Below are 111396 nucleotides of genomic sequence, written 5' to 3'. Positions count from 1 at the left end.
CTTCACCGAGAACGAACTCAGCGAGCGCCTGGGTGTGTCGCGCACGCCGGTGCGCCAGGCCCTGTTCCGCCTGCAGCAGGAAGGCTACGTCGAAGTGCTGTTCCGCAATGGCTGGCGTGTGCTGCCCTTCGACTTCGAGCAGTTCGAGCAGCTCTACGACCTGCGCATGGTGCTGGAGACCACGGCCGTGCAGCGCCTGTGCGCCGACGACGCCAGGATAGACCGCGAACTGCTCGCGCAGCTCGCGGCGATCTGGCTGGTGCCTGCCGCCGAGCGCAGCGCCGACATCCGCCAGGTGGCGCAGTGGGACGAAGACTTCCACTGCACCCTGGTGGCCGCCGCCGGCAATGCCGAGATGACCCGTGTGCACCGCGACGTGACCGAACGCATCCGCATCATCCGCCGGCTCGACTTCACCAAGCAGGCCCGCATCGACGCGACCTACGAGGAACACGCCAAGATCCTGCGCGCCATCCAGCGCAAGCGCAGCGACCCGGCCGTGATGCTGCTGCGCGCTCACATCCAGACCAGCCAGGCCGAGGTGCGCAAGATCACCCTGCACCAGGTGCACCTGGCGCGCCGCGCCGCCTGAGGGCTCAGGCGCCGATCGCAGCGCGGGTTACGCCATCGGCCGTATGGCGCGCGGTCGGCCGGGCTGACATCTCAGGACAGCACGGCCGGTTCGTCCGGCAATTCATTCGGGTGCCCGCCGCGGTAGGGGAAGTGTTTCTTCAAGGCCTGCGCCACCGCTGCAACGCCCAGCAGCGCGCCCGAGCGGTAATCGGCCTGCCCGAAGGCCGTATCCATCTGCCGGCAGATGGCGCTCCAGGTTTCCGTGCCCTCGTGCGCGTGGATGCCGCGGTCGGCAACGATCTCCACCGCGTGGTCCGCCAGCAGCACATAGATAAGCACGCCGTTGTTGTGCTGCGTGTCCCAGACCCGCAGCTCGGAAAACACGTCGATGGCGCGTTCGCGCGGGCTCGTGCCGCGCAGCAGGGCCCCGGGTTCCAGCGAGGCCTCCACCGCAAAGCGGATCTCGCCGCCGTGCCCGCTTTCCGCGACACGGATCGCCTCGGCAATGGCCGTCATCGTCGCGCGCGGGAAGGCGCGCCGCACGCTCCAGTCGGAAGTCAGCAGGTGTCGGGTCCAGCGTTGCAGGTTCATGCTTACCACCGCCCCGAGGAGCCGCCCCCGCCGAAACCGCCACCCCCGCCGCCCCTGAAACCACCGCCGCCGAAGCCGCCGCCAAAGCCACCCCCGCGATGACTGCCGCCGCCTATGCCGCCGCGCAGCAGGGAGCTCCCACCCAGCAGGGTGACGACGAAGCCGATCACGGCGCCGATCAGCGCAATGAAGATGACACCGGACAGGTACCAGACGATCAGCCCCAGGAGGCCCGCCGCCACGGCAGCACCCGGCAGGCGCCCCAGCATGGCGCGCAAGACCCCGCCTGCCACCACGGCGATCATCAGCAGCAGCGGGGCCATGCCGCCGAGATCGAAGGACGCATCGCCCGCGCGCCGGGCTGGCGCCGGCAGCGCTTCACCGTCCATCAGCTTGATCATCTGCGAGACGCTGGCGTCGATGCCGCCATAAAAGTCGCCCTGCTTGAAGCGGGGCACGATCACGTCGTTGATGATGCGATGGGTGATGGCGTCGCTCAGCACGCCTTCCAGGCCGTAACCCACCTCGATGCGCACGCTGCGGTCATTCTTGGCCACGAGCAGGAGCACCCCGTCGTCCACTGATCTGCGCCCGAGCTTCCACTGCTCGACGACGCGGATCGCGTAGGGCTCGATGGCCTCGGGCCGGGTGGTGGGCACGATCAGCACCGCCAGCTGGCTGCCCTTGCGCTCGTCGAAGGCCCGCAGCCGGCTCTCCAGGCCCGCCCGCTGCTCGGGCGTCAGGGTCGCGGTGAGGTCGGTCACCAGGGCCTGCAGCGGGGGAACGGGGACCAGCTCATCGGCCGCGTGCGCCATCCCCCAGGGGAAGGCCACGAGCCACAGCAGGGCGGCCAGCGTCCCGGCCCAGCGCCGCAGCGCTCGGATGCCTGGGGCGGCAGGGTTCAACGTGCGGCCTCGGGCTGCTTGGCCGGGCCACCAAAATCCACCTTCGGCGGGGTGGCCAGTTCTTTTTCATCAGCGACCGTGAAGCTGGGCTTGATCGAATAGCCGAAGACCATGGCCGTCAGATTGGTGGGGAAGCTGCGCACCGCCACGTTGTACTCCTGCACGGCCTTGATGTAGCGGTTGCGGGCCACCGTGATGCGGTTCTCGGTGCCCTCCAGCTGGGCGCGCAGCTCCTGGAAGCCCTGGTTGGCCTTGAGCTGCGGGTAGTTTTCGCTGACCACCAGCAGGCGGCTCAGCGCGCCGGAGAGTGAGTTCTGTGCGGCCTGGAACTTCTGGAAGGCCTCGGGGTTGTTGACCAGCTCCGGCGTGGCCTGGATGCTGGTGGCCCGGGCGCGGGCCTCCACGACCCGGGTCAGCGTTTCCTGCTCGAAGTTGGCCTCGCCCTTGACGGTGTTGACGATGTTGGGAATCAGGTCGGCCCGCCGCTGGTACTGGTTCAGCACCTCGGCCCAGCTGGCCTTGATCTGCTCGTCGGTAGTCTGGAAGGTGTTGTAGCCGCAGCCCGAGAGGCTGAACACGGCCAGGGTCAACAGCAAGACTTGCAATCTGCGCATTTCGTTTCTCCGGTGAATCCGGCAATGCTAGGACCTTGCCGGTGAGGTGTCCAGTTCCGTTTCACGCCTCGCCGGCGCCGGGTGCTAACGCACGATCGCCACGTAGGCGCGCAGCAGGAGCGAGCTTAGCTTCAGCGGCGCATTCTTCAGCCAGCCCGGCACCCAGGCCGGTGCGTTCATGGAAACGCGCGTGGCCCAGCGGATCACCGGGCGCAGCCAGCCGGGGGTGGGGATGACGCGTTGCGGGGCTTCATGGGGTTTCCGTCGGGTTCGATGCGCCGCCCAAGTTGGCGCGCTTGCGGTCCACATGGTAGACCGTCAGCACCTGGCTGGCCACCATGTCCAGCGCGGGCCGGGTGTTGCCCTGCTTGTCGGTCCAGACCTTGGGCGTCAGCGCGCCAGACAGGGCCAGTGTGTCACCCTCGTCCAGCGCCAGCAGGGCCGCGCAGGCCTCGGCAGCGAAGGTAATCACGTTGACGATCAGGCTCTCGCCTTCACCGGGCGTGGCCTTTACCTTGGCGAGCACGAACGATGTGTCGTTCTTGCCCTGGCGCTGTTCCGCCAGGCCCACCAGGGTGCCGGTTATGAGGCCTTCGATCATTGCTGTCCTAGGAGTTTTTGGGGGGGATTGTCACCGATGGGAGGTGGCCCGTCGTGACGGATCGCGGTCAGGAATCAGTCGCTCCTGCATGTTTCCCCCGCCTTGCTGACCCATCACATGTTCATCATAGGCCACAGCGCTATCATTGAATGGCCTGCAAAGGCGACCAAGTAAGACCATCCGTTGAGTAAAAGGTGAGTCGTGCCTATCTAGGCTGGCGCGCATCAGGGGATCACGATGAAGAAGATAGGCAAGGTTCCAGATCTCCGGGAGATCATTCCACCTCCAGAGGAGGTTATCCAAGCAGGTCTAGATGGGAACTTGGTCCTCTTTGTAGGTGCAGGAGTCTCGCGACTACTTGAACTGCCATCTTGGCAAGGCCTGGCGAAATGCGTGCTTGACGATCTAAGAAAAGAGTCCTTACTCAACTACTCGGAAATCGAGCAACTTCAATCCCTGGATCCGAAACGACAGCTTTCTATTGCAAAGCTAATTTCGGAGCAGAGTGAAATCCCTCTAGATATAGGCAAGCATCTATCTGGCAAGACGGAGGGTAACAGCATCTATAAAGCCATTAACGACATTGGCTGTTCGTGTGTAACCACGAACTACGACGAACTCCTGGCGCCTCGATATTTGAGAAAGTCGGACGGATCGGAAACGCCGGCCCCAACGAATCGGGTCGCAGAGCGCGATAAGTTCTATGCAAAGCTGTTAAATGAAGCTGGAACAGTTGTTCATCTCCATGGGTGCATTAGCAAGCCAGAGACGATGATAGTCACCACAAAAGAGTATCTTGAGCACTACGACCACGGAAATGTCCAAGAGTTCCTGGGCGAGATGTTCGAGAAAAAGACAGTGGTCTTCCTTGGCTACGGTCTAGAAGAGGCGGAAATTCTTGAGCACATTCTGCGCCGCGGTCGGAGCAAAGACACGAAGGACCGCCGACGTTTTTCCATTCAAGGGTTCTTTCGCAGTCAACAACCTCTATATGACAAGCTGCACAACTACTACGAAAGGTCCTTTGGTGTACACCTCCTTGGATTTATCCGAGATCACGAAGACTACTACGGTTTGGTATCCACCATTGAGTCGTGGGCTGCCCAGATTGAGATTCGTGAGCCACCATTAGTGGCTGATGTCGAGTTCATGGACGAGGTGCTGCGCCATGGATGAGCTTTCCGTCAAAGAGAAAGATCTTCTGGAGCGGATAAAGGCAAAACCGGAACTTAGAACTCTATTCTTCAGAAGAGTCAAAGGCCTCAAATGGTTTGATGAGCTGTATGACGCCGGGTACTTCGCGGCAGGCAACATTCCCGCTCCGGTTCCGGCCAAGGAGGAGGGTTACGTCAATATTCCCTACTGGGAGGCTGTGAACTATTTGGTCAGCACGGTTGCGGAAGTGACGGATCAGTCTGCGGCTGTATATGCACCACGTTTCTTGGCGATCATCGCTGATGCCACAGCATATGCAAAAGCGAATGGCTTTAGCAACTATCGTGTGTGGTGGAGCTTTGCTGAAGTGATTTCACAGATCCCAGTGGAGTTCGTAACACTAGAGCATCTCGAAGCGGTTAACTACTGGATGGAAGATAAGTATGACCGTGGTCTTGTTTCGGAAATTGTTGCTACGAAGTGGTTTCCTAAGCTTTTGGAGAATGCGGATAGCCACGCCCTAGAACTCGCCCAAAGGTTGCTGGACGTGCTGTTCGAGATCGATTACTCCATCGAAGAGGTGGCGGGAAGATCGAAGAAGAGGGCGCAGCTCAGATTCGACCATTACCGAGCTGAGAAGATCGCCAAGAAAATTTCTGATCTGGCTGGTCGTCGGCTTGGCGCGGTTGCTGTTCTAGCCTTTGAGCTAAAACTCACACGGTTGTTGCAGGAGTTAGGCAATGACACATGGTCCGCTGTCTGGCAGCCGGCCATCGAAGAGCACGAACAAAATGCTTACCGAGATCGCGCAGAGAATGTCCTTCTTGAGGCCTACAGAGACGCACTCTGCGGTTACATGGATGCCAATGCTGCAGAAGCATGCGACTACGCTCGATCTTTGCTTGAGAAACCGTATCAGACTCTCGTCAGAGTGGCCATTTACTGTATTGACAGGAACTACCGACAGTGTTTGTCCCTCGCTGGGGATCTGATTAACGGGGGGTTTCTACAGGCCAATTTCCGTCACGAAATTTGGCACTTTCTAAGTCGAAACTATGGGGAGTTTGACGCAGCACAGAAGCAGCGTGTGTTGACAGAAATTGCCAAGAAAGTCCGCCTAGATGACAACGGCGCAGTACTGGAGGTCGCCTCGGCCTATGAGAGGTCGACTTGGCTTGCTGCAATTAAGGATCTTGGAGCGGAGGAAGCCGCTCGGTACCAAGAGGCTGTCCGAGTTGCTGGTGTTGAGCCAGATCATCCTGACTTCTCTAGCTATTCGTCAGCAGGGCGGGTTGATCAGAAGTCGCCGTATTCCGCAGAGGAACTTGGTTCTCTTTCTCCGGATGAACTGGCGAAGACACTGCGTGAGTACCGTAGTGGAGGTGGATGGCAAGAGCCGGGGATTGAAGGACTGTCTAAAGCGGTGAAGCAGACGTTCAAGAGCGCACCCCTGAAATACTGTGATCAGCTGGACAGTTTCAAAGAACTCGATTTGGCATACGTATATTCCATCATCGAGGCATATCGTGAATTGTGGAGTGAGAAGGCCGGCTTGCCATGGGACGGGCTTTGGAAGAGCCTTTTAGAGTACATCGCGGCGATTTTGAAGCAGGATCTATTCTGGCAATCTGGAAACGCCGAAAGACGCAAGGAGTTTGTGGCCAATCGATACTGGGTTGTGGGTTCAATCGCACGTTTGCTCGAAGCAGGAGCGAAGTCGGATGATCACGCTTTTCCTGAGAAATATCACACCGATGTAGAAGCTCTGCTAAGACTCATTCTTGAAAGGGAGGAGGGGGAGATCATCGACGCTGATAGTGATGCAGTGTCTGTAGCCATCAACAGTCCACGTGGTCAAACAATCGAAGCGCTAATTAATTTGGCGCTTAGGGCTTGTCGTTTACAGGACCGGTTGAATACCCGTGATCACAGCGAAGCGTGGGAAAGATACCGTTGTTACTTTGATGCAGAGCTAGAGCGCTCGAAGAAAGGTGTCTACGAGTTTGCAGTTCTGGTCACGAACTACTTGCCCAACTTTCTGTACATGTCGAATGAGTGGGTTATTGGAAACTTGTCGCGAATCTTCGACCAAGCGGACTATATGAGATGGTCCTGCGCAATTCAGGGCTACTCTTATGTGAGTACGGTTTATCAGGAGATATACAGTTTTCTAAAAGTACACGGTGATATCTTGCGAGTTCTAGACGACAAGATCATCAAAGATCGAGTCGAGGAGAGGTTCTTACAGCACATCGTGGTTGCTTATGTAAATGATTATGAGTCTCTAGATGACGAGAATGGCCTCATGCGTGCTGTGTTGAATCGAGCAGTCTTCGATGAGTTGCAGCACCTGATCTGGTTTACTTGGACGCTTCGCAAAGAAGATGATGGAAAGACGAGGAAGAAAGTCTATGCACTCTGGCCACTAGTCCTTGGAAAGATGAATTTTTCGAGGAAAGAGGATCGAAAGTTGGCTTCCCACCTTTGTCACTGGGCGGGGTTCGTGGATCATCTCGATGAAGAGCGAAAGAAGCTGCTTGCTGCTATCGCGCCTTATGCTGGCGAAGCTCATAACTCATATGACTTGCTGGTGAACTTGGCACGAATCAGTGAAAGGCAGCCTTTTGAAGCAAACGAGATATGGCGAACGATGCTGCAAGGGGCGGCCGAGGACTACCCTGAGGAAGCTATAAAGAAACTACTCGTCAGCTTGGTGGAGCAAGGCCCTGTCGGTGTTAGGGAAGCGCGAGAGACTGTAAGCCTATATCTCCAGAAGGGGATGATCCGCCCATCTGAGTGGCTTACCGAGATTGTTGAGTCTTCAAAGATTCAATGAGATTCCGTGGCGTGTTGGCGCCATATCTAGGCATCATCGGCTGCCACTGCTCCCGTTCCTCGTTCCCGTAGAGCTCCGTACGCCGTCCGGCGCATTCCCGCTTCCCCCTCCCATTCCTGAAGTGCCTCCATCGCAGCGCCCGGAGCCGGCCAGCGTTCCACGCTCGACGTGCAAGCCAAGTCGGGCTGCCTCGCCCATCCGGCAGCGACGCAGCGCGTGCGGGCTGGCCTTAGCACTGCCGGCCCGGCGCCTCTCTCCCCACCGCCACCCCCCGCAGAAATTCCGCAAGCCCGCGGTTGGCTTCCAGCGTGGTGGCCAGTGTGCTGGCCAGCATGAGGTCGCGGGTCGCGCCCAGGGTGGTCTGCAGGCTGGTCGCCTGTTCGTACCAACGCTCCGTGCGCTGTCTGGGCAGCAGGGGGCGCAGGGACTCGATGGCATAACGTTGCCGTTTGGCGAGGATGCGCACGCGGTGCTGCTGCGTGGGGCTGGGCGCCTGCTTCAGCGCGCGCTTGAGCTGCCGGTGCAGATGCACCAGGCGTTGCCGGGCCCAGCGGGTCAGCGGCTCGGGGGGAGCGGCGTCTGCGCTGCCTGCGGGCGGCAGGGCCGACAGGCCTTCGATCCACTGTGTGGTGGCCAGCAGGCAGGCGCCGACGGCCGGGGCCTGGAGCGCGAAGCGCACCGCCTTGCGCGCCAGCGTGGTGGCCTGCAGCAGGGACGCCTCCAGCGCCTGCCATGCCTCGGCGCGCTGCGGGTCGCCGGCCGCGTAGGCGGCGGCCAGTGGCGGCAGCGTGTCGATGCGGGCAACGTCCAGATCCCGCAGTTCACCCAGAAAGGTCAGCAGGGTTTGCAGCGGCAGCCGGGACGGCGGCGGCGTTTCGGCGGGCAGGGCGGTGCGGAACAGCCGGCAAGCGCTGCGAAAACGCCGCCAGCCCACGCGCGCCTGGTGCACCACTTCCGCATCGTCCGAATGGCGCAGGGCCGACAGATTGGCCGTGAACTGGCTGAAGCTTTCGCGCAGCACCCGCTGGGCGGCCTGCGCCACCGACAGCTTGGCGCCCAGCGCGGGCGGCTGGGCGCGTTGCGGCATGTCGATGACACCCTGGGCCAGGGCGTAGCCGCGCTGGGCCTTGCTCTGGCTCGCCGGCAGCACGGCGATGTCGCGTGCGATGAGTTGCGCAAGGTCGAACAGGGCCTGGGGCGGGCCGGCCAGCAGTTCCAGCTCCAGCTCGCAGATGGGGCTGCGCTGATCGCCGGCCTCGATGTGGCCGATGTCCAGCGCCACCTCGACCACGCTGCCATTGCGCCGGCGCACGGTCCAGAGGGTGCGCTGGAAGGTGGTGACGAAGCAGGGCTCCAGCGCGCGGAAGATCGCGCCGTCCGGGTCGAGGCGGGACCAGGGGGTCTCTTTGAGGGCGCGGCGCTGCAGGGCGGCGCCGGGCACGGGCACTTCCCATTCGCCGCGCTGGCTCAGGGCCGAATCTTCCTGGCCGCCGGTCTTGAGCGTCTGCAGCCAGCGCGGCCGCTTCTCGCTGCCGACGCGGCGCAGGCGCAGCGCCACCCGTTGCTGGCGCAGGGCCTGCGCGGGCGTGTCGTAGTAGATGTTGTGCAGGCGCTGTGTGCTGGCCTGGCGCCGCGCCAGTAGCGGCAGGCGTGCCAGCCGCTGGGCCAGGGCGGCGGGGTCCGGGGCCGGCAGGGCCAGCTTGAGTTCGATTTCCCCGGCGGGGTGGGGGGTGTCGGGGCGTTTCATGGGCTCAGTTCCCCGCGGGTGGACCGGGTGTCATGCGCGGACCACAGCAGCGCTCAGTCCGCCGCCGCGATGGGCTTGAGCGGCGTGCCGAAGGTCTCGCGCAGGGGCTTGTGGCCCAGGGGCGGGAACTTGACCAGGGACTGGGGCACCTTGCGCTCCGGGATGTGGTCGAGCAGGTGGTGGATCAGCGTGAGCCGGCCGCGCCGCTGGTCGTTGAAGTCCACCAGCACCCAGGGCGTCTGCTTGCTGTGCGTGGCTTTGAGCATGGCGTCGCGCGCCTTGCCGTATTCGGCGTATTTGGTGCGAGCCTGCACGTCGATGGGGCTGAGTTTCCAGCGCTTGAGCGGGTCGGCCACGCGCTCGGCGAAACGCTCCTCCTGCTGCTCCTGGTCCACCGTGAGCCAGTACTTGAAGAGCAGGATGCCGTCGTCGACCAGCATGCGCTCGAACACGGGGGCCTGCTTCAGGAAGGCCTCGGTCTCGGCCTCGGTGCAGAAATTCATCACGCGCTCGACACCAGCGCGGTTGTACCAGCTGCGGTCAAACAGCACGATCTCGCCGGCCGCCGGCAGGTGCGGCACGTAACGCTGGAAATACCATTGCGTCTTCTCTCGCTCGCTCGGCTTGGACAGCGCCACCGTGTGGCACTGGCGCGGGCTCAGGGTGTCGGAGATTGCGGCAATCACGCCGCCCTTGCCGGCCGTGTCGCGGCCCTCGATCACCACGACCAGGCGCTTGCCGGTGTGCTGCAGCCAGCGGGCCACGTCGTTCAACTCCAGCTGCAGCGCCGCGAGCTGCTCGTAGTAGTCGTCCTTGCCGAGCTTGTCGGATTTGCCGTTCTTGCCGTTTTTCGACTTCTTCATGGTCGCATCGTAGCGGAGGCGCAGCGCCAACTCAATGGATGCCGGCCCTGGCCGCCCGGGGCCGCCGCGTACGCCGTCCGGCGTATTCCCGCTTCCGCCTCCCCTCCCTAAAGTGACTCCATCGCCGCCCCCTTGCCGTTTCCCCGGCCAGGCGCGGCGAGCGGGATCTTGTTCAACCACCTGGAGTCACCCACATGCAACGTCGATTTACCCTCAAGGCGCTGGCTGCTGCCACCGCTGTCTCTACCCTGGGCCTGGCCTCCATGGCCGCCCACGCTGCCGACACCATCAAGGTGGGCGTGCTGCACAGCCTGTCGGGCACCATGGCCATTTCCGAGACGGTTCTGAAAGACACCGTGCTCATGGCCATCGAAGAGATCAACGCCAAGGGCGGTGTGCTGGGCAAGAAGCTCGAACCCGTGGTGGTGGACCCGGCCTCCAACTGGCCGCTGTTCGCCGAGAAGACCAAACAGCTGCTGGGCCAGGACAAGGTCTCGGTGATCTTCGGCTGCTGGACCTCCGTCTCGCGCAAGTCGGTGCTGCCGGTCGTGGAAGAAATGAACGGCCTGCTGTTCTACCCCGTGCAGTACGAGGGTGAGGAGCTGTCCAAGAACGTGTTCTACACCGGTGCCGCGCCCAACCAGCAGGCCATCCCCGCCGTGGACTACCTGATGAGCAAGGACGGCGGCGGCGCCAAGCGCTGGGTGCTGCTGGGTACCGACTACGTCTACCCCCGCACCACCAACAAGATCCTGCGCGCCTACCTGAAAGCTAAGGGCGTGAAGGACAGCGACATCGACGAGAAGTACACCCCCTTCGGCCACAGCGATTACCAGACCATCGTGGCCGACATCAAGAAGTTCTCGGCCGGCGGCAAGACCGCGGTGGTGTCCACCATCAACGGCGACTCCAACGTGCCCTTCTACAAGGAACTGGGCAACGCCGGCCTGAAGGCCAAAGACGTGCCGGTCGTCGCCTTCTCCGTGGGTGAGGAAGAGCTGCGTGGTGTGGACACCAAGCCGCTGGTGGGCCACCTGGCTGCCTGGAACTACTTCATGTCCATCAAGAACAAGGACAACGACGCCTTCACCAAGAAGTGGGCCGCTTACGCCAAGGCCAAGAACATCGCCGGCCACAAGGACAAGCCGCTGACCAACGACCCGATGGAAGCCACCTACATCGGCATCTATATGTGGAAGCAGGCCGTCGAGAAGGCCAAGACCACCGATGTGGACGCCGTGATCAAGGCCATGGCCGGCCAGACCTTCAAGGCACCCTCGGGCATCGTGAGCAAGATGGACGAGAAGAACCACCACCTGCACAAGAGCGTGTTCATCGGCGAGATCAAGGCCGACGGCCAGTTCAACGTGGTGTGGAAGACCCCGGGCCCGGTCAAGGCCAAGCCCTGGTCTCCGTACATCGAAGGCAATGACAAGAAGAAGGACGAGCCCGAGAAAAAGTAAGCGCTTCGCCTGAAGGATGCCCGCTACGGCGGGCATCCCTTCCCGGAGACGGGATTTGCAGCGTGGGCGCGGCCCCCCGTGCCCACCCTACAGGTTCTTTCAATGTCCAGATATTTATTGCTGTCACTCGCCGCGCTGCTGTGCGCGGCCCCCGCCCAGGCCCTGACGCCCGCAGAGGCGCAGGCCATCGTCATCGGCGAGACCGATGGTCGTATCACGGCCCTGCAGCAGGCCGTGCTGAACCCCGACGAACGCAAGGCCGCGCTGCTGCAGGCCCTGGCCGATGACGCCGTCAAGGTGGCCGGCGGCAAGGTCTACATCGTGCGCGACGACAAGGCCACGGACCCGGCCACGGGCGAGGCTGTGGCCCTGCCTGACGACGCCGAAGACGTCATCAACAACAACCGCATGCGCGGCGAGATCGACACCGCGCTGGCGGTGCTCAAGCTGTTCAGCCCCGATGTCAAGCTGCGTGGGGACGCCGCCCGCGCCATGCTCAAGGAACCCGATGCCGGGCGCCTGCCGCTGCTGGACAAGGCCCTGGCCGGTGAGCAGGACGAAGGCGTGCGCGCGGTGCTGGCGCTGGCGCGCGCGGCCGTGCTGCTGGCCAGCGAGGACAAGTCGCAGCGCCTGAGCGCCGCCGGTGCGCTGGCGCAGAGCCGCACGCCCGACACCAAGCTGCTGCTCAACGAGCGGCTCTCGGTGGAGGCCGATGCCGAGGTCAAGGCGCAACTGCAGTCCGCCATCCGCCAGATCGACGACAGCCTGCGTTGGGGCGAACGCCTGGGCGCCATGTTCACGGGCTTGAGCCTGGGCAGCATCCTGCTGCTGGCCGCGCTGGGCCTGGCCATCACCTACGGGCTGATGGGCGTGATCAATATGGCGCACGGCGAGCTCATCATGATCGGCGCCTACGCCACCTGGGTCGTGCAGGGCGTGTTCCAGAAATACCTGCCGGGCGCCTTCGACTGGTACCTGGTGGCGGCGGTGCCGGTGGCCTTCGCGGTCTCGGCCGGTGTGGGCGCGGTGCTGGAGCGCAGCGTGATCCGTTTCCTCTACGGCCGTCCGCTGGAGACGCTCTTGGCCACCTGGGGCATCAGCCTGGTGCTGATGCAGGGGGTGCGTACGCTGTTCGGCGCGCAGAACGTGGCGGTGGAAAACCCGGCCTGGATGAGCGGGGGCTGGCAGCTGCTGTCCAACCTCACGCTGCCCTACAACCGCCTGGTCATCATCGCCTTTGCGCTGGCCGTGCTGGCCGGCATGGCCCTGCTGATCGGGCGCACGCGCCTGGGCCTGTTCGTGCGTGGCGTCACGCAGAACCGTCCCATTGCCTCCTGCATGGGTGTGAACACGGCGCGCATCGACACCTATGCCTTCTCCCTGGGCTCGGGCATCGCCGGCCTGGCCGGCTGTGCCCTGAGCCAGGTGGGCAATGTGGGGCCGGACCTGGGGCAGAACTACATCGTCGACTCCTTCATGGTCGTGGTGCTGGGCGGCGTAGGCCAGCTGGCCGGCACCGTGTACGCCGCGCTGGGCCTGGGCGTGCTCAACAAATTCCTCGAAGGCTGGACGGGTGCCGTGCTGGCCAAGATCACCGTGCTGGTGTTCATCATCATCTTCATCCAGAAACGTCCGCAGGGGATCTTCGCGATGAAAGGCCGGAGCGCGGAAGCCTGACCATGAGCCAAGTTCAACTCCCCGCCACCGCGCCCCTGCTCACCCGCAAGGGCTGGAGCGCCTTCCTGGTCGCGCTGCTGGCCGTCTGCGCGCTGGCGCCCGTGCTCAACCTGCTGGTGCCCGAGGGCAGCATGTTCCACCTGAGCGACTACGCCGTGGCCCTGCTGGGCCGCATCATGTGTTACGCCATCTGCGCGCTGGCCATGGACCTGATCTGGGGTTACACCGGCATCCTCTCGCTGGGCCACGGCCTGTTCTTCGCGCTGGGCGGTTACGTCATGGGCATGTACCTGATGCGCCAGATCGGCCGCGACGGCAACTACAAGAGTGATCTGCCCGACTTCATGGTCTTCCTGGACTGGAAGGATCTGCCCTGGCACTGGGCTCTGAGCGACAGCTTCATCGCCACCCTGTTGCTGGTCGTGCTGGTGCCCGGTGTGGTGGCCTTCGTGTTCGGCTACTTCGCCTTCCGCTCGCGCATCAAGGGTGTGTACTTCTCCATCATCACCCAGGCCATGACCTTCGCGGCCATGCTGCTCTTCTTCCGCAACGAGACGGGTTTTGGCGGCAACAACGGCTTCACCGACTTCAAGCGCATCCTGGGCCTGCCGATTGCCACGCACAACATGCGCATGGCCCTCTTCGTGCTGACGGGGCTCACGCTGCTGGCCTTCTTCCTGCTGGCGCGCTGGCTGGTGCGCGCCAAGTTCGGCCGGGTGCTGCAGGCCATCCGCGATGCCGAGAGCCGGGTGATGTTCTCGGGCTACAACCCGCTGGGCTACAAGCTCGCGATCTGGACGCTCTCGGCCGTGATGTGCGGCATCGCCGGCGCGCTCTACGTGCCGCAGGTGGGCATCATCAACCCGGGCGAGATGAGCCCGGCCAATTCCATCGAGATCGCCATCTGGGCGGCGGTGGGCGGGCGCGGCACGCTGGTGGGCCCCATCGTGGGCGCCTTCGTGGTCAGCGGCGCCAAGAGCTGGCTGACCGTGGCAGCTCCCGAGTTCTGGCTGTATTTCCTGGGCGGGCTCTTCATCGTGGTCACGCTCTTTTTGCCGAACGGCATCGTGGGCCTGGTGCAGAAACTCAGGGCCCTGAAAAAGGACAAGCCCGCCGTGGAGGAAACGACATGACGCCCGATCTGCTGGAACAGGGGGCGCAGCGTTATGCGGCCAGGATCGCGGCCCTGGACGCCGCCCGCCTGAACACCGCCGCCGGCGGCCAGACCGCGAGTTACGGCCGCGTCAAGGTGGCGGGCGAGGTGGACGTCACCCATGGCCGCATCCTCTACCTGGAGGATGTGAGCGTGAGCTTCGACGGCTTCAAGGCCATCAACAAGCTCAGCCTGGACATCGCGCCGGGCGAGCTGCGCTGCATCATCGGCCCCAATGGCGCGGGCAAGACCACGATGATGGACATCATCACCGGCAAGACCCGGCCCGACGAGGGCACGGTCTATTTCGGCTCCACCATCGACCTGCTGCGCCACAGCGAGGCCGAGATTGCCCAGCTGGGCATAGGCCGCAAGTTCCAGAAGCCCACGGTGTTCGAACAGCTCAGCGTGTTCGAGAACCTGGAACTCGCCCTGAAGACCGACAAGGGCGTCAAGTCCTCCATGTTCTTCCGCCTGGACTCGGCGCAGAGCGACCGCCTGGCCGAGGTGCTGCACACCATCCACCTGGCCGGCAGCGTGACCCGCCAGGCCGGTTTCCTGAGCCACGGCCAGAAACAGTGGCTGGAGATCGGCATGCTGCTGATGCAGGACCCCAAGCTCTTGCTGCTGGACGAGCCGGTGGCCGGCATGACGGACGAGGAAACCGCGCGGACGGCAGAACTGTTTTTGTCGCTCAAGGGCAAGCACTCCTTGATGGTGGTGGAGCACGACATGAGTTTCATCAAGGCGATCTCGGAGATCGTCACGGTGTTGTGTGATGGGTCTGTGTTGGCGCAGGGGACTTTGGAAGAAGTTCAGGCGGATGAGCGGGTGATTGAGGTTTATCTGGGGAGATGAGCTTGTTCACCTCTCTTCGCTTTTCTGGTGTCTTTGGCTCGGCTGCTTTGCCGGGTCTCGCCCCGGCGGGCGAGGTACTTTTCTTTGCTTCGCCAAAGCAAAGTACCCAAAAGAAAGGCGAGCCGGGTTCGTCGTCCCTCCGCTGCGCTGCGGGCACGCTGCGTTGCTCGGCCAGGGCGGGAAGTGCAGAAACTCGCCCTGCGGGCTCAGACATCTGCACTTCTTTTTCCGCCCTGGCCTGCGCTACTCGCCTCCTCTCACGGCAATGGGGGACCGGAGACCAGATACCAAGACAACAAGGACGCGCCATGGCGCGTCCTTGTGGGGTTCGGCTGTTGGGTTCCCGGCTGTTCGGACCCCCACGCCGTGTGGCAGGGCTGAGCAGCGCAGCAGCGGGCGGATCAGGGCGGGCGTTGTTTGAGCGCAGCGAGTTTAGCCCGACCCCGCCCGGTGCGAGCAGCGCAAGGTACCCCGCAGGGGCCCTGACTTCGGCTCGCCTTCTCTTTGCTTACATTCTCTTGGCGAAGCAAGAGAAAGTGAGTGCGCAGCCGGGCGCACATCCCGGCAATGCATCCAAGCCGTGGTGCAGCCAGAAAAAAGAAAGCTAGACATGCTGAATGTCAAAAACATCAACCAGTATTACGGCGGCTCCCACATCCTGCGCGACGTCAGCCTCCAGGCCGAATTGGGCAAGGTCACCGTGGTCCTCGGCCGCAACGGCGTGGGCAAGACCACGTTGCTCAAGTCCCTCATGGGCCTGGTTCCCATCAAGAGCGGCACCATCGAGTTCGAAGGCCGGGCCATCCAGAAGGACACGCCTTACCAGCGCGCCCGGGCCGGCATCGGCTTCGTGCCCCAGGGCCGCGAGATCTTTGCGCGCCTGACGGTGGAAGAGAACCTGCGCATGGGCCTGGCCAGCAAGCCGGGCGGCACGCCGATCCCCGCCGAGCTGTATGAGCTGTTCCCCGTGCTCAAGCAGATGCTGGGTCGCCGCGGCGGTGACCTGTCGGGCGGGCAGCAGCAGCAGCTGGCGATTGCGCGTGCGCTGGCGGCCGGCCCGAAGCTGCTGGTGCTGGACGAGCCCACCGAGGGCATCCAGCCCAGCATCATCAAGGACATCGGCCGCGTGATCCGCATGCTGGCCGACCGCGGCGACATGGCCATCCTGCTGGTGGAGCAGTACTACGACTTCGCGCAGGAGCTGGCCGACGAGTACGTGGTGATGGAGCGCGGCGCCGTGATCGCCGCCGGCCAGGGCAAGAGCATGGAAGCCGACGGCGTGCGCAAGCTGGTGGCGATCTGAGCGACCGCCGGCGTTTCAGCCGGCCGGTCCCCGGCCTTGCGGTCCCAGTTCATATGCCAGGGCTCGCACGAGTTCCTGCACAGGGATGGGTTTGCTGAAGACATGCCGTATGCCCTGCTGGTGCGCTTCATCGGCCTGGATGGCGTCGGGGAAGCCCGAGCACAGCATCACCGGCAGTCCCGGCTTGAAGTGGCGGGCCAGCAGGGCGAGCTGCAAGCCGTTCATGCCGGGCATGGTCTGGTCCGTGATCAGCAGGTCGATCTGGTCCGGGGCGGCCTCCAGTGCGGCCAGGGCTTCGGCCGGGTCCTTGAAGATGCGCGCGCGGTAGCCCCAGTCGACCAGCAGTTCGCCCAGGTAGCGGGCCACCGCTGCGTCGTCGTCCACCACCCAGACCCGCTGGCCGGTGCCGGCCGGCACCAGCGGCGGCTCCACGGGCGGGCTCAGCGAATCGGCTGAGGGCGTTGCGATGGGGAAGAGCAGGCGGAACAGGCTGCCGTTGCCGGGCGTGGACTCCACCACCACGTGCGCGTCCGAGCGGCGCAGGATGCCGTGCACCACGGACAGGCCCAGGCCGGTGCCCTTGCCCACGTCCTTGGTGGTGAAGAAGGGGTCGAACAGGCGGGGCAGGTGCTCAGGCGCGATGCCGCTGCCGCTGTCGCCGACATCGAGCGCCAGGTAGGGGCCGCTCAGGCGCTGCTGGCTGATGGCGCAGATCTGGCCGTCCATCTCGACCGGGTGCAGGCTGATGTCGATCACGCCGTGGTCGTCGATGGCGTCGCGCGCATTGATCAGCAGGTTCACCAGCACCTGGTTGAGTTCGCCCGGATCCATGCGGATGCTCTGCTGCGCGTCGATCCGCACGCGCAGTTCGATGCTGGCGGGGATGGAGGGCCGCAGCATGGCCACCACTTCCTCGATCACCGCCGCGGGCGAGATCACGCCGGTGCCGGTGCTGGGCTGGTTGCGGGTGAAGCTGAGCATCTTGGCGATCAGGTCGCGCGCCCGTTCGCTGGCCAGGATCACCTCGCGCAGGTAGCTGGCCAGCTTGCCCTGCTTGTCGGGCACGAAGCGGCTCAGCGCCAGGTTGGAATAGCCCAGGATGGCCGCCAGGATGTTGTTGAAGTCATGGGCCACGCCGCCGGTCAGCTGGCCCAGGGCCTGCACCTTCTGCGACTGCTGCAATTGCCGCTCCAGGTCCTGCTGGACCGCCTCCGACTGTTCGCGCTCCGAACGATCGCGCGTGAAGACGTAGTAGCAATTCGCCTGCGCGTCCCAGGTGGCGGAGATCTCGACGGCCAGGGGGTGTCCGTCCTTGTGCCGCAGTCGCGTCATGAACTGCGCCCGTCCGACCTGGCGGGTATGTGCCAGGCGCTGGCTTGCCAGCGCCGGGTCCTCGACGGCATCCATTTGCGGGATGCGCTTGCCGAGCAGTTCCTGGGCGGAATAGCCGGACATGCGCACGAAGGCGTCATTCACCTCCAGCAACCGGCCTTCGTCGTCGGCCACCCAGAAGCCGTCGATCGCCGTTTCCAGCACCCGGCGCTGTCGCTGCTCGGCGCGGCTCTGCCCGGTGATGTTTGCGGCGACCGAGACATAACCGATGATCTCGCCGCCTTCATTGCGCAAGGGTGTTGCCGTACGGTTGAGCACCACCTGGTTTCCATGCCCGTCGCTTGAGTGCACGAGACCGCGCCAGATCTGGCCCGTCTGCAGCGTCTGGCGCATGTCCTCGGCCTGCGCCGCATCGGGTGTGATGGGCGCGGCAAACAGCGAGAGCGGCTGTTCCGGCGGCAAGGCTCCGGTGAGCTCGATCGAGGCGCGGTTGCGCCAGCTGATGCGGCCGTTCAGGTCGGTCACGAGCACGGGGGAGGTGATGGACGCCAGCGCCAGCGACTGGGTGCGCAGGGTCTCGTTGGCCTGCTGCAGCGTGGCGGTCTGCTGCGCCAGTTCCTGGTAGGGGCGGCGCACGCTGACCACGAACATGGCGCGGTAGATCAGGCCGTAGCAGACAAACTTGTACAGATGGCCCAGCAGGTTGAGCGCATCGCTGACCACCTCGTAGTTCGCCAGGAAGAGCTCGCTCAGACCCGCGACCGCCGCTGCACCGAAGATCAGGGGCAGGAACTCGTCCTGCGAGCGGCGGGCCAGCCAGTAGTAGCGCCAGGCGGCCAGCGCCAGCAGGCCGGTGATCAGCCACTCCAGCCAGCGCTTGAGCGGCGTCAGCCCCGAGCCTTCGAGATAGGTGCGCGGCAGGTCCGCCTCGTGGAAGAGCACCACCCAGATGATCAGCAGGTTCAGCGCAGTGTAGGCGGCCAGTACGCCCAGGCGCAGGCGCTTCGTCGGAGCGGGCAGGCGCGGCAGCAGGCTGACCGCCAGCAGCGTCACGGCCACGATGAGGCGTGCGGCCAGCCAGAAGGCAATGCCTTTTTCAACCGAGGCGGGCGTGATCAGCTCCGGCATGCCCTTGTAGGACAGGGCATGGAAGAAATCGAGCCAGCCGGCGGCAAACAGCGCCACTGCGATGAACAGCAGCGAGGACGAGCGCTCCCGTGTGCGGGTGTGCCAGACCGTGGCAAACACCAGGAAGGCGGCGGCGATCGCTACGAATTCCAGCGCCGTGTGCAGGGGCAGGTAGTAGCGGTGCGGCAGCTGCACGGTGTGCAGCGGCAGCAGCATGGACACGGCGGCCAGCACCGTGCAGATGACCACCAGCAGCAGCTGTTGGTTCAGCAGCAGCGATTGGCGCGAGTCGGGCAGGGGCAGGGCGGGTTTCATGGTGTGCTGCGGCAGCATACCGTGCCCGCCTTTCAGTCCTCGAGTCCGAGCAGCTTCAGCAGCCGGGTCGTGTCGATGGGCTTGGCCAGGCAGACTTCCGCCCCGGCGGCCAGCAGTTCGGCCTCGTTCTCCGGGGTGAGGTAGCCGCTCATCGCGATCACACGCACATCAGAATGTCCGGGGATCTGCTTGATCTGCCGGCAGACCTCGGTACCGCGCAGGCCGGGCATCATCAGGTCCAGCAGCACCACATCGGGCTGGAAGACGTGCACCTTGCGGCCGGCCTCGAAGCCGTGCTCGGCAATCTCCACCTGCACCGGGTAGTCACCGCCTTCGAGCAATTCCTTGAGGAAACCCAGCACGGCACGGTCATCGTCGACGATCAGCACGCGCAGCGGCCCCTTGTTGCCCGCCGGGTTCCACAGTCTTGCAAAGCGCTCCACTTCCTCGCGGCGGAAGCGCCGGTGCCCGCCCGGCGTCACCTCGGCCTGCAGCAGGCCTTTTTGGGCCCAGCCGCGCACCGTGACGGGCGACACCATCATCCACTGGGCCACTTCGTTCGGTGCCAGGTAGGGCTTGTTCTTGAAATCGTCGTTCATGCAAGAGTTCGCTCAGGGTCTGGGGGCGATTGCGATTTGATCGATTCTATAGATGCGATCGGTATGGGGCGCCCTCAGGCGGCCATGGCGATGGCCGGCTGGTTCAGCCCCAGGCGGTTTTCGCGCCGCAGGGTCACCGCATCCTGCTGCGCCAGCGATTTCTCCCCGCGCACCAGCCGGAACAGCCGCATGGAGTCGCTGACGCCCTGGGCCTGTTGCTGCAGCGTTCGGGCGGCCACGGCCAGCTGCTCCACCAGCGCGGCGTTCTGCTGCGTGATCGTGTCCATCTGGACTACGGCGACGCTGATCTGCGCGATGCCGGACTTCTGTTCTTCCGAGGCCAGGCTGATCTGGTCCAGCGCCGTGCTGACCTTGGCCACCGCTTCGATGGCCTCCTGCACGCGGGCCATGGCCTCGCGCGTGCGTGTGCTGCCCTGGGCCACCCGGGTGCCGGATTCCTGGATCAGCTGGCGGATCTCCCGCGCCGCCGTGGTGGTGCGCTGGGCCAGCAGGCGCACTTCGCCGGCCACCACCGCAAAACCACGCCCGGCTTCGCCGGCGCGCGCGGCTTCCACCGCGGCGTTGAGCGCCAGCAGGTTGGTCTGGAAGGCCACGCCCTCGACCAGCTCGATGATGGCGCCGATGCGCTGCGAGGAGGCCGTGATCTCGGTCATGGTCTGGGCCACGGCGCGCACGGCTTCGTTGCTGCGCCCGGCGATCGAGGAGGTCTCGTGCGCCATCTGCGCGCCGTGGGCGGCCGAGTCGGCGCTCTGCTGCACGGTGCCGCTGATCTGCTCCATCGAGGCGGCGGTCTGCACCAGGCTGCTGGCCTGCGATTCGGTGCGTTCGGCCAGGTGCTGGTTGCCGGCGGCGATCTCCAGCGCCTCGTGGTTGAGACGGTCGATTTCGCTGCGCACGTCCTGCACCACGGTGCGCAGGTTGACCGACATCTGGCGCAGGGCCTGCTGCAGCTGACCCACCGGGCCCGTGGCGCCGGTACGCACCTCATGCGACAGATCGCCCGCTGCCAGGGTATTGGCTTCGTGCACCAGCGCGTGCAGGGGGGTGATGGTGAGCGCACGGCTCAGCCAGAAGCCGGTGGCAGCCACCAGCGCCGCGCCGCCCCAGACCAGCAGGGCCGGCAGGCCGGTGGCGGCCAGCCCCAGCACCGCGGCCCCTGCCAGCAGCTGGATGAGCAGCAATTGGCCTTCGGTGCCCGGGCGCAGCAGCCGCTGCAGCCGGCCCCAGGCGTTGCGACGCAGCAGCTGGCCGTGCCGCAGCACGTGCACCAGATGGTCGCGCTGCGCTTCCTCGCGCATCAGGGCATAGAGCTGTTCGGCCGCCTCCACATCGGCGCGTGCCGGATGGGAGCGCACCGAGAGGTAGCCGGTGATGAGGTCGCCATCGCGCATGGGGGTGGCATTGGCCTGCACCCAGTAGTGGTCGCCGTTCTTGCGCCGGTTCTTCACCAGGCCGGACCAGGGGCGGCCGGACTCGATGGTGCCCCACAGGTCGCGAAAAGCCTCCTGCGGCATGTCGGGGTGGCGCACGAGGTTGTGCGGCTGGCCCAGCAGCTCTTCGCGGCTGTAGCCGCTGATGTCGATGAAGGCCTGGTTGCAGTAGGTGATGCGCCCTTTCAGATCGGTGACGGACACCAGGGTCTGGTCGGGGGGGAAGGGGAACTCGCGTTGGGTGACCGGCAGGTTGATGCGCATGATGAGAGAGAACGATCCGTATCTGGTGAGGCCCCGCCGCGACGGCGTCGCATCCGTCGCGGCGGGAGCAGGGCGGTGTCAGTGATGTGACAGCAGCAGTGAGGGGGCGCCATGGCCCGCATCGCCCGTCTGGGCCAGGCGGAACACGCTGACGGCCTGCACCAGGTCTTGCGCCTGGCTGTTCAGGCTGGAGGCGGCCGCGGCCATCTCTTCCACCAGCGCGGCATTCTGCTGCGTGGCCTGGTCCATCTGCGTCACCGCCTCGCCGATCTGCGCCACACCCTGGCTCTGCTCGCTGCTGGCCGCGCTGATCTCGCCCATGATGTCGGTCACGCGGCGGATGCTGGCGACGACTTCATTCATGGTGCTGCCGGCCTGGTCCACCAGGGCTGTGCCCTGCCCCACGCGTTCCACGCTGTCGGTGATGAGGGTCTTGATCTCCTTGGCGGCTTCGGCCGAACGACCGGCCAGGTTGCGCACCTCGCTGGCCACCACGGCAAAGCCGCGGCCCTGCTCGCCGGCCCGGGCCGCTTCCACCGCGGCGTTCAGGGCCAGGATGTTGGTCTGGAAGGCGATGCCGTCGATCACGCTGATGATGTCGGCAATCTTCTTGCTCGAATCATTGATGCCCTTCATGGTGTCCACCACCTGGGCCACGACCTCGCCACCCTTGATGGCCACGGTGCTGGCGCTCTGGGCCAGCTGGTTGGCCTGGCGGGCGTTGTCGGCGTTCTGGCGCACGGTGGAGCCCAGTTCCTCCATCGAGGCGGCGGTCTCTTCCAGTGCGCTGGCCTGGCTCTCGGTGCGGGCCGACAGGTCGGTATTGCCCTGGGCGATTTCGCTGCTGGCGGTGGCCACGGATTCCGAGCCCCTGCGCACCTGGTCCACGATGCCGGAGATGTTGTCGCGCAGGGTCTTGATGCCATGCAGCAGGCTGCCATCGTCACCCTTCTTGAGGCGGATGTCCACGGTCATGTCGCCCTGCGCCATGCGGTGCGTGATGATGTTGGCGTAGCTGGGCTCTCCGCCCAGCTGGCGCAGGATGCCGCGCGTGATCAGCAGGCCGATGCCCAGCAGCACGGCCGCCAGCACCAGGGCACTGAGACCCAGGGTGATGCTGCGCTGGACGATGGCCGTTTCCACGGTGTCCACGTAGACGCCGGAGCCGACCACCCAGCCCCAGGGCGCAAAACCCTGGACGTAGGAGATCTTCTGCACCGGCTTGTCGCTGCCCGGCTTGGGCCACATATAGGGGACAAAACCGGCGCCGCTGGCTTTTACCGTCTTGACGAATTCGATGAACAGGTGTTTGCCGGTCGGGTCCTTGTTCTCGCTCAGGTCCTTGCCGTCGAGCTCGGCGCGGATCGGGTGCATCACCATCTTCGGATGCATGTCGTTGACCCAGAAATATTCCGCGCCGCTGTAGCGCAGGGCCTTGATGCTGGCCAGCGCCAGTTCCTTGGCGGCTTCTTCGCTCAGCTTGCCATCGCTGGCCTGCTTGTGGAAATGCACGATGAGTCCATGGGCGATTTCGACCGTGTTGCGCACGGCGTTCTGGCGCTCCTGCATCAGCATGGTCCGCTCGGAAACGATGAAGATGGCCACCAGGATGCCTATGCCTGCGATGGCGCTGGCTATCAGCAGGCCGAGGCGCCTGGCCATCGGAAGTGAATTGAGTTGGAACATGATGAGCAAAAGTACGTCAGTGTTGAGGGTCGGGTCACCCGTCGGAAAACCGGGGGCGTGGGTCGCCGGGCGGTTTTAGAAACTTTCCCAGTCGTCGGTGCCGGTTTTTGGCGTGGCCGGGGCAGGGCTTGCCTGGGCGGTCTGGGCCCTGGGGTGCAGGCGCTCCACGTTCTTTGCCCGGTTGGGGCTGCGGCGTTCGGTGCCGTCGTAGGGCTTGCTGTCGGAGCCGGGGGCGCGGGTGGCGGTCTGGCTCACGATGGGTACGAGCCGGGTGCTGCCGCTGCCACCACCGGCCAGCTTGAAGACGCTGACGGCCTGCACCAGGTCCTGCGCCTGGCCATTCAGGCTGGCGGCGGCCGCGGCCATCTCTTCCACCAGGGCAGCGTTCTGCTGCGTGGCCTGGTCCATCTGCACCACGGCCTCGCCGATCTGGGCCACGCCGGCGCTCTGCTCGGAGCTCGCGGCACTGATCTCGCCCATGATGTCCGTCACGCGCCGGATCGAGGTGACCACCTCGGTCATGGTGTTGCCGGCCTGGTCCACCAGCGCCGTGCCCTGTTCGACACGGGTCACGCTGTCGGTGATCAGCTGCTTGATCTCCTTGGCCGCTTCGGCCGAACGGCTGGCCAGGTTGCGCACCTCACCGGCCACCACCGCGAAACCGCGGCCCTGCTCGCCGGCACGGGCCGCTTCCACGGCGGCGTTGAGCGCCAGGATGTTGGTCTGGAAGGCGATGCCGTCGATCACGTTGATGATGTCGGCGATCCTGCGGCTGGAGTCGTTGATGCCTTTCATGGTGTCGACCACCTGCGAGACCACTTCCCCGCCCTTCACGGCCACCGTCGATGCGCTTTGCGCCAGCTGGTTGGCCTGGCGGGCGTTGTCGGCGTTCTGCTTGACGGTGGAGCCCAGCTCCTCCATCGAGGCGGCGGTCTCTTCCAGCGCGCTGGCCTGGCTTTCGGTGCGCCCGCTCAGGTCCTGGTTGCCCTGGGCAATCTGGGTGCTGGCCGAGGCCACGGACTCGGAGCCCTGGCGCACGGTGCTGACGATCTGCCCCAGCTTGTTCTGCATGGCGGCCAGGGCCTGTAACACCTTGGCGACTTCGTCCTTGCCGCTGGTATCGACCTTGCGGGTCAGGTCACCCTGGGCGACGGCTTCGGACACATCCACGGCGTTCTGCAGCGCGCGGGAGATGCCGCGGATCAGGGCCATGCCGAACAGCACGGCAAACAGCACGCCGGCGACGATGGCGGAAATCGAGACCACCAGGATGGTCTGGTAACGCTGCAGGGCGGCGCCGTATTCCTTTTTCGCTTCATCGAGCTGCAGGTGCAGCAGCGCGGCAATGCCTTTGCGCACATCCGCATACAGGGGGCGGATGTTCTTCTCGTTGATGCCGCGCGCGGTTTCCATTTCGTAGCTTTCCAGCGCGGCGAGGAAGGGCTTGAGGCCTTCGTTCACGAACCTGGCGCGGTCGGCGGCAAACTGCTTGGCCAGCGCGGCCTCTTCGGTGGTCAGCCGGGTGGCCATGTAGGCCTCCCAGGTCCGGGTGATGTCGGTGATGTTGCGGTTCAGGATGTCGCCGGTCCGCTTGATTTCCTCGGGCGTGGAGTTGAGCAGTGCGTTGCCGACGGCCAGCCGGTTCTCCAGCAGTTTTTCCTGGATTTCGGCGATCTGCCCCATGGGCATGGTGCGGTCTTCGTAAACGGTCTGCAGCCCGGCGTTCGAGTTGCGGATGCCGATCAGGCCGATGCCGCCGATGCTGACCAGCAGCAGGGACAGGATGCCGATCAGGAGGGTCAGGCGGGTGGAGATTTTCAGCTTGTTCATGTGTTTGTCCTGCGTGGGTTCAGTGGGGACTCAGGCATGCATGGTCCGTGTGCGGCGGGCCCAGGCCACGACCTCGTTCGCCATTTCCGCATCGCTGATGCGGTGCGAGCCCTGCGCGACCCGCGTCTGCATCTCGGCCCAGCTCATGTACCAGTCGTCGAGGCGTGCATCGAAGTAGCGCAACCATTCCTGGCCCCGGTCATTTCGGGTCAGGTAGATGCCGGACTGCTCCGGGTTTTGTCCAGTGTTCGGGTTCCACAGGAATTTGTAGATGCTCAGGATGGATGCGGAGAGGCTGCTCATGGTGGTGGGTGTCAGGAAGGGGCCTGGCGCGGGCCTGCGCAGGCGGGTCGTGTCGCTGGGGATGTCTTCGGGATTTATTGCACGCTGGTGGTTGCCAGGCCCATGTCGGCGCTGCTCATCACCTTCTCGATGTCCAGCAGGATCAGCATGCGGTCCTGGACCGAGCCGATGGCCATCACATGGTTGCTGTCGAGGGCCCCGGAAAACTCCGGGACCGGGCGCTGTTGCTCGGGTGTCAGCGCGATCACGTCGGAGACGGCGTCCACCACCATGCCCACGACCTGCGTGCCGATGTTGAGCACGATCACCACGGTGAAGTTGTCGTACTTGACTTCTGCCATGCCGAACTTGATGCGCATGTCGATGATGGGCACGATCACCCCGCGCAGGTTCATCACGCCCAGCACGAAGGCCGGCGCATTGGCCATGCGGGTCGGTTGTTCGAAGGAACGGATTTCCTGCACACGCAGGATGTCGATGCCGTATTCCTCCTGGCCCAGCTTGAAGGCCAGGAATTCATGGATGGACGTCGTGTTGCCTGGGCCGTTCTGCTGGACCGTGGTGGCGGGATGAGCGAGCGTTGTGTTCACGGGGCTGTTCCTGAAAAGAAAAAAGTGTTCGGGGTTGGCTGGTCCGGAAGCATAAGAAATCGATGGAATCGTGTAAATCGATTTAATCGAATTTGTCGAAAAAAACGATAAACGGTAGCTAATTTATTGCATTGTGAAAAATAAAGCTGTTTTTTCGGTTTTTCGCGGGAAATGGCCTGGTCTTGGCAAACGAGCGCGGCTGTAACAAGTACGTGTGTGATCTGCGGGGAGTCACACATGAAGTGCCTGCTCACCTTATGATGAATTCGGGTAAACCCTTGTTCTGGCATTGACGCTGGGGCGGCTTACCCGAGCAGGAGTTGCCTTGGACGACAGCGAAACTCAGAGCGCAGACAGCGGCACCCCGCCGGCGCGCGGCCTGCTCGCTTCATGGAAGCGGGTCCTTTCCGGCCAGCGCACGCCCCCGCCGGTCCGGCTCAACCTGGCCCTGCAGGGCGGCGGTGCCCACGGTGCCTTCACCTGGGGTGTGCTGGACACGCTGCTGGAAGACCCGCGTTTCGAGTTCGAGGGCCTGAGCGGCAGCAGTGCCGGCGCCATGAATGCCGTGGTGTTCGCGCACGGCTGGCTGCAGGGCGGCCGCGAGGGTGCAAGAGTTGCCCTGGCCAAGTTCTGGACCGAGCTGGGCCAGCAGATGCCCTGGGGCCTGATGACCCGGCGCAAGGGCGACTCCATCGGTTTCTCGCCCGCGGGCCAGCTTTTCTCCAGCTGGGCCGGGCAGTTCTCGCCCATGCAGCTCAACCCCTTCGACCTCAACCCCCTGCGGGACCTGCTGGTGGAGCAGATCGACTTTGCGCGGCTGCGCGCACACAGCCCCTTCAAGCTTTTCGTCGGCACCACCCAGGTCAGTACCGGCAAGCTGCGCGTGTTCCGCGAGAGCGAGCTCGACGTGGACGTGCTGCTGGCCTCGGCCTGCCTGCCCAAACTGCACCGCACCGTGGTGATCGACGGCGAGGCGTACTGGGACGGCGGCTACACCGCCAACCCGGCGGTGTTCCCCCTGTTCTACGAATGCGAGGCGCGCGACGTGCTGCTGGTGCTGCTCAACCCGTTGCGTCGCGAAGGCACACCTGGCTCCGTGGCCGAGATCGAGACACGCATCGCCGAACTGGGTTTCAGCGCCAACTTCATGCGCGAGATGCGTATGTTCGCCAGCGCCACACAGTTCGCCGCCGCTGAACGTTTTGGTCAGGGCCGGCTGGAGCAGCGCCTGCTGGACATGCGTTTCCACATGGTCGATACCAGCCGCATCGAAAGCCTGGGCCGCAGCGACAGCAAGCTGCTGCCGCACGGCCCCTTCCTGCAGCGCCTGCAGCAGCAGGGGCGGGAACACGCCGCGGCCTGGTTGCAGGCCCATGCATCCGCGCTCGGGCGGCATTCGTCCATCGACCTGCAGGCCCTGTTTGGCTGAATCCGGTCACGGGCCGGGGCTATGATGGCGCGCATCCGAAACCACCGTCGCCCTCCGACACCTGTTCCATGCCTTACATGTTGCTGATGGTCGAGCCCACCGGCCAGCGCCGCACGCGCACCGAGGCCGAGGGCCGCGAGGTCTATGGCCGCATGCTGAAGTTTGCCGAGGAGCTGCGTGCGCGCGGCCAGCTGCTGGCCGTGGAGTCCCTGGCCTCGCAGGAGCGCGCCGTGCGTGTGCAGGTGCGCGAAGGCCGCGCCCAGCTCACCGACGGCCCCTTTGCCGAGGCCAAGGAAATGGTGGGCGGTTTTTTCCTGATCGATTGCAAGACCCGGGCCGAGGCCGTGGCCATCGCCCAGTCCTGCCCGGCCGCCGAGTGGTGCACCGTGGAAGTGCGCGGCGTCGGGCCCTGTTACGAGGATTAGGCCCCGGGTTTTCCGGGTTTTTACTTAAACCCGGTCTGTCGAATTCGCCGGTCCTCGTTCGTCGTGTTGTTGTCAGCCGGAATTTTCCGGTGGCAGTTCACATGAAGGAGCGCAGACATGCGATACATGATCATCGTCAAAGCCACGCCGGCGTCCGAGACCGGCGTGTTTCCCCCCAATATGGCCGAGCTCATGGCCGTGATGGAGACCTTCCACGAAGAGCTGGCCCGCGCCGGCGTGCTGCTCGACGCCACGGGCCTGGCACCCACCTCCCAGGGCTGGCGCATCCGCTACGAGGGCGGCAAGCGCCAGGTCATCGACGGCCCCTTCGCCGAGAGCAAGGAGCTGATCGCCGGCTACACCCTGATCCAGGTGCGCTCGCGCGAGGAGGCGCTGGAGTGGACCCGCCGTTTCCCCAACCCCGTGGGCGAGGGCATGGCCGCCGAGATCGAGGTGCGCCGCCTGTACGAGATGGAAGACTTTGCGGCCGTCGGCCGCTGAAGGAGGGCCACCATGCTCAAGACCACCTTTTTTGTCCTCGTGCTGGCCATCGCCGGCCTGCTCGTTTTTGCCGCCACCCGGCCCGACACCTTCACCCTGCAGCGCAGCCTGCTGATCCAGGCGCCGCCCGACAAGCTGCACGCACTGATCAACGACATGCGCTCGTTCAACACCTGGAACCCCTACGACAAGAAGGATCCCGCCATGCAGGGTAGCTATAGCGGCCCGGCCGCCGGCCCCGGCGCGCGTTACGCCTTCAAGGGCAACAAGGACGTGGGCGAGGGCAGCCTGGAGATCACGAGCAGCGCGCCCGGCCAGGTCGGCATGCGGCTGGACATGAGCGCGCCCATGCAGGTCAGCAACAACATCACCTTCACGCTGCAGCCGCGCGGCGCCGCAACCGAGGTCACCTGGGCCATGCAGGGGGCCAGCCCCTTCATTGCCAAGCTCATGGGCATCTTCATCAATATGGACGCCATGATCGGCCGCGATTTCGAGGCCGGCCTGGCCAGCCTCAAGACCCTGGCCGAACGCGGCTGAACCCCAACAGAGCGAGGACACACCATGAACCAGCAGATCTACGTCAACCTGCCCGTGCGCGACCTGGAGCGCTCCAAGGCCTTTTTCGCCGCTCTGGGCTACAGCTTCAACCCGCAGTTCACCAACGAGCAGGGCGCCTGCATGGTCATCAGCGAGGATATCTACGTCATGCTGCTGACCGAACCCTTCTGCCAGACCTTCACGAACAAGCCCCTGGCCGACGCGCGCAAGAGCACCGAGGTACTGATCTGCCTCTCGTGCCGGAGCCGCGAAGAGGTGGACGTGCAGGTGAAAAAGGCCTGGGCGGCTGGCGGCACCGTGCCGCGCACGGCGGTGGACCACGGTTTCATGTACCAGCACGGCTTCGAGGACCCGGACGGCCACATCTGGGAATTGGCCTATATGGACATGAGCGCCTTCCCCGCGGCAACGGCGTAGATTTCACGGCATGCATTCCGCCACCCACGATGCCATCGCCGCCGTCTGGCGCATCGAGTCCGCGCGCATCGTGGCGGTCGTGGCGCGTATGTTGCGCGACATCGGCCAGGCCGAAGAGGCCGCGCAGGACGCGCTGGTGGCGGCGCTGGAGCACTGGCCCCGTGACGGCGTGCCGGACAACCCCGGCGCCTGGCTCATGACCACCGCCAAACACCGCGCGCTCGACCTGCTGCGCCGCCACAAGGTGCAGGACAGCGCCCTGGAGCAGATCGGCCTGGACCTGGAGGCGCGCGAGGCGCTGGTGGTGCCCGACTTCGTCGACGCGCTCGACGCCGCGCGCCAGGACGAGATCGGCGACGACCTGTTGCGCCTGATCTTCACCGCCTGCCACCCGGTTCTCAAGCCCGAGATGCGCGCCGCGCTCACCCTCAAGCTCATCGCGGGCCTCTCCACGCACGAGATCGCGCGCGCCTTCCTGGTCAGCGAGGCCACGCTGGCGCAGCGCATTGTGCGTGCCAAGCGCATCCTGCAGGAAGCGAGGGTGCCTTACGAGCTGCCGCGGGGTGATGCGCTGGGCGAACGCCTGGCCTCGGTGCTGGAGGTGGTCTACCTGGTGTTCAACGAAGGCTACACCGCCACCGCCGGCGAGGACTGGATGCGCCCAACTTTGGTGGACGAAGCCCTGCGCCTGGGCCGCATGCTGGGTGAACTGGCGCCGCAGGAGCCCGAGGTGCAGGGCCTGCTGGCCCTGATGGAGCTGCAGGCCTCGCGCGTGAAAGCACGCACGGACACGGAAGGCCGCCCCGTGCTCTTGCTGGACCAGGACCGCACGCAGTGGGACCACCTGCTGATCAGTCGCGGCCTGGCCGCGCTGGCGCGGGCCGAGGCGCTAAGCGCGCAGCAGGGCCTGGCCCTGGGGCCCTATGCCCTGCAGGGCGCCATCGCCGCCTGCCATGCGCGCGCCGCGTTGGCGGCCGACACCGACTGGCCACGCATCGCCGCGCTCTACGACGCGCTGGCCCAGGCCGCGCCTTCGCCCGTGGTGGAACTCAACCGTGCCGTGGCCGTGGCCATGGCGCACGGCCCCGAGGCGGGCCTGGCCATCATCGACACCCTGCGCACCGACAAGGCCTTGCAGAGTTATCAGTGGCTGCCCAGCGTGCGCGGCGACCTGCTGGCCCGCCTGGGCCGCACCGCCGAGGCGAAGGCCGAATTCGAACACGCGGCCACGCTCACCCACAACCAGCGCGAACGCGCCCTCTTGCTGGAGCGCGCTCTGGCCCTGGGTGGCGGCAGCGCATCCCTGCATTGAGCGGCATCCAGGCCACAACCCTTTTTCTCAAGCGCAAAGGAGTCCAACATGAGTAACCCCATCGGCTGGTTCGAGATCTACGTGAATGACATGCAACGCGCCAAGGCTTTTTACGAAGGCGTGCTGGGCGTGACGCTGACACGCCTGGAGAGCCCCGACCCTGGCTCGGTCATCGAGATGTGGGCCTTCCCCATGGAGCAGAACGCCTATGGCGCCTCCGGCACCCTGGCGAAGATGCCGGGGGTCGCGGCCGGCGGCAACAGCACCCTGGTGTATTTCAGCTGCACGGACTGCGCCGTCGAGGCGGCCCGGGCCGTGCCGAACGGCGGCCGGCTAGAGCAGGGGAAAACCTCCCTCGGCCCCTATGGTTTCATGGCCCTGCTGGTCGACACCGAGGGCAACCGGATCGGCCTGCACTCCATGCAGTGACCGGTTTCCCTCCAGCCTGGACTGACCCTTTTGGGGGATAGGCGCGGGTGCCAGACCTCCCTAGAATCCGCACGGCAGGCGCAGTCTGGCGATTTCCGTTCCAGTCGCGCAGCGAGCCCAACCGGTCCACGGTGGATATCAAACAGGCGCAGGGAGGCGCCACCCCATGAAACAACAAATCGCCAGGTTTTCCCCGCACCAGAACGCCAAGGTCTTTGCCGTGCTCATGGCACTCGGTTCGCTGGTGTTCGTGCTGCCCTTCATGCTGTTTGCGGGCATGATGACGCCGGAAGGCATGGGGCCGCCGATGTTCATGTTTGTGCTGTTCCCGGTCTTTTATCTGGTGTTTGGTTACGTGATGGTCGCCATCGGGTGTGCCATCTACAACTACATGGTCCCTTACATCGGGGGCATTGAATACGAATCGCAGGCCCCGGGCAACGATGCCTGATCCATCGTGAAGTGAGTTTTCCTTTTCACGGAGTCACGCGTATGCCCCTGCTCGGCCAAGCCGCCATGCTGCTGTCCTTCGACATCGCCCCGGAAGCGATTTCCGAGCACGACGACTGGCATACGCACGAGCATCTGCCCGAGCGCCTGTCCATTCCGGGCTTCCTGCGGGGCACACGCTGGGTGGCGCTGCAGGGGCAGCCCCGGTACTGCGTGCTGTATGAGGTGGCGCAACTTGCAACGTTGTCTTCCGATGCTTATCTGCAGCGCCTGAACCACCCCAGCCCCTGGACCGCGAAGATGATGCCGCACTACCGCGGCATGACCCGGGGCCTGTGCTCGGTCATCGGCTCGCACGGCCTGGGCATGGGACACGTTGGCCTGCTGCTGCGTTTCGCCCCCGCGGCCGACCAGAAAAAAGCCTTGCGTGACTGGCTGCTGCGGGACCTGCTGCCGCAGCTGCCCGCACGTCCGGGCCTGGGCAGCGTGCACCTGCTGGAAGGCGCGCTCGCGGCGCAGATGACCAGCGAGCAACGCATACGCGGGGCCGACGCCGGTGTGGACTGGGCCCTGCTTGTCACGGGCTACGACCAGGAGAGCCTGGCGTCACTGGCGGACACCGAACTGGGCCAGGCGCAGCTGGAGGCCCGGGGCGCCCGGGGCATCAGCTGCGCGCTCTACCGCACGGACTACACGCTCACGGCGCAGGAAGTCGGCGCCTGAGCGCCCTTGCACTCAGCCCCCGTGCATGTGCACGGTGTTCTTGCCCGCGTGCTTGGCCTGGTACATGGCCTCGTCGGCCTGGCGCATGAGCAGGTCCAGGTCGACTTCGGCCTGGTTGAACATGGCAATGCCGATGCTGCCGCTGGCGTGGTAGACCAGGCCTTCGAGGTCATAGGGCCTGGCCATGGTCAGCAGGGCCTTGGCGGCGATCTGGCGGGCTTCGGTGCGGGCCAGCGCGGGGTCTTCGTTGAGGTGTTCCAGCACGAGCACGAACTCGTCGCCACCGATGCGGGCCACGGTGTCGGACTCGCGCACCACCCGGCCCAGCCGGCTGCCGATCTCCTGCAGCAGCAGGTCGCCCGCATGGTGGCCGTGCTCGTCGTTGATCTGCTTGAAGTTGTCCACGTCCACGAAGAGCAGGGCGCCGTGCTGGCCGTTGCGCCGTGCCAGCGTCAGGGCGCGCTGCAGGCGTTCGAGCAGCAGGCGGCGGTTGGGCAGGGCGGTGAGCGGGTCGTAGAAGGCAATGCTGCGGATCTCTTCCTCCTGCAGCTTGCGCTCGGAGATGTCGTTCATGGTCGCCACATAGTGCGTCACGGCGCCGTGGGCATCGCGCACCGCGGTGATCGTGGTCCACAGGGGCACGAGGTCGCCGCCCTTGCGCTGGTCCCAGATCTCGCCTTCCCACTTGCCCGTCTTGCGCACGCTCTCCCACATGGCTTCGTAGAAGGCCGCGTCGTGCCGGCCCGAGCGCAGGGTGCTGGTCTTGCGGCCGATCATTTCCTCCCGGCTGTAGCCCATCAGGTCCACGAAGGCCTGGTTCACCCGCAGGATCACGGTGCCCGCATCGCTCACCAGCATGGCCTGGCGTGACTCGAAGGCCACCGCCGCCACGCGCCGGTCCTGTTCGGCCTTCACGCGCTCGGTGATGTCGCGGGCCACGAAAACGACGGCGCGTTTGCCATCCACCCGGATGTCCAGCGCCTGGGATCGCCCCTCGAACACATGGCGTCCGCCCAGGGTGTCCAGCTCGTACTCGATCTTCTGTGGCGTGCCGGCCTTCAGCGTCTGCAGCAGGAAATCCTGGAAACGCCGGGCCTCGGCCGGGGGCAGGGTCTCGTCCATGCGCTTGCCCAGGGTTTCGGTCAGCGGTCTGTAGAGCAGGTGCTCCTCGGGCGAGACCACCTCCAGGTAACGGCCGTCTTCGTCCAGCACGAACAGCAGGTCGGGCGAGGCACGGGTGATGGCGCGGCGCATGGCTTCGCTGCGTGCCAGGGCCTGCTTGGCATGCCGCTGCTCCTGCAGGTCGTTCAGCAGCAGGGCCAGCAGGGCCGTGCTGGGGGTCAGCACGAAGAGGTAGGGAAAGGCCAGCGTTTCCAGCAGCTTTTGCAGGTGCTGCATGGGCAGCAGCAGGAACCAGCCCAGGGCGGCGATGTGCAGCATTGCGCCGAACATCAGGAAATCGAGCAGCCTGGGCTGGGCCCAGCCGCGGCGCAGGGCGACACGCATGCCCAGGCCGAAGAGCACCGAGGTGGTGACCACGGCCGCGCCCACCAGGGCGCCGGCGCCGCCCAGCCACAGGCGGTAGGCGCCGGCCATCAGGCCGGCGATGACGGCAACCACCGGGCCGCCGAAGATGCCGGCCACGCCCAGGATGACCGAGCGCGCGTCGAAGATGACCCCGGGCGCCAGATTGGCCGGGTGCAGCATGCCGAAGATGCAGATGGCGCCGAAGATCAGGCCGGCGCAGACCTGGGCCGCGAACAGGCGCTGGCCCCAGGCGCGGATGTTGAACTCGTACAGCGCCGACAGGGCGAGCAGCAGCGCGGTGCTGTAGATGAGGTCCAGCGTCATGGGCGGGTGTTTCCCTGGTCGGATGGGTGGCGTCGGGCCCCGAGGGGGTGCTCATTCCATCATAACGAGGCAGGGCCGTCGCGGCCAGTGCCTGGCGCCGCCCCGGTGTGCAGAAAACACGGTCGCGCGGCTTGCTTGCGGACCCTGTGGGAGCCGGGGGGCGGGCTCAGGCTTTCTTGACGAATTCGCTCTTGAGCTGCAGGGCGCCGATGCCGTCGATCCTGCAGTCGATGTCGTGGTCACCGTCCACCAGCCTGATGTTCTTCACCCTGGTGCCTACCTTCACCACCGTGGAGGAGCCCTTGAGCTTGAGGTCCTTGATCAGCGTCACCGTGTCGCCGTCCTGCAGCGGGTTGCCATGCGCATCCTTCCACACGCGTTGCTCCGGCGCCGCGACGGCGGCCACCTTGGGCCACTCATGGGCGCATTCAGGGCAGACGTAGTTGTCGCCGTCTTCGTAGGTGTACTCGGAATGGCACTGGGGGCAGGGGGGGAAGGTGGACATGGAGTTTGGGTGTCGAGTAGGGGGCCTGGACCGGATCACAGGACGGCCAGATGAAGTGTTGCTGTTATTGTCTTCGATGGCTGCTGGCGGCCAGGAGCGGACCTTGACGACTCGTGCGACCAAGCGTGCTCGGTGGCGACTTTGTGGGTTCTGTTATTGACCATGGTTTTCGAGGAAGTTGGAACAAGTCCTTGAGCTGAAATGGTTTCTGGACAAGCGGCATGGCGGTGTTCATAAGACAGGTTTGCCGGGTTTGTCGGTTCTATTCATGGGCAAGCCTGCATTGCGTTTGGGGGAAAGACTGATATAAATCAGGCACTTAAAACAGATCACGGGAGGACGACTTGAACATTGTTCATAAGACAGGTTTGCTGCCTATATCAAGTTATGTCCGTACAGCGGAGGCGTGATGACACTCTACGAGAAGACCACCTTGGCGCTCCAATTGGTCGTTGCGGTCGGGGTGTTCGCCACTCTTGGCGTCTATTACCACCAGCTCAAGGTGATGGCGAAGCAGCTTTCTGCCATGCAGGATTCGTCACGCGTTACTAGTGCTCTGGCGATCGTTGCATTTCTGCAGTCGGATGACGTGCGAGCGGCCCGGCAGTGCGTGCGGGAAGTTCTCTCAAAGAAGGAGTTGGCCGAGTGGTCTTCCGACGAGCGCCGCGCTGCATCAACCGTCACTGCGAACTACGACGTTGCAGCTGCACTTCTTAAATCCGGATTGGCCCCGGCCGAACTCGTGACTGTGAACTGGGGGCCGAGCATCAAGCATTGCTACGAAGTTCTGAAGCCATTTGTGGAAGAACATCGGTCCAAGCCCGGCGCCGACCCGATGTACTGGAGTAACTTCGACTGGCTGTACTCCCAGGCGGGCGGCGGTGCGGCGCGGACATGACATGGTAGTCGACGCGGACGTCCTATCGGCTGGTTTTCGCCAGCCTACTGTCCGCCGGTCACTTCTACGTTAGGCCTCAATGATCACGCGACTATTCTTCGCAATGTTGCTCGGGGCGGCCGCAGTCCTCCTGCTCTTGGTTCCCTTTCTAGGCGCTTTTACCGTAGGGCTATGGCTAGCCATTCTTTGCGCCCTATCTGGCAGTCTCTTGGATCCGTATTGTCGGAACAGCGAATACGTCGAGTTCGGCTTCGCGTGGATCACGGTCCACTCTAGCCATGTGTACCTTGTCTATTGGGCATTGTTTAGCGTGATCATATTTATTGGGCTCACGCTAGCCTTTTTCGCCAATCGGGGGCAGAGGAAGGAGCGCAAAGAGTGATCTGCAAAGGTGTTGATTCAACGCAGAACCGTAAGTCGCCTGGTCGCGGTCATTCGCCATTCATCCGGTACACGCCCCGTCCCAGGCCTACTGAACGCTCATCGAGTCTGGGGCCTAACCTCTCCGTCAAGGGGACGTCTTGCGGCAAGCCGCAAGCCGCTGGTCATCTTCACGTTAGGCCACTTCCAAAATGAAACTTCGGTACTTTGCCAGCGTAGTCGTTCTGCTTGTCGCTCTCGGAGGCTGTGATTTTCAGAAGCAAGCCGATGCCAAGTTTGGAGACCAGCATTTCAAGACAGCCATCTCTCTTGTAGAGCTACACAAGATTCGCACTGGCTCGTATCCACAGAAGCTGAGTGATCTCAAATTCACTGGAGATTGGGATTCAATTGCACTCAACTCTGTCGAGTACAAGCCTCTATCCACCGGCTATGAGTTGAACGTAACTCGCGGTTGGGTCGGGCAGCCAGAATTGGCCTATCCAAAAGAGTTTTGGCAGGGCCTCGGTCTGGTCAAATCCAATCTGAAGCCCGGCACATGAAGCGGCCTAACCCTTCCATCGAGAGGGGCGGCCAAGGGCTGTCGCCCTTGGCCGCCCCTCATGTCAAACGTTAGATTGCTCAATGGCCGATCAGCCATCGCTAAGGTTCTCCGCTGGCTTCGTGCTGATGCTGGCGGCAGTCCTTCTACTTCCAGCGCTGTGGTCCTTCGGATCGGCAGTGGCATCGGCTATATCCACAGGCGAAGTTCTAGTCATCAGCGTCGGCCTGACCGAGACCGCGCGACAAATGGTCCCATGGAAGAGCGGATGGGCGCGGTTTGCTGGTCCGCTCATGATCGCGATCGCCCTTTCGCTATATGTCTTACGTGCTCAGAAGCACGCGCAGTCGTGGTGGATCGCAGCTGCTCTTGCATTCTCGGGTCTCTGTCTGCTCCTTTACTCGGCCTGGTTTGTTTCCCTTGGAGCCGCGGCCGCCTTCGTTCTAATTTGGGTGTTTATTGCCGCTTCCTTTTGGCTCGATGCCCACTTCGGCCGCTGGTGGGCGTTCTGCTTCATGCTTGCCTGCGCACTTAGTTTGGCCATCTATGCAGTTGGGACGTAGCTGTGGAGACGCCGCAATCTAACTTGGTAGTCGACGCGGACGCCCGACTACGTCCGCGCGCTTCTCGCGCTCCTGTTGGTCGCTGGTCACTTCTACGTTGAAGTCTGCATATCTGGCTCCGAACGGCAGCTTAGTGACCGAAGCCGGACCGCCAAGTGTCCGTGACGAGGGGCTGCAACCGCTGCATACCGGCCGTTCATGGCGCGGGCTCGATTGGCTGCTGAGGGTCGAGAGCGAGCACAAGACATCCCGAAATTTCATCGGAACTGCAAAGCGGTAAGCTGCGGCGGATCGACAGGAGCGAACCATCATGAACCGCCGTGATCTGCTGCAAACCCTGGCCTGTACCCCCGCGCTGACGGCACCGCTTTTTGCCAGGGCCGCCACGTCCCGCATCCTGAGTGCCGCCCCCGCCACCCTGGCCGCCGCCGGCCAGCCCGCGCTCCCGGTCTGGGCCTACGAAGGCCAGGTGCCCGGCCCGGTGCTGCGCTTCAAGCGCGGCACGGTGCTGGACCTGACGTTGCACAACCAGCTGCCCGACCCCAGCACCATCCACTGGCACGGCATCCGATTACCCAATGCCATGGATGGCGTGCCCGGCCTCACGCAGGCCGCGGTGGCGCCGGGCGAGCGTTTCCCCTACCGCTTCGCGCTGCCCGACGCCGGCACCTACTGGTACCACCCGCACCTGGGCACACCCGAGCAGGTCGATCGCGGCCTGGCCGGTGCGCTGATCGTGGAGGACGACGCGCCGCCGCCGGTGGACCTGGACCTGGTCTGGCTGCTCGACGACTGGCGGCTCGACGCGCAGGGCCGCATTGCAGAGAACTTCTACAACTTCCACGACGTGGCGCACGCCGGCCGCCTGGGCCAGCAGCTCACGGTGAACGGGCAGGTGGACCTGGTGCAGGCCCTGCAGAGCGGCCAGCGCATCCGCCTGCGCCTGGTCAACGCGGCCAATGCGCGCATCTTCGCGCTCAGCCTCGAAGGCTTGCCGGCCTGGCTGATTGCGCGCGACGGCATGCCCGCCGCGACGGCCGTGCCCTGGGAAGGCGAGCTGCTGCTGGGCCCGGGCATGCGCACGGACTTCATCATCGACGCCACACGCGCCGGCCGTTACCAGCTGAAGGACAGCTATGCACGCGGCGAGCGCAGCCTGGCCACGCTGGAGGTGCAAGGCCCGCCCTCGGCCGCGCGCGCGGCGCCCTTGCCCGCGCAGCGCGAGCCCCTGCCCGAGCCGGATCTGGCGCAAGCGCTGGTGCACACCCTGCAGCTGGGCGGCGGCGCCATGAGCCGCGACGGCTGGCCGCAGGAGTCCACGGCCGAACGCGAGGCGCGGCGCCTGCGCCTGCTGAATGGCGCGCGCGAAGCCGCCCCGGCCTGGACCATCAATGGCCAGGCCCACCTGCGCCATGACCGCGAGCACGCCGGCCATGCGGCCGAGTTTCGCGTGCCGACGGGCCGCAGCGTGCGCCTGACCTTCGAGAACAACACGGCCTGGTGGCACCCCATGCACCTGCACGGCCACCACTTCCGCGTGCTGTCACGCAACGGCGAGGCGCTGCCCGAGCGCCCCTGGCGCGACACGGTGCTGCTGGCCCCGCGCGACCGGGTGGAAGTGGCCTTCGTGGCCGACAACCCCGGGCACTGGCTGATCCACTGCCATGTGCTGGAGCACCACGCCGGCGGCCTGGGCACGCTGTTCGAGGTGCAGGGCTGACCCGCGAAGTTTTGCGGCGCGGCGCTACAGCAGGTCTTGCGGCGCCACCATGCCCAGCAGACGCGAGAACAGGCGGCGCCAGAAACCGGCCCCCGGCTCCTGCGCGTAGGACACCGGGGCACCCTGCTCCTCGGTGGTCCACTGCAGCTGCCGGGGCTGCCCTGCTTCTTCGGCCGCCAGCAGGCTGACGCGGTAGGCGCGCGCCGGGCGCACGGCGTCGTCGAACAGTTGGCCGATGATGGCGCCGAGTTCGGCGCTTTCGCTCAGCAGGCCGACCTCGGTGTTGGACAGCCGCGAGCGCGGGTCGAGGTTCATGGAGCCCACCACCACATGGCGGCGGTCGATCACGATGGCCTTGGTGTGCAGGTAGGCGGCAGAGCCCCCGCCCAGCCGGCTGCGGACCGTCTCCAACCGCTCGGGGCGCATCTCATGGAGTTCCACCCCGGCGGCGAGCAGGCGCTCGCGGTGGCGGGCGTAGCCGGCATGCGCCAGCGGCACCACGTCGGCCGAGGCCAGGGAGTTGGTCAGCACACGCACACGCACGCCGCGCTGCACCAGTTGTCCAAACGCCAGCATGCCCTGCTCGCTGGGGATGAAGTAGGGCGAGATGAGGATCAGTTCGCGGCGGGCCTGGGTCACCAGGGGGCGGATGCGCTCGGCGAACACCGGGTTGGTGCCGGAGGCCGCGCTCCCCGTGACCACCTTGTGCGGGGGGTCGGCGAAGACCAGGGCCGGCGCCATGATGAGAGGAATGCGTCCCGCACGCAGGGTGGACCCGATGCCGCCTTCGCGCAGCGCCCGCGCGTAATCGGTGTCACGGAACTCCGCCACCCGGGCCTGCAGGTCCTGCTCGAAGCGGGTCAGCGCCTCGGGCGGCGGTGCCTGCGCGACGAAGGCCTGGATCGGCACCGCCCACTCGCTGTTCCAGTAGCTGTCGAAGCCGCGCGAGATCTCGCCCACCGCCGGACCGGCCACCAGCATGTCGAGGTCGCTGAAGTTGAGCTGGCCGCTGGCGTCGAAGTATTCGTCGCCGAGGTTGCGCCCGCCGATCACGGCCATCGCGTTGTCGGCCACCCAGAGCTTGTTGTGCATGCGGCGGTTCAGCCGCTGCCCGTTGCCGATGAATTCGAGCAGCTGCGACACGCCGAAGGCGCCGCGGCTCGAGAAGGGGTTGAAGACGCGCACCTCGACGTTGGCAAACCCCGCGAGCGCGGCCAGGTCCAGGTCCTTGCCGGCGGCGTCCAGGTCGTCGACCAGCAGGCGCACGCGCACGCCGCGCTGCGCCGCGCGCAAGACCCGGGCCATCAGCAGCTGTGTGGTCGTGTCCTTGCGCAGGATGTAGTACTGCAGGTCCAGCGTGTGCTGCGCAGCCTCGGCCAGGGCCGCGCGTGCACCCAGTGCGTCCATGCCGCTGGACAGGGTGTGCAGGCCGGACTGGCCCTCGTGCCCGGCCAGCTGGCTTGCATAGGCCTGGCCGATGGGGGTGGTGGCCGGCGTGGGCCAGGCCGACGATGCCGGACGCGGGACGTCCAGCCGTGGCGTGCTGCAGGCGCCCAGCAGCAGGCAGCAGGCGGCAAGCGCACACTGCAGCACCGTGCCCAGGAGGCGCTGGCGCCCGTGGGGCGTGCGGCCCGGGTGCTCCGGAGGCGGGGGCGTCGACATGGCGCCATCTTAGGCGGCCTGCGGAACCGGCCGGCGAGGCTTTAACATCGCGGCATGAAAATGACCTACGTCTTCGCCGCCATCCTCATCGCCAGCGTCATCGGTGCACTGGTGCCCACCCGTCTCGTCAAGACCCTGATGCTGGTGCTCGCCGGCGTGCTGGCCGCCTACGGCCTGTACCGCCTGCTGGGCTAAACCTCCATCGCAAACGCATCCATGGCCAGCATGCCGTACATGACCTCGCGGCTGAGGTAGTCGGGTCGTGCGCCATCGGCCGCCGCGCCGAGCGCGAAGAACAGCGGCAGGAAGTGGTCTTCCGTCGGGTGCGCGCGCTGGGCGTGCGGGGCCTGCCGGCGGTAGTCCAGCAGGGCGGCCGTGTCGCCGCTGGCGATCCTGCTTTCCACCCAGCGGCTGAATTCGATGACGTAGGGCGCGGCTTCGGTCTGGCCGCCGAAGAACTCGCCCAGGTTGTGCGTCATGCTGCCCGTGCCCATGAGCAGCACGCCGCGCTCGCGCAGGGGGTGCAGCGCGCGGCCCAGTGCGTAGACCTGGGCCGGGCCCCAGTTGGCGGGCAGGGCGAGCTGCAACACGGGCACGTCGGCTTCGGGGTACATGTGCAGCAGCGGTACCCAGGTGCCGTGGTCGAAGGGTCGGCGATTGTCCAGGCCTGCCTCGATGCCGGCGGCCTGCAGCAGGCCCACGACGTCTTGCGCCAGCGCGGGATTGCCGGGCGCCGGGTACTGCAGGGTGTAGAGCTCGGGCGGGAAACCGCCGAAGTCGTGCCAGGTCTGCGGCGCGGGTGTGCTCATCACCGTGGGCGTGCGCGCCATCCAGTGCGGCGACATCACCACGATGGCGCTGGGCTTGCCGTGCGCCTGCGCCCAGGCGCGCAGGGCCGGGCCGGTGCTGCCGGCGTCCACGGCGAAGAGTGGGGCGCCGTGCGAGACAAAAAGGCTGGGCAGGGGCTTCATACGGGGTCCTTGGCAGGGTTGTCCTCACCGGGCTTGAGCCACAGCCGCGCCGGCACGTGCTGCTGCAGTTTCTCCACCGCCAGTTCCACCAGATCGGGGTGCAGTTCGTGGCCGATGAAGGGCAATACGTCGGCCGTGAAGTCCGTGCCCAGCGCCTTCAGGCGCAGGGCGCCTTCTATGGCGTGGCTGTAGGGCATCACCGTGTCGGCCTTGCCGTGCAGCAGGTGCAGGGTGCTGCCTTCGTGCAGGGGCGCCTCGGGCAGGCGCGCAAAACGCCCGGCGATGGCGATCACACGCGCGGCCACCGGCTCGGGGCGCAGCGCCGAGGCCAGCGCCATGATGGCGCCCTGCGAGAAACCCACCAGGGCGGTGCCGGCCGTGTCCACACCGGCACGCTCCTGCCAGTGGCGCACGGCAAATTCAAAGGCGGGCAGGGCGGCGTCCACGCGTTCCACGCGGTTCTCTTCCGTCACGCCCGTCACCGAAAACCATTGCCAGCCACCGGGCGCGAGTTCGCTGGCATGGGGGGCGTCCACCGCCACCACCATGGCCTGCGGGAAGGCCTGGGCATAGGCCTGGCCCAGCCCGGCCAGGGACTGGGCGTTCGAGCCCACGCCGTGGAAGAGCAGGATGAGCTGCGCCGCCTTGGGGCTGGGCTGCTGGAGGATGAGGGCCTGGGGCTGGTTCATGGGGGCTTTCTGTGGGCGCCTGGGTATGGCGCTGGATCCACTGTATTGGATGAGCTGGCTTTGATAAATATCGATCTGATTGACTTATTGATTACTAAATTGAAACAATAGGGCCTGAAACACCCGAAACAGCGGCATGGACCAGTTCAAAGAGATCGAATCCTTCGTGGCGGTGGCGCAGCTGGGCAGCTTCGTGAAGGCGGCCGACCGGCTGGGTATTTCCAAGGCCATGGTCTCGCGCCATGTCAGCGAACTGGAGGCGCGCCTGGGCGTGCGGCTGATGCAGCGCAGCACGCGCCGCGTTTCGCTGAGCGACGCCGGGGCCGAGTACCTGCAGCGCTGCGTGCAGATCCTGGGCGAGCTGCACGATGCCAACGCCGCTGTCAGCGCCACGGCCGTGCAGGCGCAGGGCTTGCTCAAGGTCACCGCGCCGCTGACCTTTGGCATCCGCCACATGGCGCCGCTGTGGGGCGAGTTCCTGCGCATCCACCCGCGGGTGGAGCTGGAGGTCAACCTGAATGACCGGGTGGTGGACCTGATCGAGGAGGGCTACGACCTGGCCGTGCGCATCGGCCAGCTGGCCAGTTCCTCGCTGATCGCACGACGCATCAGCGGCACGCGCCTGGTGCTGTGCGCTTCGCCGCGTTACCTGCAGCAGGCGGCGCCCATCCATGCGCTGGACGACCTCGGCGACCACGACGTGATCGCCTACACCTACCTGGCCACCGGCGAACAGTGGAGCTTCACCGGGCCCCAGGGCACGCGCAGCATCACCGTGCACCCGCGCCTGCGCAGCAACAGCGGCGACACCTGCCGCGCCGCGGCGCTGGCAGACCAGGGCATCGTGTTCCAGCCCAGCTTCCTGGTGGGGGAGGATTTGAAGGCCGGCCGTCTGGTGGAAATCCTGCCGCAGTACGCGGGGCCGGAGCTGGATATCAGCGTGGTCTATCCCAGCCGGCACCACCTTTCGCACAAGGTGCGCGCCATGGTGGAATTCCTGAGTGCGGCTTTCGCGCAGGCCGGACGGGTCTAGTCACATCGCCCAGATGCGCGGCGGCACGGCGTCGAGTTGCCAGAGCTGCTGGCGCCAGGCGGCGCGCAGGCTCTTGAGCAGTCCCATGGCAGGCTCCACCAGCGGGGCCAGCACACGCACCACCAGCACCTGGGGATGGGGGCTGGTGGCGCCGGCGGTGGCGCGCAGGTCGTGCGCGGCGATCAGCTCGCGCACCACCTCCAGCGCGGTTTCGCGCCGCTCGCGCGGGATAGGTTCGCCCGCCACGAAAAACAGCGTGCCCATGCAGCGCTGGCCGGCCAGGCCCAGCGGACCGTCCATCAGGCGGGTGTCGCTGGCGGCGATGCGGCCCTGCTCCAGCCAGACGCCGGGGACTTCCAGGTGCTGCGCGAACGTGCCTTCGGCAAAAGGCAAGTCCGCCATGGGCAGGCCCAGGGCGGTCACGTCCCAGCCCATGAGCTCGGCGCCGGGCGCCAGTTCGAACACGGCCTTGTTCTCGGCGCGGCACTGGTTGTAGGCCAGCGCCTCCAGCGGCAGCCATTCCAGGCGGGCACCGGCTTCGAGGCGCGCATGCACCCACTGGCGCGCGACTTCACTGCTGCTGCGGTAAAAGCGCGTGGCGCCGGGCGTGGTGACCAGGCCGTGGGCGCCGGGGCCGACGGAGAGCTTGATGTCCAGCGTGTCGCCGCCCACCAGGCCGCCGGGCGGGTGCACCAGCACGTTGTGGCAGATGGCCCCGCCTTCGGGGTAGAGGCTTTGCAGGATGCGCAAGGGGCCGTCATGCAGGTAGTGCGCCACGCTGCGCGGGCCATCACGGGTGTAATCGAGTTGCAGCGAGGCGTGCCAGGTCATGCCGCAAGTCTAATGGGGCCAGGGGACAGGCCGGCCCGGGTGACGGACAATCGGGGCTTCTCCGAAATTCGACACCCATGACGACCAGCACTTCCCTGTCTACCGCGGCTTCGGCCGAAACGCCTGCCAACGCAACCGCACCAGCGGCCAAACCCGAAGGCAAGAGCAGCCTGGCCGCGCGCAAGCAGTCGGCGCTGCCCGTGCTGGAGCAGCTCTTCGGCCTCTACCCCCGTCTCTTCGGCGCCGACTTCCTGCCGCTCAAGCGCGGCATCTTCCAGGACCTGCTGGAGCGGCACCCGGAAGTGTTCCAGCGCGACAGCCTGAAGGCCGCGCTGGCCGTGCACGCGCGCTCCACCCGCTACCTGCAATGCGTGGCGGCGGGCAAGGCCCGGCACGACCTGGACGGCGTGGCCGTGGAAGAGGTGGCACCCGAGCACGTCTTCCAGACCCTGGTGGAGCTGCACCGCCGTCGCCAGGCCCGCACGCAGGAGGACCTGGCCCCCAAGCTGCGGGCCCAGTTGTCGGCCGCCTTCGAAGCCTCGGGCCTGAGCCGCCAGGACTATCTGGCGCGGCTGCCCTCGCAGGACGACACCATCATGGCGCTGCTGGACGAGGCCCTGAACGTGAGCGCGGAGAAGATCGCCCGCGAGGAGGCGCTGTACAAAGCCTTCGAGGCCAGCGGCAAGAGTGCGCGCGATTTCGCCGACATGTATGGCGTGGCCGAGCGCGACGTCATCAAGGCCGCGCTGGCCAGCAAACGGCGCGCGCAGGCCGCCGCCGCTACGGCTTGAAGCCGGACGGGCCGCCCGTGTCCATGCCGCCGCCGCCCGCCCAGCCGCGCAACCCGCTGCACGGCCTGACGCTGGAGGCCATCCTCACGGCGCTGGTGGCGCACTACGGCTGGCCCGGCCTGGCCGAGCGCATCGCGGTGCGCTGCTTTCAAGTGGACCCCAGCATCAAGTCGAGCCTCACGTTTTTGCGCAAGACCCCCTGGGCACGCGAGAAGGTGGAAGGGCTGTATCTCTACATGCAACGCGAGCAGCAGCGTGCGCGGAGATGAGGGCTATGCAGGACCTGCCGGATAGCAGCCGCTTGCAGACGTCCTGGGCCCGTTGCTGGTTGGCGCTGGGGGCCGCCGGTGAGGGCCAGGTCCTGATGGACCGCCTGCTTGCATCCTGGGCCGAACCGCAGCGCAGATATCACACCCTGCAGCACCTGGACGAATGTCTGGCGCTGTTCGAGCGCAGCCGTGCACTGGCCGAACATCCCGCCGAGGTGGAGATGGCGCTGTGGTTCCACGACGCGGTGTACGACGTGCGCGGCAAGGACAACGAGGCCCGCAGTGCGGCGTGGGCGCAGGCCGAGCTCCGTGCAGCAGGGGTGGGCGCCGCGGCCATCGAACGCATCGCCGGGCACATCATGGCCACCTGCCATGCGGCCCTGCCCAACGGGGGCGACCAGCAACTGCTGGTTGATATCGACCTGTCCATCCTGGGCGCGCCCCGGCCCCGTTTCCTCGACTACGAGGAGCAGGTGCGCGCCGAGTACGGCTGGGTGCCGGGATTCCTGTTCCGGCGCAAGCGGCGCGAGATCCTCAGGGAATTCCTGGCGCGCGAGCCGATCTTCGGCACCCCCCTGATCCGCGAGGAGATCGAAGGCCGGGCGCGCGAGAACCTGGCGTATTCGATCGCGGCGCTCGGGGGCTGACCCCGGCATCTCCACCAGCTGCGTGAGCCGGGTGGCGGCTTGTCAGAAGTAGAGCCGCGCGAGCAGTTCGATGCGCCGCCCCGTGGCCTTCTCGCCGAACTCGGTGCCGGCCGCACCGTGCAGCAGGATGGCACGCGCGCGCAGTTCGACGTTCTGCCAGCCGGTGTAGCTGAGTTCGGGAGCCGCCTGCCAGCTGTGGTCGTTCGCATTGGCGATGATGGACAGCGCCGGTGTGACGTAGAGCCAGTCGAAGGGGTCCTTGGCGCTGACGCGCAGGTAGACGTAGTGGCTGCCTGCCGTGGGGCGCGCATAAGCCGATTGCGCCAGGGAGCGCGCCAGGTTCTGGTCGGCGAGCGTGCCCCCAGGGGCGTAGGCGTCGCTGACCAGCTGGTAGAAGGCGCTGAGTTCATCCTGCGCATAACCCAGGCCGTTGCGGTAGAGCTCCAGGATCCAGGTGACCTCGTTCTCGGTCAGGTAACGGGCGCCCAGCAACCAGCTGTCGGCGTTGCCGATGCGCGTGCCCACGCTGCCATCGGCGTTGACCACGCGCTGGCTGGCGCTGATGGTGCGCGCCCATTCGCCGTGCACTTCCCACTGGCTGCCGAGGTTGCGCGAGAAGTCCAGGCCCACGCGTTCGGGACGGCTGCCTTTGGCGGCCCACATCAGGTCGATGTCGGTGTCGGCCCACAGCAGGTAGAGCTTGGCGCCGGCATTGAGTTCGTCCGGGCTGCCGTAGTCCCGGTTCAGGGCGCTGTTGACGGGCAGCAGCACGGGCATGAAACCCACGGCGGCCAGCGTGCCGGGCAGGCTGTGCACCCAGTCGGCGGTGGCCATCACATACCCTTCGCGCGACAGGGTCGGGTCGCTCGGGTCCTTGGGGCGTTCGAAGAAGCCCACCGGGTTCCAGGCATAACCCTTGCCCCAGCGCTGCAGCTGCTTGCCGGCATCGAGGGACAGGCCCGTGGTCGGGCTCAGGCGCAGGCCTGCTTCGTACCAGGTGGTGGTGTGGCGGGTTTCCAGCGCGTCGTGGGCGGCGGTGCCGGCCAGGCGCCCATACAGCGTGAGGGTGTCGCGCTGGTATTTGCCGGCGAGTTCGTAGCCGGCGCTCTGGCGGTCCAGCGTGCTGCGGCTGCCCGCGCCGGGAAAGCTCAGTGGATACATCGCGCTGTCGGGGCGCAGGGAGTAGTGCTCGGCCTTGGCCTCGACGAAGCCGTTCAGCTCCCAGGGGGAAGGTTCGATTTCCGAGAGGTTGAAGCTGTAGTCGGCAGCATGGGCGCCGGTCACGGCGGCGGCCAGCAGGCAGGCCGTGACGGCGCCGCGGATCACTTGCGCAGCTCGTCCAGGCGCGACATGAAGTTCAGCGTGAAGACTTCGTCGGCCACGGTGCGCTTCTTCACGGCCGCGTAGAGCATGACGGACTTGTAGCCCTTGTACAGCGGGCTGTCGGTTTCCACCGTGGCCGGTCGGCGGATGCCGCCGCCGAAGTCCTTGATGTCCTTGAAGTGCAGGGTCTTGACCAGCATGCCGCTGGCGGCATAGGCTTCGATGCGGGTGGGCAGCACGGTCTTCTTGTCCACCGTGAGCTTCAGGCGGTCGTAGGCCACGGCGCCGGTCTTGGCCTTGAGGTCGAGCAGGTAGTTGGCGCCCTCTTCGCTGGCGCTGGTGACGTCGTATTCCTCGGAATAGTCCACGCGCAGGATGTCGGCGTTGTTGAAGACGCCGCCCGTCACCGACTGCAGGCTGGTGATGCGCACCGGCTTGCCGACGTTGGGGATGTAGAGCCACATGTTGTCGCCCTGGCGCAGGGTGCTGCGGCCCTTGTCGCTGGCCGGCGCCAGGAAGAGCGCGGCCACCTTGTCACGCCCCTTCTTGACCGAGTAGAGGATGAATTCCTTGCGCTTGCCGTCGGGCTCCTCGTTGATGAGCTTGCGTGTCATCTCGTAGGCCTCGGGTTCGAGGTTGCGGTCGACCTTTTCGAGCAGGGCCCGTCCGTCCAGCGCCAGCACGGCGGCGGGCAGGCAGGCGCAGGCCAGGGCGAGGAAATGTTTCAGTTTCATGGAGCGACTTTCAAACGTGGCGCAGCGCCTGGATCGGGTCCATGCGCGAGGCGCGCCAGGCCGGTTGCAGGCTGGCGATGACGGCCATGCCCACCACCAGCAGGGCGACGGAGAGCATCTCGCCTGCCGAGAGTGTGGGGTGCAGGGTGATCAGCTGCCGGCCGAAGGGGAACTGCAGGGGGTAGAGGTTCAGCAGGCCCACCACGGCCGCGCTCAGGGCCACGCCGACGATGGCCCCCAGCAGGCCCAGCAGCAGGCCTTCGCCCACGTAGAGGCCGAGGATGCGGCTCGGCGGCGTGCCGATGGCGGCCAGCGTGCCGATCTCGCGGATGCGCTCGTACACGGCCATCAGCATCACGTTCATGACGCTGGTCAGCACGATGGCCACCAGCATCACGCGGATGAACAGGGTCATGAGGTCGATCATGCTGGCGATGTTCGCAAAGGGCGAAAGCCCCTTCCAGTCGTGCAGCTCCAGCACGGGCCGGCCCTGCGGGTTGGTCAGCTGTCCCAGCCGGGCGCCCAGCGAGGCCATGACCTTGTCGAGTTTGCCGAGGTCCTTGAGTCGCACCACGATTTCCATGGCCTCGGCCTCGTCCATGCGCAGCAGTTCGCGCGCGTCGTCCGTGTGCAGGTAGGCGTCGCGCCCGCCCGGGCCGGTCACGGGTTCGAGCACGCCGCGCACCTTGAAGTTCTTGCCGTTGACCGAACCCTCGCGGTTGGTTGCCACCAGCACCACCGAGTCGCCGACTTTGACCTTCATGCCGCGCGCCAGCAGTTCGGGGATCAGCAGTTCGCCCGGCGCCAGCAGGGGCCCTTCGCGACCGCCTTCGATGATGCGGGTGCGCAGGCCCGGCGCGGCGGCGTCCTCGGCTACCGGGTCGATGCCGTTGAGGCGGATGCTGGTGGTTTCGTTGAAGTTGCTGAACATGGCGCCCAGCTTCAGGCGCACCGAATAGGCGGCGATGGCCGGTTCGGCGTCCAGCTCGGCCTTCACCTTGTTGATCAGCTGGGGCGAGAGGTTGAGGTTGAGCGGCAGGTTGTCCACCGAGGCCACGTAGCCCCGGCGGTGCACCTCCATGTGGCCCAGCAGGCTGTCGGTGATCTGGCCGATCATGACCTGCTTGAAGGAGCCGGCCGCCGAGACGAAGAGCAGCATGGCCAGCACGCCCAGCGTGATCAGGCCGGCCGTCAGCAGGGTGCGGCGGTGGTAGCGCATCAGGTTGCGCGCCGAGAGGCGAAGAACGGCGATCATGCGTGCACCTCCTTCACCAGGCGGCCGTCTTCCAGCATCAGCGTGCGTTCGGCGGCCTGCATGATCTTGGGGTCGTGGGTGGAAAAGACGAAGGTGGTGCCGTAGTCGTCGCGCATCTGTTTCATGAGGGCGATCACCTTGTGGGCGGTTTCATGGTCGAGGTTGGCCGTGGGTTCGTCGGCCAGCACCAGCTTGGGTTCCGACACCAGCGCGCGCGCTACCGCGACGCGCTGCTTCTGGCCGCCGGAGAGCTGGTCGGGCCGCTTGTGGGCCTGCGCGGCCATGCCCACGGCGTCCAGCAGCTTCATGACCTGGGCATGCCGCTTGGCGGGCGCCCAGCCGCGCACCATCAGCAGCGGGTACTCGACGTTCTCGTAGGCCGACAGCACGGGCACCAGGTTGAACTCCTGGAACACGAAACCCAGGTTCTCGCCGCGAAAGTGGGCGGACGCCTTGCGGTCCAGCGCCGCCACGTCCGTGCCCATCACGGTCAGGCGGCCACTGCTGGGGTGGTCGAGGCAGCCGATCAGGTTGAGCAGGGTGGACTTGCCGCTACCGGAGGGGCCGACGAAGGCGACGAATTCCCGGGTGTCGATGGTGAGCGAGATGTCGCGCAGCGCATAGAACTCGACATCGCCGGAACGGTAGATTTTGGAGACGGCGCTCGCTTCGATCAGTGACATGACGGCCTTGCAGTGAGCAAGGCTCCCTTATAAGCATGCCCCCAGGGGTTGTCAAACCAGGCCCGGCCTGGATTTGATGTAGATCAAGGATGCGTGCCGGTGCGGTGGGCGCGCTGCGGCCGTAACGTTGGAAACAAAAAATCTTTTTGCCGGGATGCCAGATGAAAGATGCGTAAGGTCGGACCGGTTCCTGATGCCCGGTGGTTTTAGGTCTTGCGTGTGGCTGGTCTCGGGCACGCTTGCAGGGCCACCGTTCGGAACAGCCCGGCTTGAACAAGCCCTCCACCATCCATGGGAAGCAGCATGAAAAACGACGCCTTGTCCGTCACCATCCAGAAGGTTTTCGCCAAGGGTTTCACCTTCCTCTTCCTGGCGATTTCCGCGACCATCCTGCTCTCCACCCTGGGCACGGCGGTCGGTCAGCTCCTGCACGGGGAGGACATCACGCAGATCGTCATCAAGATCGTCAATGCCGGTGTGATTGCCATGGCGGTGTTTGAGCTGGCCATGGTGATCAGCAAGGAGTATGGGGAAGAAGAGGGGCACGACGTGATCGTCATGCTCCGGCGCACGCTGCCGCGTTTCATCGGCACGGTCTGCGTGGCGCTGTCGCTGGAAGGCCTGATCATGGTCATCAAGTACAGCCAGCTGGACCTGGCGGGCAATCTGTATTACCCGGTGGCCATCATCGTCAGTGCGGCCCTGCTGCTGACGGCACTCGGTGCCTTCCTGCGCCTGGCGCCGAACCGGGGCATGGAGCTGACCCTGCCCGTCCACGAGACGGCCTCTGCGCCCTCGCTCCCGGGCGATGCCCGCACCGTTCCCTCCCTGGCTGCCAGATGCTGTTGAGCAGCAAGGTGGCAGCGCGGGGGGGGGGCTGTTTCAGGGACGTGCCAGGGCGGTGAGCTGACGCACGTCGCCGATGCTGCCCAGCTTCCAGCAGGCGGCGATCAGTTCGCCCGTCTTGCCCTTGCCGATCACCGGATCCGACAGGTCGCGGAACTTGCCTTCCAGCATGGCGTCGGTCATGGGGTTCTCCAGCGAGCCGATGGCGTGCTTGACGAAGACGTGCACCCGGCGGCCGTCCTTGAGCACGGCGGTCACGTCGGCGCTGGCCTCGTCGATGCTGTCATCGACAGTTGCCACCACCTTGCGGCGCAGTGCCACCATGTCGGGGCGGTTGACGATGTCGTCGGCGTACTGGTCTTCACCGGCCTTGCCGAAGATCAGGCCGCAGGCGCAGCCGTGGTAGACGCTGAACTTGCCCTGCAGGCCGTCGGCCGGTTCCTTCTTGCCCGTGAGTTCCAGCACCAGCGAATGCACCTTGAGCTCGATGCGCTCCACGTCCTCGGCCTTCACGCCCTGCGCGCGCAGCTGGGCGCAGGCGTCGATGCTGGGGTGGATCACGATGCCGCAGGCGAAGGGCTTGTAGCTGTTGAAGGAGATCTCGAAGCGCTGGCCCAACTCATCCGTGATCTCGTTCCACGCGTATTTGGTGGAGATGGTCTGGATCATGCCGCGCGGCGCTTCCAGTGCTTTCGGGCTGGCGGTGAAACCCTGGCTGGCCAGCAGCGCCGACATCAGGCCGGCACGCGCTGCGCCGCCCGGGTGGAAGGGTTTGGTCATGGTGCCGAACTGCTCGCGCATGCCCACGGGCTGCGAGGCGGCGATGCCCAGCGCCATGGCGGTCTTGTGCTCGTCCAGGCCCAGCAGGCGGGCGCAGCCGGCGGCCGCACCCAGGGTGCCGGTGGAGCCGGTGATGTGCCAGCCGCGGTCGTAGTGCTCGGGGTACATGGTGTTGCCCACGCGGCAGGAGACGTCGATGCCCAGCACCAGCGCGTCGATCACGGCGCGGCCCGACAGGCCCTTGTGCTCGGCCAAGGCCAGCACGGCCGAGGCCACGGGGCCGGCCGGGTGGATGATGGTCTTCAGGTGCGTGTCGTCGAAGTCAAAGGTGTGCGAGGTGATGCCGTTGACCAGGGCGGCGCTGGCCATGTCGACCTTGTCGGCGCGGCCCAGCACGCTGGCCTGTGGCGCCGGCTGCAGCATGGCGACGGCGCCCAGCGCGGCGTGTGCGGACTCGTGCTGCGCGGCGCCCACGGCACAGCCCAGCCAGTTCATGAAGGTGCGGTGGGCTTCGTGGTCCACTGCGTCGCTCCAGCCGCGCGAGGGATGCGTGGCCACAAAACGGGCCAGGGTTTGCGTGACGGGCGGGGCGTTGTGGTCGGCGGTGACCTGGGTATTGCGGGCCATGGAGAATCTTCGGTTGCTATAAAAAGAGAAGCAACCCGGCGGCGACCGGGTTGCAGGCGGAAACGAGTTTAACTGTCGAGCTGGATGCCGCGATCGCGCGCAAGCCGGGTCCAGCGTGCGATGTCCTCGCGCATGAACTTGCCGAAGGCCTCGGCGCTCATGGGCATGGGCTCGATGGCCTCGATCGAGAGCTTCTCGCGCATGTCCGGTGCCTTGAGCACGGTGCCCAGCGTGTCGTTGAGCTGCTTGACGATGGCCGCCGGCATGTTGGCCGGGCCCACCACGCCGTACCACTGCATGGCGTCGAAGCCCTTGTAGCCCAGTTCGTCCAGCGTGGGCGTGTCCTTGAGCTGCGGATGGCGTTGTCCGCCGGTCACGGCCAGGGCGCGCACGCGGCCCGAGCGGATGTGCGGCAGGGCCGCGGCCAGCCCGGGGAACATGGCCTGGGTCTGGCCGCCAATCAGGTCGGTGAAGGCCGGGGCCACGCCGCGGTAGGGGATGTGCACCATGAAGGAATTGATCTGCTGCTTGAACAGCTCCATGGTCAGGTGGGTGAGCGAGCCCGCGCCGGCCGAGCCGTAGCTGATCTTGCCCATGTTGGCGCGCAGGTAGGCCACGAACTCCCGGACGTCCCTGGCGGGAATGCCGGCGTTGACCACCAGCACATTGGGGGTGCCGCCGATCATGCCGATGGGCGTGAAGTCCTTGATCGGGTCGTAGGGCAGCTTGCGCGTGGCCGGGCTGGTGCCGTGCGTGGCCACGTAGCCCTGCATCAGGGTGTAGCCATCGGGCGCGGCCTTGGCCGTGTTCTGGCTGGCGATGACACCGCCGCCGCCGCCCTGGTTGTCGACCACGAAAGTCTGGCCCAGCGCCTTGCCCCAGCGCTCGGTCACGGTGCGGCCCACCATGTCGCTGCCGCCACCGGCGGCCACCGGCACGATGTAGCGGATCGGCTTGCTGGGGTAGCTTTGCGCGTGCAGCAAGGTCGGGGCCAGCAGCAGGGGGCTGGCGCCCAGCAGGGTACGACGTTTCATGGAGGTCTCCTTTTTATGGGTGCAGTGCGTGGCGGTGGCCCACCATGGTGGGCTCCAGGCTCAAATTGTCTACACTTTGAAGACTAGTGTAAACATGTTGCCCGGGCATTGTGCGCCAGGATGGCCGGGGGCACCAGCCGTAGAAACCACAATGCCCGGGGCGCCTGCTGCCGGGTGGGCACGGCGCTTGCGCTGCTATATTGGCCGCATGTCACCCACCGGGCTGCGCCAGCCGCGTTTCCTCCAGCTCTACCACGAAGACCGCGCGGCGCTGCGCGAGGAACTGGCCGGGGGCCTGCTGGCCACGCCGGCACGGACCTCGCCCAAATACCTCTACGACCCGCTGGGCTCGCGCCTGTTCGACGCCATTACGGAGTTGCCCGAGTACTACCCCACGCGCACCGAAGCCGCCCTGCTGCTCATGCACGGTGCCGCGATCGCCCGGGAAGTGCCCAAGGGCGCCACGCTGGTGGACCTGGGGGCCGGCAACTGCGAGAAGGCGGCGCGGCTGTTCGGCCTGCTGCAGCCGGCGCGGTACGTGGCGGTGGACATCTCGGTGGACTACCTGAACAACGCCTTGCAGTGCCTGCAGCGCCAGTTCCCCGCGCTGGACATGCTGGGCGTGGGGCTGGACTTTTCCTCGCAGCTGACCCTGCCGCCCGAGGTGGGCGAGGGCCCGCGCCTGCTGTTCTACCCGGGCTCCAGCATTGGCAACTTCACCCCCGAGGAGGCACTGGTCTTCCTGCGCCAGGTCCGCGCGGCGGCGCAGGGTGGCGGCCTGCTGATCGGGGTGGACCTGCTCAAGCCGACGGACGTGCTGCAGGCAGCCTACGACGACGCGCTGGGCGTGACGGCGGCCTTCAACAAGAACCTGCTGCTGCACATCAACCGCGTGCTGGGCAGCGACTTTGCCGTGCACGACTGGTCGCACGTGGCTTTTTTCAACGCGGCGGCCTCGCGCATCGAGATGCACCTGCAGGCCCGGCGCGAACTCACCGTGCGCTGGCCCGGCGGCGAACGCCGTTTTGCGCAGGGCGAGCGCATCCACACCGAGAACTCCTGCAAGTACGCCCTGGCCGATTTCCAGACCCTGCTGGCAGCGGCCGGTTTTACGCGGGTGCAGGCCTGGACGGACGAACGCGGCTGGTTTGCCATGTACTGGGCGCAAGCCTGAGATGGCCGCGCCCCTGGTCCTCATCGTCAGCCCCGCGCTGGCCGACGCCAACAATGGCAACTGGCAGACGGCCTGGCGCTGGTCGCGCCTGCTGGCCGGTCCTTACCGCGTGCAGATCGTCAAGACCTGGCAAGCCGGGGACCACCCCGAGGCGGTGGCCATGCTGGCGCTGCATGCGCGGCGCAGTGCGGCGTCCATCGCGGCCTGGGCGGCGGTGCACCCGGGCCGCGGCCTGGCCGTGGTGCTGACGGGCACCGACCTCTACCGCGACATCCTCGAGGACGTGAGCGCCCGGCGCTCGCTGGCGCTGGCACAGCGGCTGGTGGTGCTGCAGGACCAGGGCGTGCGGGAGCTGCCGGAGAAATACCGCGGGCCCACGCGCGTGATCTTCCAGTCCACCACGGCCCGCCGGCCGCTTCAGAAAACGCAGCGGCACCTGCGTGCCGTCATGGTGGGCCACCTGCGGGAAGAGAAGTCGCCGCAGACCCTGTTCGAGGCGGCGCAGCTGCTGCGCGAGCGTACCGATATCCGCATCGACCACATCGGCGATGCGCTGGACCCGGCCCTGGGCGCACAGGCGCGCGCCACCATGGCCGCCTGTCCCGGCTACCGCTGGCTCGGTGGCCTGGAGCATGAAGTCGTGCGCCGGCACATCCAGCGCGCGCACCTGCTGGTGCACTGCAGCCGCATGGAAGGCGGCGCCCATGTGCTGATGGAAGCGGTCTGCAGCGGCACACCGGTACTGGCCTCGCACATTCCGGGCAATGTGGGCATGCTGGGGGCGGACTACGGCGGCTACTTCCCCTGGGGCGACGCGCCGGCCCTGGCCGCGTTGCTGCGGGCCTGCCGCGACGACGCCGGCAGGATTTCCGCCCTGCAGGCACAATGTCGCCTTCGCGCGCCGCTGTTCACTCCGGATGCCGAGCGCGCCGGCCTGCTGGCCCTGCTCGACGAACTGCTGAAGACCCCATGAACGCCATCACCTCCCCCAAGCCCGAACCCCGTCTGACCTCGCTTTCGCACGGCGGCGGCTGCGGTTGCAAGATCGCCCCCGGCGTGCTGTCCGAGATCCTCAAGAGCGGCAGCGGCATGCCGGTGCCACCCGAACTGCTGGTGGGCATCGAGACCGCGGACGACGCGGCCGTCTACAAGATCAATGACGAGCAGGCGCTGATCGCCACCACCGACTTCTTCATGCCCATCGTCGACGACCCCTACGACTTTGGCCGCATCGCCGCCACCAATGCCATCTCGGATGTGTACGCCATGGGCGGCAAGCCCATCATGGCGCTGGCCCTGGTGGGCATGCCCATCAGTGTGCTGTCCACCGACACCATCGGCCGCATCCTGGCCGGCGGCCAGGCCGTGTGCAAGGCCGCGGGCATCCCGATCGCGGGCGGCCACACCATCGATTCGGTCGAGCCCATCTACGGCCTGGTGGCCATGGGCCTGGTGCATCCGAAACGCGTCAAGCGCAATGCCGATGCCCGCGTGGGCGACCGCCTCATCCTGGGCAAGCCGCTGGGGGTGGGCGTGCTCTCGGCCGCCTTGAAGAAGGAGGCGCTGAGCCCTGAGGGCTACGCGCAGATGATCGCCACCACCACCCAGCTCAACACCCCCGGCCCGGAACTGGCCGCGCTGGACGGCGTGCACGCCCTGACCGACGTCACTGGTTTCGGCCTGGCCGGCCACGGCCTGGAACTGGCGCGGGGTGCCCACTGCACCGTGCAGGTCGACTGGGCCAAGGTCCCGCTGCTGGGCGGCGTGCGCGAACTGGCCGAGCAGGGCATGGTCACCGGCGCGTCGGGCCGCAACTGGGCCGGCTACGGCAGCTCGGTCACGCTGCCCGCCGGTTTTGCGGCCGTGGACCAGGCCCTGCTGAGCGACCCGCAGACCAGCGGCGGCCTGCTGGTGAGCTGCACGCCCGAAACGGTGGCGCAGGTGCTGGCCATCTTCCGCCAGCACGGCTTCGAGGCCGCGGCCGAGATCGGCGAGATCACGGGCGAGGCACCGGGCCGCCTGGTCGTGCGCTGAGGCGCCGCCAGGCGCTTTACCCGCGATTTACCCGGGGCCCGGCCCGGCTTGTCCGCAAATCGCCGATACTTCCGTCATCGCTTATTTATAGACTAGGCCACGATGACGACTTCCCTGTTCCAGTTCGGTGAGCGCCTGCCGGAATTTGATATTCCGGTGCTGAACGAGCGCGCGGTGCGCGCCAGCGCCGGCATCCTGCTGCTGCTGGCCATGGGGGCCTTCATGAACGCCTGGCTGATCGGCAATTTCCAGCCCACGCGCGTGTTCGTGATCGCCTTCCTCGCCGATTTCACCATCCGGCTTTTCGTCAACCCGCGTTACGCACCCACGCTCATCGTCGGCCAGTGGCTGGTGCGCAAGCAGCAGCCCGAATGGGTGGGGGCGCCGCAAAAGCGCTTTGCCTGGGCCATCGGCTTCGCGCTGGCGCTCGTCATGCTCTACCTGATCGTGATCCGCCAGGTGATCGGCCCGGTCAACCTGCTGGTCTGTGCGGCCTGCATCACCCTGATGTTCTTCGAGTCGGCCTTCGGCATCTGCCTGGGCTGCAAGCTCTACAACCTTTTTGGCAAGACCCCGGCCCAGCTCTGCCCCGGTGGCGTGTGCGAGGCACCGGCCGCGCGCGGCTTCGGTCTCAGCGCGGCGCAGGCCGGGGTGCTGGCGGTTTTTGCCGGCCTCGTCTGGGCTGCAGCCCATTGGGTCTATGCCAGCGGGCCGGCCCCGGCCCCGGGTCTCGCGGCAGTTGCGCCAGCGGTCGATGCTGCCGAGGTCGAGCGCTGCAAGGTGCCCGAGTTCGCCAAGGCCATCGGCCATGAGGCCAAGTGGAAACTGCACAACAACTGCAAGTAAGAGGAAGACCAGCCATGCAAGCCGCACTGCAAAGAACCTGGATCGGCGCCTGCCTGTGGGCCGCGCTCACGCTGTGGGGCAGCCACGCCACGGCGGTGGAAGTCAACTTCCAGCCGGTGGCTGAAGGTGTGTACGCGCACATTGGCGAGATGGGTGCGCGTACGCTGGCCAACGAAGGGCTCAATGCCAACCTTGGCCTGCTTGTCACGCCGGCCGGCGCGGTGCTGATCGACAGCGGCGCCACGTACCAGAGTGCGCAGCAGATCCATGCGGCCGTGCGGCGTGTCACGCAGCAGCCGGTGCGCTGGGTCATCAACACCGGGGGGCAGGACCACCGCTGGCTGGGCAATGGCTACTTCAAGTCGCAGGGCGCGGAGATCATCGCCCATGCCCGGGGCGAGGCCGACATGCGCAAGCGCGGCGGCGACCACCTCAGCGGCCTGCAGGCCTCGCTGGGCAAGCTGGCCGAGGGCACGGTACCGGTGCTGCCCACACGCTGGCTGCAGGGCACGGACGAGAAGCTGGAGCTTGGCGGCGTACGCCTTGAAATCAAGTATCGCGGCGGCGCGCACACGCCCGGTGACATCCTGGTCTGGCTGCCGCAGAAGAACGTGCTGTTCAGCGGTGATGTGGTCTATGTGGACCGGCTGCTGGGCGTGATCCCGGTGAGCCAGACCAAACCCTGGCTGGCCACGTTTGACGAGATCGAACGCCTGGCGCCGGCCATCCTCGTGCCCGGCCATGGCCGCGTGACCACGCTGGCCGTGGCGCAGGCCCAGACGCGCGACTACCTGCGTGCCCTGCGGGCCCACATGAAACAGGCCGTGGATGAGGGCGTGGACGTGAGTGCCGCCGTACGCAGCTTTCCGGCCCAGCCCTATGGCAGCCTGCTCAATGCCGCCGAGCTGATGCCCGGCAACGCCAGCCGCACCTACCTGGAACTCGAGCGCGAGTAGCCGGCCTCACGGCGCTGGTCTGATGACCGGCCAGCCCGCTTGCTGCGCCAGCCGCTCGAAGTCTTCCAGCGGCAGCGGGCGGCTGTACAGATAACCCTGGTAAGCGTGGCAGCCCTGGGCCTGCAGGGCCTGCTGCTGTTCGACCGTCTCCACCCCTTCGGCCATCACCTCCAGGCCCAGGCTTTCGGCCAGCACGATCACCATGCGTGCGATGGCCGCGTCGTTCGCATCGACCAGGATGTCGCGCACGAAACCCTGGTCGATCTTGAGCTGGTCCAGCGGCAGGCGCTTGAGGTAGGACAGCGAGGAGTAGCCGGTGCCGAAGTCGTCCAGCGAAAAGCCGACGCCGCGCGCCTTGAGCGCCGCCATCCTGGCGATCACCTCGTCCACGTTGGCGATCAGCAGGTTCTCGGTGATTTCCAGCTTGAGGCGCTGTGCCGGTGCGCCGCTGCGCTCCAGGGCGCCCAGCACCTGGGCCACGAAGTTGTCCTGCTGGAATTGCCGCGGGCTCACGTTGACCGACAGCGTCAGGTGGGCCATGCCCGGCTGGGCAGACCAGCGCGCCAGCTGGTCGCAGGCCATGTCCAGGATGCGCTCGCCCAGCGGGACGATGAGGCCGGTCTCCTCCGCCAGCGCGATGAACTCCCCCGGCGGCACCAGGCCACGCTCGGGCTGCAACCAGCGCAGCAGCGCTTCCAGGCCCGTGACCCGGCCGCCGTCCTGCACCTGGGGCTGGTAGTACAGCACGAACTGGTCCAGCTGCAGCGCCAGGCGCATGTCGCGCTCCAGCTCGGCGCGTTCCGCCACCATGGCCTGCATGCGCGGATCGTAGAAGCGGATGGTGTTGCGGCCGGCCGCCTTGGCCTGGTACATGGCCATGTCGGCGCGCTTGATGGGCTCCTCGATGTTCTCCTGCTGCGCGCCGAACAGGGTGATGCCCATGCTGGGCGTGCTGTGCACGCTGAGCGGGCGGATGTCGTAGCTCTCGTTGAGCGCGCGCATGATCTTGCGGCCTACCGTTTCGGCCTGGGTGGCCGCTTCCATGGCGTTGTCGCTGAGGTCTTCCAGCATCACCACGAACTCGTCGCCGCCCAGGCGGGCCACGGTGTCGCCGTCGCGCACGCAATCCACCAGGCGCGTGCCCACCTGCTTGAGCAGCAGGTCACCCTTGTCGTGGCCATGGGTGTCATTGAGGGTCTTGAAATTGTCCAGGTCGATGAAGAGCAGCGCGCCCTGTTTCTTGTGACGCAGGCAGGCCACCATGGCCTGGTCCAGCCGATCCATCAGCAGTCGCCGGTTGGGCAGGTTGGTCAGCGGGTCGTAGAAGGCCAGGCGCTGGATCTGCTCTTCGGCGGCCTTGCGCGCGGTGATGTCGGTGGCGTAAGCCAGGATGTTGAGCCCGCCGTCGAGCTCGATGATCTCGCCCGAGATGCTGACGTCGCGCAGTTCACCATTCTTGTGGCGCCAGCGCGACTCGTAGTTCACCGTTCGCCCATGACGCTGCAGCATGTCGGCAAACTGTTGGCGCGAACTGGAATTCGGCCAGACGCCGACCTCCAGGGCGGTCCTCCCCAGCAGGTCTTCCCTGGTCCAGCCGAAGTCGCGCTCAAAATTGGTGTTGACCTCGATGAAACGTCCTTCGCTGACCGAGGCGATCGACGCTGCGACCGGGCTGGCGGTGAAGGCGCTGGCAAACTTCAGTTCCGACTCCTTGAGCACGGCGTTGGCGCGCCCCATCTCCTCGCCGGCCTGCTGCAAGGCTTCCACTTGCCGCCGGTAGGCCTGCACCAGGTAGGCCACCATGGCCGCGGTCAGGATGTAGACGAAGATCTGCACCACGCCGTAGAGCACCGGTTCGGCCGGCAGGGACGCGGGCAGCCAGCCGCGCGCAGCGAGCAGGATCAGCGCGACCGTGACACCCGACGTCAGCACGGCGGCCACGATGGCCGCGCGCGTGCTGACCATCCAGCCCAGCAGGAAGATCACCAGCGGATAGATGTAGTAGATGGTGGACCGGATGCCGCCGAACAGGGTGGCGATCACGGTGACCGACAACCAGATGCCGCCGGCCATCACCAGCACGGCCTCGTGGGCCCGTCCCTTGCGCAGCAGGGCTGCGGAAAGCAGGGCCACCAGCGATATCAGGGCCGGGCCGATGGCGCGCGGGCGCTGTTCAGGCAGGTAGACGAGGATGATGAACAGGAAAACGGCCGAGGCCGCCAGGATGGTGACGACGGTATAGCGCAGGAAGGCCTGCGTCGGTTGCCAGGACGAGGGACTGGCAGCGAACTCGCCGGGGGCGGTGTCCTTGACGGGCAGGGTCACGATGGCGCAGGTGGGGCGTGGCGGGGCTGGGAACCATTCTGCCACCGCCCGACGGGTTCAAGTCAGGGTAAGCCCCTGCCCGGCGCCGTGACGGGTGGACAGGCTCAGTCCAGCAGGGCCTGCGCGAACTCCCTCGCCTTGAAGGTCTCCAGCTCGTCGAGCTGCTCGCCCACGCCGATGAAGTAAACCGGGATGGGTCGCTCGCGTGCAATGGCCGCCAGCACGCCGCCCTTGGCCGTGCCGTCGAGTTTGGTGACGATCAGGCCGCTCAGGCCCAGCGCCTCGTCGAAGGCGCGCACCTGGGCCAGTGCGTTCTGGCCGGTGTTGCCGTCGATCACCAGCAGCACCTCGTGCGGCGCGGTCTCGTCGGCCTTCTGCACCACCCGCTTGATCTTGCGCAGCTCTTCCATCAGGTGCAGCTGGGTGGGCAGGCGCCCCGCCGTGTCCACCAGCACCACGTCCTTGCCGCGGGCCTTGCCGGCGCTGACCGCGTCGAAGCAGACCGAGGCCGGGTCGCCGCCGGCCTGGTGCACGATCTCCACCGTGTTGCGCTCGGCCCAGACCATGAGCTGTTCGCGCGCGGCGGCGCGGAAGGTGTCGGCCGCGGCCAGCAGCACCGTGGCACCGTCGTTGGAGAGGTGATGCGTGAGCTTGCCGATGGAGGTGGTCTTGCCCGCGCCGTTGACACCGGCCACCATGATCACCGTGGGCTGGTGCGCGCCGATGGCCAGGGGTTTTTCCAGCGGCGCCAGCAGATCGGCCAGGGCATCGATGAGCAGGCGCTTGACGGCCGCGGGTTCGGTGGCCTTGTTTTCCCTGACGCGGCGCCTGAGGTCGTCCAGCAGGAACTGGGTGGCCGCCACCCCGGCGTCGGCCATCAGCAGGGCTTCTTCCAGCTGCTCGTAGAGCGCGTCATCGATCTGCATGCCGGTGAAGACGGTGCTGATGCTGGTCCCGGTCTTGCGCAGGCCCGCGCGCAGCTTGCCCAGCCAGCCCTGGCGCGCCGGTTCCTTGGGGGCGGAAGTGGCTTCAGCAGGGGCTTTTTTCTTGAAAAAACTGAACATATCTTGGGTTCATAGAATCAGAGCATTCTATGAAACACCTTCTACGCCTCTTTTGGCTCACCCTGGCCGTCCTGGCCACCCCGGTGTACAGCCAGCCCCGCGCCCAGCAATACACCCTGAAAAACGGCATGACGCTGATCGTGCAGCCCGACCGGCGCGCGCCGACGGCCGTGCACATGGTCTGGTTGCGTGTGGGGTCCATGGACGAGGTGGACGGCAGCAGCGGCGTGGCCCATGTGCTGGAACACATGCTGTTCAAGGGCACGCGCACCCTCAAGGCCGGCGAGTTCTCGCGCCGTGTGGCGGCCCTGGGCGGGCGCGAGAACGCCTTCACCAGCATGGACTACACCGGTTATTTCCAGCAGATCCCGGCCCGGCGCCTGGAAGACGTGATGAAGCTGGAGGCCGACCGTTTCGCCAACAACCGCTGGGCGGATAGCGAGTTCACCAAGGAGATCGAGGTGGTCAAGGAAGAGCGGCGCATGCGCACCGAAGACAACCCGCGCTCCCTGCTGTATGAAACGCTGCTGGCCACGACCTACACGGCCTCGCCTTACCGCCGCCCCATCGTGGGCTGGATGAGTGATCTGGACAGCATGACGCCCGCTGACGCGCGCGAGTTCTACAGGAAGTGGTATGTGCCGGCCAATGCGGTGGTCGTGGTGGTGGGTGACGTGGACCCGGTCCAGGTCTGGCGCCTGGCCGACAAGCACTATGGCCGCATCCCGGCGCGCGCCGTGCCTGCGCGCAAGCCGCGCATCGAGCCCCTGCAGACCGGCCTGCGCCGGGTCGAAGTCAAGGCGCCGGCCGAGCAGGCCTATGTGGCCCTGGCCTTCAAGGTGCCGGGCCTGCGTTCGCTGAGCGGGGCCGACCCGGCCAATGACGACGCGCTGGCCCTCACCGTGCTGGCCGCCGTGCTGGACGGCTACAGCGGCGCGCGCCTGGAGCGAGCGCTGTCCCAGGGGACGGACCGTGTGGCCGACAGCGCGGGCGCCAGCAACGGCCTGCTGGGCCGCGGCCCGCAGCTTTTTGTGCTCGATGGCGTGCCCGCGCCGGGCAAGACCGCGGCCCAGGTGGAAGCCGCGCTGCGCGAACAGGTGGCGCGCGTGGCCCGCGAAGGCATCAGTGCAGCCGAACTGGAACGCGTGAAGACCCAGTGGATTGCCAGCGAGGTCTACAAACGCGACTCGCTGTTCAACCAGGCGCGCGAGATCGGCACCTACTGGGTGCTGGGCCTGCCGCTGGACACCAATGACCAGCTGCTGGCGCGCCTGCGCGGTGTCACCGCAGCCCAGGTGCAGTCGGTGGCCGCCCGTTATTTCGGTGACGAGCAGTTGACCGTGGCCCATCTGCTGCCGCAGCCGCCCGATCCGAACCGCCCGCGCCGCCAGCCCGCCGCCGGCAGCCGCCATTAAGGGATGGTCATGAAAGCCAAGATGATTGCTATCAAAAACATAGCTGCCGTGCTGGGCCTCGGCCTGGCCTCCCTGGCCCAGGCCGGCATCCCCATCCAGCACTGGACCCAGTCCAGCGGCGCCGGTGTCTGGCTGGTGGAGAGCCCCACCGTGCCCATGGTCGACGTGCGCATCGACTTCGACGCCGGCGGCCGGCGCGACCCGAGCGCCCAGGCCGGCCTGGCCGGCGTGAGTGTGGCCATGCAGAGCAAGGGCATCCGGGTTCAAGGGACGGATCCGGCACTGGACGAGAACGCCCTGGGCGAAGCCTGGGCCGACCTGGGCGCCTCCTTTGCCGGGGGAGACAGCGGTGACCGCGTGAGTTTCTCCCTGCGCTCGCTGACCTACCCCGACCTGCTGGCCCGCGCCGTGGCCCTGGCCGCACGCCAGCTGGCCGAGCCGGCGTATCCGGAGGTCGTGTGGACGCGTGAACGCGAACGCCTGGTGGCCGCCCTGCGCGAAGCCAACACCCGGCCTGCCACCGTGGCCGCACGCACCTACAACCAGGCCGTGTTCGGCAGCCATCCCTATGGCCATGACACCAACGAGCAGACCCTGGCACGCATCAGCGTGGCCGACATGCAGGCCTGGCACAGGCTTTACCTCCAGCCCTGCCGCGCCCGCGTGAGCATCGTGGGCGCGATCACCCGCGCGCAGGCCGATGCCCTGGTCACGCAACTGCTCGCGCGCCTGCCCGCCACGGCCTGCGCAGCGCTGCCGCCGGTGGCCGAGGTCCAGCCGCTGGGCGCTGCCGTGGAAAAGCGGATTCCCTTTGAATCGGCCCAGGCCCACGTGTTGATCGGCCAGCCCGGCTTCAAACGCGACGACCCGGACTTCTTCGCCCTGACCGTGGGCAACTACATCCTGGGTGGCGGCGGTTTCGTCTCGCGCCTCACGGAAGAAGTGCGCGAGAAACGCGGCCTGAGCTACAGCGTCTACAGCTACTTCAACCCCGGCCTGCACGCGGGCTCCTTCAGCATCGGCCTGCAGACCCGGCCCGACCAGGCCGCCCAGGCCGTGCAGGTGGCGCGCGAGACCTTGCGCCGTTTTCTCGCCGAGGGCCCCACCGGGGCCGAGCTCAAGGCTGCCAAGGACAACCTGATCGGCGGTTTTGCCCTGCGCATCGACAACAACCGCAAGCTGCTGGACAACGTGGCCAACATCGCCGCCCACGGCCTGCCGCTCGATTACCTCGACACCTGGACGCAGCAGGTGGCCAAAGTCACGGTGGCCGACATCCGGGCCGCCTTTGCGCGCAAGCTGCAGCCCGAACGCATGGTGACCGTGGTGGTGGGAGGCCGTGATGGCCAGTAAAGCCCCGGCGGCCAAAACCGCGGGCCGGCCAGCCGGCAAGACGGTGGCCCGCTCCGCCGGCGAGGTGCGCATCATCGGCGGCCAGTGGAAACGCAGCAAGCTGCCCGTGGCCGACCAGCCCGGCCTGCGCCCCACCCCCGACCGCGTGCGCGAGACGCTGTTCAACTGGCTGGGCCAGGACCTCACCGGCTGGTCTTGCGTGGATGTCTTTGCCGGCACCGGGGCGCTGGGCTTCGAGGCCGCCTCGCGCGGGGCCAGGGCGGTGACGCTGATCGAGCAGGACAGCGCCCTGGTGGCGCAACTCAAGAAGATCAGGGAGCAGCTGCAGGCCAGTGCCGTGCAGGTGCAGCGCGGCGAGGGCGTCGCCGCGCTCAAGGCCTGGCCGCTGGCCAGTGCCGACCTGGTGTTCCTGGACCCGCCCTTCGACGCGAACCTGTTCGCACCCGCCCTGCAGGCCGCCGCGCGCGCCGTGGCGCCGGGGGGGTATGTGTACCTGGAAGCACCCTCGGCCTGGAATGAAGAACAGCTGGCGCCACTGGGCCTGACGCTGCACCGGCACCTGAAGGCCGGTGCGGTGCACGCCCATCTGTTGCAACGCAGCCAGCTGCTATAAAGCAGGCATCCACAGGCCCACGGGCGGTGCCGGCCGGGAGGCCCGGGCCATGCCCTTGCGCCGCCGTGCGTACGGAATCACCTAAAGCATTTGAAGACACATGATGCGGTTTCTCGAGACCCGTATACCCGCCCCCTTTGTGGCCATCGCCATCGCCGTCGGCATGTGGTGCTTGCCGCGCGAGCAAGCCATGACCGACGTCGCCGAAAGCCTGCGCCTGGCCACCATCGATCTCAGCATGAACCTGAGCGCGGTCGTGGCGCTGGCGGCCTTCCTGACGTTCTGGCGGGCCAGGACCACCATCAACCCGCTGCAGCCCGAGCGGGCCTCCGTGCTGGTCACGCATGGCATCTATCGCTTCACGCGCAATCCCATGTACCTCAGCCTGCTGCTGCTGCTCGTGGCCTATGCCAGCCACCTGGGCTCCTGGGTTGCCTTCGCCGGGCCCACCGCTTACGTGGCTTACATCACGCGCTTCCAGATCCTGCCCGAGGAGCGGGTGCTGGCGGCCAAGTTCGGCGACGAGTTTGCCGCCTACAGGCGCCGCGTGCGTCGGTGGATCTGAGCCGGCCATGAGCACCCGCGCCGACGCGATCTTCAAGACCGTGCTGCAGATCGTGGCCATCGTGCTGCTGGTGCTGATCGTCGCCGTCATCCTGCACAAGGGCTATGGGGATGTGTCGCGCCTGGCCAGCGAGCATTCGGGGGCGGACTTCTGGCGGGCGCTGGCGCGGCATCTCTTCAAGAACCTGTCCGGTGCCTGACAGCGGGCCCTGGGCGCGGGGGCTAGACTCCCGCCAGCCCACTACCTTCACGTCCATGAAAATCATCCTGCGCATCCTCGGTGCCATCGTCCTGGCCTTCGCCCTGCTGGTGGCAGGTTTCATCGCCTGGTCCTGGGCGCCGGACATTCCGGTGGAGCAGCTCAAGGCCCGCTGGGCCACGCCGCCCTCGCAGTTCATCGATGTGGACGGCCTGCAGGTGCATGTGCGCGACGAGGGCTCGCGCACCGACCCGCTGCCCATCGTGCTGGTGCACGGCACCGCGGCCAGCCTGCACACCTGGGAGGGCTGGGCCGGTGAGTTGAAGAAAACGCGCCGTGTGATCCGCTTCGATCTGCCGGGTTTCGGCCTGACCGGCCCGAACGCGGCCAACGACTATTCCATGGCCGTCTACGTGCGCTTCGTCGCGGCGCTGATGGACAAGCTGGGCGTGCAGCGTTTCGTGATCGCCGGCAACTCCCTGGGCGGCGAGGTGGCCTGGGCCGTGGCCCATGCCCTGCCAGAGCGCGTGGACCGCCTGATCCTGGTGGACGCGGCGGGTTATCGCATCGAGTCCGTTTCCATCCCCCTGGGTTTCCGTGTGGCTGGCACACCGGGCCTGCGCAGCCTCATGGCCAATGTGCTGCCGCCGGGCCTGATCGAGAAGTCGGTGCGCAACGTCTACGGCGATCCCTCGCGCGTCACGCCTGATCTGGTGGCGCTTTACACCGACATCGCCCGGCGCGAAGGCAACCGGGCCGCATTGCGCAAGCGCTTGTCGCAGCGCAACACGGGGCGCGAGGCGGACATCAGGACGCTGAAGCTGCCCACGCTCATCCTCTGGGGCGGGCAGGACCGGCTGATCCCGCCGGCCTATGCGCAGCGTTTTGCGGCCGACATCAGCGGCGCCAGGCTGGTGATGTTCGAGCAACTGGGCCATGTGCCGCAGGAGGAAGACCCGGCCGCCACGCTGGCCGCCGTGCGCGAGTTCTTGCGCTAGGGCGCGCAATCCGTGTGCCGCCCCGGGACCGAGAGCCCCCTCGGCGCGCTCGGGTGTTGGCCTGCACCTGTCCAAAAGGAGTAGGCTGCATCGCAGGTGCTGGCCCCGGCGGCCGGCTTTTCCATCCGCGAGGAGACGGCGATGCGCAAGCAGACCCCACCCGGGGCGCAGCCCGAAGACGGCCACGCGGCGGCTCGCGCGCTGTATGGCTGGCGCGTCAGCAGCTACGAACTGCAGCTTGCCCCCTACGAGTTCATCCGCCGCATCGCGGTGGACCGCCTGCAGCTGCGCCCGGGCGATTGCGTGCTGGACCTGGGTTGCGGCACGGGCATGAGCCTTCCGCTGTTGCGCGAGGCGGTGGGGCCGGCCGGGCGCGTGGTGGCCGTGGACCAGAGTGCGGAGATGCTGGCGTTGGCGCGCCTGCGTCTGCAGCGCGCGGGCTGGGGCAACGTGGCGCTCCAGTGCGCCGCCGCCGAGGCCGCGCTGCTGCCGCGTCAGGCCGATGCGGTACTGCTGCACTTCACACACGACATCCTGCAAAGCCCGGCGGCGCTGGACCACCTGCTGCGGCATCTGCGGCCCGGCGCGCGCATCGCGGTGACCGGGCTCAAATGGACCGCGCCCGGGCTGGCGCCCTGGAACGTGCTGGTGGGGCTGTGCATGGCGCAGTCGGTCACGCACTACGAGGGATTGCAGGCGCCGTGGCTGCCGTTGCAGGATCGCGGCGTGCAACTGGAGGTGGACACGCTGGTCATGGGCACCATCTTCGTGGCGCACGGGATCTGTCCCGGGCGGCGTCCCCGCCGCCGGACGGAGGGCTCGGTCTAGCCGAGCAGTTGATCCGCAGGCACGCAAGGCAGGCCCAGCGCCTGGGCCACGGCGGCGTGTGTGAGCTGGCCCCGGGCCACGTTGAGGCCGTGGCGCAGGTGCGGGTCCGCCCGCATGGCCTGCTGCCAGCCCTGCTTCGCCAGGGCCAGCGCATGCGGCAGCGTGGCGTTGTTGAGTGCGAAGGTGGCGGTGCGCGCCACATTGCCCGGCATATTGGCCACGCAGTAGTGCACCACGCCGTCCACCACGAAAGTCGGCTCGGCGTGCGTGGTGGGGCGGGAGGTCTCGAAGCAGCCGCCCTGGTCGATGGCCACGTCCACGAGCACCGCGCCCTTTTTCATGCGGCCCACGAGCGCACGGCTCACCAGCTTCGGTGCCGAGGCGCCAGCCACCAGCGCGCTGCCGATGACGAGGTCGGCATCGAGCACGGCCTGCTCGATGGCCTGTGTGCTGGCCAGCAGCGTGTGGATGCGGTTGCCGTAGCGGGCATCGAGCGCGCGCAGCTTGTCTGCACCGCGGTTGAGCACGGTGACGCGTGCGCCCATGCCCACGGCGATCTGCACCGCGTTGGCGCCCACCGTGCCCGCGCCCAGGATGACCACGTGCGCGGCCGGTACGCCGGGCACGCCGCCCAGCAGCACGCCCATGCCGCCCTGCGACTTCTCCAGCCAGTGGGCGCCGACTTGCACCGCCATGCGCCCAGCCACCTCGCTCATGGGGGCCAGCAGGGGCAGGGTGTGGCCCGGGCCGGTGATGGTTTCGTAGGCGATGCAGATCGCGCCGGTCTTGATGAGGGCCGCGGTCAGGGCCGGGTCCGGCGCCAGGTGCAGGTAGGTGTAGAGGATCTGGTCCGGGCGCAGCAGGGCCAGCTCGGAGGGCTGCGGTTCCTTGACCTTGACGATCAGCTCCGCCTGCGCAAACACCGTGGCGGCGTCGGGGGCCAGCGTGGCGCCGGCAGCGCGGTAATCGGCGTCGGTCAGGCCGATGGCCGCACCGGCGCCGCTCTGCACCAGCACGCCGTGCCCCTGCGCGCACAGCTCGCGCACGCTGGTCGGCGTCAGGCCGACGCGGTATTCGTGGTTCTTGATTTCCCGGGGGACGCCGATCTGCATGGGGGTCTCCTGCGTGGCTCACGCGTTGGCGCAAGCTTAGCGGATGGATGCCGTGCGGCCCAGCCGGGCGGGGCGATGTCCTACTGCTCGCCCTTGGACTTGAGAAAGGCCACGCAGGCCTGGTCGTCCACCTGGATGTGCCGGGTCAGCCAGTCCTTCAGCGCTGCCAGGCTGGCCTGGTTGAACGCTGCGGCATCGGCCTGGAACTGGTCGAGCAGCTGGACGAGCTGGCCGGTCTGGCCGCTGTGCGCGCTGGTGTGGGCCTCGGCTTGTGCATAACCATGGCGCTTGAGCAATTCTTCCTCGGCAATGAAGTGGTTCATGGCGGTGTCCACCAGGTCTTCGAGCAGGGCGCCCAGGGCCTTGGGGTTGCCGAGCTGCTCGTGCAGGGTGTTGATGTGATGCACCAGAGCCTGGTGCTGCTCGTCGATGGATGCCATCCCGAGTGCCAGTTCCTCATTCCAGGGCATGAACGCCATCTTGTCTGTCTCCTTCTGTCTGCCATTGGACGCGTGAGACCCGCGGGCCCAAGCCGTCGCGCAGGTCTCCCAGGATGTCCGGAGAATTCTGGCGTGGAAGGCGGGGGCTGTCCAGTTCGGGGGCGTACCGATGGTGACGTTTGTGTGAAAAGCGCACAGCGAGGTTGTTGTGTCTTCGGCATAACAAGCCCTGAGGGGCAATTGTTAGCCTGCGCCGCGGAAAGCCTTTGTGTCTATGACTAACAAACCCTGCGGGTAATTGTTAGTCTTCGACGCGGAAAGTCTTTGTGTCTACGACTAACAAACCCTGCGGGTAATTGTTAGTCTTCGACGCAACATCGAGGTTTACACCTCGATGTTGTCAATCAGTCGCGTCGTACCGAGCTTGGCGGCGCCCAGTACGACGAGGCGGTCGGCGTGGGTGAGGTCGTCGGCCTGCGGGGGCTGCAGGTCGTGGCGGCGGCGCACGGTCAGGTAGTCGGGTAACCAGTGGCGGTCGGCCAGGGTTTTCATGGCGTGCTGTTCGATGGCGGCGATGTTGTGTTCACCCGCGCGCAGCATCGCGATCATGCTCTTGAGGGTGCGCGAGAGTTGCACCGCTTCGGCGCGCTCGCTGGCGCTCAGGTAGCCGTTGCGCGAGGACAGGGCCAGGCCGTCCTCGGCGCGTAGCGTCGCCCCGGTGACGATCTCGATGGGCAGGGCCAGCTGGGCCACCATGCGGCGGATCACCATCTGCTGCTGGTAGTCCTTGGCGCCGAACAGGGCCACGCGTGGCTGCACGATGTTGAAGAGCTTGAGCACCACGGTGCATACGCCCGTGAAGAAACCGGGGCGGAAGTGGCCTTCCAGGATGTCGGCCAGCTCGGTGGGGGGCTGCACCTTGTAGCCCTGGGGCTCGTGGTAAAGCTGTTGCTCGCTGGGGGCGAAGACCACGTCGCAGCCGGCGGCTTCCAGCTTGGCGCAGTCGGCCTCCAGCGTGCGCGGGTAGGTTCCGAAGTCCTCGTGCGGCAGGAACTGCAGGCGGTTGACGAAGATGCTGACCACCGTGACGTCACCCAGGGGTTTGGCCTGTTTCACGAGCGCGATGTGGCCCTCGTGCAGATTGCCCATGGTGGGCACGAAGGCCGGACGATTGAAGTTGGCGAGGTGTGCGCGCAGCTCCGCGATGGTGTGAATCAGCTTCATCGTCACGAATATAAAGGGTATTCAGTCGCGGGACACCGCGGAACCGGCTCCGCCGGGCCGCTGGTGTCGTCCCCCTCAGGGGGATGACGCCGCAGGCGGCTCAGGGGGAAGCCTGGTCACCAGGCGTGCTGAGAATTCACCGGGAAGGTCTTTTCCTTGACGGCCTTCACATACGCCTCCATGGCGCCGCGCACGCTGCCGGCGTCCGCCATGAAGTTGTGCACGAACTTGGCCATCTTGCCCAGGTTCATGCCCAGCATGTCGTGCAGCACCAGCACCTGGCCCGCGCAGTCCACGCCGGCACCGATGCCGATGGTGGCGCAGTGGGGCATGGCCTGGGTGATGTCGGCCGAGAGGGCGGCGGGCACCATCTCCAGCACCAGCAGGCTGGCGCCGGCGTCCTGCAACTCCAGTGCATGGCGCTTGAGCGTGGCGGCGGCTTCGTCGCCGCGGCCTTGCACGCGGTAACCGCCCAGGGCGTGCACGGTCTGCGGTGTCAGGCCCAGGTGGGCGCAGACCGGTATGCCGCGCTCGACCAGGAAACGCACGGTGTCGGCCGTCCAGCCGCCGCCTTCGATCTTGACCATGTGGGCGCCGGCCTGCATCAGCACGGCGGCGTTGCGGAAGGCCTGTTCCTTGGACTCATGAAAGGTGCCGTAGGGCATGTCGCCGATGATCCAGGCCGTGCCCTGCACACGCCGCACGCCGCGTGTGACGCTTTCCACGTGGTAGCGCATGGTTTCCAGCGAAACCCCCACGGTGCTGGACAGGCCCTGGCAGACCATGCCCAGGGAGTCACCGATCAGGATGCACTCCACGCCGGCGGCGTCGGCCACGGCCGCGAAGGTCGCGTCGTAGGCGGTCAGCATGGTGATCTTCTCGCCGCGCGCGTGCAGCTCCTGCAGGCGCGGCAGGCTGATGGGCTTGCGGGTGGCGGGTGCCGAGGCCGGGGGCAGGGTGCCGTAGGGCGAGGCGGCGTTGTTCGAGGTGGAGGTCGGGGTGCTCACGGTGGTCTCCAGAAGGTTGCGAGGGGCGGAAAACGGATCAGGTCTTGCCGGGTGGCTGCTGGGCCGGGCCCATGCCCAGGCGCTGCAGCAGCTGCACATCGGCTTCGGTGTCGGGGTTGCCGGTGGTCAGCAACTTGTCGCCGTAGAAGATGGAGTTGGCGCCGGCCAGGAAACACAGGGCTTGGATGGCCTCGCCCATCTGCTGGCGGCCGGCCGACAGGCGCACGCGCGCTTTCGGCATGGTGATGCGGGCCACGGCGATGGTGCGCACGAACTCGAAGGGATCGAGCGGCGCCTGGTCGGCCAGGGGCGTGCCTTCCACGCGCACCAGGTTGTTGATGGGCACGGACTCGGGGTAGGGGGCCAGGTTGGCCAGCTCGGCGATCAGGCCGGCGCGCTGGCGGTGGGTCTCGCCCATGCCGACGATGCCGCCCGAGCAGACCTTGACGCCGGCACCGCGCACGCGTGCCAGCGTGTCCAGGCGTTCCTGGTAGTCGCGCGTGGTGATGATGTCGCCGTAGAAATCAGGGGCGGTGTCGAGGTTGTGGTTGTAGTAGTCCAGGCCGGCGTCGCGCAGCTGCTCGGCGTGGCCTTCATTCAACATGCCCAGGGTGGCGCAGGTCTCCATGCCCAGATCCTTCACGCCGCGCACCAGTTCGGCCACCTTCTCGATGTCACGGTCCTTGGGCTCGCGCCAGGCCGCGCCCATGCAGAAACGGGTGGCACCGGCGTCCTTGGCGCGGCGGGCGGCGAACAGCACCTCTTCCAGCTCCATGAGCTTGGAGGCTTTCACGTCGGTGTCGTACTTGGCCGATTGCGGGCAGTAGCCGCAGTCCTCCGGGCAGCCGCCGGTCTTGACCGAGAGCAGGGTGGCGAACTCGACCCTGGTCGGATCGAAATGTTCGCGGTGCACGGTCTGGGCGCGGTACAGCAGCTCGGGGAAGGGCAGCTGGAACAGGGCCTCGATGGCGTCCACGCTCCAGCGCTCGGCCTTGGGCACGGCGGCCACGGGAGCCTTGGGGCGGTGCAGGGTGATGGTTTGTTCGGTCACGGTCGTCATGTCGGTTCTCGAATTTATGCGCTGTCGCCGCCGTGGTGTTCGGTGTGCACCGGCACATGGGAGGCTTCCTGCACCGGGATGTGGCTGCGCTGTTCCTTGATGCGGTTGTTGCCGTCGACGAAAACCAGCTTGGGTTCGAAACCCTTGCACTTGTCTTCCGGCACCTGGGCAAAGGCCGCGATGATGAGCAGATCGCCCACGGCGGCGCGGCGTGCGGCCGAGCCGTTCACGGAAATGATGCCCGAGCCGCGCTCGCCGCGGATGGCATAGGTGATGAAACGCTCGCCGTTGTTGATGTTCCAGATGTGAACCTGTTCGTTCTCCATCATGTTGGCGGCTTCCAGCAGGTTCTCGTCGATGGCGCAGGAGCCCTCGTAGTGCAACTCGCAGTCGGTGACGGTGGCGCGGTGGATCTTGGATTTGAGCAGGGTGCGGTACATGGCGTCTTTCTCCTCGCGGCCGTTCAATGGGCCGGCGGGACCAGGATGGTGGGTTGTGCAGTGGCGTCGGTCTGCGGATAGTCGCGGCTGAAATGCAGGCCGCGGCTTTCATGGCGGGATTGTGCGCTGCGTACGATCAGGTCGGCAACCTGCACGAGGTTGCGCAGCTCCAGCAGGTCGCGCGTGACGTGGAAACTGGAATAGAACTCCTGGATCTCCGAGCGCAGCAGTTCGATGCGGTGCGCCGCGCGCTCCAGGCGCTTGTTGGTCCGCACGATGCCCACGTAGTCCCACATGAAACGGCGCAGCTCGTCCCAGTTGTGCGAGATCACCACGGCCTCGTCGGCGTCGGTCACGCGGCTGTCGTCCCAGGCCGGCAGGGTGGGCACGGCGACCGCCTGTTCGCGGGTGATGGCGGTGGCCGCGGCGCGCGCATAGACCATGCACTCCACCAGCGAATTGCTGGCCAGGCGGTTGGCGCCGTGCAGGCCGGTGTAGGCGGTCTCGCCCACGGCGTACAGGCCGGGCAGGTCGGTGCGGCCATCGAGGTCGGTGACCACGCCGCCGCAGGTGTAGTGCGCGGCCGGCACCACGGGAATGGGCTGCTTGGCCATGTCGATGCCCAGTTCCAGGCAGCGCGCATAGATGTTGGGGAAATGCTCCAGCAGGAAGGCCTTGGGCTGGTGCGAGATGTCCAGGTAGACGCAGTCCAGGCCGTGCTTTTTCATCTCGAAGTCGATGGCGCGGGCCACCACGTCGCGTGGCGCCAGTTCCTCGCGCGCGTCGTGCGCGGGCATGAAGCGGGTGCCGCCGGCCGATGCCGGCAGCAGCAGCTTGCCGCCCTCGCCGCGCACCGCTTCGCTGATCAGGAAGGACTTGGCCTGCGGGTGGTACAGGCAGGTGGGGTGGAACTGGATGAATTCCATATTGCCCACGCGGCAGCCGGCGCGCCAGGCCGCGGCAATGCCGTCGCCGGTGGCGGTGTCGGGGTTGGTGGTGTAGACGTAGACCTTGCCGGCACCGCCCGTGGCCAGGATGGTGTGTGGCGCACTGAAGGTGTCCACCACGTCGGTGACCTCGTTCAGCGCGTACAGGCCCAGGCAGCGCTGGCCGCTCAGGCCCAGCTTGGGCGCCGTGATCAGGTCCACCAGCATGTGGTGCTCGAACAGGGTGATGTTGGGGGTGGCCCGCACCTTGCCCATCAGCGTGTCCTGCACGGCCGCGCCGGTGGCGTCGGTCACGTGCACGATGCGGCGTTCGCTGTGGCCGCCCTCGCGTGTGAGGTGCAGCTGGCCGTGTTCCTGCGAGAAGGGCACGCCCAGGCCCTGCAGCCAGCGGATGCTCTCGGGTGCCTGCTCCACGACAAAACGGGTGGCGTCCAGGTCGCACAGGCCGGCGCCGGCCACCAGCGTGTCCTGCACATGCGAGGCCAGGGTGTCGCCTTCGCCCATGACGGCGGCAATGCCGCCCTGGGCCCAGCGGCTGGAGCCGTCGTTGAGCTCGCGTTTGGTGATGACGGCCACGCGGTGGGTGCTCGCCAGGTGCAGGGCGGCGCTCAGGCCTGCCAGGCCGCTGCCGACGATGAGCACGTCAAAGGAGTGATGGGAGGTCGGGGCCACGCAGGGTCTCGCGTCAGGTTCAGGCCGGCGAGTACGCCAGCCGCACGTAGATGGGGGCGAAGGCCTCGGCCTGGGTGATGTCGATCAGGCTTTCCTTGGCCAGCTCCAGCAGGGCGATGAAGGTCACCACCAGCACGGGCACGCCCTTGGTGGCGTCGAACAGGTGCTCGAACTCGACGAACTTCTGGCCCTGCAGGTGGCGCAGCACGATGCTCATGTGCTCGCGCACCGAGAGCTCCTCGCGCGAGATCTTGTGGTGCTGCACGAGTTTGGCGCGCTTGAGGATGTCGGCCCAGGCTTCCTGCAGGTCCACCACGTGCACGTCGGGGAAACGCGGCTGCAGCGACTGCTCGATGTAGACCTGCGCCTTGAGGAAGTCGCGTCCGTACTGCGGCAGGTTGCCCAGGCCGGCGGCGGCGATCTTGATCTGCTCGTATTCGAGCAGGCGGCGCACCAGCTCGGCGCGCGGGTCCTCGGCCTCTTCGCCCTCGGCCGCCTTCTTGGGCGGCAGCAGCATGCGCGACTTGATCTCGATCAGCATGGCCGCCATCAGCAGGTATTCGGCCGCCAGTTCCAGGTTGCGATCGCGCACCTGGTCCACATAGGTCAGGTACTGGCGCGTGACCGCCGCCATGGGAATGTCGAGGATGTTGAAGTTCTGCTTGCGGATCAGGTAGAGCAGCAGGTCCAGCGGGCCTTCGAAGGCTTCCAGGAAGACCTCCAGCGCATCGGGCGGGATGTACAGGTCCTGCGGCATCGTGAACAGCGGCTCGCCATACAGGCGTGCCACGGCCACGTGGTCCACCACCTGGGGCATGGCCGCCGCATGCGGGGCCTCGGCGGCGGGCCGGCCGGCGCTGTCGTGGAGATCGCTCATCGCGTGTTTTGTGGCGGGCGTGGGCCCGTCGCTTACTTCGTGCCGCTGGTCTGGTAGACGTAGGGCTGCTGCTGCACGCGGGCCGACTGGTAACCCTCCCAGGCCTGGCGGTCCACGGACTGGTCCCACAGCAGGTCGCGGCCCTGGCGCTGGCGCGCTTCCAGGTCCGGCTTCTCGGTCTTGAGCTGCTGGATGAACTGGGTGGTGTCGGACTGGTAGTCGGGGCGGCGGAACAGATGCATGGGGCTGGTCTTTCTCGACAGGAACCGGGCATTTTAGCCCCTGGCTCCGGGGCCGAACCCGGGCCGGTATTCAGGGTACGGCCAAGGTGGCGGCGGCCAAGCCGCCGGCCAGGTCCGGGCAGACGTCTGCGGCCGGCAGTGCGGCCAGCAGCCCGCTGCGCCTGGCAATGTCCAGCGGCTGGTGCGCCAGGCCGCAGAGGATCAGGCGCACTCCGCGTTTCTGGCAATGGCGCGCCAGGTCCAGCAGGGTGTCGGCGCCAGAGGAATCCACGTAGATCAGGTTCTTCAGGTCCAGCACCAGGGCGCGGGCGGGCAACTGGTGTTCCATGTCCTCCACCAGCTTGACGGCGCCGAAAAACAGGGCGCCGTAGAGCCGCCAGGCCCGCACCTGGCCGTCCTGGCTCGCCAGGACGGGCTGGTCCTGCGCGCTCACGGCCTCGGCGCGGGTCAGGCTGGAGATGCGGTAGATGAAGGTCAGGCAGGCGGCGATCAGGCCCACCTCCACCGCCACCGTCAGGTCCACGATGACGGTCAGGCCGAACACGGCCAGCAGGGTGATGCGGTAGGGCATGCGGTACTGGCGCAACTGCACGAATTCGCGCCATTCGCCCATGTTCCAGGCCACGTAGACCAGGATGGCGGCCAGCGCCGCCAGCGGGATGTGCCGGGCCAGGGGCGCGGCCACCAGCACCACGGCCAGCAGGGTGAGCGCATGCACCATGCCCGCCACCGGGCTCACGGCACCGCTTTTGGCGTTGGTGACGGTGCGGGCAATGGTGCCGGTGGCCGGCATGCCGCCGAAGAAGGGGGTGACGAAGTTGGCGAGACCCTGGGCCATCAGCTCCTGGTTGGGGTCGTGCCGGTCCTCGGTCAGGCCGTCGGCGATGCGTGCGCACAGCAGGGATTCGATGGCGCCCAGCAGGGCCAGGGTGAGCGCGGGCATGAGCAGGAAACGCACCGTGCTCCAGCTGAATTCAGGCCAGACGAAGGCGGGCAGGCTGGCCGCAATGCCGCCGAAGCGGCTGCCGATGGTCTCGACCGGCAGCGCCAGCAGTTCGCTGGCGCCGGTGGCCAGCCCCAGCGCCACGATGGTGCCGGGGATGAGGGTGAGCTTGCCCGAGAACTGCAGCTTTTGCGGGCCCAGGCGCGGCATGGCGTGCTGCCAGGCCACCAGCAGGGCCAGGGTGCCGACGGACAGCGCCAGCGCGGCCAGGTTCACGGTGTGCAGGGCCCCGCCCAGCGCGGACAGCATGGCGAAGAAGCTGGCAGGCACGCTGGCCAGCTCCAGGCCCAGGAAGTCCCGCACCTGCGACAGCATGATGAGCACGGCAATGCCGTTGGTGAAGCCGATCACCACGGCGATCGGGATGAAGCGGATCAGCGTGCCCAGGCGGAACAGGCCCATGAGGAAGAGCAGCACACCCGACATGGCGGTGGCGATGATCAGGTTGGCCAGGCCGTAGCGCTCCAGGATGCCGTAGACGATGACGATGAAGGCGCCGGCCGGCCCGCCGATCTGCACCCGGCTGCCACCCAGGGCGGAGATCAGGAAGCCGGCAATGATGGCGGTGAACAGGCCGGCCTCGGGCTTGAGGCCGGAGGCGATCGCAAAGGCCATGGCCAGCGGCAGGGCCACCACGCCCACCGTGAGGCCGGCGCCGACGTCGCGGGCGAAATGCGCTCGGCCATAGCCGGGCAGGGTGTCGAGCAGCTTGGGGCGGAAAGCGGCCAGGCGGCTGGCGGACTCGGCGGCGGGCATGGCGACCCAGTGTACCCCCGGTCGCTGCGGTCGGATACCGTTTCAGCCCGGTGTCGCGGGCGGCGCCAGGCGGCCGTGGCGCAGGTCATACAGCAGCGGGCCGGACACCAGCAGGCCCAGCAGGACCGCCAGCGGCACGGTGGTGATGTAACCCCAGAATTTGAAACCCAGGGCACCCAGCACACCGCCGGCAAAGAAGGCGGCGATCAGCGAGAGGTGGATGCGCAGCTTGCGCCGGTTGGCCACCACCTTGGCCGGGGCGGGTGAGCGGTTGAAATAGAGCAGCTTGCCCAGCTCGATGCCGATGTCGGTCACCAGGCCGGTCACGTGGGTGGTGCGGATCTCGGCGTTTGACACCTTGGTGATCACCGCGTTCTGCAGGCCCATGATGTAACAGAGCAGCAGCACGGTGAGCGGGGCGAACAGCTCGGCATGCAGGTTGATGGCCGCACCGAACAGGCCGAAGACCAGCAGCAGGCTGGTTTCCAGCGCCAGCGGCCGGGCAAAGGCGCTGCGCAACTGGCGCCGTTGGCCCCAGTTGACCATCAGGGCCGTGGTCATGGCGCCGCCCACGAAGGCGGCGATGGCCGCCAGGCTGGCCGCCACCAGGGCGAACTGGCCCAGCACCAGGTGGTCGGCCACCGCGGAGAGCAGGCCCGTCATGTGCGAGGTGTAGTGGCCGATGGCCAGGAAACCGCCGGCATTGGTGGCCCCGGCGATGAAACTCAGGCAGATGCCCAGGCGCAGGTTGACGACGGGGGAGCGGTGTACGTCGGTCCACCAGTGGGGGTGGGACGAGGGCCGGGGGCTGGGCATGCGTCCAGTTTAACGGCAGCTTCCATTTCGCCAGGCGATATGCAAGGTGTTGCCCTATGACCCTTTTGGGGGATAGGCAGGCCGGCAGGCCTTGCCTACATTGGAGGGGCTGCTGTCACAGCCATCAGGCAAAAGGGGCACACCGGCGACGAGGAATGCCGGTGTGCCCTCTTTTTTCCAGGTAGACAAACACAACAGGCAGGCCCGTTCGCCCCCCCGTTCCATCAGGTTCTCCGGTGAAGCATCTGGCAGATTTCGTAGGCATGACGGGCCATCGCTGGCTGACGTCGCTGGCCGTGCTCGTGCTGCTGGCCACCGTCGGCCTGAGCGGTGGCCTGGTCCTGCTGGCGCCGTCCGGCTGGCCGACCTGGGTGGCCGCCGTGCTGGGTGCGTCCCTGGTCCTGGGTTTGCTGCTGCTGGGACGTGCGGTCATGCGCCAGACGCTGAACAGCGAGTACGAACGCCAGTCCCTGGAAATGGGGCACCAGTGCCTGCAGGAGGCCATCGAGGCCCTGCCCCTGGGGGTGGCCGTCTACGACCAGCACGACCGGCTGGTGCTCTTCAACAAGGCTGCGACCGAAATGGCCCCCTACCGTTACGGCGGTGAGCTGCTCGGCCAGTCTTTCGAGGCCATCATCCGTCGTTCGCTGCAACAGGGCGCCATTGCGGACGCCCTGGGGCGCGAGGAAGAATGGTTGCGCGAGCGCCTGGCCGTGCGCGGCCAGCTCAACCGCCCCCTGCTGCGTTCGCGCCCCGACGGGCGCTGGATGCACCTCTACGAGGTCAGCACGCCCTCGGGCTGCCTGGTGATGGCGCGGCTGGACGTGACCGAGCTGGTGCAGAAGAGCATGGCGCTGGAGCGCAGCAACCAGCAGCTGGAGCTGCTTTCGGCCACCGACGGCCTGACCGGCCTGGCCAATCGCCGCCAGTTCGACCAGCACCTTTATGCCGAATGGCAGCGCAGCATGCGCAGCGGCCAGCCCATTTCCCTGCTGCTGATCGACATCGACCACTTCAAGCGCTACAACGACCGCTACGGCCACCTGGCCGGCGACGCCTGCCTGCGCCAGGTGGCGGGCATCCTCTACGACTGTGCGCAGCGTTCGGGTGAGCTGGTGGCGCGTTACGGCGGCGAGGAGTTTGCCCTCCTGCTGCCCGGCGCCGATGGCGACGTGGCCATGACCGTGGCCCAGCGCTGCATGGACGAGATCGCCAAGGCCCGCATGCCGCACGAGGATTCGCCCGTGTCCGAGTTCCTGACCTGCAGCATCGGCGTGGCCACCGTGGTGGCCGTACAGGACCTGGTGCCCGAGAGCCTGGTGCGCTGCGCTGACGAGGCGCTGTACCGGGTCAAGAACGGGGGGCGTGGGCATTACATCGTCGCCCCCTGCCCGGCCTGAAACTCACGCATCCATCTACTGCGCAAACCGCATGCGGCGTTGGGCGGTGCGCGCCATCCTCATGGACCCAAGTCCATTCCGGTTCCTGCGCTCCGTCCGCCTTGCCTGAGGGCTGCTCGCTACGGTTTCTTCACAAGTTTTTCTTTGATCGATGTGGCTGACTGCATCAAAATGAAATCGGGAGCATTCATGAAAACGCAGATACCGCTATTCGTCTACGCGTTGCTGGCCGCAGCACTTCAGGTCATGCCGGAGGAGGTGCGCGCCGACTATTTCATTCATGGCGAAGGCAAAAAGCAGTCGTTTTGCGAGGCGATTCTTGCGGCATTGAATCAAAGCAAGCCGACGTTCGAAAAGCTTCCTTGCATCTCTGAGGAAATACTGAAGCTCCCTGGCGTGACCGACCCGGCTTGGGAGAAGCTCGATTTGTCACAGCATGAGGAGTTAGCCAAAAAACTATATGTCCTCAATTCAGTGGGCTCGCAGGAGTATTTCCGCGTCCAGAAACTGATGCCGCAGATGTATCCTTCCTCGGAACAGCAGCAGCGCTTCGTAGATATCAGAAAAAGATCGGGCGCGGAGTTGTTTGTATTGCGCTTGTCGCCGGAGTTGTCTGGTGATCAAGCCCTGGTGACATTGCGCTACAAGAATGAACTATGTGGGCGCCCGTCGCAACAGCGTGGTGAAAGTGAGGATAGTGCTTGGGTCACATCTGATCTAACGGATATCGCAACCGGCCCTGGCCTGTTCAACTCCAGGGCAGCGCGGCCACTGATGTACCGTGGAAGGCTATATCTGGTCAGGCCATATGGAACGGATGATGCACTGGAAGTCTTTGTGCCACGCTCAGCGACCCTCATCCCCGTTTGCGATATCCGCTTTACAAGCGGCGTCACGTTTAAGTAGTAGCGATCAGGATCAGATCTTGTCTTTTGCCTGAAGCAGCCTCTCACTGACGGATTCGCTGCATCACTTGAGGGTGCATGCGGATGATTCACCCGCCGATGCCACTTCAGCGAACGAAGAGTCTCAGCGCACCCGCATGCCGGGTTGCGCGCCCGGCCAGGGGTTGAGCACGTAGATGCCGGGTTCGGCTTTCTCGTCGGCGTGGCTGGCGGCGAGCACCATGCCTTCCGACACACCGAACTTCATCTTGCGCGGGGCCAGGTTGGCGACCATCACGGTGAGCTTGCCCACCAGGTCCTCGGGTTTGTAGGCGGAGGCGATGCCGCTGAAGACATTGCGCGTCTTGCCTTCGCCCACGTCCAGCGTCAGGCGCAGCAGTTTGGTGGAGCCTTCGACCGGCTCGCAGTTGACGATCTTCGCGATGCGCAGGTCGATCCTGGCGAAGTCGTCGATGCTGATGGTCGGCGCGAGTTCTTCACCGCCGGGCAGGACCTTCTCGGGCTCGGGCGCAGAAGGGGCTTCGAACAGCGACTCCAGCTGCTTGATGTCCACGCGCTGCATCAGGTGCTTGTACTCGCCGATGACGTGGCCGCCGCCCAGGGTGCGCGACGCATCGCTCCACATCAGGGGCGGGACCTTGAGGAAGGCCTCGACCTGCGCGGCCAGGGCCGGCAGCACCGGCTTGAGGTAGATGGTCAGCAGGCGGAAGGCTTCGATGCAGACGGTGCAGACATCGTGCAGGTGGCTGTCCATGCCCTCCTGCTTGGCCAGTTCCCAGGGTTTGTTCTGGTCCACGTAGGCGTTGACGCGGTCGGCCAGCAGCATGATCTCGCGCAGGGCCTTGCCGTATTCGCGCTCGGCATACAGCTCGGCCAGGTTGGCGGCGCCGTCGCGCAGGTGCGCCAGCAGGGCGTCACCGTCACCCGAGATGTCGCTGCCCAGCTTGCCGCCGAAACGTTTGCTCAGGAAACCGGCCGCGCGCGAGGCGATGTTGATGTATTTGCCCACCAGGTCGCTGTTGGCACGGGCCATGAAGTCGTCGGCGTTGAAGTCGATGTCTTCGTTGCGGCCGCTGAGCTTGGCGGCCAGGTAATAACGCAGCCACTCGGGGTTCATGCCCAGCGCCAGGTACTTGAGCGGGTCCAGGCCGGTGCCGCGGCTCTTGCTCATCTTCTCGCCGTTGTTCACGGTGAGGAAGCCGTGCACGAAAACCTTGTCCGGCGTCTTGCGGCCGCTGAACTTCAGCATGGCGGGCCAGAACAGGGTGTGGAAGGTCACGATGTCCTTGCCGATGAAGTGATACTGCTCCAGCGCCGGGTCGGCCATGTAGGCCTCGTAACTCTGGCCGCGCTTGTCCAGCAGGTTCTTCAGCGAGGCGAGGTAACCCACGGGCGCGTCCAGCCACACGTAGAAGTACTTGCCGGGCGCGCCGGGGATCTCGATGCCGAAGTAGGGCGCGTCGCGCGAGATGTCCCAGTCGCCCAGGCCTTCGCTGCGCGTGCCGTCCGGGTTGGTGCGCACGGTGAACCACTCGCGGACCTTGTTGGCCACTTCCGGCTGTAGGCGGCCGTCCTGCGTCCACTCTTCCAGGAAGGCCACGCAGCGCGGGTCGGAGAGCTTGAAGAAGAAATGCTCCGAGCTTTTGAGCACCGGCTTGGCGCCCGACAGGGCCGAGTAGGGGTTCTTCAGGTCGGTGGGGGCGTAGACGGCGCCGCAGACCTCGCAGTTGTCGCCGTACTGGTCTTTCGCACCGCACTTGGGGCACTCGCCCTTGATGAAGCGGTCCGGCAGGAACATGGCCTTTTCGGGGTCGAAGAACTGCTCGACCACCTGGCTGGCGATCAGGCCGTTGGCCTTGAGGTCCAGGTAGATCTGCTGCGCCAGCTGGTGGTTCTCGGGGCTGTCGGTCGAGCTCCAGTTGTCGAAGGCGATGTGGAAACCGTCCAGGTAGGGCTTGCGGCCGGCGGCGATGTCGGCCACGAATTGTTGCGGCGTCTTGCCCGCCTTCTCGGCGGCGATCATGATGGGCGCGCCATGGGTGTCGTCGGCCCCGACGAAGTTCACCTCGTGCCCCAGCATGCGCTGCAGCCGCACCCAGATATCGGCCTGGATGTACTCCATGATGTGGCCGATGTGGAAGTTGCCGTTGGCGTAGGGCAGGGCGGTGGTGACGAAGAGCTTGCGGGTCATGGGGCCGTCTTTCGGAGGGAACCCGTGATTTTAGTCGGCCCGCACTGCGGACCGCGGATTCAGACGCGCAGCGGGTCGCGCCGGCGTTCGATCCGGGGTTCGGCCGGCGCCAGGTCCCAGCCGAAAAAGCGGCAGACCTCGTCTTCCTGGCGCAGGGTGTCGGCGTGGCCCAGGGCCATGAGCTCACGCGTGTAGGCGGCTTCGAACAGCAGGTAGCTGGTGAGGGCGCCGCCCTTGATGTCGGCCTTCTTTGAGGACACCCCCAGCCCGCCCAGCAGGCTGCGCACGGCGTGCGGCAGCGCGTCGGCATGTTTGGCGGCGATCTGGTCCAGCCGCTCGGAGGGCGAGATCACCAGCAGCTCCACCGGCTTGAGGGCGCTGGCCTGGCGCGCCTCACGCGGGATCAGGCCCAGCGTCTGGTTGATGCGCCGGATGCGTTCGATGTCCACCGCCAGCGCGTCCAGGAAGATGCTGGACATGGCGTGGCCGGCGATCTGTGCCAGCGAGGGATAGGTGCCGGGCGCGGCGCGTTTGAGGGTGTCGCGCGGCTCGCTCATGCGGCCGGCGCCCACCACCAGGATGCGCTCGGACCCCAGGTGGATGGCCGGTGCCACCGGCGCCGTCTGGCGCATGGAGCCGTCGCCGAAGTATTCGGTGCCGCCGTTGATGGGCAGGGCCTTGGCCGGGAAGACGAAGGGGATGGCCGAGGAGGCCAGCAGGTGCTCGTGCGTGATGCGGTCGCGCACGGCCAGGCGCTGCGAGCGCACCCAGGGCTGCAGCTCTTCGCCGCCTTCGAAGAAGGTGACGTGGTGGCCCGAGCTGTAGCTGGAGGCGGTGACGGCCAGCGCCTGCAGGTGGCCCTGCGCGATCAGGCCGGGCAGGCGCTCCAGCGGCACCATGGTGCGCAGCAGTTCTTCCAGCGGCGAGTTGTCCAGCAGCGAGCGCGGCTTGATGCGGCGCCAGCGCGCAATCAGCCAGCCCAGCGAGAGCAGGCTCATCCAGCGCGCGCCGCTGCGCAGCACGCTCAGCAGGTCGGCCTCGTAGACCTGGCTGGCCTCGAAGTTCTCCCAGACCGAGACGATGCGCTGCACCGCGAGATCAAAGTCGTCGGCGCCGCAGGCCAGCGAAGCGGCGTTGATGGCGCCGGCCGAGGTGCCGGTGATGATGGAGAAGGGACTGGAGGGCGGTGCGTCCGGAACGCGGGCGCGGCGCAGTTGGGCCAGCGCCTGCAGCACGCCCACCTGGTAGGCGGCACGTGCGCCGCCGCCGGTCAGCAGCAGACCGATGCGGGGCGGGGTCGTGTCGGGGATGCCCGTGCTTGCCATGCTTGATTATGGGGTGCTTCAGCGGTGGGAGTACTCCCACAGCAGTGCGGGAAACCCCGGGGGTGAGCAATATGCCCGAATCGGCGGGGTTATCCATGCCACAGCTAGACTATGTGCACTACAGGAGATATCCCAACATGGCAGTGACAGAACAGACGGTGCTTGAGGCCCTCAAGACCGTGGTGGACCCGAACACGGGCAAGGATTTCGTTTCCAGCAAGGCTGTCAGGAACCTGACCGTGCAGGATGGCGACGTTGCCTTCGACATCGAACTGGGCTACCCGGCCAAGAGCCAGATCCCCGGTTTCCGCAAGGAACTGATTGCTGCGGCCAAGGGCGTGGCGGGCGTCAACAACGTCTCGGTCAACATCAACGTCAAGATCGTCGCGCATGCCGTGCAGCGCGGCGTGGCCCTGCTGCCCAAAGTGAAGAACATCGTGGCCGTGGCCTCGGGCAAGGGCGGCGTGGGCAAGAGCACCACCGCCGTCAACCTGGCCCTGGCCCTGGCAGCCGAAGGCGCCAGCGTGGGCATCCTGGACGCCGACATCTACGGCCCCAGCCAGCCCATGATGATGGGCATCGACGGCCGGCCCGAGAGCGAGGACGGCCAGACCATGGAGCCGCTGGAGAACTACGGTGTGCAGGTCATGTCCATCGGTTTCCTGGTCGCGCAGGACGAGGCCATGATCTGGCGCGGCCCCATGGCCACGCAGGCGCTGGAGCAGCTGCTGCGCCAGACCAACTGGAAGGACCTCGACTACCTCATCGTCGACATGCCGCCGGGCACCGGCGACATCCAGCTCACGCTCTCGCAGCGTGTGCCCATGACGGGCGCCGTCATCGTGACCACCCCGCAGGACATCGCCCTGATCGACGCCAAGAAGGGCATCAAGATGTTCGAGAAGGTGGGTGTGCCCATCCTCGGACTGGTCGAGAACATGGCGGTGCACATCTGCAGCAACTGCGGCCACAGCGAGCACATCTTCGGCGTGGACGGTGGCAAGAAGATGGCGGCCGAATACGGTATGGCCTACCTGGGGGCGTTGCCGCTGAACATGCAGATCCGCGTGCAGGCCGACAACGGCAAGCCCACGGTCGTGGCCGACCCGGACGGCGAGGTGGCTGGCATCTACAAGGCCGTGGCGCGGCAGGTGGCCCTGGCGATTGCGGCCAAGAACAAGGACTTTTCGAACAAGTTCCCGAGTATCAAGATTTCGAAAGAGACTTGAGGTTTTGTGGCGCCTTTTTGCCGTGAGGCGGGAGGCTTTGTCATTGTTTTATCCCCTGCGGGGCACCTCGTTCCCCCCACTCATCCCCCCGCCCTTCTCTACCCCCGCCGGGGTAGAGAAGGGGGCCTCGATTCGGATTCTGGTCTCCGGCGCCGCTACTACGGCGCGTGAGGTCGCGAGCGTCCTCGCCGACCGAGACTGTATGCCTACGGTCGTAGAGAGCGCACACGGACCGGCACGCCACCGCTGGCGGCTGCGCCAGCCAGTGACGAAACCTGTCTTGTGCACAGCCGGCCGCGCAGCGGCCGCTGTCCTTGGCATGCCCGGGCTCAACCCCTTACTACGACCGTAGGCCAGGAATCTCGGCTCACCAGCCACGGTGGTGACGCTCCGCTTCATAAAAGCGTATCCAAGACGCCAACCACCAAATCCAGGCCCCCTTCTCTACCCCGGCGGGGGTAGAGAAGGGCGGGGGGATGAGTGGGGGGTTACAAAAGCTAAGCAAGAAACAACCAGACCCAAAGCGACAGGACATGCTTCCGATTTCATACCCCGTGTCTTGTACGATGCGAACATGAATCTCCTGGTCTCCATGCGCTACCTCGTCGCCCTGGACGAGCACAAACATTTCGCCCGCGCAGCCCAGTCCTGCTTCGTCACGCAGCCAGCTCTCTCCAACGCCATCCGCGCGCTGGAGGAGGAGTTCGGCTCGTCCATCGTCAAGCGCGGCCGCACCTTCGTCGGTTTCACGCCCGAGGGTGACCGCCTGCTGGAGAGCGCGCGCCGTATGCTGCGCGAGGAGGAACTGCTCAAACAGGACCTGAGCAGCGTCAGCGGCCAGCCGCAGGGGCGCCTGGCCGTCGGTGTCGTGCCCTCGGCCGAACCGGTGGCGGCGCGTTTTGCCGCCATGCTGCAGGCGCGCCACCCCGGCATCAAGCCCGTGGTGCGTTCCATGAGTTCGCAGGAGATCGAGGAGGGGCTGGAGCAGCTCACCCTGGACATGGGGCTGGGTTTCATCGAGCGCGTGCGCCCCGGCGTCGGCAAGCTGCAGACGGTGCCGCAATACACCGAGCACTATTTCCTGGTGCGCAAGGCCGTCCAGCCGCCGGATCCGGACGCACAGGGCATGCGGTTCGGCGCCCCCATGCCCTGGCAGGAAGCGGCCGCGCTGCCCCTGTGCCTGATGACCTCAGAGATGTACAACCGCCACATCGTGGACGGCGCCTTTGCCGAGGCCGGTGTCCGGGTCCAGCCGGTGCTGGAAACCAATTCCCTGCTGACCCTGGCGCTCAGCGCCGTGGGCGGTTCGGTCTGCGCCGTCATGCCCGGCGCGCTGGTGGGGGCGGTGCGCGCCTACCGCGAACTGGAAGCACAGCCGCTGAGCAGCCCCGAAGTGCGTACTTCCATCGGCTTCATGTTCCAGACGGCCGAGCGGCATTCGCGCCCGCTGGAAGCCGCCCTGACCCTGGCGCAGGATGCGGCCTGGCTGCGTCATGCGGCGGCACACAGCGGGCTCTTGCACGCCTGAAGCCGCCTAGGCGGCGGTTTTTGATTACTGCGGCTGCTTTTTGCAGCAGAGCTTCATTTATTTTTTGAATGACGACATGTTTCCATGCAATTTGACCCGGGATGGGGCCGGGCGGACACTGCGCGCATAGTTATGAACCGAGGGACATACCCATGAACCATCCAGGCCGCAAAGGCGAAGTCCAGGCCGTGGCCGTCGCCACCGTCGACGACCTGCGTGAACGCATCCGCCGCAAGAGCAAGCTCAAGGGCCGCCAGGCCGACGACAAGTCGCTGGCCGAAGTCATCACCCTGATCGGTGCCAAACCGGCCAACGGCCATCGCCGTGACCTGCTGATCGAGCACCTGCACAAGCTCAACGACGCCTACCGCTGCCTGTACGACCGCCACCTGGTGGCGCTGGCCAGGGAGATGAACATCCCCATGGCCGAGGTCTACGAGGTGGCCACCTTCTATCACCACTTCGAAGTGGTCAAGGGCGACGAGAAGGCCCCCGGCCTGACCGTGCGCGTCTGCGATGGCCTGAGCTGCGAGATGCATGGTGCACAGAGCCTGATGAGCAAGCTGCAGACCACCCTGGGTGGCGACGTGCGTGTGCTCCACGCCCCCTGCGTGGGTCGCTGCGAGCAGGCCCCGGTGGCCGTGGTGCACCAGAACCCGGTGCTGCGCGCCACGCCCGAGAGCGTGGCCAAGGCCGTGAAGGCCGGTGCCAGCACGCACCCCAAGTCCAGCGGCAAGGCGACCTTCGAGCCGGCGGCCCTGGCCCTCAAATCCATCTCCCCCGCGCCCAGCCAGCAGCAGGTCTCGCCCGACTTCGTGGGTTTTGATGCCTACAAGGCCAAGGGCGGCTACCAGCTGGCGGCCAACCTGCTCAGTGGCAAGCAGGACGTGGAAGCCGTCATCAAGGCCATGGAAGACTCGGGCCTGCGCGGTCTGGGCGGCGCCGGTTTCCCGGCCGGGCGCAAATGGCGCATCGTGCGCGACCAGCCCGCTCCCAAGCTGATGGCCGTGAACATCGACGAAGGCGAGCCCGGTACCTTCAAGGACCGCACCTACCTGGAGCGCGATCCGCACCGTTTCCTCGAAGGCCTGCTGGTCGCCGCCTATGCCGTGGGCGTAGGCGCCTGCTACATCTACCTGCGCGACGAGTACCATGGCGCGCGCGCCCTGCTGGAGGCCGAGCTGGCCGCGCTGCAGGCCAACCCGCCCTGCCCGCTGCCGCTGATCGAGCTGCGCCGCGGTGCCGGCGCCTACATCTGCGGCGAAGAGTCGGCCATGATCGAGAGCATCGAGGGCAAGCGTGGCGAACCCCGCATGCGCCCACCCTACATCGCCCAGGTCGGCTTGTTCGGCCGCCCTACGCTGGAGCACAACTTCGAGACACTCTACTGGGTGCGCGACATCGTGCAGAAGGGCCCGAGCTGGTTCTCCGGTTTCGGTGCCAACGGCCGCAAGGGCCTGCGCAGTTTCAGCGTCAGCGGCCGGGTCAGGCACCCGGGTGTCAAGCTGGCGCCGGCCGGCATCACCATCCGCGAGCTGGTCGACCAGTATTGCGGCGGCATGCTCGACGGCCATGAGCTGTATGCCTACCTGCCGGGTGGCGCCTCGGGCGGCATCCTGCCGGCCAGCATGGGCGATATCCCGCTGGACTTCGACACCCTGCAGCCCTACGGCTGTTTCATCGGTTCGGCCGCCGTCATCGTGCTGAGCCAGCAGGACACGGCGCGCGAAGCCGCCGTGAACATGATGCGCTTCTTCGCCGACGAGAGCTGCGGCCAGTGCACACCCTGCCGCGTGGGCACGGCCAAGGCCGTCAAGCTCATGGAAGCCACCAAGTGGGACAACGAGACGCTGGAAGACCTGTGCCAGGTCATGGCCGACGCCTCCATCTGCGGCCTGGGCCAGGCCGCGCCCAACCCCATCCGCTGTGTCCAGAAATACTTTCCCCAGGAGCTCGCATCATGAATGCACCTGCCAAGCTCAACGAAGTCACCCCGCAGGTCGTCGAGTTCACGCTCGACGGCAAAAAGGCCCAGGCCTACGCCGGTGAAACCATCCTGACCGTGGCCAAGCGCATGGGCATGGAGATCCCGCACCTTTGCTACAAGGAAGGCATGCGCGCCGACGGCAACTGCCGCGCCTGCGTGGTCGAGGTCAAGGGCGAGCGCACCCTGGCCCCCAGCTGCTGCCGCAGCGCCACTGCCGGCATGGAGGTGCAGAGCAAGAGCGAGCGCGCCGTCAAGAGCCAGAAGATGGTGCTGGAGATGCTGCTCTCCGACATGCCCGACACCGGCTACAAGTGGGACGAGCAGGACGAGAAACTGCAGCACGGCGAACTGTCGCAGTGGGCCGACCAGGTGGGCGTGACGGTACGCCCCGCACTCAAGGCCCTGCGCCGCGAGCAGCCCAAGGCCGACATCTCGCACCCGGCCATGGCCGTGAACCTGGACGCCTGCATCCAGTGCAACCGCTGCGTGCGCGCCTGCCGTGAAGAGCAGGTGAACGACGTGATCGGCTACGCCATGCGCGGCAGCCACAGCGAGATCGTGTTCGACCTGAACGACCCCATGGGCGACAGCACCTGCGTGGCCTGCGGCGAGTGCGTGCAGGCCTGCCCCACGGGCGCCCTCATGCCCAAGACACGCATCGGATCGCAGCAGGTCGACAAGAAGGTCGACTCGGTCTGCCCCTTCTGCGGTGTCGGTTGCCTGATCACCTACAACGTCAAGGACAACAAGATCATCAGCGTGGACGGACGCGACGGCCCGGCCAACCACAACCGCCTGTGCGTCAAGGGCCGTTTCGGTTTCGACTACGCGCACAACCCGCAGCGCCTGACCAAGCCGCTGATCCGCAAGGCCGGCGTGCCCAAGGACCCGGAGGCCATCGACGAGCTGAACCGCCAGATGAGCGAGGACCCGTCCATCATCGGCACCATGTTCCGCGAAGCCACGTGGGACGAGGCACTGGACCTGGCCGGCGGCGGCCTCAGGAACCTGCGCGACAAGTACGGCCTCAAGGCCCTGGCCGGTTTCGGCTCGGCCAAGGGCAGCAACGAAGAGGCCTACCTCTTCCAGAAACTGGTGCGCACCGGCTTCGGCAGCAACAACGTCGACCACTGCACGCGCCTGTGCCACGCCTCCAGCGTGGCCGCCCTGCTCGAAGGCGTGGGATCGGGTGCCGTGTCCAACCAGGTCAATGACGTGGAGCATTCCGGTCTCATCTTCGTGATCGGCTCCAACCCCACGGCCAACCACCCGGTGGCGGCCACCTGGATGAAAAACGCCGCCAAGGCCGGCGCCAAGATCGTGCTGGCCGACCCGCGCATCACCGACATCGGCAAACACGCCTGGCGCACGATGCAGTTCAAGCCCGACACCGACGTGGCCATGCTCAACGCCATGATCTACACGGTGATCGAAGAGGGCCTGGTGGACAAGGACTTCGTGAAGAAGCGCGCCAGCAACTTCGAGGCCCTCAAGGCCAACGTCAAGGGCTACAGCCCCGAGGCCATGGAGCCCATCTGCGGCATTCCCGCGCAGAAGCTGCGCGAGGTGGCACGCGAGTTCGCCACCTCCAAGGCCTCCATGATCCTGTGGGGCATGGGCGTGAGCCAGCACGTGCACGGCACCGACAACGCCCGTTGCCTGATCGCCCTGTGCGCGGTGACCGGCCAGATCGGCAAGCCCGGTTCCGGCCTGCACCCGCTGCGCGGCCAGAACAATGTGCAGGGCGCCAGCGACGCCGGCCTGATCCCCATGATGTTCCCGAACTACCAGCGCGTGGACAACAAGGACGTGCACCAGTGGTTCGAGAAGTTCTGGAACACCAAGCTCGACGACCGCCCGGGTTACACCGTGGTGGAGATCATGCACAAGGCCCTGGTCGACGACAGCGATCCGCACAAGATCCACGGCATGTACGTCGAGGGTGAGAATCCCGCCATGAGCGACCCCGACCTGAACCACGCCCGCCACGCGCTGGCCGAGCTCAAGCACCTGGTGGTACAGGACATCTTCATGACCGAGACCGCCTGGCTGGCCGACGTGATCCTGCCCGCCACCGCCTGGCCTGAGAAGACCGGCACCGTCAGCAACACCGACCGCATGGTGCAGATGGGCAAGCAGGCCGTCACGCCGCCTGGCGAGGCCAAGCCGGATCTCTGGATCATCCAGCAGATTGCCAAGCGCATGGGCCAGGACTGGAACTACCCTGGTGAACACGCCGGTGTGGCCGCCGTCTACGAGGAAATGCGTCAGGCCATGCACGCTGTCATCTCGGGTATCACCTGGGAGCGCCTGGAGAAGGAATCCAGCGTGACCTATCCCTGCCTGAGCGCCGAAGACCCGGGCCAGCCCACCGTCTTCATCGAGGATTTCCCCACGGCCGACGGCAAGGTCAAGCTCGTGCCGGCCGACATCATTCCGGCCAACGAACGCCCCGATGCCGAGTTCCCCTTCGTGCTCATCACCGGCCGCCAGCTCGAACACTGGCACACCGGCAGCATGACGCGCCGTTCGGGCGTGCTCGACGCCATCGAGCCCATCGCCACCGCTTCCATGTGCGGTGACGACATGGCCGAGCTGGGCCTGGCGCCCGGCGACGTGGTGACCGTGGCCTCGCGCCGCGGCCAGGTGGCCATCCACCTGCGCCGTGACGACGGCACGCCCCGCGGCGCCGTCTTCATCCCCTTCGCCTATTACGAGGCGGCGGCCAACCTGATCACCAACGCCGCACTCGACCCTTTCGGCAAGATCCCGGAGTTCAAGTACTGCGCGGTGGCCATCCGCCGCGGCGGTACGCCGGCCAAGACGCAGGGTTTCGGTGCGGCGGAGGCCATGCTGGGCTGAAGTCGCCTGTTCCCGGAAAGAAAAAAGGCCTTGCACCCAGGTGCAAGGCCTTTTTAAGCTCGATCTGGCTTGTGCTCTGAGGCGTCAATCAGAAACTGAAGACGCCAGCCACGTTCAGCGTACCCATACGACCGCTGAGTGCTCCGGCACCTGCCTCGTAATCGTAGCTGCTCAGCGCTACGCGAAGTGCGGCGTGCTGGGTGAAAGAATAATCGATCATTCCGCCGAACGAGATGCCTGCCTTGGTTTGATCCGCGGGGACCGTCAGAACATAGCCGGGTGTTGCAGAGAGCTTGGTGCTTATCGAAGTCAGTCCGACCTTGCCGGAGAAGGTCCAGTTGCCCACGGGTTTGCTGAATACACCGGAGAGACCGTAGCCGCTGGCCTTGAGATGCACGCCGGTGTCTTTGAAATCTCCCGTGCTCAGATACTCCGCTTCAACGGCAAAATTTTCGTTGATTCTGGCGCCGCCAAAGAACACTGAAGAAGATGTTGAATAGTCTGAGGTGTTTCCAGTGGAGGTATTTTTGATACTGGAGAAAGCACTGCCTCCCCCGAAACCGATGTAGCCCTTGATGTTTTGGGCCATGACCGTGGTGGACAGGCAGGTCAGGGCGGCGAGTGCGAGAAATTTGAATTTCATGGTTTTCATGGATCTGACGAAATGAAGGTTTGCCTCGGTGTCGAGGTCTTCTTGTGGAAGACTGAATCGACAGGGCCGGGCGAGCTTACCGGGGGAGAGCGTGTGACCGTATCCCCCATTTGGGGGATGGCACAACATATGTCGGACCGGCGCTTGCGACAATTTGTCGCAGTCAATCACGTATGCAGGGACTTTCCTATCCGCTACAGTCTCACCTGATATGAGTACCCAGCAGCCCTCCCTCCAAGTCGCGGTCGTCATGCGCAAGGTGCGCATCACCGGCCCCATGAGCCGCTGGCAGCCCTGGCGCTGGGAACTGGCGGACGTGGTGGCACACGAGCCCGCCTTCGGCACCGAACCACGCCGGCTGCGCCAGGACGAGAACGGCGAGCACTGGCTGCACCCGAACTTCACGGTGGAACTCTTCCGCGACGATGCCGAGGGTTATTACCTCAATGCCACGACGCCGGCGCCCTGCTGGTTCGTGCTGTGGCGCATGGAGGAAGAGGCCACCGTTTCTGATGAGCCGATTCCCCGCCCGGCGGCCGTGTCGGTGAGTTACCACGATGCCGGCCGCTGGCTGGACGCGCAGGAGACGGTGGAGCAGGTGCCGGCGCCGCCCGAGGTGGTGGCCTGGTTCCAGGCCTATGCCGACGAGCACTACAAGATCGAACCCAAGAAGCGCAAGCGGCCCGACAGCTTCAAGCCGCTGACCGACCGCTTCGGCAACCCGGCCTCGGTGAGCACGGAGAAGAAATTCGGCGGGGGCGAGCATGGCTGACGGCTTCCTGGGCCGCTGGGCGCAGCGCAAGCAGGCGGTGCGCGAGGGCAAGCCCATAGAAGAGCCGGTCGTGCCCGTCGCGACGCCGGCTCCGCCGGTGTCCGCGCGCAGTGAGCCCGTGGCCGCTGCACCGCAGGCCGCGCCCGTGGTCGAGCCGCCACCGCCACCACCCACGCTGCAGGACGCGCAGGCCCTGACGCCCCAGTCCGATTTCAAGCGTTTCGTCGCCGCCGACGTGGACCCCGAGGTAAAAAACGCGGCCATGAAGCAGCTGTTCACCGATCCGCACTTCAATGTGATGGACCGCATGGACGTCTACATCGACGACTACTCCATCCCCGACCCGCTGCCGGAATCGATGCTGCGCCAGATGGCCAGCGCCAAATTCCTGAACCTCTTCGATGACGAGGAAGAGAAAGACAAGAAACCAGGGGCAGGGCTGACCCCTAGCCCGTCGCCCGCTGCGCAAACTGATAATCCGCCCATGGTGGCAGCGAACCCCGGTTTGCCGCCCCCCGCCGCCACGGCCCACCTGAACGATCGAGACCATGTCGACCCTGATTTGCGACTGCAACAAGACCATGCCGTTGGACCCCAAGGGTCTGGGCGCGGTCCTCAATGAAAACCTGACGCTGCACAGCACCCTGTGCCGGCGCGAGGCTGGGGCCTTCCAGCAGGCGCTGGGCCAGGGCGAGGACGTGGTGGTGGCCTGCACGCAGGAAGCCCGCCTCTTTGGTGAGATCGCCGAGCAGACCGAGGGCGCCAGGGCGGTGCCGATCCGCTTCGTCAACATCCGCGAGACCGGGGGCTGGAGCAAGGACGCAGCGAAGGCCATGCCGAAAATGGCGGCACTGCTGGCCGCCGCGCGCCTGCCCGATCCCGAACCCGTGCCCACCGTCACGTACAAGAGCGCCGGGCGCCTGCTCATCATCGGTGCGCTGGACGCAGCGGAGCGCGCTGCCGAGCTGCTGGCCGACACCCTGGATGTCAGCATCTTCAGCACCGGCCCCGGGACGGACGGCGGTTGGCAGGAGCGCCGTTATCCCGTGCTGGCCGGCAGGATCGAGGCGCTCAGCGGCTGGCTGGGTGCCTTCGAGCTCAAGTGGCAGCGCAACAACCCCATCGACCTGGACCTGTGCACGCGCTGCAATGCCTGCATCGACGCCTGCCCGGAGAATGCCATCGGCTTCGACTATCAAATTGATAGCGCCGTGTGCAAATCGCACCGGGCCTGTGTCAAGGCCTGCGGCGTGGCCGGGGCCATCGACTTCACGCGCGAGCCGCAGGCCGACAGCGAGACCTACGATCTGGTGCTGGACCTGCGCAGTACGCCTGCCTTCGCCCAGCACGCCAGGCCCCAGGGTTATTTCATGTGGGACGGCCAGAACCAGCGCACCCTCATCGAGCTGCGCGGCCTGGTCGGCGAATTCGAGAAGCCCAAGTTCTTCGTCTACAAGCAGAAGCTCTGCGCGCACAGCCGCAACGAGAAGGTGGGCTGCAATGCCTGCATCGAGGTCTGCTCGGCCTCGGCCATCAGTTCAGACAAGGGCAAGCAGCAGATCAAGGTGAACCCCAATCTCTGCGTGGGTTGCGGTGCCTGCACCACGGTCTGCCCCAGCGGCGCGCTGTCCTTTGCCTACCCGCGCGCGGGCGAGCAGGGCGTGAAGCTCAAGACCCTGCTCTCCACCTACCTGCGTGCTGGCGGCAAGCAGCCCGCGCTGCTGCTGCACAGCCAGCAGGCCGGTACCCGGTTGATCGGCGACCTGGGCCGCGCTGCACGTGTGGACCCGGACATGCTGGGCGTGCCGGCGCGCGTGATCCCCGTGCCGGTCTGGCACACCGCCTCGCTGGGCCTGGACGTCTGGCTCTCGGCCGTGGCCTACGGTGCGACGAATGTCTGGGTGCTGATGACGGGCGAGGAAGCGCCCCAGTACCTGGAGGCCGTGCGCGCCCAGATGGACGTGGCGCAGGCCATCCTCACCGGCCTGGGCTACCAGGGCGAACACTTCCGCATCCTGCACGCGCGCGATGCGCGCGACCTGGCCGCGCTGGATGCCGACCTGCAGCTGCCGGCTGCGCAGGGCGTGGCCAAGCCCGCCGGTTTTGCCGTGCAGGCCGACAAACGCGCCACGCTGGAGCTGGCGCTCGATCATCTGCTGACGCACGCGACGTTGGCAGAACCCAAAGCCGAGGTGATCGCCTTGCCGGCCCTGGGCTCACCGCTGGGCGCGCTGGCCATCAACAAGGACAGCTGCACCATGTGCCTGAGCTGCGTGAACGCCTGCCCGGCCAGCGCACTGCAGGACAACCCCAACGCACCGCAGCTCAAGTTCATCGAGAAGAACTGCGTGCAATGCGGCCTGTGCGTCAAGACCTGCCCGGAAAAGGCACTGTCACTGATCCCGCAGCTGCGCCTCACGCCGCAGCGCAAGGAAGCCGTGGTGATCAACGAGATGCAGCCCTACGCCTGCGTGCGCTGTGGCAAGCCCTTCGGCACGCTCAAGGGCATCGAGGCCATGCTGGGCAAGCTGGCCGGCCATTCCATGTTCCAGGGCGAAGCGCTGGAGCGGCTGAAGATGTGCGGCGACTGCCGCGTGATCGACATCTACAGCAATCCGAACGAATCCAAGATCACCGACCTTTGAAGGCGTTTGCCCATGAGCACCCAAGCTGAATCCAACGATGCCCTGCTGGCCCAGGGCGGCACGCTCGACGAAGAGACCGCACGCGCCGAGGTCTATGGCCTGCTGGCTGCGCTCTATTACGCCCCCCCGGGCGCCGAGCTGCTGGAGCAGTTGCGTGTGGCCGCCACCGAAGCGCCGGCCGAGGGCGGTTTCCTGGAAGAACCCTGGCGCGGCCTGGTGAGTGCGGCGCGCGATCTGGACCTGCAGACCATCACCACGGAGTACAACGCGCTCTTCGGCGGCGTCGGTAAACCCGAGGTTTACCTCTTCGGTTCGCACTACCTGAGCGGTTTCCTCAACGAGAAGCCCCTGGCCAAGCTGCGTGATGATCTGGCCGCATTGGGCCTGGCGCGTGACGAGACCATGCCCGAGACCGAGGACCACATCGCCTACCTGTGCGAGGTGATGCGCTACCTGATCGCCGGTGACGACGTTGCCGTGGCCAACCTGACGAAGCAGCGCGAATTCTTCGCCGCCCATTTCCAGCCCTGGATCAACCCCATGTGCGATGCGATCGAGGGCAACCCCTCGGCACGTTTCTATGCGGCGCTGGCCGGCTTCACGCGCGCGTTCCTGAGCGTGGAGATGCAGGGCTTCGACATGCTGAATTAAGCGCGGCGCGCTTCCATCGGGCCCGTCGGCCCGTCCTGCGGCGCGAGCGGCTCGGTGAGCAGCCAGACGCGAAAGACCGCACCATCGGCGTCCTCGCCGAGTTCGCGGCGGTTCAGGCCCTCGATGCTGCCGCCATAGCGCTCCACCAGGCCCACGCTGATCCACAGGCCCAGGCCGTTGCCGTCGTTCTTGGTGGTGAAGAAGGGGCGGAACAGGCGCTCCTTTACGCGCTCGCTCAGGCCCGGCCCGCTGTCGCTGATCTCCAGCAGCACGCCGGTTTTGCCGTCCTCACGGTTGCGTGTGCGCAGGCGCAGGCGCCCGCCCTCGGGCATGGCCTGGATGGCGTTGATCATGAGGTTGATCACCACCTGCTGCAATTCCTGCCGGTTCACGCCGGCGCGTGCCGTGGCCTGCAGATCCCGCTCGACCTCGATGCGGGTGCGCGCCAGCAGGTGGGCCACCAGCACCAGCGAGTTCTCCAGTGTCTGGTTCACGTCCACCGCTTCCACATAGCCGGCGTACTCGGTGGGGCGTGCGTACTGCAGCAGCTGCGTGACGATCAGGCGCATGCGTTCGACCTGCTGGTCCAGCAGCTGCAGCTCGGCTTTCACGGGGGTGGCCTGCGCACCCAGGGTCTCGCGCATCAGGTCCAGGTTGCCCTGGATCACGGCGATGGGGTTGTTGATCTCGTGCGCCACGCTGGCCGTGAGCTGGCCGATGGCGGCCAGCTTCTCCGACTTGACCAGCTGCTGCTGCGCCTGCTGCAGCGAGGCATTGCTCTGCGCCAGCTCCTGCGTGCGCTCGACCACCTTGGCGTCGAGCTCCCCGGCCCAGCGCTGCAGGGCGCGGGTTTTTTCGTCGATCACGTCCAGCAGCTCGTCCAGGTGGCCGGCCAGCGCACCGATCTCGTCGCGCGCGCTGACCAGGCCCACGCGCGCGCCGGTGTCGCCGTCCTCCACGCGCTGCATGGTCAGGTTCATCTGCTCCAGCGGGCGGAAGATGCTGCGCGCCCAGCGCAACGAGAACAGCGCGGCCAGCACCATCACCACCAGGAAGATGCCGACGATCAGCGCCAGCATGCCGTACTTCACGTAGCGGAAGGGCTCTTCCAGGTAACCCACGTAGAGCATGCCGGTGCGCTCGCCGGCGGCGTCCAGCAGCGGCTCGTAGGCGGAAACGTACCAGTCGTTGACGACGAAGGCGCGGTCCAGCCAGGTTTCGCCATGCGTGAGCACGGCTTCGCGCACGGCCTGCGAAACGCGGGTGCCGATGGCGCGCTCGTCCTGGAACAGGCGCACATTGGTGGTGATGCGCACGTCGTCCATGAACAGCGTGGCCGTACCGTGACTGCCGAAGGGCAGGGAGCCCTCGGGGTAGACGATGCGGTTGATGTGGTCGATGAAGGGCAGGTTCTGGTTCAGCAGCACGCCACCGCGCAGGAGGGCCACGATGCTGCCGTCGGCACCGCGCACCGGCGTGGTGGCCAGCATGACCAGGGCGCGGTCTTCCACGCTGCGGGTGGTGGGTACGGCGCTGCGTGTGGGGATCAGCGGGATGTGGATGCGCGGCGCCAGGTGCGGGGCCAGTGCCAGCAGTTCGGCCGGTTCCAGCCGCGCCAGGCTGGCGTGGTCGGTGCTGATGCGGGCATGGATGGCGGCAGCACCCGTGGCCGGTGCGTGGATGGGGGAGGAGGGGAGGGCCGAGGGCAGCCAGTCGGCCGTGATGAGCCGGCCATCAACCTGGTAGAGGTTGATGAAGTCGAAGCCCAGGCGCCGGCTTTCGCGTGCCAGCAGGGCCTGCACGGCCGGCAGATCGCGCCGCTGCAGCGGCTGGAACAGTGCGTGCGAGGCCGCCACCGCATGCGTGCCGAAGCCCACCTCGGACAGCACCTGCTCGAAGTAGCCGCGCGCCACGGCCAGGTCGCTGCGCACCTTGGTGATCAGCAGGCGGTCGTAGGCGGCATTGCCCCAGATCAGCAGCGCGCCGACCAGCAGGGGCAGCACCACCAGCAGCGGCAGCAGCGCCATGGCCAGCAGCTTGTTGCGGATGGAGTGCGTCAGCCAGCGCGGCGCCAGCGCGGCCGGCAAGCTGGCGGGCCAACTCACGACAGGGCCCACTCGGCGCAGCGCCGCTCCAGCGTGCGGCGCGAGATGCCCAGAAGTTGCGCGGCCTGGGTCTTGTCGCCGTGCACCGAATCGAGCACCGCACGGATGTGCTGCTGCTCCAGCGTGTGCAGGTCGGTCACGGCGCGTTCGGCACCGCTGTTGGCGGGCGCTGTTGCAGCGCGCTTGCCCATGGTGTAGAGCGCCGAGACATTGAGCGTGCCCAGGATCAGCGAACGCTCGATCAGGTTGCGCAGTTCGCGCACATTGCCGGGCCAGTCGTACTGCATCAGGTAGTCCATCTCGGCCGGTGTGATCTGCAGCGGCGCGGCGCCCAGCACGGGGGCGAGCCGGGCGATGAAGTGCTGCACCAGGTCAGGGATGTCGTCCTTGTGCTCGCGCAGGGGCGGCAGCGCCAGTTCCACCACCTGCAGGCGGTAGTACAGGTCCTTGCGGAAGCGCCCCTCGGCCACGGCCTGCTGCAGCGAGCGGTTGGTAGCGGCGATGATGCGCACATTCATCGTCACCAGCTGCTGGCTGCCCACCGGGCGGATCTTCAGGTCTTCCAGTGCGCGCAGCAGCGTGGCCTGCAGCGGCAGCGGCAGCTCGGCCACCTCGTCCAGGAAGAGCGTGCCGCCCTGGGCGTAATAGAACAGGCCGTCGCGCGCGCGCGTGGCGCCGGCAAAGGCCCCCTTGGCATGGCCGAAGAGCTCGCTTTCCATGTGCTCGGGCGAGACCGAGGCGCAGTTGACGGGCACGAAGGGCCCCTGCGCGCGTGGGCTGAGGGCATGCAGGGCACGCGCCACCAGTTCCTTGCCGGTGCCCGACTCGCCCTGCAGCAGCACCGTGCTGTTGGCGGTGGCCACGCGGCGCACCGAGGCGGAGAGCTCGGTCATCTGCGGTGTATGCCCGACCAGGCCGTTGTCGGCAAACTGGCTGCGCGAGAGCGCGTGGCGCAGCACGAAGTTCTCGCGTGCCAGCCTGGCACTTTCGTAGCAACGGCGCACCGCGTTGAGGATCTGCGGCACGCGAAAGGGCTTGAGGATGAAGTCCGAGGCGCCGGCGCGCAGCGCCTCGATGGCGGTGTCCAGGTCGGCAAAGGCCGTGATCAGGATCACCTGGCCGGTGTAACCGTGCTCGCGCAGTTCCTTGAGCCAGGCCACGCCATTGCGCCCGGGCAGGGCGATGTCCAGGATGATGAGGTCGACGTGGTTGCCGCGCAGCAGCTCGGCACCTTCCTCCGCACTGCCGGCTTCCATCACGGTCTGGCAGCGTGGCGCCAACGTCTTGACCAGGAAGTTGCGCATGCCCGGCTCGTCGTCGACGACCAGGATGGACCAGTAGGGCCAGCCATCGGCCAGCTTGTTTGCGTCGGGAGTGGGGGACGAGGTGGTCACGGTGAGGCGGTGGATTTGCGCGATTCTATCGACCACGGCTGAGTGATTTGGTCGGGTATCAAGGTTTTGATGCGTCAACAACAGCGTGTGCAGTGACGGTTTTGCGAACCATTCTTATCTGCGAGATTTGACTTGCGACAAGTTGTCGCAAAGCTGTCGTCACCTTGTCGTGTTCTCAGATGATTGTGGCGGTGCAGCAATCGCACAAGCCCTTGATTCATGCGGTGTGCTGCTGCTTCGATCGGGCGCCAGGAGGGTGTGGCTATATCAGTGAGCCATGAATTAAAAAATTTTCCTCGTGTGCATCGTGGTCATGGCCGGCTTGTACCAAGGGAGACCTCGCTTGCTGAAACGCCGTGGCGTTGCTAAATTCCAGCGAGTTCAGTTATGTAGTTCTGTTCCTAAGTGGAACCTTTCAGGAGACCCAGCATGAGTCAACCCCAAGGCAAATTGTCACGACGCACCCTCTTCGCAGGTGCAGGCACCGCGGGTGCCGTGGCTGCGGTGGCCGGCCTGATGTCGGCCCCCAAGCCGGCCGAGCAGGCTGCCCCCGAACCCAAGGCGGCTCCTGCCAAGGGCGGTGGTTACCACCTGTCTGAACACATCAAGCAGTACTACCAGACCACCCGCATCTAATCAAAGCTGGAGAGAGACATGTTGCTCACCAAGAAATCCCCGGCGACCGAGACCACCGCCCGCTCGCCTTTCGTGCACAGCCTGCGCCGTGGCCTGTCGCAAGCCCTGCCCACCATGGACCGCCGCGCCTTCCTGCGCCGCTCGGGCCTGGGCCTGGGTGTCGGCCTGGCCGCCTCGCAGCTCACGCTGGTCAAGAAGGCGCGTGCCGCCAGCAGCATTGCCGTCGGCGACGGCAAGATCGAAGTCAAGCGCACCATCTGCACGCACTGCTCGGTGGGCTGCGCCATCGACGCCGTGGTGGAAAACGGCGTGTGGACACGCCAGGAACCGGTGTTCGACTCGCCCATCAACCTGGGTGCGCACTGCGCCAAGGGCGCCTCGATCCGCGAGCACGGCCACGGCGAGTACCGCCTGCGCTATCCCATGAAGCTCGTCAACGGCAAGTACGAGCGCATCAGCTGGGACACGGCGCTCAACGAGATTACCGCCCGCATGATGGAGCTGCGCAAGGCCAGCGGACCGGACAGCGTCTACTTCGTCGGCTCGTCCAAGCACAGCAACGAGCAGGCCTACCTGATGCGCAAGTTCGTGAGCTTCTGGGGCACCAACAACTGCGACCACCAGGCGCGCATCTGCCACTCCACCACGGTGGCCGGCGTGGCCAACACCTGGGGCTACGGCGCCATGACCAATTCGTACAACGACATGCAGAACAGCAAGGTCGCCCTGTACATCGGGTCGAATGCCGCCGAAGCCCACCCGGTCAGCCTGCTGCACATGCTGCACGCCAAGGAAACCGGCTGCAAGATGATCGTGGTGGACCCGCGTTTCACCCGCACCGCCGCCAAGGCCGACGAGTTCGTGCGCATCCGTTCGGGCTCCGACATCCCCTTCCTCTTCGGCCTGCTGCACCACATCTTCAAGAACGGCTGGGAAGACAAGAAGTACATCAACGACCGTGTCTACGGCATGGAAGAGGTCAAGAAGGACGTGCTGGCCAAGTGGACCCCGGCGGCGGTCGAAGAGGCCTGCGGTGTGCCCGAGGCCCAGATGATCAAGGTCGCCCGGATGCTGCACGAGAGCCGTCCCGGCACCATCGTCTGGTGCATGGGCCAGACCCAGCACACCATCGGCAACGCCATGGTGCGCGCCAGCTGCATCCTGCAGCTGGCCCTGGGCAACGTCGGCAAATCCGGCGGTGGTACCAACATCTTCCGCGGCCACGACAACGTGCAGGGCGCCACCGACGTCGGCCCCAACCCGGATTCGCTGCCGGGTTACTACGGCATCGTCGAAGGTTCCTGGAAACACTTCGCCAACGTCTGGGGCGTGGACTTCGAGTGGATCAAGAAGCAGTTCGCCACGCCCGCCATGATGAGCAAGCCCGGCATCACCGTGTCGCGCTGGATCGACGGCGTGCTCGAGAAGAACGAGCTGATCGACCAGGACTCCAACCTGCGCGGCGTCTTCTACTGGGGCCATGCGCCCAACTCCCAGACCCGAGGTCTGGAGATGAAACGCGCCATGGACAAGCTGGACCTGCTGGTGGTGGTGGATCCCTACCCGTCGGCCACCGCGGCCATGGCGGCCATGCCCGGCAAGGCTGAAGACCTCAACCCCAACCGCGCGGTCTACCTGCTGCCGGCGGCCACCCAGTTCGAGACCAGCGGTTCCTGCACCGCGTCGAACCGCTCCATCCAGTGGCGCGAGAAGGTCATCGAGCCGCTGTGGGAGAGCCGCAGCGACCACATGATCATGCACCAGCTGGCCGAGAAACTCGGCTTCGCCAAGGAGCTGTCCAAGAACTACAAGATGCAGAAGGTCAAGGGCATGGACGAGCCCGTGCCGGAAGACATCCTGCGCGAGATCAACCGCGGTGTCTGGACCATCGGCTACACCGGCCAGAGCCCGGAGCGCCTGAAGGCCCACATGCGCCACATGGACGCCTTCGACGTGAAGACGCTCAAGTGCAAGGGCAAGGTGGTCGACAAGGAAACCGGCTACGACATGTCGGGCGACTACTTCGGCCTGCCCTGGCCCTGCTACGGCACGCCCGAACTCAAGCACCCGGGTTCGCCCAACCTGTACGACACCAGCAAGCACGTCATGGACGGCGGCGGCAACTTCCGCGCCAACTTCGGCGTGGAGAAGGACGGCAAGAACCTGCTGGCCGAGGACGGCTCCTATTCCAAGGGCGCCGACATCACCACCGGCTATCCGGAACTCGACCACGTGCTGCTCAAGAAGCTGGGCTGGTGGGGCGAACTCACCGAGGCCGAAGCCAAGGCGGCAGAGGGCAAGAACTGGAAGACCGACTCCTCGGGTGGTTTGATCCGCGTGTTCATGAAGAACCACGGCTGCCACCCCTTCGGCAACGCCAAGGCGCGCGCCCTGGTCTGGAACTTCCCCGATCCCGTGCCGCAGCACCGCGAGCCGCTCTACGGTACCAAGCCCGAACTCATGGCCAAGTACCCGACGCACGACGACAAGAAGGCCTTCTGGCGCCTGCCCACGCTGTACAAGAGCGTGCAGACCAAGAACATTGCCGACAAGCTGCACGAGAAGTTCCCGCTCATCATGTCCTCCGGCCGTCTGGTCGAGTACGAAGGCGGCGGCGAGGAAACCCGCTCCAACCCCTGGCTGGCCGAACTGCAGCAGGAGTCCTTCGTGGAAATCAACCCGAAGACGGCAGCTGAGCGCGGCATCCGCAACGGCGAACGTGTCTGGCTGCACAGCCCGACCGGCGCCAAGCTGAACGTGCAGGCCCTGGTGACCGAGCGCGTCGCGCCCGACACGGTCTGGATGCCCTTCCACTTCTCCGGACGCTGGCAGGGCGCCGACATGCTGGCCTACTACCCCAAGGGTGCGGCGCCCATCGTGCGCGGCGAGGCGGTCAACACGGCAACTACATATGGTTATGACAGCGTGACCATGATGCAGGAAACCAAGACCACGATCTGCAACATCGAGAAAGCCTGAGGAGTAACGTCATGGCACGAATGAAATTTGTTTGTGACGCCGAGCGCTGCATCGAGTGCAACGGCTGCGTCACCGCCTGCAAGAACGAACACGAAGTCCCCTGGGGTGTGAACCGCCGCCGCGTGGTCACCCTCAACGACGGCGTGCCCGGCGAGAAATCCATCTCGGTGGCCTGCATGCACTGCAGCGACGCACCCTGCATGGCGGTCTGCCCGGTCAACTGCTTCTACCGCACCGACGAGGGTGTGGTGCTGCACGACAAGGACATCTGCATCGGCTGCGGCTACTGCTCCTACGCCTGTCCCTTCGGCGCACCGCAGTTCCCTTCGCAGGGCACCTTCGGCGTGCGCGGCAAGATGGACAAGTGCACCTTCTGCGCCGGCGGCCCCGAGGCCAACGGCAGCCAGGCCGAGTTCGAGAAATACGGGCGCAACCGCCTGGCCGAAGGCAAGCTGCCGGCCTGTGCCGAAATGTGCTCGACCAAGGCCCTGCTCGCCGGTGACGGCGACATGGTGGCCGACATCTTCCGCACCCGCGTGCTGCAACGCGGCAAGGGCGCCGAAGTCTGGGGCTGGGGCACAGCCTACGGCTCGCGCCAGGCTGGCCAGCCGGCACCCGCAGGAGCCAAGTCATGAAAAAAGCACTGATCATCGTTTCTGCTGCGTTCCTGCTGGCCGCCTGCGGCGAGTCGCCCCAGGGCATCGGTGGTGCCAAGCAGGATGCGGCGCCGCACACGGGCACCGGCAAGGCCTATGTCGAACCGGGCTGGAAGTCCGGCGACAAGGCCAGCTGGGAGTCCAAGCTGAAGGCGCGCGGCCAGTACGGCCAGAACGAGTACAACCGGGTCAACTGAAGATCGGACGCCTCATGAAAAAAGTGCTTGCCCTGGCCATGCTCATGGCCCTGGGCTGGGCCGCACCGGTCCACGCCCAGCAGGACAAACTGAAACTTGATGCACCGCCGGCCAAGGCGGCACCGGCCCCCGCCGGTGGCATCAAGGGCCAGAACATCTTCGACGTCAAGCCTGACGCCAGCCAGGAGCCGGGCTACGCCACGCAGACCAATGCCGAGCGCGCGGCGGTGCAGCCCGGCAACAACGCGCCCATGTGGCGTGCGGTCGGTGCCGGCGTGAGCGGCTACAGCAGCCTGCCCAAGAGCGAAGCACCGGAAGCCGGCAACCTGATCCAGCCCTTCGTGCAGTACCCGGGTTCCATGCTCACCAACGCCGGCGAAGCCTGGCGCCAGGTGCGCAACCAGTGGATCATTCCCTACGGCGGCGCGCTGATCCTGATCGCGCTGGGCGCGGTGGGCATCTTCTACTGGCGCAAGGGCACCCTGCAGCTGCACGGCGCCGAGACCGGCCGCAAGATCGAGCGCTTCACCGCCTTCGAGCGCTCGGCCCACTGGGCCAATGCCATCGCCTTCTCCATCCTGGCGATCTCCGGCCTCGTCATGGCCTTCGGCAAGTACTTCCTGCACCCGGTCATCGGCGGCACCCTGTTCGGCTGGCTGACTTACGTGCTGAAGAACCTGCACAACTTCGCCGGCCCGGTGTTTGCCGTCTCGCTGGTGGTGGTCATCCTCACCTTCGTCAAGGACAACCTGCCGCGCAAGGAAGACATCACCTGGCTGGTCAAGGGCGGTGGCCTGCTGTCCGGGCACGAGATCGCCTCGCACCGTTTCAACGCCGGTGAGAAGGTGCTGTTCTGGGGTGGCGTGTTCGTGCTGGGCCTGATCGTCGTGGCTTCCGGCCTGGTGCTGGACAAGCTGGTGCCGGGCCTGGACTACCTGCGTGGTGACATGCAGATCGCCCACATGGTCCACGGCGTGGCCACCGTGCTGATGATGGCCATGTTCATCGGCCACATCTACATGGGCACGCTCGGCATGGCCGGCGCCTACACCGCCATGAAGACCGGTTATGTCGACGAGACCTGGGCCAAGGAGCACCACGAGCTCTGGTACGACGACATCAAGGCCGGCAAGATCCCGGCGCAGCGCACCCAGCCGGCCGCGCCCGGTGCTCCCGTCAAAGCCTGATCACAACAAGAGAGGCCAACATGAAATCCATCGCCGTATTCATTGCCGCTTGCGCCCTCAGCGTCACTGCCCTGGCCAAGCTGCCCGCCCCGAACGACGAAGCCAAGGCCAAGGCTGCCGAGGCTGCCGCCAAGACCGCCCATGCCGGCAAGGTCGACGGCTACAAGCTGTGCAAGTCGCAGGACAAGGTGGCCGCGCGTTATCGCAAGTCCGGCAAGCCGGTCGCCACCCCGCCTTGCGCCGACCCGGGCCCCTTCAAGCCGGCAGCAGCAGCCCCGGCTGCTCCCGCCAAGAAATCCTGATCCCCGCGCGCTACGCGGTCTCACGGGCCGGGCTGCAAAGTCCGGCCCGTTTTGTTGTACGCTGCCATCCATGTCCCTGCCACATCTCACCCGGGCCCAGGCGCCCCTGACGCGCGAAGTCACGGCTGTCAACGAGCACGGTGAGGCCACACCCCTGTCCATCCCTGCGGAGCGGGCGCTCACCGTCTACGTGGACAAGCGCGAGCTGGTCACGCTCATGACCCTGGGCGGCCATCCCGAACTGCTGGTGCTGGGTTTCCTGCGCAACCAGCGCCTGGTGCGCTCGGTGGCCGAGATCGAATCCATCACCGTGGACTGGGACGTCGGCGCCGCCGCCGTCAAGACCCGCGAGGGCATCACCGACATCGAGGAGCGCACGTCCAAGCGCGTCGTCACCACAGGCTGTGGCCAGGGCAGCGTGTTCGGCGACATGATGGACGAGGTCGACCAGATCCAGTTGCCCCAGGCCACGCTGAGCCAGGCCCAGCTCTACGGCATCGTCAACGCCATCCGCCTGCAGGAGAGCACCTACAAGTCAGCCGGCTCGGTGCACGGCTGTGCGCTGTTCCGCGGCGAGGAGATGCTGCTCTTCGTGGAGGACGTGGGGCGCCACAACGCCATCGACACCATCGCGGGCTGGATGTGGCTGCAGGACGCTTCTGCCATGACCGGAGACGACAAGGTGTTCTACACCACCGGTCGGCTGACCAGCGAGATGGTGATCAAGTCGGCGCAGATGGGGGTGCCGATTGTTGTTTCTCGTAGTGGGATTACGCAGATGGGGCATGCGGTGGCGGAGCGGGTGGGGTTGTGTGCGATTGGGCGGGCTACTGGCAGGCACTTCTATTGCTATACGGCCCCGGCTCGGTTGGTGTTGCAGCCTGAACTTGCAGGGCCCAAGCTGCGCGCGGCTGCTTAGATTCTTTCGTCCTGGGTTGTTTCTCGCGTGGCATTGCCGGGATGTGCGCCCGGCAGCGCACTCACTTTCTCTTGCTTCGCCAAGAGAAAGTAAGCAAAGAGAAGGCGAGCCGAAGTCAGGGCCCCTGCGGGGTACCTTGCGCTGCTCAGCCCTGCCACACGGCATAGGGGGCCAGACAGCCGGGAACCAACAGCCGAAGACAGAACAGCCGAACAAGGACGCGCCATGGCGCGTCCTTGTTGTTTTTGGTATTGGTTTTGGTCTCCGGCCCCCCATTGCCGTGTGAGGAGGCGAGTAGCGCAGGCAAGGGCGGAAAAAGAAGTGCAGATGTCTGAGCCCGCAGGGCGAGTTTCTGTACTTCCCGCACTGGCCGAGCAACGCAGCGTGCCCGTAGCGCAGCGGAGGGACGACGAACCCGGCTCGCCTTTCTTTTGGGTACTTTTCTTTGGCGAAGCAAAGAAAAGTACCTCGCCCGCCGGGGCGAGACCCGGCTTGCAGGCGTGCGAGGGTGACAGGCCAAACGAAAACCCTGTAACACCAGCCATTCGCAAAATCCCCTAAGCTAGCCCCCATGAACATCACCTTCTGGCAACTCGCCTGGAAAACCCTCTGGCGTGACCTGTGTGCCGGTCAGCTGCGCCTGCTGATCCTGGCCGTGACGCTGGCCGTGGCCGCGCTGACCGCGGTGGGTTTCTTTGCCGACCGGCTCAAGGGCGGCATGCAGCGTGATGCGCGCCAGTTGCTGGGGGGGGATGCGGTCATCGTCAGCGACAACGCCACACCGGCCAGCCTGCTGGCGCTGGCGAAATCCAGCGGCCTGCAGGTTTCCGGCTCGCTGAGCTTTCCCACCATGGCCCGCGCTGCCGAGAACCAGGGCGGGGCCACGCGGCTGGTGTCGCTCAAGGCGGTGGAGGCGGGTTACCCGCTGCGCGGCAAGCTGACCGTCAGCACGCAAGCGGGTACGCCGGCGGCGGCCACGCGCGACATCCCGGCGCCGGGTGAGGTCTGGGCCGACCCGGCCCTGCTCGATGCCCTGGGTCTCAAGATGGGGGACCAGCTTTTGCTGGGCGAAGCGGCCCTGCGCATCACGCGCCTGATCGGGGTGGAGCCCGATCGTGGCGCCGGTTTCATCAACTTCGCGCCGCGCGCCCTCATCAACCAAAACGATCTGGCCGCCACCCAGCTGATCCAGCCGGCCAGCCGCCTGGTCTACCGCTTGGCCGTGGCTGGTGAGGACCGCGTGGTCAACGCCTTCGTCAAGCGCGCCAACGAGGCCGTCGAACGCGAGCAGCTGCGCGGCGTGCGCATCGAGGCCCTGCAAGGTGGCCGCCCCGAGATGGCGCAGACCCTGGAGCGTGCCGAGAAATTCCTCAACCTCGTGGCCCTGCTGGCCGCGCTGCTGAGCGCCGTGGCCGTGGGCCTGGCCGCGCGTTCTTTTGCCAACCAGCATCTGGACGACTGCGCCATGTTGCGCGTGCTGGGCCTGTCGCAAGCCACCATCGCACGCAGCCATGCGCTGGAGTTCCTGCTGGTGGGCCTGGCCGGCGGTGCCCTGGGGGTGGCCCTGGGCTGGGCCGTGCACCATGTCTTTGTTCTGCTGCTGGCGGGTCTGGTGGATACCGCTTTGCCCGCCCCCGGCCTGTGGCCTGTTTTCTTTGGCCTGGGCATGGGCCTCACGCTCATGCTGGCTTTCGGCCTGCCGCCCGTGCTGCAGCTGGCCCAGGTGCCGGCGCTGCGTGTGATCCGGCGCGACCTGGGCACGCTGCGGCCCATGTCCATCGGCGTGCTGGCGCTGGGCGTGCTCGGTTTTGCCGTGCTGCTGCTGGCCGCCAGCAGCGACCTGAAGCTGGGGCTGATCACCGTGGGGGGCTTTGGTGGTGCGGTGGCCATCTTTGCGCTGGCCAGCTGGGGCGCCGTGCTGCTGCTGCGCCGTGTGGTGCGCGAGAACACCGCGCCGCGCTGGCTGGTGCTGGCCACGCGCCAGCTCTCGGCCCGGCCCATCTACGCCGTGCTGCAGGTCAGCAGCCTGGCCGTGGGCCTGCTGGCTCTGCTGCTGCTGGTGCTGCTGCGCACCGACTTGATCCGCAGCTGGCGCCAGGCCACGCCGGCCGATGCGCCCAACCGCTTTGTCATCAACATCCAGCCCGACCAGGCCGAGGCTTTCCAGCGCCAGTTGCGCGAGGCGGGCGTGAGCGGTTACGACTGGTTCCCCATGATTCGCGGCCGCCTGGTGGCCATCAACGACCGCCCCGTGCAGGCGCAGGACTACGAAGACGACCGGGCGCAGCGCCTGGTCGAGCGCGAGTTCAACCTCTCGCACAGCGCCCAGCCGCCGGGCCACAACCCCATCGTGGCCGGCCGCTGGACGGCGGAAGATGCCAAGGGCATCAGCATGGAAGAGGGCATCGCCAAGACCCTGAACCTCAAGCTGGGCGACAAGCTGCGTTTCGACATCGCCGGCCTGCAGCAGGAGAGCACCATCACCTCGCTGCGCAAGGTGGACTGGGGTTCCATGCGCGCCAACTTCTTCGCCCTGTATCCGGTGAGCCAGATGCCGGAGTTGCCCGTCACCTACCTGGCCGCGCTGCGCGCGCCTGACAAACCGGGTTTCGACAGCGCCCTGGTGCGCCACTTTCCCAACATCACCGTGGTGGACCTGAGCGCCACGCTGGCCCAGGTGCAGCGTGTGCTGGAGCAGGTGAGCCGCGCGGTGGAATTCCTCTTCGGCTTCACGCTGGCCGCGGGTCTGGTGGTGCTGTTTGCCGCCGTCACCGCCACGCGCGAGGAGCGCGCGCGCGAATACGCCATCATGCGTGCCGTGGGCGCCGGCAGCGGCCTGCTGCGCCAGGTGCAGCGTGCTGAACTGGCGGGTGTGGGCGCCCTGGCCGGGGCCCTGGCCGCCGTGGTCTCGGCCGTGGTGGGCTGGGCGCTGGCGCGTTATGCCTTCAATTTCGAATGGACCGTGACCTGGTGGCTGCTGCCCGTCGGCGCGGTCAGCGGTGCGCTACTGGCCTGGCTGGCCGGCTGGTGGGGCTTGCGCAGCGTGCTGCGCCGCCCGGTGGTGCAGACGCTGCGCCAGGCGGCGACTTGATTGCTATCGAAATGGTAGCGTCTTCGCAGTTCGGCATGGCTGGGATAATCCGGGCATGACTTCCGCAGAGAACACCAAACCCGCCACCCCTTTCGAATGGATAGGCGGCGAGGCCAAGGTCCACGCCCTGGTCGAACGTTTCTACGACCTCATGGACCTGGAGCCCGGCTACAAGGAGTTGCGCGCCGCCCATGGCAGCGAGTTGACGGTTGCTCGGCAGAAACTGACCTGGTTTCTTACCGGCTGGCTCGGCGGCCCACAGCACTACACCGAACGCTTCGGCCACCCGCGCCTGCGCGCGCGCCACATGCCCTTCAAGATCGGCCTGGTTGAGCGCGATCAGTGGCTGGCCTGCATGGACCAAGCCATGGGGGAGGTGGGGGTGGATGAAGAGCTGCGCGGCAAGCTACGCGAGTCCTTCTTCGGGACGGCGGACTGGATGAGAAACACACCCGGCTAACTTAACCTGCGGGTTGCAGCAGTACCACCAGCGCTCCCGCGCCCCCCTCCGCCGGCCTGGCTTGCACAAACGCCAGCACTTCCTGCTTCTGCGCCAGCCAGCTTTGCACCCGGCCCTTGAGCACCGGCGTCTTGCCCGGTGAACCCAGGCCCTTGCCGTGGACCACGCGCACGCAGCGTATGCCTTGCTGGTGCGCTTCGCGGATGAACTGGCCCAGGGCCTCGCGGGCGTCTTCGGTGCGCAGGCCGTGCAGGTCCAGCTGACGCTGGATGGCCCAGTCGCCGCGGCGCAGCTTGCGCGTGACGTCGGTGCCGATGCCAGGGCGGCGGTAACTCAGGTGTTCGTCGGTTTCCAGCAGGGTACTGATGTCGAATTCGTCGCTCAGGGTTTCCTGCAGCGCGGCCTGCTCATCCAGCTGGTGCTGCAGGGGGAGTGGTGGAGGTTTGGCGCTTTTGAGCTGGGCCTTGGCCGGCTGGGCCAGGGGCTGCACCTTGCCGGCGGCCTGCTGGAAAAGATCCTTGTCTGCGGTGGCTTGCCGGGCTTTTTTCGCCGCCTCGATCTTGCGCTCGGCTTCCAGCTTGGCCTGCGTTTCGATGGCCTTCTTGACCTGTTTGAGGTCGGCCAGTGATTTCACGGTGACCATCAGATGAGTCCCTTTTCCGCCATCGAGAGCGCCAGGCCCGGCGCCACGATCACGTGGTCCAGAACGCGCACGTCCACCAGGGCCAGCGCGGCCTTGAGGGCCTGGGTGAGCGCCTCGTCGGCGCGCGAGGGTTGCACCGTGCCGCTGGGGTGGTTGTGGGCCAGCACCACGGCGGCGGCGTGGTGGTGCAGGGCGCGCAGCACCACTTCGCGCGGGTAGACGCTGGTCTGCGCCAGCGTGCCGCGGAACAGTTCCTCCAGCGCCAGCAGCTTGTGCTGGTTGTCCAGGAAGAGCACGGCAAAACTTTCGTGTTTCTTGTGGGCCAGATGCAGCTGCAGGTAGTCCTTGACGGCCTGGGGCGTGTCCAGCGCGGCGCGTTCGCGCAGCTGTTCGGCCAGGGCGCGGCGGGCCAGTTCCAGCACAGCCACCAGTTCGGCGCGTTTGGCCGGCCCCAGGCCCTTGATGCGTTTCAGGTCGTCGGCCGTGGCGTGCAGCAGGCCGGCCATGCCGCCGAAGCCGGTCTTGACGTCCAGCAGTTCCTGCGCCAGCTGCAGCACGCCCTTGCCGGCCAGGCCGGTGCGCAGCAGCAGGGCCAGCAATTCGGCGTCAGACAGTGCCCCCGGGCCGCGGGCCAGCAGCTTTTCGCGCGGTCGCGCGTCGGGGGGAAGGTCTTTGAGGGGCATGACGGATGTCAAACGCAGGTCTTTTTACAATGGAGCCCAGTTTATCGGGACTTCCATGACCACCACCCCTGCCCGGGTCCAGCCCGGCTCCTTCCTCACGTTGCATTACCGCCTGTCCGGGCCGGCCGGCGATCTTGTCAATACCTTCGGCGGCAAGCCGGCCACGCTGACCATAGGCACGGGCGAACTGGCCCCGGGCGTGGAGCAGGCACTGCTGGGCCTGGAGGAGGGCGTGCACACCACGCTGCAACTGCCCCCGGGCGCCTACGGCGAGCGCAATCCCGACATGCAGCAATGGCTCTCGCGCAAGGAGT

104 protein-coding genes and 1 other RNA gene (2 of these 105 running past the window's edge) are annotated in these 111396 nt (G+C 66.3%); 60 read left to right on the top strand and 45 right to left on the bottom strand.

Features of this window, described 5'->3' with window-relative positions; translation table 11 throughout:
• Positions 1 to 592 carry the 3' portion of a GntR family transcriptional regulator gene (locus HTY51_RS12980; RefSeq protein ID WP_174254279.1) on the top strand. Its footprint begins 59 nt before the window's first position, so the window shows 592 of its 651 coding nt (coding positions 60-651); its start codon lies beyond the left edge, outside the window; the stop codon is at positions 590 to 592.
• A gap of 71 nt (positions 593 to 663) precedes the next feature.
• Here HTY51_RS12980 and HTY51_RS12975 read toward each other — a convergent pair whose 3' ends face one another.
• The 4 genes from HTY51_RS12975 to HTY51_RS12960 all read right to left on the bottom strand — a co-directional run bounded on the left by HTY51_RS12975 (position 664) and on the right by HTY51_RS12960 (position 3284).
• Positions 664 to 1164: a TPM domain-containing protein gene (locus HTY51_RS12975; RefSeq protein ID WP_174253114.1), complete on the bottom strand. Its 501-nt coding sequence runs from the start codon at positions 1162 to 1164 to the stop codon at positions 664 to 666.
• A gap of 2 nt (positions 1165 to 1166) precedes the next feature.
• Positions 1167 to 1979 carry a YgcG family protein gene (locus HTY51_RS12970; RefSeq protein ID WP_174254278.1) on the bottom strand — a complete coding sequence of 271 codons (813 nt, stop codon included), beginning with the start codon at positions 1977 to 1979 and terminating at the stop codon, positions 1167 to 1169.
• Between the two features lie 86 nt (positions 1980 to 2065).
• Complete coding sequence (locus tag HTY51_RS12965) at positions 2066 to 2683, bottom strand: LemA family protein (RefSeq protein ID WP_174253113.1); 618 nt, start codon at positions 2681 to 2683, stop codon at positions 2066 to 2068.
• Between the two features lie 250 nt (positions 2684 to 2933).
• Positions 2934 to 3284 carry a single-stranded DNA-binding protein gene (locus HTY51_RS12960; protein ID WP_174253112.1) on the bottom strand — a complete coding sequence of 117 codons (351 nt, stop codon included), beginning with the start codon at positions 3282 to 3284 and terminating at the stop codon, positions 2934 to 2936.
• 237 nt (positions 3285 to 3521) lie between these two features.
• Between HTY51_RS12960 and HTY51_RS12955 the strand changes: the two genes are divergently transcribed.
• Positions 3522 to 4460, top strand: coding sequence for an SIR2 family protein (locus HTY51_RS12955; RefSeq protein ID WP_174253111.1), 939 nt, complete (start codon positions 3522 to 3524; stop codon positions 4458 to 4460).
• The gene (locus tag HTY51_RS12950) at positions 4453 to 7275 is read left to right on the top strand and encodes a hypothetical protein (protein WP_174253110.1); all 2823 of its coding nucleotides are present in this window, start codon (positions 4453 to 4455) and stop codon (positions 7273 to 7275) included. The genes HTY51_RS12955 and HTY51_RS12950 overlap by 8 nt, the downstream gene beginning before the upstream one ends.
• A gap of 229 nt (positions 7276 to 7504) precedes the next feature.
• On the opposite strand, the gene HTY51_RS12945 is transcribed toward HTY51_RS12950, so the two are convergent.
• Together HTY51_RS12945 and ppk2 are read right to left on the bottom strand one after the other, a co-directional pair.
• On the bottom strand, positions 7505 to 9022 hold the full coding sequence (locus HTY51_RS12945) for a CYTH and CHAD domain-containing protein (RefSeq protein WP_174253109.1): 1518 nt from the start codon (positions 9020 to 9022) through the stop codon (positions 7505 to 7507).
• Between the two features lie 53 nt (positions 9023 to 9075).
• Positions 9076 to 9885: a polyphosphate kinase 2 gene (gene ppk2 / locus HTY51_RS12940; protein ID WP_174253108.1), complete on the bottom strand. Its 810-nt coding sequence runs from the start codon at positions 9883 to 9885 to the stop codon at positions 9076 to 9078.
• A gap of 194 nt (positions 9886 to 10079) precedes the next feature.
• Between ppk2 and urtA the strand changes: the two genes are divergently transcribed.
• The 5 genes from urtA to urtE all read left to right on the top strand — a co-directional run bounded on the left by urtA (position 10080) and on the right by urtE (position 16339).
• Positions 10080 to 11348 carry an urea ABC transporter substrate-binding protein gene (urtA, locus tag HTY51_RS12935; RefSeq protein WP_174253107.1) on the top strand — a complete coding sequence of 423 codons (1269 nt, stop codon included), beginning with the start codon at positions 10080 to 10082 and terminating at the stop codon, positions 11346 to 11348.
• A 102-nt stretch (positions 11349 to 11450) separates the two neighbouring features.
• Complete coding sequence (gene urtB, locus HTY51_RS12930; RefSeq protein ID WP_174253106.1) at positions 11451 to 13025, top strand: urea ABC transporter permease subunit UrtB; 1575 nt, start codon at positions 11451 to 11453, stop codon at positions 13023 to 13025.
• Between the two features lie 2 nt (positions 13026 to 13027).
• Entirely contained in the window at positions 13028 to 14158 is a 1131-nt protein-coding gene (gene urtC, locus HTY51_RS12925) for an urea ABC transporter permease subunit UrtC (RefSeq protein WP_174253105.1), read from the top strand.
• Positions 14155 to 15036 (top strand): urea ABC transporter ATP-binding protein UrtD, encoded by an 882-nt coding sequence (gene urtD, locus HTY51_RS12920; protein WP_174253104.1) that lies wholly within the window; start codon positions 14155 to 14157, stop codon positions 15034 to 15036. Before urtC ends, urtD begins: the two co-directional genes overlap by 4 nt.
• A 610-nt stretch (positions 15037 to 15646) precedes the next feature.
• A complete protein-coding gene (gene urtE / locus HTY51_RS12915; protein ID WP_174253103.1) occupies positions 15647 to 16339 on the top strand; it encodes an urea ABC transporter ATP-binding subunit UrtE in 693 nt (230 codons plus the stop codon).
• A 15-nt stretch (positions 16340 to 16354) separates the two neighbouring features.
• On the opposite strand, the gene HTY51_RS12910 is transcribed toward urtE, so the two are convergent.
• The 7 genes from HTY51_RS12910 to HTY51_RS12880 form a co-directional block, all read right to left on the bottom strand.
• Positions 16355 to 19114, bottom strand: coding sequence for an MASE3 domain-containing protein (locus tag HTY51_RS12910; protein WP_174253102.1), 2760 nt, complete (start codon positions 19112 to 19114; stop codon positions 16355 to 16357).
• A gap of 32 nt (positions 19115 to 19146) precedes the next feature.
• Entirely contained in the window at positions 19147 to 19713 is a 567-nt protein-coding gene (locus tag HTY51_RS12905) for a response regulator (protein WP_174253101.1), read from the bottom strand.
• A 74-nt stretch (positions 19714 to 19787) separates the two neighbouring features.
• Entirely contained in the window at positions 19788 to 21428 is a 1641-nt protein-coding gene (locus HTY51_RS12900) for a PAS domain-containing methyl-accepting chemotaxis protein (protein ID WP_174253100.1), read from the bottom strand.
• A gap of 78 nt (positions 21429 to 21506) precedes the next feature.
• Positions 21507 to 23090 carry a methyl-accepting chemotaxis protein gene (locus tag HTY51_RS12895; RefSeq protein ID WP_254606883.1) on the bottom strand — a complete coding sequence of 528 codons (1584 nt, stop codon included), beginning with the start codon at positions 23088 to 23090 and terminating at the stop codon, positions 21507 to 21509.
• Between the two features lie 99 nt (positions 23091 to 23189).
• Positions 23190 to 24944 carry a methyl-accepting chemotaxis protein gene (locus tag HTY51_RS12890; protein ID WP_174253098.1) on the bottom strand — a complete coding sequence of 585 codons (1755 nt, stop codon included), beginning with the start codon at positions 24942 to 24944 and terminating at the stop codon, positions 23190 to 23192.
• Positions 24945 to 24974: 30 nt separating this feature from the next.
• The gene (locus HTY51_RS12885; RefSeq protein WP_174253097.1) at positions 24975 to 25247 is read right to left on the bottom strand and encodes a hypothetical protein; all 273 of its coding nucleotides are present in this window, start codon (positions 25245 to 25247) and stop codon (positions 24975 to 24977) included.
• Between the two features lie 74 nt (positions 25248 to 25321).
• Positions 25322 to 25837: a chemotaxis protein CheW gene (locus HTY51_RS12880; protein ID WP_174253096.1), complete on the bottom strand. Its 516-nt coding sequence runs from the start codon at positions 25835 to 25837 to the stop codon at positions 25322 to 25324.
• A gap of 325 nt (positions 25838 to 26162) precedes the next feature.
• On the opposite strand from HTY51_RS12880, the gene HTY51_RS12875 reads away from it, so the two are divergent.
• The 9 genes from HTY51_RS12875 (at position 26163) to HTY51_RS12835 (ending at position 32084) form a co-directional block, all read left to right on the top strand.
• The gene (locus HTY51_RS12875; protein ID WP_371733830.1) at positions 26163 to 27266 is read left to right on the top strand and encodes a patatin-like phospholipase family protein; all 1104 of its coding nucleotides are present in this window, start codon (positions 26163 to 26165) and stop codon (positions 27264 to 27266) included.
• Between the two features lie 68 nt (positions 27267 to 27334).
• Positions 27335 to 27691: a YciI family protein gene (locus HTY51_RS12870; RefSeq protein ID WP_174253095.1), complete on the top strand. Its 357-nt coding sequence runs from the start codon at positions 27335 to 27337 to the stop codon at positions 27689 to 27691.
• A gap of 117 nt (positions 27692 to 27808) precedes the next feature.
• Complete coding sequence (locus HTY51_RS12865; RefSeq protein WP_174253094.1) at positions 27809 to 28192, top strand: YciI family protein; 384 nt, start codon at positions 27809 to 27811, stop codon at positions 28190 to 28192.
• 12 nt (positions 28193 to 28204) lie between these two features.
• Complete coding sequence (locus HTY51_RS12860) at positions 28205 to 28732, top strand: SRPBCC family protein (RefSeq protein ID WP_174253093.1); 528 nt, start codon at positions 28205 to 28207, stop codon at positions 28730 to 28732.
• Between the two features lie 24 nt (positions 28733 to 28756).
• A complete protein-coding gene (locus HTY51_RS12855; protein ID WP_174253092.1) occupies positions 28757 to 29170 on the top strand; it encodes a VOC family protein in 414 nt (137 codons plus the stop codon).
• A 10-nt stretch (positions 29171 to 29180) separates the two neighbouring features.
• Positions 29181 to 30482 (top strand): RNA polymerase sigma factor, encoded by a 1302-nt coding sequence (locus HTY51_RS12850; protein ID WP_174253091.1) that lies wholly within the window; start codon positions 29181 to 29183, stop codon positions 30480 to 30482.
• A 48-nt stretch (positions 30483 to 30530) separates the two neighbouring features.
• Positions 30531 to 30911, top strand: a complete 381-nt coding sequence (locus HTY51_RS12845) for a VOC family protein (RefSeq protein ID WP_174253090.1) — start codon at positions 30531 to 30533, stop codon at positions 30909 to 30911.
• A gap of 166 nt (positions 30912 to 31077) precedes the next feature.
• Positions 31078 to 31362, top strand: a complete 285-nt coding sequence (locus HTY51_RS12840; RefSeq protein WP_174253089.1) for a hypothetical protein — start codon at positions 31078 to 31080, stop codon at positions 31360 to 31362.
• Positions 31363 to 31403: 41 nt separating this feature from the next.
• A complete protein-coding gene (locus HTY51_RS12835) occupies positions 31404 to 32084 on the top strand; it encodes a hypothetical protein (protein ID WP_174253088.1) in 681 nt (226 codons plus the stop codon).
• 12 nt (positions 32085 to 32096) lie between these two features.
• Here HTY51_RS12835 and HTY51_RS12830 read toward each other — a convergent pair whose 3' ends face one another.
• Both HTY51_RS12830 and HTY51_RS12825 read right to left on the bottom strand, forming a co-directional pair.
• The gene (locus HTY51_RS12830) at positions 32097 to 33935 is read right to left on the bottom strand and encodes a diguanylate cyclase domain-containing protein (RefSeq protein ID WP_174253087.1); all 1839 of its coding nucleotides are present in this window, start codon (positions 33933 to 33935) and stop codon (positions 32097 to 32099) included.
• Between the two features lie 166 nt (positions 33936 to 34101).
• Positions 34102 to 34440: a zinc ribbon domain-containing protein YjdM gene (locus HTY51_RS12825; RefSeq protein ID WP_174253086.1), complete on the bottom strand. Its 339-nt coding sequence runs from the start codon at positions 34438 to 34440 to the stop codon at positions 34102 to 34104.
• Between the two features lie 409 nt (positions 34441 to 34849).
• On the opposite strand from HTY51_RS12825, the gene HTY51_RS12820 reads away from it, so the two are divergent.
• From HTY51_RS12820 to HTY51_RS12805, 4 genes are all read left to right on the top strand, one after another.
• Entirely contained in the window at positions 34850 to 35338 is a 489-nt protein-coding gene (locus HTY51_RS12820) for a hypothetical protein (protein ID WP_174253085.1), read from the top strand.
• A gap of 572 nt (positions 35339 to 35910) precedes the next feature.
• Positions 35911 to 36261 carry a hypothetical protein gene (locus HTY51_RS12815; RefSeq protein ID WP_174253084.1) on the top strand — a complete coding sequence of 117 codons (351 nt, stop codon included), beginning with the start codon at positions 35911 to 35913 and terminating at the stop codon, positions 36259 to 36261.
• 82 nt (positions 36262 to 36343) lie between these two features.
• The gene (locus HTY51_RS12810; RefSeq protein ID WP_174253083.1) at positions 36344 to 36823 is read left to right on the top strand and encodes a hypothetical protein; all 480 of its coding nucleotides are present in this window, start codon (positions 36344 to 36346) and stop codon (positions 36821 to 36823) included.
• Positions 36824 to 37133: 310 nt separating this feature from the next.
• Positions 37134 to 38543: a multicopper oxidase family protein gene (locus tag HTY51_RS12805; RefSeq protein WP_174253082.1), complete on the top strand. Its 1410-nt coding sequence runs from the start codon at positions 37134 to 37136 to the stop codon at positions 38541 to 38543.
• A gap of 24 nt (positions 38544 to 38567) precedes the next feature.
• Here the strand turns inward: HTY51_RS12805 and HTY51_RS12800 are convergent, their stop codons facing one another.
• Positions 38568 to 40205, bottom strand: coding sequence for a phospholipase D family protein (locus tag HTY51_RS12800; protein WP_174253081.1), 1638 nt, complete (start codon positions 40203 to 40205; stop codon positions 38568 to 38570).
• A gap of 54 nt (positions 40206 to 40259) precedes the next feature.
• Here HTY51_RS12800 and HTY51_RS12795 point away from each other — a divergent pair, with 54 nt between their 5' ends.
• Positions 40260 to 40400: a hypothetical protein gene (locus HTY51_RS12795; RefSeq protein ID WP_174253080.1), complete on the top strand. Its 141-nt coding sequence runs from the start codon at positions 40260 to 40262 to the stop codon at positions 40398 to 40400.
• Here the strand turns inward: HTY51_RS12795 and HTY51_RS12790 are convergent.
• Complete coding sequence (locus tag HTY51_RS12790; RefSeq protein ID WP_174253079.1) at positions 40397 to 41176, bottom strand: dioxygenase; 780 nt, start codon at positions 41174 to 41176, stop codon at positions 40397 to 40399. The genes HTY51_RS12795 and HTY51_RS12790 overlap by 4 nt on opposite strands.
• Positions 41173 to 41865, bottom strand: a complete 693-nt coding sequence (gene ypfH, locus HTY51_RS12785) for an esterase (protein WP_174253078.1) — start codon at positions 41863 to 41865, stop codon at positions 41173 to 41175. The genes HTY51_RS12790 and ypfH overlap by 4 nt, the downstream gene beginning before the upstream one ends.
• A 136-nt stretch (positions 41866 to 42001) precedes the next feature.
• On the opposite strand from ypfH, the gene HTY51_RS12780 reads away from it, so the two are divergent.
• Complete coding sequence (locus HTY51_RS12780) at positions 42002 to 42898, top strand: LysR family transcriptional regulator (RefSeq protein WP_174253077.1); 897 nt, start codon at positions 42002 to 42004, stop codon at positions 42896 to 42898.
• Here HTY51_RS12780 and HTY51_RS12775 read toward each other — a convergent pair whose 3' ends face one another.
• Positions 42899 to 43729 (bottom strand): urease accessory protein UreD, encoded by an 831-nt coding sequence (locus tag HTY51_RS12775; protein WP_174253076.1) that lies wholly within the window; start codon positions 43727 to 43729, stop codon positions 42899 to 42901.
• Between the two features lie 77 nt (positions 43730 to 43806).
• On the opposite strand from HTY51_RS12775, the gene HTY51_RS12770 reads away from it, so the two are divergent.
• The 3 genes from HTY51_RS12770 to HTY51_RS12760 are packed head-to-tail and all read left to right on the top strand — an operon-like array spanning position 43807 to position 45436.
• The gene (locus HTY51_RS12770) at positions 43807 to 44520 is read left to right on the top strand and encodes a ProQ/FINO family protein (RefSeq protein ID WP_174253075.1); all 714 of its coding nucleotides are present in this window, start codon (positions 43807 to 43809) and stop codon (positions 44518 to 44520) included.
• 23 nt (positions 44521 to 44543) lie between these two features.
• On the top strand, positions 44544 to 44789 hold the full coding sequence (locus HTY51_RS12765) for a VF530 family DNA-binding protein (RefSeq protein ID WP_174254276.1): 246 nt from the start codon (positions 44544 to 44546) through the stop codon (positions 44787 to 44789).
• Positions 44786 to 45436: an N-methyl-D-aspartate receptor NMDAR2C subunit gene (locus tag HTY51_RS12760; RefSeq protein WP_371733829.1), complete on the top strand. Its 651-nt coding sequence runs from the start codon at positions 44786 to 44788 to the stop codon at positions 45434 to 45436. Before HTY51_RS12765 ends, HTY51_RS12760 begins: the two co-directional genes overlap by 4 nt.
• 42 nt (positions 45437 to 45478) lie before the next feature.
• Here HTY51_RS12760 and HTY51_RS12755 read toward each other — a convergent pair whose 3' ends face one another.
• From HTY51_RS12755 to HTY51_RS12740, 4 genes are read right to left on the bottom strand one after another with little or no spacing between them, the layout of a single operon-like run.
• Complete coding sequence (locus HTY51_RS12755) at positions 45479 to 46762, bottom strand: hypothetical protein (protein WP_174253073.1); 1284 nt, start codon at positions 46760 to 46762, stop codon at positions 45479 to 45481.
• Positions 46759 to 47493 carry an outer membrane lipoprotein-sorting protein gene (locus HTY51_RS12750; RefSeq protein ID WP_174253072.1) on the bottom strand — a complete coding sequence of 245 codons (735 nt, stop codon included), beginning with the start codon at positions 47491 to 47493 and terminating at the stop codon, positions 46759 to 46761. The genes HTY51_RS12755 and HTY51_RS12750 overlap by 4 nt, the downstream gene beginning before the upstream one ends.
• 10 nt (positions 47494 to 47503) lie before the next feature.
• Positions 47504 to 48748, bottom strand: a complete 1245-nt coding sequence (locus HTY51_RS12745) for an FtsX-like permease family protein (RefSeq protein ID WP_174253071.1) — start codon at positions 48746 to 48748, stop codon at positions 47504 to 47506.
• Positions 48745 to 49431: an ABC transporter ATP-binding protein gene (locus HTY51_RS12740; RefSeq protein WP_174253070.1), complete on the bottom strand. Its 687-nt coding sequence runs from the start codon at positions 49429 to 49431 to the stop codon at positions 48745 to 48747. Before HTY51_RS12740 ends, HTY51_RS12745 begins: the two co-directional genes overlap by 4 nt.
• A 303-nt stretch (positions 49432 to 49734) precedes the next feature.
• On the opposite strand from HTY51_RS12740, the gene HTY51_RS12735 reads away from it, so the two are divergent.
• On the top strand, positions 49735 to 50280 hold the full coding sequence (locus HTY51_RS12735) for a hypothetical protein (protein WP_217448211.1): 546 nt from the start codon (positions 49735 to 49737) through the stop codon (positions 50278 to 50280).
• Between the two features lie 33 nt (positions 50281 to 50313).
• Here the strand turns inward: HTY51_RS12735 and HTY51_RS12730 are convergent, their stop codons facing one another.
• Positions 50314 to 51684 (bottom strand): MmgE/PrpD family protein, encoded by a 1371-nt coding sequence (locus HTY51_RS12730; RefSeq protein WP_174253069.1) that lies wholly within the window; start codon positions 51682 to 51684, stop codon positions 50314 to 50316.
• 68 nt (positions 51685 to 51752) lie between these two features.
• Entirely contained in the window at positions 51753 to 52718 is a 966-nt protein-coding gene (locus tag HTY51_RS12725; protein ID WP_174253068.1) for a tripartite tricarboxylate transporter substrate binding protein, read from the bottom strand.
• A gap of 208 nt (positions 52719 to 52926) precedes the next feature.
• Between HTY51_RS12725 and egtD the strand changes: the two genes are divergently transcribed.
• The 5 genes from egtD (at position 52927) to HTY51_RS12700 (ending at position 57728) form a co-directional block, all read left to right on the top strand.
• The gene (gene egtD / locus HTY51_RS12720) at positions 52927 to 53892 is read left to right on the top strand and encodes an L-histidine N(alpha)-methyltransferase (RefSeq protein ID WP_174253067.1); all 966 of its coding nucleotides are present in this window, start codon (positions 52927 to 52929) and stop codon (positions 53890 to 53892) included.
• 1 nt (position 53893) lies between these two features.
• Positions 53894 to 54865, top strand: a complete 972-nt coding sequence (senB, locus tag HTY51_RS12715; protein ID WP_174253066.1) for a selenoneine biosynthesis selenosugar synthase SenB — start codon at positions 53894 to 53896, stop codon at positions 54863 to 54865.
• Entirely contained in the window at positions 54862 to 55926 is a 1065-nt protein-coding gene (selD, locus tag HTY51_RS12710; RefSeq protein ID WP_174253065.1) for a selenide, water dikinase SelD, read from the top strand. The genes senB and selD overlap by 4 nt, the downstream gene beginning before the upstream one ends.
• Positions 55927 to 56028: 102 nt before the next feature.
• Positions 56029 to 56772: a DUF4395 domain-containing protein gene (locus HTY51_RS12705; RefSeq protein WP_174253064.1), complete on the top strand. Its 744-nt coding sequence runs from the start codon at positions 56029 to 56031 to the stop codon at positions 56770 to 56772.
• A 14-nt stretch (positions 56773 to 56786) separates the two neighbouring features.
• A complete protein-coding gene (locus HTY51_RS12700) occupies positions 56787 to 57728 on the top strand; it encodes an MBL fold metallo-hydrolase (protein WP_174253063.1) in 942 nt (313 codons plus the stop codon).
• A gap of 6 nt (positions 57729 to 57734) precedes the next feature.
• On the opposite strand, the gene HTY51_RS12695 is transcribed toward HTY51_RS12700, so the two are convergent.
• Together HTY51_RS12695 and ftsY are read right to left on the bottom strand one after the other, a co-directional pair.
• On the bottom strand, positions 57735 to 60053 hold the full coding sequence (locus HTY51_RS12695; protein ID WP_254606881.1) for a bifunctional diguanylate cyclase/phosphodiesterase: 2319 nt from the start codon (positions 60051 to 60053) through the stop codon (positions 57735 to 57737).
• Positions 60054 to 60157: 104 nt separating this feature from the next.
• Positions 60158 to 61117 (bottom strand): signal recognition particle-docking protein FtsY, encoded by a 960-nt coding sequence (gene ftsY, locus HTY51_RS12690; RefSeq protein WP_174253062.1) that lies wholly within the window; start codon positions 61115 to 61117, stop codon positions 60158 to 60160.
• Positions 61118 to 61146: 29 nt separating this feature from the next.
• Here ftsY and HTY51_RS12685 point away from each other — a divergent pair, with 29 nt between their 5' ends.
• From HTY51_RS12685 to HTY51_RS12655, 7 genes are all read left to right on the top strand, one after another.
• Complete coding sequence (locus HTY51_RS12685) at positions 61147 to 62532, top strand: pitrilysin family protein (RefSeq protein ID WP_174253061.1); 1386 nt, start codon at positions 61147 to 61149, stop codon at positions 62530 to 62532.
• A gap of 21 nt (positions 62533 to 62553) precedes the next feature.
• Positions 62554 to 63885, top strand: coding sequence for a pitrilysin family protein (locus HTY51_RS12680; protein WP_254606880.1), 1332 nt, complete (start codon positions 62554 to 62556; stop codon positions 63883 to 63885).
• Entirely contained in the window at positions 63875 to 64498 is a 624-nt protein-coding gene (gene rsmD, locus HTY51_RS12675) for a 16S rRNA (guanine(966)-N(2))-methyltransferase RsmD (protein WP_174253059.1), read from the top strand. The genes HTY51_RS12680 and rsmD overlap by 11 nt, the downstream gene beginning before the upstream one ends.
• Positions 64499 to 64598: 100 nt before the next feature.
• Positions 64599 to 65063, top strand: a complete 465-nt coding sequence (locus HTY51_RS12670; protein WP_254606879.1) for an isoprenylcysteine carboxylmethyltransferase family protein — start codon at positions 64599 to 64601, stop codon at positions 65061 to 65063.
• A gap of 7 nt (positions 65064 to 65070) precedes the next feature.
• Complete coding sequence (locus HTY51_RS12665) at positions 65071 to 65262, top strand: hypothetical protein (protein ID WP_174253058.1); 192 nt, start codon at positions 65071 to 65073, stop codon at positions 65260 to 65262.
• A gap of 55 nt (positions 65263 to 65317) precedes the next feature.
• A complete protein-coding gene (locus HTY51_RS12660) occupies positions 65318 to 66259 on the top strand; it encodes an alpha/beta fold hydrolase (RefSeq protein WP_174253057.1) in 942 nt (313 codons plus the stop codon).
• A gap of 141 nt (positions 66260 to 66400) precedes the next feature.
• Positions 66401 to 67087 carry a class I SAM-dependent methyltransferase gene (locus tag HTY51_RS12655; RefSeq protein WP_174253056.1) on the top strand — a complete coding sequence of 229 codons (687 nt, stop codon included), beginning with the start codon at positions 66401 to 66403 and terminating at the stop codon, positions 67085 to 67087.
• Here HTY51_RS12655 and ald read toward each other — a convergent pair.
• The 11 genes from ald to HTY51_RS12600 form a co-directional block, all read right to left on the bottom strand.
• A complete protein-coding gene (gene ald, locus HTY51_RS12650) occupies positions 67084 to 68199 on the bottom strand; it encodes an alanine dehydrogenase (RefSeq protein WP_174253055.1) in 1116 nt (371 codons plus the stop codon). The two genes, HTY51_RS12655 and ald, sit on opposite strands and share 4 nt — an antisense overlap.
• Positions 68200 to 68279: 80 nt before the next feature.
• Positions 68280 to 68678 (bottom strand): bacteriohemerythrin, encoded by a 399-nt coding sequence (locus HTY51_RS12645; RefSeq protein WP_174253054.1) that lies wholly within the window; start codon positions 68676 to 68678, stop codon positions 68280 to 68282.
• Between the two features lie 345 nt (positions 68679 to 69023).
• Positions 69024 to 69863, bottom strand: coding sequence for a pantoate--beta-alanine ligase (panC, locus tag HTY51_RS12640; protein WP_174253053.1), 840 nt, complete (start codon positions 69861 to 69863; stop codon positions 69024 to 69026).
• Positions 69864 to 69979: 116 nt separating this feature from the next.
• Positions 69980 to 70870 carry a 3-methyl-2-oxobutanoate hydroxymethyltransferase gene (gene panB, locus HTY51_RS12635; protein ID WP_254606878.1) on the bottom strand — a complete coding sequence of 297 codons (891 nt, stop codon included), beginning with the start codon at positions 70868 to 70870 and terminating at the stop codon, positions 69980 to 69982.
• A 37-nt stretch (positions 70871 to 70907) separates the two neighbouring features.
• Complete coding sequence (bioB, locus tag HTY51_RS12630) at positions 70908 to 71930, bottom strand: biotin synthase BioB (protein WP_371733828.1); 1023 nt, start codon at positions 71928 to 71930, stop codon at positions 70908 to 70910.
• A gap of 14 nt (positions 71931 to 71944) precedes the next feature.
• The gene (gene panD / locus HTY51_RS12625) at positions 71945 to 72370 is read right to left on the bottom strand and encodes an aspartate 1-decarboxylase (RefSeq protein WP_174253051.1); all 426 of its coding nucleotides are present in this window, start codon (positions 72368 to 72370) and stop codon (positions 71945 to 71947) included.
• Positions 72371 to 72393: 23 nt separating this feature from the next.
• Complete coding sequence (gene nadB / locus HTY51_RS12620; protein ID WP_174253050.1) at positions 72394 to 73989, bottom strand: L-aspartate oxidase; 1596 nt, start codon at positions 73987 to 73989, stop codon at positions 72394 to 72396.
• A gap of 19 nt (positions 73990 to 74008) precedes the next feature.
• Positions 74009 to 74866, bottom strand: coding sequence for a ScpA family protein (locus HTY51_RS12615; protein WP_174253049.1), 858 nt, complete (start codon positions 74864 to 74866; stop codon positions 74009 to 74011).
• Between the two features lie 32 nt (positions 74867 to 74898).
• Positions 74899 to 75108, bottom strand: a complete 210-nt coding sequence (locus tag HTY51_RS12610) for a DUF3460 family protein (RefSeq protein ID WP_174253048.1) — start codon at positions 75106 to 75108, stop codon at positions 74899 to 74901.
• 70 nt (positions 75109 to 75178) lie between these two features.
• Positions 75179 to 76867 (bottom strand): SulP family inorganic anion transporter, encoded by a 1689-nt coding sequence (locus tag HTY51_RS12605; RefSeq protein WP_174253047.1) that lies wholly within the window; start codon positions 76865 to 76867, stop codon positions 75179 to 75181.
• Positions 76868 to 76909: 42 nt separating this feature from the next.
• Positions 76910 to 77683 carry a YoaK family protein gene (locus HTY51_RS12600; RefSeq protein ID WP_174253046.1) on the bottom strand — a complete coding sequence of 258 codons (774 nt, stop codon included), beginning with the start codon at positions 77681 to 77683 and terminating at the stop codon, positions 76910 to 76912.
• 236 nt (positions 77684 to 77919) lie between these two features.
• On the opposite strand from HTY51_RS12600, the gene HTY51_RS12595 reads away from it, so the two are divergent.
• The 3 genes from HTY51_RS12595 (at position 77920) to HTY51_RS12585 (ending at position 79989) form a co-directional block, all read left to right on the top strand.
• Positions 77920 to 79083, top strand: a complete 1164-nt coding sequence (locus HTY51_RS12595) for a GGDEF domain-containing protein (protein WP_174253045.1) — start codon at positions 77920 to 77922, stop codon at positions 79081 to 79083.
• A gap of 61 nt (positions 79084 to 79144) precedes the next feature.
• Positions 79145 to 79218, top strand: a non-coding RNA gene (locus HTY51_RS12590) — sX9 sRNA.
• A 54-nt stretch (positions 79219 to 79272) separates the two neighbouring features.
• Complete coding sequence (locus HTY51_RS12585; RefSeq protein ID WP_174253044.1) at positions 79273 to 79989, top strand: hypothetical protein; 717 nt, start codon at positions 79273 to 79275, stop codon at positions 79987 to 79989.
• A gap of 123 nt (positions 79990 to 80112) precedes the next feature.
• Here the strand turns inward: HTY51_RS12585 and metG are convergent, their stop codons facing one another.
• Together metG and HTY51_RS12575 are read right to left on the bottom strand one after the other, a co-directional pair.
• Positions 80113 to 82179 (bottom strand): methionine--tRNA ligase, encoded by a 2067-nt coding sequence (gene metG / locus HTY51_RS12580; RefSeq protein ID WP_174253043.1) that lies wholly within the window; start codon positions 82177 to 82179, stop codon positions 80113 to 80115.
• Positions 82180 to 82238: 59 nt separating this feature from the next.
• Positions 82239 to 83504, bottom strand: a complete 1266-nt coding sequence (locus tag HTY51_RS12575; RefSeq protein WP_174253042.1) for a patatin-like phospholipase family protein — start codon at positions 83502 to 83504, stop codon at positions 82239 to 82241.
• 137 nt (positions 83505 to 83641) lie between these two features.
• Between HTY51_RS12575 and apbC the strand changes: the two genes are divergently transcribed.
• The 4 genes from apbC to fdhF all read left to right on the top strand — a co-directional run bounded on the left by apbC (position 83642) and on the right by fdhF (position 91110).
• Complete coding sequence (gene apbC / locus HTY51_RS12570) at positions 83642 to 84733, top strand: iron-sulfur cluster carrier protein ApbC (protein ID WP_174253041.1); 1092 nt, start codon at positions 83642 to 83644, stop codon at positions 84731 to 84733.
• Positions 84734 to 85307: 574 nt separating this feature from the next.
• Positions 85308 to 86261, top strand: a complete 954-nt coding sequence (locus tag HTY51_RS12565) for a LysR family transcriptional regulator (RefSeq protein WP_174253040.1) — start codon at positions 85308 to 85310, stop codon at positions 86259 to 86261.
• A 152-nt stretch (positions 86262 to 86413) separates the two neighbouring features.
• Positions 86414 to 88225: an NAD(P)H-dependent oxidoreductase subunit E gene (locus tag HTY51_RS12560; protein ID WP_174253039.1), complete on the top strand. Its 1812-nt coding sequence runs from the start codon at positions 86414 to 86416 to the stop codon at positions 88223 to 88225.
• Entirely contained in the window at positions 88222 to 91110 is a 2889-nt protein-coding gene (gene fdhF, locus HTY51_RS12555; RefSeq protein WP_174253038.1) for a formate dehydrogenase subunit alpha, read from the top strand. The genes HTY51_RS12560 and fdhF overlap by 4 nt, the downstream gene beginning before the upstream one ends.
• Before the next feature lie 88 nt (positions 91111 to 91198).
• Here the strand turns inward: fdhF and HTY51_RS12550 are convergent, their stop codons facing one another.
• Positions 91199 to 91762, bottom strand: coding sequence for an outer membrane beta-barrel protein (locus HTY51_RS12550; RefSeq protein ID WP_174253037.1), 564 nt, complete (start codon positions 91760 to 91762; stop codon positions 91199 to 91201).
• 211 nt (positions 91763 to 91973) lie between these two features.
• Between HTY51_RS12550 and HTY51_RS12545 the strand changes: the two genes are divergently transcribed.
• From HTY51_RS12545 to HTY51_RS12530, 4 genes are read left to right on the top strand one after another with little or no spacing between them, the layout of a single operon-like run.
• On the top strand, positions 91974 to 92534 hold the full coding sequence (locus HTY51_RS12545) for a DUF3305 domain-containing protein (RefSeq protein WP_174253036.1): 561 nt from the start codon (positions 91974 to 91976) through the stop codon (positions 92532 to 92534).
• On the top strand, positions 92527 to 93156 hold the full coding sequence (locus HTY51_RS12540) for a DUF3306 domain-containing protein (protein WP_174253035.1): 630 nt from the start codon (positions 92527 to 92529) through the stop codon (positions 93154 to 93156). Before HTY51_RS12545 ends, HTY51_RS12540 begins: the two co-directional genes overlap by 8 nt.
• Entirely contained in the window at positions 93083 to 95179 is a 2097-nt protein-coding gene (locus tag HTY51_RS12535) for a 4Fe-4S binding protein (protein ID WP_254606877.1), read from the top strand. Before HTY51_RS12540 ends, HTY51_RS12535 begins: the two co-directional genes overlap by 74 nt.
• A 12-nt stretch (positions 95180 to 95191) precedes the next feature.
• The gene (locus HTY51_RS12530) at positions 95192 to 95830 is read left to right on the top strand and encodes a molecular chaperone (RefSeq protein ID WP_174253034.1); all 639 of its coding nucleotides are present in this window, start codon (positions 95192 to 95194) and stop codon (positions 95828 to 95830) included.
• On the opposite strand, the gene HTY51_RS12525 is transcribed toward HTY51_RS12530, so the two are convergent.
• Positions 95827 to 97935 carry a cache domain-containing protein gene (locus HTY51_RS12525; protein WP_371733824.1) on the bottom strand — a complete coding sequence of 703 codons (2109 nt, stop codon included), beginning with the start codon at positions 97933 to 97935 and terminating at the stop codon, positions 95827 to 95829. The genes HTY51_RS12530 and HTY51_RS12525 overlap by 4 nt on opposite strands.
• The gene (locus HTY51_RS12520) at positions 97932 to 99329 is read right to left on the bottom strand and encodes a sigma-54 dependent transcriptional regulator (RefSeq protein ID WP_217448210.1); all 1398 of its coding nucleotides are present in this window, start codon (positions 99327 to 99329) and stop codon (positions 97932 to 97934) included. Before HTY51_RS12520 ends, HTY51_RS12525 begins: the two co-directional genes overlap by 4 nt.
• 429 nt (positions 99330 to 99758) lie before the next feature.
• On the opposite strand from HTY51_RS12520, the gene HTY51_RS12515 reads away from it, so the two are divergent.
• The 9 genes from HTY51_RS12515 to HTY51_RS12475 all read left to right on the top strand — a co-directional run bounded on the left by HTY51_RS12515 (position 99759) and on the right by HTY51_RS12475 (position 109756).
• A complete protein-coding gene (locus HTY51_RS12515; protein WP_174253033.1) occupies positions 99759 to 99965 on the top strand; it encodes a formate dehydrogenase in 207 nt (68 codons plus the stop codon).
• A gap of 18 nt (positions 99966 to 99983) precedes the next feature.
• Positions 99984 to 102944: a formate dehydrogenase subunit alpha gene (locus HTY51_RS12510; RefSeq protein ID WP_174253032.1), complete on the top strand. Its 2961-nt coding sequence runs from the start codon at positions 99984 to 99986 to the stop codon at positions 102942 to 102944.
• An 11-nt stretch (positions 102945 to 102955) separates the two neighbouring features.
• On the top strand, positions 102956 to 103579 hold the full coding sequence (gene fdh3B / locus HTY51_RS12505; protein WP_057677039.1) for a formate dehydrogenase FDH3 subunit beta: 624 nt from the start codon (positions 102956 to 102958) through the stop codon (positions 103577 to 103579).
• Positions 103576 to 103797, top strand: a complete 222-nt coding sequence (locus HTY51_RS12500) for a hypothetical protein (protein ID WP_174253031.1) — start codon at positions 103576 to 103578, stop codon at positions 103795 to 103797. Before fdh3B ends, HTY51_RS12500 begins: the two co-directional genes overlap by 4 nt.
• 14 nt (positions 103798 to 103811) lie before the next feature.
• Positions 103812 to 104984: a formate dehydrogenase subunit gamma gene (locus tag HTY51_RS12495; RefSeq protein WP_174253030.1), complete on the top strand. Its 1173-nt coding sequence runs from the start codon at positions 103812 to 103814 to the stop codon at positions 104982 to 104984.
• Between the two features lie 20 nt (positions 104985 to 105004).
• A complete protein-coding gene (locus HTY51_RS12490; protein ID WP_174253029.1) occupies positions 105005 to 105286 on the top strand; it encodes a hypothetical protein in 282 nt (93 codons plus the stop codon).
• A 70-nt stretch (positions 105287 to 105356) separates the two neighbouring features.
• On the top strand, positions 105357 to 106205 hold the full coding sequence (locus HTY51_RS12485; protein ID WP_174253028.1) for a formate dehydrogenase accessory sulfurtransferase FdhD: 849 nt from the start codon (positions 105357 to 105359) through the stop codon (positions 106203 to 106205).
• A 571-nt stretch (positions 106206 to 106776) separates the two neighbouring features.
• A complete protein-coding gene (locus HTY51_RS12480; protein WP_174253027.1) occupies positions 106777 to 109296 on the top strand; it encodes an ABC transporter permease in 2520 nt (839 codons plus the stop codon).
• A gap of 55 nt (positions 109297 to 109351) precedes the next feature.
• Positions 109352 to 109756, top strand: a complete 405-nt coding sequence (locus HTY51_RS12475) for a group II truncated hemoglobin (protein ID WP_174253026.1) — start codon at positions 109352 to 109354, stop codon at positions 109754 to 109756.
• A 1-nt stretch (position 109757) separates the two neighbouring features.
• Here HTY51_RS12475 and HTY51_RS12470 read toward each other — a convergent pair whose 3' ends face one another.
• Positions 109758 to 110399, bottom strand: a complete 642-nt coding sequence (locus HTY51_RS12470) for a Smr/MutS family protein (protein WP_174253025.1) — start codon at positions 110397 to 110399, stop codon at positions 109758 to 109760.
• Positions 110399 to 111082, bottom strand: coding sequence for a DNA repair protein RadC (gene radC, locus HTY51_RS12465; protein ID WP_174253024.1), 684 nt, complete (start codon positions 111080 to 111082; stop codon positions 110399 to 110401). Before radC ends, HTY51_RS12470 begins: the two co-directional genes overlap by 1 nt.
• Positions 111083 to 111137: 55 nt before the next feature.
• Here radC and HTY51_RS12460 point away from each other — a divergent pair, with 55 nt between their 5' ends.
• Positions 111138 to 111396, top strand: partial view of a peptidylprolyl isomerase gene (locus tag HTY51_RS12460; RefSeq protein WP_174253023.1) — the 5' portion only. The gene runs 191 nt beyond the window's last position; 259 of the gene's 450 nt are visible here — the first part of the coding sequence; the start codon lies at positions 111138 to 111140; its stop codon lies off the right edge, out of view.

The organism is Rhodoferax sp. BAB1 (assembly GCF_013334205.1).
Taxonomy (GTDB): Bacteria; Pseudomonadota; Gammaproteobacteria; order Burkholderiales; family Burkholderiaceae_C; genus Hylemonella.
Note: the sequence above shows the minus strand (reverse complement) of the source record. Positions and strands in the feature narration are given on the sequence as shown.

Excerpts from the sequence above, each read along its gene's own strand:
- senB (WP_174253066.1), top strand. The coding sequence starts at position 53,894 with ATGGCCGCGCCCCTGGTCCTCATCGTCAGCCCCGCGCTGGCCGACGCC.
- urtE (WP_174253103.1), top strand. The coding sequence starts at position 15,647 with ATGCTGAATGTCAAAAACATCAACCAGTATTACGGCGGCTCCCACATC.
- HTY51_RS12550 (WP_174253037.1), bottom strand. The coding sequence starts at position 91,762 with ATGAAAACCATGAAATTCAAATTTCTCGCACTCGCCGCCCTGACCTGC.
- HTY51_RS12730 (WP_174253069.1), bottom strand. The coding sequence starts at position 51,684 with ATGGCCCGCAATACCCAGGTCACCGCCGACCACAACGCCCCGCCCGTC.
- HTY51_RS12585 (WP_174253044.1), top strand. The coding sequence starts at position 79,273 with ATGAAAACGCAGATACCGCTATTCGTCTACGCGTTGCTGGCCGCAGCA.
- HTY51_RS12770 (WP_174253075.1), top strand. The coding sequence starts at position 43,807 with ATGACGACCAGCACTTCCCTGTCTACCGCGGCTTCGGCCGAAACGCCT.
- fdhF (WP_174253038.1), top strand. The coding sequence starts at position 88,222 with ATGAATGCACCTGCCAAGCTCAACGAAGTCACCCCGCAGGTCGTCGAG.
- HTY51_RS12790 (WP_174253079.1), bottom strand. The coding sequence starts at position 41,176 with ATGAAGCCCCTGCCCAGCCTTTTTGTCTCGCACGGCGCCCCACTCTTC.
- HTY51_RS12815 (WP_174253084.1), top strand. The coding sequence starts at position 35,911 with ATGAAACTTCGGTACTTTGCCAGCGTAGTCGTTCTGCTTGTCGCTCTC.
- ypfH (WP_174253078.1), bottom strand. The coding sequence starts at position 41,865 with ATGAACCAGCCCCAGGCCCTCATCCTCCAGCAGCCCAGCCCCAAGGCG.
- radC (WP_174253024.1), bottom strand. The coding sequence starts at position 111,082 with ATGCCCCTCAAAGACCTTCCCCCCGACGCGCGACCGCGCGAAAAGCTG.
- HTY51_RS12500 (WP_174253031.1), top strand. The coding sequence starts at position 103,576 with ATGAAAAAAGCACTGATCATCGTTTCTGCTGCGTTCCTGCTGGCCGCC.
- HTY51_RS12645 (WP_174253054.1), bottom strand. The coding sequence starts at position 68,678 with ATGGCGTTCATGCCCTGGAATGAGGAACTGGCACTCGGGATGGCATCC.
- rsmD (WP_174253059.1), top strand. The coding sequence starts at position 63,875 with ATGGCCAGTAAAGCCCCGGCGGCCAAAACCGCGGGCCGGCCAGCCGGC.
- HTY51_RS12865 (WP_174253094.1), top strand. The coding sequence starts at position 27,809 with ATGCGATACATGATCATCGTCAAAGCCACGCCGGCGTCCGAGACCGGC.
- HTY51_RS12745 (WP_174253071.1), bottom strand. The coding sequence starts at position 48,748 with ATGATCGCCGTTCTTCGCCTCTCGGCGCGCAACCTGATGCGCTACCAC.
- HTY51_RS12600 (WP_174253046.1), bottom strand. The coding sequence starts at position 77,683 with ATGCCCAGCCCCCGGCCCTCGTCCCACCCCCACTGGTGGACCGACGTA.
- HTY51_RS12740 (WP_174253070.1), bottom strand. The coding sequence starts at position 49,431 with ATGTCACTGATCGAAGCGAGCGCCGTCTCCAAAATCTACCGTTCCGGC.
- HTY51_RS12765 (WP_174254276.1), top strand. The coding sequence starts at position 44,544 with ATGCCGCCGCCGCCCGCCCAGCCGCGCAACCCGCTGCACGGCCTGACG.
- HTY51_RS12975 (WP_174253114.1), bottom strand. The coding sequence starts at position 1,164 with ATGAACCTGCAACGCTGGACCCGACACCTGCTGACTTCCGACTGGAGC.
- HTY51_RS12670 (WP_254606879.1), top strand. The coding sequence starts at position 64,599 with ATGATGCGGTTTCTCGAGACCCGTATACCCGCCCCCTTTGTGGCCATC.
- HTY51_RS12795 (WP_174253080.1), top strand. The coding sequence starts at position 40,260 with ATGAAAATGACCTACGTCTTCGCCGCCATCCTCATCGCCAGCGTCATC.
- HTY51_RS12760 (WP_371733829.1), top strand. The coding sequence starts at position 44,786 with ATGAGGGCTATGCAGGACCTGCCGGATAGCAGCCGCTTGCAGACGTCC.
- HTY51_RS12610 (WP_174253048.1), bottom strand. The coding sequence starts at position 75,108 with ATGCATCTGTTCCGCCGCCCCGACTACCAGTCCGACACCACCCAGTTC.
- HTY51_RS12685 (WP_174253061.1), top strand. The coding sequence starts at position 61,147 with ATGAAACACCTTCTACGCCTCTTTTGGCTCACCCTGGCCGTCCTGGCC.
- HTY51_RS12480 (WP_174253027.1), top strand. The coding sequence starts at position 106,777 with ATGAACATCACCTTCTGGCAACTCGCCTGGAAAACCCTCTGGCGTGAC.
- HTY51_RS12540 (WP_174253035.1), top strand. The coding sequence starts at position 92,527 with ATGGCTGACGGCTTCCTGGGCCGCTGGGCGCAGCGCAAGCAGGCGGTG.
- HTY51_RS12870 (WP_174253095.1), top strand. The coding sequence starts at position 27,335 with ATGCCTTACATGTTGCTGATGGTCGAGCCCACCGGCCAGCGCCGCACG.
- HTY51_RS12885 (WP_174253097.1), bottom strand. The coding sequence starts at position 25,247 with ATGAGCAGCCTCTCCGCATCCATCCTGAGCATCTACAAATTCCTGTGG.
- HTY51_RS12750 (WP_174253072.1), bottom strand. The coding sequence starts at position 47,493 with ATGAAACTGAAACATTTCCTCGCCCTGGCCTGCGCCTGCCTGCCCGCC.
- panD (WP_174253051.1), bottom strand. The coding sequence starts at position 72,370 with ATGTACCGCACCCTGCTCAAATCCAAGATCCACCGCGCCACCGTCACC.
- HTY51_RS12490 (WP_174253029.1), top strand. The coding sequence starts at position 105,005 with ATGAAATCCATCGCCGTATTCATTGCCGCTTGCGCCCTCAGCGTCACT.
- HTY51_RS12855 (WP_174253092.1), top strand. The coding sequence starts at position 28,757 with ATGAACCAGCAGATCTACGTCAACCTGCCCGTGCGCGACCTGGAGCGC.
- HTY51_RS12845 (WP_174253090.1), top strand. The coding sequence starts at position 30,531 with ATGAGTAACCCCATCGGCTGGTTCGAGATCTACGTGAATGACATGCAA.
- panC (WP_174253053.1), bottom strand. The coding sequence starts at position 69,863 with ATGAAGCTGATTCACACCATCGCGGAGCTGCGCGCACACCTCGCCAAC.
- selD (WP_174253065.1), top strand. The coding sequence starts at position 54,862 with ATGAACGCCATCACCTCCCCCAAGCCCGAACCCCGTCTGACCTCGCTT.
- HTY51_RS12705 (WP_174253064.1), top strand. The coding sequence starts at position 56,029 with ATGACGACTTCCCTGTTCCAGTTCGGTGAGCGCCTGCCGGAATTTGAT.
- HTY51_RS12535 (WP_254606877.1), top strand. The coding sequence starts at position 93,083 with ATGTCGACCCTGATTTGCGACTGCAACAAGACCATGCCGTTGGACCCC.
- HTY51_RS12970 (WP_174254278.1), bottom strand. The coding sequence starts at position 1,979 with ATGGCGCACGCGGCCGATGAGCTGGTCCCCGTTCCCCCGCTGCAGGCC.
- ppk2 (WP_174253108.1), bottom strand. The coding sequence starts at position 9,885 with ATGAAGAAGTCGAAAAACGGCAAGAACGGCAAATCCGACAAGCTCGGC.
- HTY51_RS12835 (WP_174253088.1), top strand. The coding sequence starts at position 31,404 with ATGCCCCTGCTCGGCCAAGCCGCCATGCTGCTGTCCTTCGACATCGCC.
- apbC (WP_174253041.1), top strand. The coding sequence starts at position 83,642 with ATGGCAGTGACAGAACAGACGGTGCTTGAGGCCCTCAAGACCGTGGTG.
- HTY51_RS12725 (WP_174253068.1), bottom strand. The coding sequence starts at position 52,718 with ATGAAACGTCGTACCCTGCTGGGCGCCAGCCCCCTGCTGCTGGCCCCG.
- HTY51_RS12700 (WP_174253063.1), top strand. The coding sequence starts at position 56,787 with ATGCAAGCCGCACTGCAAAGAACCTGGATCGGCGCCTGCCTGTGGGCC.
- HTY51_RS12495 (WP_174253030.1), top strand. The coding sequence starts at position 103,812 with ATGAAAAAAGTGCTTGCCCTGGCCATGCTCATGGCCCTGGGCTGGGCC.
- HTY51_RS12485 (WP_174253028.1), top strand. The coding sequence starts at position 105,357 with ATGTCCCTGCCACATCTCACCCGGGCCCAGGCGCCCCTGACGCGCGAA.
- HTY51_RS12775 (WP_174253076.1), bottom strand. The coding sequence starts at position 43,729 with ATGACCTGGCACGCCTCGCTGCAACTCGATTACACCCGTGATGGCCCG.
- HTY51_RS12665 (WP_174253058.1), top strand. The coding sequence starts at position 65,071 with ATGAGCACCCGCGCCGACGCGATCTTCAAGACCGTGCTGCAGATCGTG.
- HTY51_RS12510 (WP_174253032.1), top strand. The coding sequence starts at position 99,984 with ATGTTGCTCACCAAGAAATCCCCGGCGACCGAGACCACCGCCCGCTCG.
- metG (WP_174253043.1), bottom strand. The coding sequence starts at position 82,179 with ATGACCCGCAAGCTCTTCGTCACCACCGCCCTGCCCTACGCCAACGGC.
- HTY51_RS12945 (WP_174253109.1), bottom strand. The coding sequence starts at position 9,022 with ATGAAACGCCCCGACACCCCCCACCCCGCCGGGGAAATCGAACTCAAG.
- HTY51_RS12800 (WP_174253081.1), bottom strand. The coding sequence starts at position 40,205 with ATGTCGACGCCCCCGCCTCCGGAGCACCCGGGCCGCACGCCCCACGGG.
- HTY51_RS12905 (WP_174253101.1), bottom strand. The coding sequence starts at position 19,713 with ATGAACGACGATTTCAAGAACAAGCCCTACCTGGCACCGAACGAAGTG.
- HTY51_RS12820 (WP_174253085.1), top strand. The coding sequence starts at position 34,850 with ATGACACTCTACGAGAAGACCACCTTGGCGCTCCAATTGGTCGTTGCG.
- HTY51_RS12655 (WP_174253056.1), top strand. The coding sequence starts at position 66,401 with ATGCGCAAGCAGACCCCACCCGGGGCGCAGCCCGAAGACGGCCACGCG.
- HTY51_RS12530 (WP_174253034.1), top strand. The coding sequence starts at position 95,192 with ATGAGCACCCAAGCTGAATCCAACGATGCCCTGCTGGCCCAGGGCGGC.
- HTY51_RS12560 (WP_174253039.1), top strand. The coding sequence starts at position 86,414 with ATGAACCATCCAGGCCGCAAAGGCGAAGTCCAGGCCGTGGCCGTCGCC.
- urtD (WP_174253104.1), top strand. The coding sequence starts at position 14,155 with ATGACGCCCGATCTGCTGGAACAGGGGGCGCAGCGTTATGCGGCCAGG.
- ald (WP_174253055.1), bottom strand. The coding sequence starts at position 68,199 with ATGCAGATCGGCGTCCCCCGGGAAATCAAGAACCACGAATACCGCGTC.
- HTY51_RS12515 (WP_174253033.1), top strand. The coding sequence starts at position 99,759 with ATGAGTCAACCCCAAGGCAAATTGTCACGACGCACCCTCTTCGCAGGT.
- HTY51_RS12965 (WP_174253113.1), bottom strand. The coding sequence starts at position 2,683 with ATGCGCAGATTGCAAGTCTTGCTGTTGACCCTGGCCGTGTTCAGCCTC.
- HTY51_RS12805 (WP_174253082.1), top strand. The coding sequence starts at position 37,134 with ATGAACCGCCGTGATCTGCTGCAAACCCTGGCCTGTACCCCCGCGCTG.
- HTY51_RS12850 (WP_174253091.1), top strand. The coding sequence starts at position 29,181 with ATGCATTCCGCCACCCACGATGCCATCGCCGCCGTCTGGCGCATCGAG.
- HTY51_RS12910 (WP_174253102.1), bottom strand. The coding sequence starts at position 19,114 with ATGAAACCCGCCCTGCCCCTGCCCGACTCGCGCCAATCGCTGCTGCTG.
- egtD (WP_174253067.1), top strand. The coding sequence starts at position 52,927 with ATGTCACCCACCGGGCTGCGCCAGCCGCGTTTCCTCCAGCTCTACCAC.
- HTY51_RS12900 (WP_174253100.1), bottom strand. The coding sequence starts at position 21,428 with ATGCGCATCAACCTGCCGGTCACCCAACGCGAGTTCCCCTTCCCCCCC.
- bioB (WP_371733828.1), bottom strand. The coding sequence starts at position 71,930 with ATGACGACCGTGACCGAACAAACCATCACCCTGCACCGCCCCAAGGCT.
- HTY51_RS12605 (WP_174253047.1), bottom strand. The coding sequence starts at position 76,867 with ATGCCCGCCGCCGAGTCCGCCAGCCGCCTGGCCGCTTTCCGCCCCAAG.
- HTY51_RS12810 (WP_174253083.1), top strand. The coding sequence starts at position 36,344 with ATGGCCGATCAGCCATCGCTAAGGTTCTCCGCTGGCTTCGTGCTGATG.
- HTY51_RS12780 (WP_174253077.1), top strand. The coding sequence starts at position 42,002 with ATGGACCAGTTCAAAGAGATCGAATCCTTCGTGGCGGTGGCGCAGCTG.
- HTY51_RS12830 (WP_174253087.1), bottom strand. The coding sequence starts at position 33,935 with ATGACGCTGGACCTCATCTACAGCACCGCGCTGCTGCTCGCCCTGTCG.
- HTY51_RS12660 (WP_174253057.1), top strand. The coding sequence starts at position 65,318 with ATGAAAATCATCCTGCGCATCCTCGGTGCCATCGTCCTGGCCTTCGCC.
- urtB (WP_174253106.1), top strand. The coding sequence starts at position 11,451 with ATGTCCAGATATTTATTGCTGTCACTCGCCGCGCTGCTGTGCGCGGCC.
- HTY51_RS12565 (WP_174253040.1), top strand. The coding sequence starts at position 85,308 with ATGAATCTCCTGGTCTCCATGCGCTACCTCGTCGCCCTGGACGAGCAC.
- ftsY (WP_174253062.1), bottom strand. The coding sequence starts at position 61,117 with ATGTTCAGTTTTTTCAAGAAAAAAGCCCCTGCTGAAGCCACTTCCGCC.
- HTY51_RS12955 (WP_174253111.1), top strand. The coding sequence starts at position 3,522 with ATGAAGAAGATAGGCAAGGTTCCAGATCTCCGGGAGATCATTCCACCT.
- HTY51_RS12545 (WP_174253036.1), top strand. The coding sequence starts at position 91,974 with ATGAGTACCCAGCAGCCCTCCCTCCAAGTCGCGGTCGTCATGCGCAAG.
- HTY51_RS12860 (WP_174253093.1), top strand. The coding sequence starts at position 28,205 with ATGCTCAAGACCACCTTTTTTGTCCTCGTGCTGGCCATCGCCGGCCTG.
- HTY51_RS12825 (WP_174253086.1), bottom strand. The coding sequence starts at position 34,440 with ATGTCCACCTTCCCCCCCTGCCCCCAGTGCCATTCCGAGTACACCTAC.
- HTY51_RS12735 (WP_217448211.1), top strand. The coding sequence starts at position 49,735 with ATGAAAAACGACGCCTTGTCCGTCACCATCCAGAAGGTTTTCGCCAAG.
- urtA (WP_174253107.1), top strand. The coding sequence starts at position 10,080 with ATGCAACGTCGATTTACCCTCAAGGCGCTGGCTGCTGCCACCGCTGTC.
- HTY51_RS12840 (WP_174253089.1), top strand. The coding sequence starts at position 31,078 with ATGAAACAACAAATCGCCAGGTTTTCCCCGCACCAGAACGCCAAGGTC.
- HTY51_RS12950 (WP_174253110.1), top strand. The coding sequence starts at position 4,453 with ATGGATGAGCTTTCCGTCAAAGAGAAAGATCTTCTGGAGCGGATAAAG.
- urtC (WP_174253105.1), top strand. The coding sequence starts at position 13,028 with ATGAGCCAAGTTCAACTCCCCGCCACCGCGCCCCTGCTCACCCGCAAG.
- HTY51_RS12575 (WP_174253042.1), bottom strand. The coding sequence starts at position 83,504 with ATGGCAAGCACGGGCATCCCCGACACGACCCCGCCCCGCATCGGTCTG.
- HTY51_RS12890 (WP_174253098.1), bottom strand. The coding sequence starts at position 24,944 with ATGAACAAGCTGAAAATCTCCACCCGCCTGACCCTCCTGATCGGCATC.
- HTY51_RS12475 (WP_174253026.1), top strand. The coding sequence starts at position 109,352 with ATGACTTCCGCAGAGAACACCAAACCCGCCACCCCTTTCGAATGGATA.
- HTY51_RS12680 (WP_254606880.1), top strand. The coding sequence starts at position 62,554 with ATGATTGCTATCAAAAACATAGCTGCCGTGCTGGGCCTCGGCCTGGCC.
- HTY51_RS12960 (WP_174253112.1), bottom strand. The coding sequence starts at position 3,284 with ATGATCGAAGGCCTCATAACCGGCACCCTGGTGGGCCTGGCGGAACAG.
- HTY51_RS12470 (WP_174253025.1), bottom strand. The coding sequence starts at position 110,399 with ATGGTCACCGTGAAATCACTGGCCGACCTCAAACAGGTCAAGAAGGCC.
- fdh3B (WP_057677039.1), top strand. The coding sequence starts at position 102,956 with ATGGCACGAATGAAATTTGTTTGTGACGCCGAGCGCTGCATCGAGTGC.
- HTY51_RS12895 (WP_254606883.1), bottom strand. The coding sequence starts at position 23,090 with ATGGCCAGGCGCCTCGGCCTGCTGATAGCCAGCGCCATCGCAGGCATA.
- HTY51_RS12615 (WP_174253049.1), bottom strand. The coding sequence starts at position 74,866 with ATGAGCGATCTCCACGACAGCGCCGGCCGGCCCGCCGCCGAGGCCCCG.